This window comes from Brevibacillus jepli (assembly GCF_047229145.1).
Classification (GTDB): Bacteria; Bacillota; Bacilli; order Brevibacillales; family Brevibacillaceae; genus Brevibacillus.
Genome location: NZ_JBFEFW010000027.1, coordinates 1 through 80,987, shown reverse-complemented (window position 1 = coordinate 80,987; position 80,987 = coordinate 1). Strand labels below are relative to the sequence as shown.

At 47.6% G+C, this 80,987-nt stretch carries 78 protein-coding genes, 3 tRNA genes and 1 rRNA gene; 59 read left to right on the top strand and 23 right to left on the bottom strand.

Annotated features, from left to right (window positions below; translation table 11 throughout):
- Positions 1 to 95: 95 nt before the first annotated feature.
- The 4 genes from AB1L17_RS24280 to rocF all read left to right on the top strand — a co-directional run bounded on the left by AB1L17_RS24280 (position 96) and on the right by rocF (position 1,486).
- Positions 96 to 169, top strand: a tRNA-Arg gene (locus tag AB1L17_RS24280).
- Positions 170 to 258: 89 nt separating this feature from the next.
- A tRNA-Pro gene (locus tag AB1L17_RS24275) sits at positions 259 to 335 on the top strand.
- An 8-nt stretch (positions 336 to 343) separates the two neighbouring features.
- Positions 344 to 417: transfer RNA gene (locus tag AB1L17_RS24270), tRNA-Gly, on the top strand.
- 172 nt (positions 418 to 589) lie between these two features.
- A complete protein-coding gene (rocF, locus tag AB1L17_RS24265) occupies positions 590 to 1,486 on the top strand; it encodes an arginase (protein WP_412847688.1) in 897 nt (298 codons plus the stop codon).
- 93 nt (positions 1,487 to 1,579) lie between these two features.
- Here the strand turns inward: rocF and AB1L17_RS24260 are convergent, their stop codons facing one another.
- On the bottom strand, positions 1,580 to 1,738 hold the full coding sequence (locus AB1L17_RS24260; protein ID WP_412847614.1) for a Spo0E family sporulation regulatory protein-aspartic acid phosphatase: 159 nt from the start codon (positions 1,736 to 1,738) through the stop codon (positions 1,580 to 1,582).
- A 169-nt stretch (positions 1,739 to 1,907) separates the two neighbouring features.
- Here AB1L17_RS24260 and sigW point away from each other — a divergent pair, with 169 nt between their 5' ends.
- From sigW to AB1L17_RS24225, 7 genes are all read left to right on the top strand, one after another.
- Positions 1,908 to 2,471 carry an RNA polymerase sigma factor SigW gene (sigW, locus tag AB1L17_RS24255; RefSeq protein WP_016742677.1) on the top strand — a complete coding sequence of 188 codons (564 nt, stop codon included), beginning with the start codon at positions 1,908 to 1,910 and terminating at the stop codon, positions 2,469 to 2,471.
- A 17-nt stretch (positions 2,472 to 2,488) separates the two neighbouring features.
- On the top strand, positions 2,489 to 3,112 hold the full coding sequence (locus tag AB1L17_RS24250) for a zf-HC2 domain-containing protein (RefSeq protein ID WP_412847615.1): 624 nt from the start codon (positions 2,489 to 2,491) through the stop codon (positions 3,110 to 3,112).
- Between the two features lie 105 nt (positions 3,113 to 3,217).
- A complete protein-coding gene (gene cdaA, locus AB1L17_RS24245) occupies positions 3,218 to 4,042 on the top strand; it encodes a diadenylate cyclase CdaA (protein ID WP_412847616.1) in 825 nt (274 codons plus the stop codon).
- Positions 4,035 to 5,276, top strand: a complete 1,242-nt coding sequence (locus tag AB1L17_RS24240) for a CdaR family protein (protein WP_412847617.1) — start codon at positions 4,035 to 4,037, stop codon at positions 5,274 to 5,276. Before cdaA ends, AB1L17_RS24240 begins: the two co-directional genes overlap by 8 nt.
- 43 nt (positions 5,277 to 5,319) lie before the next feature.
- Complete coding sequence (gene glmM / locus AB1L17_RS24235) at positions 5,320 to 6,666, top strand: phosphoglucosamine mutase (RefSeq protein WP_412847618.1); 1,347 nt, start codon at positions 5,320 to 5,322, stop codon at positions 6,664 to 6,666.
- Between the two features lie 465 nt (positions 6,667 to 7,131).
- Complete coding sequence (gene glmS, locus AB1L17_RS24230; RefSeq protein ID WP_412847619.1) at positions 7,132 to 8,964, top strand: glutamine--fructose-6-phosphate transaminase (isomerizing); 1,833 nt, start codon at positions 7,132 to 7,134, stop codon at positions 8,962 to 8,964.
- 425 nt (positions 8,965 to 9,389) lie between these two features.
- A complete protein-coding gene (locus AB1L17_RS24225; protein WP_412847620.1) occupies positions 9,390 to 9,551 on the top strand; it encodes a hypothetical protein in 162 nt (53 codons plus the stop codon).
- 86 nt (positions 9,552 to 9,637) lie between these two features.
- Here AB1L17_RS24225 and AB1L17_RS24220 read toward each other — a convergent pair whose 3' ends face one another.
- Positions 9,638 to 10,027 carry a hypothetical protein gene (locus AB1L17_RS24220; RefSeq protein WP_412847621.1) on the bottom strand — a complete coding sequence of 130 codons (390 nt, stop codon included), beginning with the start codon at positions 10,025 to 10,027 and terminating at the stop codon, positions 9,638 to 9,640.
- Positions 10,028 to 10,733: 706 nt separating this feature from the next.
- On the opposite strand from AB1L17_RS24220, the gene AB1L17_RS24215 reads away from it, so the two are divergent.
- A complete protein-coding gene (locus AB1L17_RS24215) occupies positions 10,734 to 12,254 on the top strand; it encodes a chitinase (protein ID WP_412847622.1) in 1,521 nt (506 codons plus the stop codon).
- A gap of 195 nt (positions 12,255 to 12,449) precedes the next feature.
- Here AB1L17_RS24215 and AB1L17_RS24210 read toward each other — a convergent pair whose 3' ends face one another.
- Positions 12,450 to 13,511 (bottom strand): SDR family oxidoreductase, encoded by a 1,062-nt coding sequence (locus tag AB1L17_RS24210; RefSeq protein WP_412847623.1) that lies wholly within the window; start codon positions 13,509 to 13,511, stop codon positions 12,450 to 12,452.
- A gap of 254 nt (positions 13,512 to 13,765) precedes the next feature.
- Positions 13,766 to 14,548 (bottom strand): hypothetical protein, encoded by a 783-nt coding sequence (locus AB1L17_RS24205; RefSeq protein WP_412847624.1) that lies wholly within the window; start codon positions 14,546 to 14,548, stop codon positions 13,766 to 13,768.
- 319 nt (positions 14,549 to 14,867) lie between these two features.
- On the opposite strand from AB1L17_RS24205, the gene AB1L17_RS24200 reads away from it, so the two are divergent.
- Positions 14,868 to 16,844, top strand: a complete 1,977-nt coding sequence (locus tag AB1L17_RS24200; protein ID WP_412847625.1) for a methyl-accepting chemotaxis protein — start codon at positions 14,868 to 14,870, stop codon at positions 16,842 to 16,844.
- A gap of 69 nt (positions 16,845 to 16,913) precedes the next feature.
- On the opposite strand, the gene AB1L17_RS24195 is transcribed toward AB1L17_RS24200, so the two are convergent.
- A complete protein-coding gene (locus AB1L17_RS24195) occupies positions 16,914 to 17,495 on the bottom strand; it encodes a TetR/AcrR family transcriptional regulator (RefSeq protein WP_412847626.1) in 582 nt (193 codons plus the stop codon).
- A 210-nt stretch (positions 17,496 to 17,705) separates the two neighbouring features.
- Here AB1L17_RS24195 and AB1L17_RS24190 point away from each other — a divergent pair, with 210 nt between their 5' ends.
- Together AB1L17_RS24190 and AB1L17_RS24185 are read left to right on the top strand one after the other, a co-directional pair.
- Complete coding sequence (locus tag AB1L17_RS24190; RefSeq protein ID WP_412847627.1) at positions 17,706 to 18,917, top strand: MFS transporter; 1,212 nt, start codon at positions 17,706 to 17,708, stop codon at positions 18,915 to 18,917.
- A gap of 124 nt (positions 18,918 to 19,041) precedes the next feature.
- Positions 19,042 to 20,163, top strand: a complete 1,122-nt coding sequence (locus AB1L17_RS24185; protein WP_412847628.1) for an LLM class flavin-dependent oxidoreductase — start codon at positions 19,042 to 19,044, stop codon at positions 20,161 to 20,163.
- A gap of 102 nt (positions 20,164 to 20,265) precedes the next feature.
- On the opposite strand, the gene AB1L17_RS24180 is transcribed toward AB1L17_RS24185, so the two are convergent.
- The gene (locus tag AB1L17_RS24180) at positions 20,266 to 20,610 is read right to left on the bottom strand and encodes a carboxymuconolactone decarboxylase family protein (RefSeq protein WP_412847629.1); all 345 of its coding nucleotides are present in this window, start codon (positions 20,608 to 20,610) and stop codon (positions 20,266 to 20,268) included.
- 387 nt (positions 20,611 to 20,997) lie between these two features.
- On the opposite strand from AB1L17_RS24180, the gene AB1L17_RS24175 reads away from it, so the two are divergent.
- Both AB1L17_RS24175 and AB1L17_RS24170 read left to right on the top strand, forming a co-directional pair.
- Positions 20,998 to 22,377, top strand: coding sequence for an amino acid permease (locus AB1L17_RS24175; RefSeq protein WP_412847630.1), 1,380 nt, complete (start codon positions 20,998 to 21,000; stop codon positions 22,375 to 22,377).
- A gap of 267 nt (positions 22,378 to 22,644) precedes the next feature.
- The gene (locus AB1L17_RS24170; RefSeq protein ID WP_106657414.1) at positions 22,645 to 23,169 is read left to right on the top strand and encodes a DUF420 domain-containing protein; all 525 of its coding nucleotides are present in this window, start codon (positions 22,645 to 22,647) and stop codon (positions 23,167 to 23,169) included.
- Positions 23,170 to 23,222: 53 nt separating this feature from the next.
- Here the strand turns inward: AB1L17_RS24170 and AB1L17_RS24165 are convergent, their stop codons facing one another.
- The 3 genes from AB1L17_RS24165 to mphJ all read right to left on the bottom strand — a co-directional run bounded on the left by AB1L17_RS24165 (position 23,223) and on the right by mphJ (position 25,236).
- Positions 23,223 to 23,732 carry a PepSY domain-containing protein gene (locus tag AB1L17_RS24165; RefSeq protein WP_412847631.1) on the bottom strand — a complete coding sequence of 170 codons (510 nt, stop codon included), beginning with the start codon at positions 23,730 to 23,732 and terminating at the stop codon, positions 23,223 to 23,225.
- 120 nt (positions 23,733 to 23,852) lie between these two features.
- A complete protein-coding gene (locus tag AB1L17_RS24160) occupies positions 23,853 to 24,170 on the bottom strand; it encodes a hypothetical protein (protein WP_412847632.1) in 318 nt (105 codons plus the stop codon).
- Positions 24,171 to 24,312: 142 nt separating this feature from the next.
- A complete protein-coding gene (mphJ, locus tag AB1L17_RS24155; RefSeq protein ID WP_412847633.1) occupies positions 24,313 to 25,236 on the bottom strand; it encodes a macrolide 2'-phosphotransferase MphJ in 924 nt (307 codons plus the stop codon).
- 227 nt (positions 25,237 to 25,463) lie between these two features.
- On the opposite strand from mphJ, the gene AB1L17_RS24150 reads away from it, so the two are divergent.
- Together AB1L17_RS24150 and AB1L17_RS24145 are read left to right on the top strand one after the other, a co-directional pair.
- Positions 25,464 to 26,225, top strand: a complete 762-nt coding sequence (locus tag AB1L17_RS24150) for an exodeoxyribonuclease III (protein WP_412847634.1) — start codon at positions 25,464 to 25,466, stop codon at positions 26,223 to 26,225.
- Between the two features lie 236 nt (positions 26,226 to 26,461).
- Positions 26,462 to 27,772 (top strand): hemolysin family protein, encoded by a 1,311-nt coding sequence (locus AB1L17_RS24145; protein ID WP_412847635.1) that lies wholly within the window; start codon positions 26,462 to 26,464, stop codon positions 27,770 to 27,772.
- 88 nt (positions 27,773 to 27,860) lie between these two features.
- Here AB1L17_RS24145 and AB1L17_RS24140 read toward each other — a convergent pair whose 3' ends face one another.
- On the bottom strand, positions 27,861 to 28,412 hold the full coding sequence (locus AB1L17_RS24140; RefSeq protein WP_412847636.1) for a dihydrofolate reductase family protein: 552 nt from the start codon (positions 28,410 to 28,412) through the stop codon (positions 27,861 to 27,863).
- Between the two features lie 132 nt (positions 28,413 to 28,544).
- Between AB1L17_RS24140 and AB1L17_RS24135 the strand changes: the two genes are divergently transcribed.
- The 4 genes from AB1L17_RS24135 (at position 28,545) to AB1L17_RS24120 (ending at position 31,414) form a co-directional block, all read left to right on the top strand.
- A complete protein-coding gene (locus AB1L17_RS24135) occupies positions 28,545 to 29,003 on the top strand; it encodes a MarR family winged helix-turn-helix transcriptional regulator (protein WP_412847637.1) in 459 nt (152 codons plus the stop codon).
- Between the two features lie 129 nt (positions 29,004 to 29,132).
- Positions 29,133 to 30,539, top strand: coding sequence for an alpha/beta hydrolase family protein (locus AB1L17_RS24130; protein ID WP_412847638.1), 1,407 nt, complete (start codon positions 29,133 to 29,135; stop codon positions 30,537 to 30,539).
- Positions 30,540 to 30,574: 35 nt separating this feature from the next.
- Entirely contained in the window at positions 30,575 to 31,165 is a 591-nt protein-coding gene (locus AB1L17_RS24125; protein WP_412847639.1) for a DUF1989 domain-containing protein, read from the top strand.
- Between the two features lie 6 nt (positions 31,166 to 31,171).
- Positions 31,172 to 31,414 carry a DUF402 domain-containing protein gene (locus tag AB1L17_RS24120; RefSeq protein WP_412847640.1) on the top strand — a complete coding sequence of 81 codons (243 nt, stop codon included), beginning with the start codon at positions 31,172 to 31,174 and terminating at the stop codon, positions 31,412 to 31,414.
- A gap of 44 nt (positions 31,415 to 31,458) precedes the next feature.
- On the opposite strand, the gene AB1L17_RS24115 is transcribed toward AB1L17_RS24120, so the two are convergent.
- A complete protein-coding gene (locus AB1L17_RS24115) occupies positions 31,459 to 32,469 on the bottom strand; it encodes an alpha/beta fold hydrolase (protein WP_412847641.1) in 1,011 nt (336 codons plus the stop codon).
- A 92-nt stretch (positions 32,470 to 32,561) separates the two neighbouring features.
- Between AB1L17_RS24115 and AB1L17_RS24110 the strand changes: the two genes are divergently transcribed.
- Genes AB1L17_RS24110 through AB1L17_RS24095 form a run of 4 tightly spaced genes read left to right on the top strand, consistent with a single transcriptional unit; the run spans position 32,562 to position 34,786 of the window.
- Complete coding sequence (locus tag AB1L17_RS24110) at positions 32,562 to 33,368, top strand: MerR family transcriptional regulator (RefSeq protein WP_412847642.1); 807 nt, start codon at positions 32,562 to 32,564, stop codon at positions 33,366 to 33,368.
- 41 nt (positions 33,369 to 33,409) lie between these two features.
- Complete coding sequence (locus AB1L17_RS24105; protein ID WP_412847643.1) at positions 33,410 to 34,192, top strand: cyclase family protein; 783 nt, start codon at positions 33,410 to 33,412, stop codon at positions 34,190 to 34,192.
- Positions 34,193 to 34,196: 4 nt separating this feature from the next.
- The gene (locus AB1L17_RS24100) at positions 34,197 to 34,586 is read left to right on the top strand and encodes a hypothetical protein (protein ID WP_412847644.1); all 390 of its coding nucleotides are present in this window, start codon (positions 34,197 to 34,199) and stop codon (positions 34,584 to 34,586) included.
- 20 nt (positions 34,587 to 34,606) lie between these two features.
- A complete protein-coding gene (locus AB1L17_RS24095) occupies positions 34,607 to 34,786 on the top strand; it encodes a hypothetical protein (RefSeq protein WP_412847645.1) in 180 nt (59 codons plus the stop codon).
- Here the strand turns inward: AB1L17_RS24095 and AB1L17_RS24090 are convergent.
- The 3 genes from AB1L17_RS24090 to AB1L17_RS24080 form a co-directional block, all read right to left on the bottom strand.
- Positions 34,745 to 35,044: an Ada metal-binding domain-containing protein gene (locus AB1L17_RS24090; protein WP_412847646.1), complete on the bottom strand. Its 300-nt coding sequence runs from the start codon at positions 35,042 to 35,044 to the stop codon at positions 34,745 to 34,747. The genes AB1L17_RS24095 and AB1L17_RS24090 overlap by 42 nt on opposite strands.
- An 85-nt stretch (positions 35,045 to 35,129) precedes the next feature.
- A complete protein-coding gene (locus tag AB1L17_RS24085; protein ID WP_412847647.1) occupies positions 35,130 to 36,248 on the bottom strand; it encodes a deoxyribonuclease IV in 1,119 nt (372 codons plus the stop codon).
- An 18-nt stretch (positions 36,249 to 36,266) separates the two neighbouring features.
- Positions 36,267 to 37,199, bottom strand: a complete 933-nt coding sequence (locus tag AB1L17_RS24080; RefSeq protein ID WP_412847648.1) for a DNA-3-methyladenine glycosylase 2 — start codon at positions 37,197 to 37,199, stop codon at positions 36,267 to 36,269.
- A gap of 172 nt (positions 37,200 to 37,371) precedes the next feature.
- On the opposite strand from AB1L17_RS24080, the gene AB1L17_RS24075 reads away from it, so the two are divergent.
- From AB1L17_RS24075 to AB1L17_RS24055, 5 genes are all read left to right on the top strand, one after another.
- Complete coding sequence (locus AB1L17_RS24075) at positions 37,372 to 37,938, top strand: bifunctional transcriptional activator/DNA repair enzyme AdaA (RefSeq protein WP_412847649.1); 567 nt, start codon at positions 37,372 to 37,374, stop codon at positions 37,936 to 37,938.
- Positions 37,939 to 37,985: 47 nt separating this feature from the next.
- Positions 37,986 to 39,098: a threonine aldolase family protein gene (locus tag AB1L17_RS24070; protein WP_412847650.1), complete on the top strand. Its 1,113-nt coding sequence runs from the start codon at positions 37,986 to 37,988 to the stop codon at positions 39,096 to 39,098.
- 162 nt (positions 39,099 to 39,260) lie between these two features.
- A complete protein-coding gene (locus tag AB1L17_RS24065; protein WP_412847651.1) occupies positions 39,261 to 39,842 on the top strand; it encodes a TetR/AcrR family transcriptional regulator in 582 nt (193 codons plus the stop codon).
- Positions 39,843 to 39,974: 132 nt separating this feature from the next.
- Positions 39,975 to 40,310, top strand: a complete 336-nt coding sequence (locus AB1L17_RS24060) for a DMT family transporter (protein WP_412847652.1) — start codon at positions 39,975 to 39,977, stop codon at positions 40,308 to 40,310.
- 22 nt (positions 40,311 to 40,332) lie between these two features.
- Positions 40,333 to 40,647 carry a DMT family transporter gene (locus AB1L17_RS24055; protein WP_412847653.1) on the top strand — a complete coding sequence of 105 codons (315 nt, stop codon included), beginning with the start codon at positions 40,333 to 40,335 and terminating at the stop codon, positions 40,645 to 40,647.
- A gap of 55 nt (positions 40,648 to 40,702) precedes the next feature.
- Here the strand turns inward: AB1L17_RS24055 and AB1L17_RS24050 are convergent, their stop codons facing one another.
- Positions 40,703 to 43,114, bottom strand: a complete 2,412-nt coding sequence (locus AB1L17_RS24050) for a penicillin acylase family protein (protein WP_412847654.1) — start codon at positions 43,112 to 43,114, stop codon at positions 40,703 to 40,705.
- Between the two features lie 182 nt (positions 43,115 to 43,296).
- Between AB1L17_RS24050 and AB1L17_RS24045 the strand changes: the two genes are divergently transcribed.
- Together AB1L17_RS24045 and AB1L17_RS24040 are read left to right on the top strand one after the other, a co-directional pair.
- A complete protein-coding gene (locus AB1L17_RS24045; RefSeq protein ID WP_412847655.1) occupies positions 43,297 to 43,977 on the top strand; it encodes a response regulator transcription factor in 681 nt (226 codons plus the stop codon).
- Positions 43,974 to 45,776, top strand: coding sequence for a sensor histidine kinase (locus tag AB1L17_RS24040; protein ID WP_412847656.1), 1,803 nt, complete (start codon positions 43,974 to 43,976; stop codon positions 45,774 to 45,776). The genes AB1L17_RS24045 and AB1L17_RS24040 overlap by 4 nt, the downstream gene beginning before the upstream one ends.
- A 66-nt stretch (positions 45,777 to 45,842) precedes the next feature.
- Here the strand turns inward: AB1L17_RS24040 and AB1L17_RS24035 are convergent, their stop codons facing one another.
- Entirely contained in the window at positions 45,843 to 46,931 is a 1,089-nt protein-coding gene (locus tag AB1L17_RS24035; RefSeq protein ID WP_412847657.1) for a helix-turn-helix transcriptional regulator, read from the bottom strand.
- A gap of 134 nt (positions 46,932 to 47,065) precedes the next feature.
- On the opposite strand from AB1L17_RS24035, the gene AB1L17_RS24030 reads away from it, so the two are divergent.
- The 9 genes from AB1L17_RS24030 to AB1L17_RS23990 all read left to right on the top strand — a co-directional run bounded on the left by AB1L17_RS24030 (position 47,066) and on the right by AB1L17_RS23990 (position 55,278).
- Positions 47,066 to 48,463, top strand: coding sequence for an MFS transporter (locus AB1L17_RS24030; protein WP_412847658.1), 1,398 nt, complete (start codon positions 47,066 to 47,068; stop codon positions 48,461 to 48,463).
- The gene (locus AB1L17_RS24025) at positions 48,460 to 49,548 is read left to right on the top strand and encodes a saccharopine dehydrogenase family protein (RefSeq protein WP_412847659.1); all 1,089 of its coding nucleotides are present in this window, start codon (positions 48,460 to 48,462) and stop codon (positions 49,546 to 49,548) included. The genes AB1L17_RS24030 and AB1L17_RS24025 overlap by 4 nt, the downstream gene beginning before the upstream one ends.
- 35 nt (positions 49,549 to 49,583) lie before the next feature.
- Entirely contained in the window at positions 49,584 to 50,087 is a 504-nt protein-coding gene (locus AB1L17_RS24020) for a DinB family protein (RefSeq protein WP_412847660.1), read from the top strand.
- Positions 50,088 to 50,325: 238 nt separating this feature from the next.
- Positions 50,326 to 50,961, top strand: a complete 636-nt coding sequence (locus AB1L17_RS24015) for a nitroreductase family protein (RefSeq protein WP_412847661.1) — start codon at positions 50,326 to 50,328, stop codon at positions 50,959 to 50,961.
- 23 nt (positions 50,962 to 50,984) lie between these two features.
- Positions 50,985 to 51,935, top strand: coding sequence for a ring-cleaving dioxygenase (locus AB1L17_RS24010; protein ID WP_412847662.1), 951 nt, complete (start codon positions 50,985 to 50,987; stop codon positions 51,933 to 51,935).
- A complete protein-coding gene (locus AB1L17_RS24005) occupies positions 51,932 to 52,543 on the top strand; it encodes an alpha/beta hydrolase (RefSeq protein ID WP_412847663.1) in 612 nt (203 codons plus the stop codon). Before AB1L17_RS24010 ends, AB1L17_RS24005 begins: the two co-directional genes overlap by 4 nt.
- Positions 52,544 to 52,757: 214 nt before the next feature.
- Positions 52,758 to 53,438 (top strand): response regulator transcription factor, encoded by a 681-nt coding sequence (locus tag AB1L17_RS24000; RefSeq protein WP_412847664.1) that lies wholly within the window; start codon positions 52,758 to 52,760, stop codon positions 53,436 to 53,438.
- Positions 53,435 to 54,829 carry a sensor histidine kinase gene (locus AB1L17_RS23995; protein ID WP_412847665.1) on the top strand — a complete coding sequence of 465 codons (1,395 nt, stop codon included), beginning with the start codon at positions 53,435 to 53,437 and terminating at the stop codon, positions 54,827 to 54,829. The genes AB1L17_RS24000 and AB1L17_RS23995 overlap by 4 nt, the downstream gene beginning before the upstream one ends.
- A 5-nt stretch (positions 54,830 to 54,834) precedes the next feature.
- Positions 54,835 to 55,278 carry a hypothetical protein gene (locus tag AB1L17_RS23990; RefSeq protein ID WP_412847666.1) on the top strand — a complete coding sequence of 148 codons (444 nt, stop codon included), beginning with the start codon at positions 54,835 to 54,837 and terminating at the stop codon, positions 55,276 to 55,278.
- 64 nt (positions 55,279 to 55,342) lie between these two features.
- On the opposite strand, the gene AB1L17_RS23985 is transcribed toward AB1L17_RS23990, so the two are convergent.
- Both AB1L17_RS23985 and AB1L17_RS23980 read right to left on the bottom strand, forming a co-directional pair.
- On the bottom strand, positions 55,343 to 55,816 hold the full coding sequence (locus tag AB1L17_RS23985) for a hypothetical protein (protein WP_412847667.1): 474 nt from the start codon (positions 55,814 to 55,816) through the stop codon (positions 55,343 to 55,345).
- A gap of 69 nt (positions 55,817 to 55,885) precedes the next feature.
- Positions 55,886 to 56,260: an ArsR/SmtB family transcription factor gene (locus AB1L17_RS23980; RefSeq protein ID WP_376900218.1), complete on the bottom strand. Its 375-nt coding sequence runs from the start codon at positions 56,258 to 56,260 to the stop codon at positions 55,886 to 55,888.
- A 143-nt stretch (positions 56,261 to 56,403) separates the two neighbouring features.
- Between AB1L17_RS23980 and AB1L17_RS23975 the strand changes: the two genes are divergently transcribed.
- The gene (locus AB1L17_RS23975; RefSeq protein ID WP_412847668.1) at positions 56,404 to 56,700 is read left to right on the top strand and encodes a hypothetical protein; all 297 of its coding nucleotides are present in this window, start codon (positions 56,404 to 56,406) and stop codon (positions 56,698 to 56,700) included.
- Positions 56,701 to 56,890: 190 nt separating this feature from the next.
- Complete coding sequence (locus AB1L17_RS23970) at positions 56,891 to 59,122, top strand: heavy metal translocating P-type ATPase (protein WP_412847669.1); 2,232 nt, start codon at positions 56,891 to 56,893, stop codon at positions 59,120 to 59,122.
- A 52-nt stretch (positions 59,123 to 59,174) separates the two neighbouring features.
- Here AB1L17_RS23970 and AB1L17_RS23965 read toward each other — a convergent pair whose 3' ends face one another.
- A complete protein-coding gene (locus AB1L17_RS23965; RefSeq protein WP_412847670.1) occupies positions 59,175 to 61,178 on the bottom strand; it encodes an ABC transporter ATP-binding protein in 2,004 nt (667 codons plus the stop codon).
- Between the two features lie 244 nt (positions 61,179 to 61,422).
- Between AB1L17_RS23965 and AB1L17_RS23960 the strand changes: the two genes are divergently transcribed.
- The 3 genes from AB1L17_RS23960 to AB1L17_RS23950 all read left to right on the top strand — a co-directional run bounded on the left by AB1L17_RS23960 (position 61,423) and on the right by AB1L17_RS23950 (position 63,707).
- A complete protein-coding gene (locus tag AB1L17_RS23960) occupies positions 61,423 to 62,073 on the top strand; it encodes a polysaccharide deacetylase family protein (protein ID WP_412847671.1) in 651 nt (216 codons plus the stop codon).
- Positions 62,074 to 62,143: 70 nt separating this feature from the next.
- Positions 62,144 to 63,109 carry a helix-turn-helix transcriptional regulator gene (locus AB1L17_RS23955; RefSeq protein ID WP_412847672.1) on the top strand — a complete coding sequence of 322 codons (966 nt, stop codon included), beginning with the start codon at positions 62,144 to 62,146 and terminating at the stop codon, positions 63,107 to 63,109.
- A gap of 82 nt (positions 63,110 to 63,191) precedes the next feature.
- A complete protein-coding gene (locus AB1L17_RS23950; RefSeq protein ID WP_412847673.1) occupies positions 63,192 to 63,707 on the top strand; it encodes a DinB family protein in 516 nt (171 codons plus the stop codon).
- 282 nt (positions 63,708 to 63,989) lie between these two features.
- On the opposite strand, the gene AB1L17_RS23945 is transcribed toward AB1L17_RS23950, so the two are convergent.
- The 4 genes from AB1L17_RS23945 to AB1L17_RS23930 all read right to left on the bottom strand — a co-directional run bounded on the left by AB1L17_RS23945 (position 63,990) and on the right by AB1L17_RS23930 (position 68,264).
- The gene (locus AB1L17_RS23945; protein WP_412847674.1) at positions 63,990 to 65,009 is read right to left on the bottom strand and encodes an ATP-binding protein; all 1,020 of its coding nucleotides are present in this window, start codon (positions 65,007 to 65,009) and stop codon (positions 63,990 to 63,992) included.
- 9 nt (positions 65,010 to 65,018) lie between these two features.
- Positions 65,019 to 66,086: a TolB family protein gene (locus AB1L17_RS23940; protein WP_412847675.1), complete on the bottom strand. Its 1,068-nt coding sequence runs from the start codon at positions 66,084 to 66,086 to the stop codon at positions 65,019 to 65,021.
- Positions 66,087 to 66,171: 85 nt separating this feature from the next.
- Positions 66,172 to 67,578 (bottom strand): sensor histidine kinase, encoded by a 1,407-nt coding sequence (locus AB1L17_RS23935; RefSeq protein WP_412847676.1) that lies wholly within the window; start codon positions 67,576 to 67,578, stop codon positions 66,172 to 66,174.
- On the bottom strand, positions 67,575 to 68,264 hold the full coding sequence (locus tag AB1L17_RS23930) for a response regulator transcription factor (RefSeq protein ID WP_412847677.1): 690 nt from the start codon (positions 68,262 to 68,264) through the stop codon (positions 67,575 to 67,577). Before AB1L17_RS23930 ends, AB1L17_RS23935 begins: the two co-directional genes overlap by 4 nt.
- A gap of 184 nt (positions 68,265 to 68,448) precedes the next feature.
- Between AB1L17_RS23930 and AB1L17_RS23925 the strand changes: the two genes are divergently transcribed.
- From AB1L17_RS23925 to AB1L17_RS23875, 11 genes are all read left to right on the top strand, one after another.
- Entirely contained in the window at positions 68,449 to 70,098 is a 1,650-nt protein-coding gene (locus AB1L17_RS23925) for an AraC family transcriptional regulator (RefSeq protein WP_412847678.1), read from the top strand.
- Between the two features lie 112 nt (positions 70,099 to 70,210).
- Entirely contained in the window at positions 70,211 to 71,215 is a 1,005-nt protein-coding gene (locus tag AB1L17_RS23920; RefSeq protein WP_412847679.1) for an ABC transporter substrate-binding protein, read from the top strand.
- Positions 71,216 to 71,234: 19 nt separating this feature from the next.
- Entirely contained in the window at positions 71,235 to 72,242 is a 1,008-nt protein-coding gene (locus tag AB1L17_RS23915) for a FecCD family ABC transporter permease (RefSeq protein ID WP_412847680.1), read from the top strand.
- Positions 72,235 to 73,254, top strand: a complete 1,020-nt coding sequence (locus AB1L17_RS23910; protein WP_412847681.1) for a FecCD family ABC transporter permease — start codon at positions 72,235 to 72,237, stop codon at positions 73,252 to 73,254. Before AB1L17_RS23915 ends, AB1L17_RS23910 begins: the two co-directional genes overlap by 8 nt.
- Positions 73,255 to 73,272: 18 nt before the next feature.
- Positions 73,273 to 74,601, top strand: a complete 1,329-nt coding sequence (locus tag AB1L17_RS23905) for an alpha/beta hydrolase-fold protein (protein WP_412847682.1) — start codon at positions 73,273 to 73,275, stop codon at positions 74,599 to 74,601.
- Between the two features lie 277 nt (positions 74,602 to 74,878).
- On the top strand, positions 74,879 to 76,096 hold the full coding sequence (locus tag AB1L17_RS23900) for an MFS transporter (protein ID WP_412847683.1): 1,218 nt from the start codon (positions 74,879 to 74,881) through the stop codon (positions 76,094 to 76,096).
- Between the two features lie 43 nt (positions 76,097 to 76,139).
- On the top strand, positions 76,140 to 76,526 hold the full coding sequence (locus AB1L17_RS23895; protein WP_412847684.1) for an MmcQ/YjbR family DNA-binding protein: 387 nt from the start codon (positions 76,140 to 76,142) through the stop codon (positions 76,524 to 76,526).
- 100 nt (positions 76,527 to 76,626) lie between these two features.
- Positions 76,627 to 77,997, top strand: coding sequence for a sigma-54 interaction domain-containing protein (locus tag AB1L17_RS23890; RefSeq protein ID WP_412847685.1), 1,371 nt, complete (start codon positions 76,627 to 76,629; stop codon positions 77,995 to 77,997).
- A 393-nt stretch (positions 77,998 to 78,390) separates the two neighbouring features.
- Positions 78,391 to 79,773, top strand: a complete 1,383-nt coding sequence (locus AB1L17_RS23885) for a GntP family permease (protein ID WP_412847686.1) — start codon at positions 78,391 to 78,393, stop codon at positions 79,771 to 79,773.
- Between the two features lie 60 nt (positions 79,774 to 79,833).
- Positions 79,834 to 80,619: a 3-hydroxybutyrate dehydrogenase gene (locus tag AB1L17_RS23880; protein ID WP_412847687.1), complete on the top strand. Its 786-nt coding sequence runs from the start codon at positions 79,834 to 79,836 to the stop codon at positions 80,617 to 80,619.
- 299 nt (positions 80,620 to 80,918) lie between these two features.
- Positions 80,919 to 80,987: ribosomal RNA gene (locus tag AB1L17_RS23875) — 16S ribosomal RNA — on the top strand; the annotation flags it as partial.

Genomic DNA, 80,987 nt, shown 5'->3' with positions numbered 1-80,987 from the left:
ATTAGCTCAGTTGGTAGAGCATCTGACTTTTAATCAGAGGGTCGAAGGTTCGAGTCCTTCATGGCTCACCAGTTTTTTTATTTCAGTGAAAATATGTGCCCTTAGCTCAGCTGGATAGAGCGTTTGACTACGAATCAAAAGGTCGGGAGTTCGAATCTCTCAGGGCACGCTTTTAAACACAATAAAGTGATGAAGGGCGTTGTAGCGTATTCCGAGTACTTTCGGGGACCCCACAACAGCCGGAAAAATTCAAAAAATCGGGAAGTAGCTCAGCTTGGTAGAGTACTTGGCTTGGGACCAAGGGGTCGCAGGTTCGAATCCTGTCTTCCCGACCACTTTATATGCGGGTGTAGTTCAATGGTAGAACTCCAGCCTTCCAAGCTGGTCGCGTGGGTTCGATTCCCATCACCCGCTCCATATGCTTATTAGAAACGAGGAACCGAAATGGTTGCTCGTTTTTTTGTGTTGATGACACTAGCTTGTCCGACAGGTTATTTATGCAAAATCCTGTCGAGTTGAGTCATTTTGCTTTCCGGGGCTACAATATAGGAGTAGAGTATGAATGAGCGAAGGAAAGGGTGGCACTTCTATGAACAAAAACATGAGCATTGTTGGGGTACCGATGGATCTTGGTGCAGACCGCCGCGGAGTCGATATGGGACCTAGCGCTATCCGTTATGCAGGTGTTGTTGCTCGCTTGGAAAAGATGGGTTTCGATATTGAAGATCGAGGAGATATCTTTGTAACTCGTCCTCATCACTTCACCGAGACAGAAAACCATAAATACTTGGATGAAGTGGTGGAAGCGAATGAAAAGTTGGCCAATGTTGTAAGCGATATCATGACTGCCGGTCGATTCCCGCTCGTACTGGGTGGCGATCACAGCATTGCCCTTGGAACTATTGCAGGCGTGGCGAAGCATGTAAAAAACCTGGGTGTGATTTGGTTCGATGCTCATGGTGATTTGAATACGGGTGCTACCTCTCCATCGGGGAATATTCACGGGATGCCTTTGGCAGCGAGCCTCGGGTATGGACATGAGCGTCTGACGAACATTGGGGGATATACACCAAAGCTGAAGCCGGAAAACGTGGTTATCATCGGTGCGCGTGATTTGGATCAAGGTGAGCGTGAATTGATTAAACGCATAGGGATGAAAGTGTTCACCATGCATGAAATTGACAAGCTTGGTATGGCTCGAGTCATGGATGAAGCAATCGCTCACGTGTCCAAAAACACAGATGGCGTGCATTTGAGCCTCGATTTGGATGGACTTGACCCACATGATGCTCCAGGGGTTGGGACACCAGTAATAGGCGGTATCTCCTATCGGGAAGGGCATGTCTCATTGGAAATGCTGGCTGATGCAGATATTCTTTGTTCAGCAGAATTCGTGGAGGTCAATCCGATTCTTGACCGTGAAAACATGACGGCTCGTGTAGCAGTTGCTTTAATGAGCTCCGTTTTCGGTGATAAATTGCTATAAGTAGATAGAAGAAGTTCATGAAAAAAGAGCGGCTTTTGGCCCTCTTTTTTTGTTTTACCGCATCTTTACATTGATGGGGGAAAGCTGTACATTCTAAGGATGGAGACGTAGTTTATTTAATAGCTGGTCCAGTTGTACACTTAACGTAACTAATTCGGGAGTAATGCATGCTTGTTTCTTATACTGCTCGTTGAGTTCTTTTCGCAGCATTTCAATCTCGAGGAGAACGTCTTTTTTTGCCAAATGTCGCACTCTCCTTTCCACCCGTGAGATAAAGAGCTATCATTACTTATATATAGAGGAAAGACATACGCTTATTCCTCTATTTCCCAACAAATTACCTGCACAAACACGCAATTTAAAATGAAACCATATGCAGTATCATCCGTATATAGGATTACGGTATTGTGGGGAGGATCGCATGGATTTTGTAGAGAAACGGTTGACTCAGCGGGCAAAACGCGGAGACCGTGAAGCTTTTGCGGAGTTAATCGAGATTTATAAAGACAAGATATTTCAGCTCGCATATCGTATGGTGGGAAACCGTCAGGATGCAGAGGATATCGCGCAAGAAACATTTTTGCGTGTCTATGCCAATCTGCATTCATACGATGACAGCTATAAGTTCTCCACGTGGATCTACAGGATCGCGACCAATCTATGTATCGACCGTGGCCGAAAGAAACGACCTGACTTTTCATTGGATGAAGAAACCGAACCAGGGCAAGGCCTGGACTGGTATTCACGCCTGTCTTCTAACGAGCGAACACCGGAGGACAAAGTCGTAACGCAGGAGCTGCAGGAGACGGTTCAAGATGCGTTGTCTCATTTACAGCCCAAATATCGCTCGATTATGATCTTGCGTTATATCGAGGATTTGTCGTTGCAGGAAATCAGCGATATCGTAAAACTTCCCATAACGACAATCAAGACGAGAATTCACAGAGGAAGGGAAGCATTACGCAGCAAGTTGCGATTGATGTGAGAAAGGAGAAAATCACGATGGAATGCCGGGATATGATTTGCCTCATTCATGAATATTTAGATGGGGACACTGATGAATTAGCCAATCTGCAATTGCAAGCACATATAAAGTCATGTGTCGGCTGTCGCCAGCATATGCACGAGTTGCAGAGAGCCATCGCTTTTGTACAAAGCGCTTCACATATTCATGTCTCTCCTGATTTTACAGCTCGTGTACTTGCGCAATTGCCTGCGCCGACGAAAGCGAATCTGTTGTCTGGATGGCTTCGTAATCATCCGTTTTTGACAGCTGCAGCGGTATTTCTCTTTTTGATGACCGGCAGCGTATTCAACAGTTGGTTTGATCGGGATGACACGCTACAGGTATCCTCTGCCAATTTGGATAAATTAAAAATAGATCGTGAACGCAATGTCGTAGTGGTACCAGCGGGAACCAATATTGATGGAGACTTGGTCGTACGTAACGGAAACGTAGATGTTCAAGGCCATGTAACAGGGAATGTTGTGGCTATTGAAGGAAAAGTATTCGTGGCATCTACCGCCCAAGTCGTGGGAAATACCGAATCAATCGAGGCGATCGTGGATTGGATTTGGTATGAGGTGAAAAATATTGGAAATGACTTGCTTCCGATCTTGCCATAAGAGAAAATAGAGAGTACAGCTATCAGAGCACGGCAGTGGAGCCGTGCTTTTTCCGCAGGAGATAGACTGACTTCATTAGATGGAGCGAGATATGGGGGCTTCGTTATGATATCGATATCCATGGATTATGGGGATTTGCTACGGTATGCAACGGATATTTTACTCGTTACATACGTGATATATAAAATCATTATGCTCATTCGCGGGACGCGCGCTGTACAATTGCTGAAGGGGATTATGGTCATTGTCATCACCTGGCTCCTCAGTAAATACTTCCAGCTGACCACGCTGCACTGGTTGATGTCGCAAGCCTTTACGTTCGGGGTCTTGGCGATCGTCATCATCTTCCAGCCGGAGTTGCGTCGAGCACTGGAGCAGCTCGGTCGAGGCAAGCTTTTTTCCCGTTCCAGCAGCATTCAGGATGAGGATATGGTTAGTCGATTGGTTCAAGAGGTGGGCAAATCGGTTACGTACATGGCCAAACGTCGTATTGGTGCATTGATCGTCATTGAGCGAGAAACAGGTCTAAATGACTACGTGGAAACCGGTATCGCCATAAATGGACGAGTCAGTTCAGAGCTGTTGATTAACATTTTCATCCCGAATACGCCGTTGCACGACGGTGCAGTCATTATGCGAAAAGACATGATTATGGCTGCTGCCTGCTATCTTCCGCTGTCTGAGAACAGCTCCATCTCCAAGGAGCTGGGGACACGACATCGCGCTGCAATCGGGTTGAGTGAAGTGTCAGATGGTATCGCGATTATCGTATCAGAAGAGACTGGTCAAGTGTCCTTTGCTGCGCATGGAGCTATGAATCGCAATCTGACGGAGGCGCAACTGGCAGAGATGCTGACAGAACAGCTTCAGCCTCTGTCCAAAGGCAAATCCATGGGAAGTCGTTGGCAATGGAGGCGAAAACATGGATAAATGGTTAAACAGTCACTGGTTTGCAAGAGCAGTCGCGTTGCTTTTGGCTGTCATGATGTGGTTGACCGTCAACCTGGATAAAGAGCAAACGGCTGCTCCTGAGGCAAGTCAGCCAACTTTCATCGATAGTGTGAATTTGCATGTGCGATACGATACCGATCGTTATCAGGTGGTCAAGCAGCAACGAACGGTGAAGGTCGCCTTGGAAAGCAATAATCCTTTTTATCGTCACAATTTCTTCCCAGAGGGAGAAGTATATGTCGATGCGACGAATCTGGGTAAAGGAACTCACCGTGTTCCTGTCCAACACAAAGGCTTCCCGGATGAAGTCAAAGTAGGGATTATCCCGAATATCGTGGAAATTACCTTGGAAGAGAAAAAGACCGTTGAGCGTGAAGTTTCTGTGGAAAAATTGGGTCAGGTGGCTCCTGGCTACACGGCTGGAGAACCTATTGTGAAGCCATTTAGAGCTCTTGTTAGGGTACCTGAAAGCCAGGTGGATAAAGTGGCTGCAGTGAAGGCTTCCGTCGATCTGGAAGGAGCTACATCCGCTATCAAAACCACGGTCCCACTCAAAGTTGTGGACAAGTCAGGCAACGTGATTCAAGGTGCGGATGTCGTACCACTTACGGTAGAAGTAAATATTCCTGTTACGAGCCCGTTTGCCAAGGTGCCAATCAAATTAAACTTGACGAATGATTTACCGAGTGGCTATAGTTTGGCTAGTATGGGTATGAATGTAGAAGAGGTCACGGTCTATGGACCGAAGGAAGTTGTTGATGCGATCAAATCAGGCACATACCTAGGCCCGGAAATCGATCTCAGCAACATTACATCAGATCGAGATATAGAGTTAAAGATACCGTTAATGGATAATATCGTAAAGGTGGAGCCGGAGTATTTGATGGTATCGTTAAAAGTCGTTCCATCGACCACCAAGCGTTTGGATAAGATTCCAATCCGAATTAGCGGTCTATCAGAAAGCATGGAAGCAAAGGTACTATCGACCGATGGCCAAGAGATGTCTACAATCGACTTCGATGCGATCGGTGCTCCAGAGGTACTGAATCAGCTCCGACGTGAAGACTTGCAGGTCGTAGCAGATGTCAGCAATATGCCGGCTGGTGTATACGAGGTACCATTGAATTACATCTTCAATCAGTCGGATTATATCAAGACTTCTGCGAGCGCACCGAAAAAGGTTACCATTCAAATCACGAACAAGCAAAGGTAGACATAAGCTGTTGTGTGCACAAGGAAGGAAATGAGGGACAATCATGGGGAAGTATTTCGGAACAGACGGTGTACGTGGTGTAGCAAATACACAACTGACACCCGAGCTGGCATTTAAAATCGGACGCGTTGGCGGTTACGTTCTCACCAGACACAAGCAGGAAGGGAAACCAAAAGTAGTGATTGGGCGCGATACGCGCATTTCCGGACAAATGCTGGAAAACGCACTTTTGGCTGGACTGTTATCGGTTGGAGCAGAAGTTGTCAGATTGGGTGTCATCTCCACCTCGGGTGTGGCGTATCTCACACGTGCACTAGGTGCGGATGCGGGCGTTATGATCTCCGCCTCCCACAATCCGTTTCCGGATAACGGAATCAAGTTCTTCGGCAGCAACGGTTTTAAACTGTCCGACGAAGTCGAAGCAGAAGTGGAGCAGTATTTGGACGCAGCAGAGGATACCATGCCTCGACCAACAGGCGAACAAATTGGTACGGTTCTGGAATTCCTGGAGGGTGGACAAAAGTACCTCTCTCACTTGAAGAGCACCGTATCTGAGCGTTTTGACGGCCTCAAGGTAGTGCTGGACTGTGCAAATGGAGCGGTCTCATCATTGGCAGCTCGTCTGTTTGCAGATGTGGACGCTGAAGTGATTACAATTGGTGCGAACCCGAATGGGATCAACATCAATGACCAGTGCGGCTCTACACACCCTGAGCGTGTCGTAGAGGAAGTACTGAAGCATAAGGCTGACTTGGGTCTTTCCTTTGACGGGGACGCGGATCGCTGCATTGCAGTCGATGAGAATGGTGAAATCATCGACGGCGACTATATTATGGCAATCTGTGCGCGTGCACTTAAGGCAAAAGGAAAGCTCAACAACAATACAGTTGTAACGACGGTAATGGCGAACATGGGCTTCTTCAAGGGGATGGAGGAGTGCTCCATCAATACGACGAAGACGGCAGTAGGGGATCGCTATGTAGTGGAAGAGATGCTGCGCGGCGGTTACAACCTCGGTGGTGAACAGTCCGGCCATATCGTCTTCCTGGATTACAATACGACTGGAGACGGTCTGCTAACGGGTCTGCAGCTCTTGAACATCATGAAGGAGTCTGGCAAGCCGTTGTCCGAGCTCAAACAAGTGATGGTCAAGTATCCGCAGCTTCTGATCAATGTCCGCGTAGAGGACAAGTCAAAGCTGAACGGCAATGAGACCATTATGAAGGCCATTCGTGAAGTAGAAGAAGACCTGGCTGGCAATGGTCGCGTCCTGGTTCGTCCGTCTGGTACAGAACCAATCGTGCGTGTCATGGCAGAAGGTCCAGATGCGGCTCAGTTAGAAGGGCTCGTGAATCGGATCGTCGACGTGGTCAAGCAAGAATTGGTGTAAAAATTATGCAGGGAGTGGTTTCGACGCCACTCCCTTTTGCATACAAGTAAAAGACGACGAGATATTGTCGCCTTGCTTGATCTGTGGTACAGTGTTCATGTGCGTCAGCACCCAGAAAGAAAAAATGGGAGGGATTGCTCGGAAAAGAAAGTGATTTACATCCAAACAATTTGTTGTGAAGCGCCAGCACTGTGGCTGCCCGACATGGAGCCCAGTGGACGAGGTGGAGGTTTATCGAGGAATCGGCGGGTACCTCCCGGCAGCAAGTATCACTGCCGCAGAGCGCAGGGACAAAACATCAGGGTGATCTGATGGACAAAACCTTGCGTGTGATACGTTCTTTGCCATTGCCGAAATAGATGAAACAGAATGATCATATAAAAAACATGGAATGGCGGGGGACATACCCCCGTACCATTACTTCGGGTTGTGTCCCTCGCCAATTTGGAAGGGGACTGTACACTTATGTGCGGAATCGTTGGATATATTGGAGATAAACAAGCGCAAGATATCGTCGTTGGAGGACTTCGCAAGCTGGAGTACCGCGGCTATGATTCAGCAGGGGTTGCTGTCGTGAACAACAACGGATTGGAGTTCACGAAAGCACAAGGACGTCTGGCTGTACTGGAGGATCGTCTGGAGTCGAAGCCATTGACTGGTTCTATGGGAATCGGGCATACACGTTGGGCAACGCACGGAAAACCGTCTGACGAGAACTCCCACCCACACACAGACGAGAAATCGGCTTTTGCAGTCGTTCACAACGGGATTATCGAAAACTTCCTGCCATTGAAAGAAGAGCTGTTGGCAAAAGGCTACACGTTCACCTCTGAGACAGATACCGAGGTTATCGCTCACTTGCTCGCTGACATGTATGATGGCGATATCGTTTCTACAGCACGTCGTGCGGTTCAACGCATGCGTGGTGCCTATGCATTGGGTATCATGACTGAGCATGAGCCAGATAAGCTGGTAGCGATTCGTTTGGCTAGCCCGCTGGTAGTCGGTGTGGGTCAAGGCGAGAGCTTTATCGGTTCGGATATCCCGGCTATTTTGGAGCATACACGTGACGTGTACATTTTGAACGAAGGCGAAATGGCTGTGTTGACTCGCGATGGTGTGGAACTGATGAACGCAGAGACCGGAGAGAAAATCGAGCGGGAACTGTTCCATGTCGAGTGGGATCTGGTGCAAGCGGAAAAAGGCGGATACGATTCCTTCATGCTCAAGGAAATTCACGAGCAGCCTCAAGCTGTTCGCGATACCATGGGTGCACGCATTGACCAGGACAATAAGCGAGTGATTTTGCCTGAGTTGAAAATGAGCGATGTGGAGCTGGCGACATACGATCGAATCTACATCGTGGCTTGCGGTACTTCCATGCACGCAGGTCTCGTCGGTAAGGACGTTATCGAAAAATGGACCCGTGTACCTGTAGAGGTAGCTGTTGCTTCTGAGTTCCGTTACCGTGATCCGATCTACACAGACAAAACGCTGATGATCGTCATCAGCCAGTCTGGTGAGACAGCAGACACGCTGGCAGCGCTGCGTGAGGCGAAGAAGAGCAACGTGAAGGTAATGGCTATCACCAACGTGGTAGGCAGCTCCGTAGCTCGTGAAGCTGACGAAGTGATCTTTACGTGGGCTGGTCCAGAAGTAGCGGTAGCATCCACAAAAGCGTACACCTCCCAAGTTGTAGCCCTGTACCTGTTCAGCCTGTATTTGGCTCAGGTAAAAGGCACGATGGCAGCAGCTGAGGTAGCGAATGTCGTGGAGCATCTGGAAGAGATCCCTGCAAAAATCGCTTCCATGCTGGAGGACGATGAGCAGATCCGTCGTTTTGCTGAGGGCACGAAAGAGGTAACCAGCCTGTTCTTCATCGGCCGTAGCCTCGACTATGCGGTATCGCTGGAAGGCTCTCTGAAGCTGAAGGAAATCTCCTACATTCACTCCGAGGCGTACCCTGCGGGTGAACTGAAGCACGGTACTCTTGCGCTGATTGAAGATAATGTTCCTGTTGTAGCTTTGGCTACACAACCAGACATCTACGAAAAAACGGTAAGCAACATCGTGGAAGTAAAAGCTCGCGGCGCTCATGTACTGGGCTTTGCGACAGAAGGCAACCACGACCTGGCGAAGAGTGTGGATGAGGTTATTTACATGCCAGCTACACTGCCAATGCTCACACCGATTCTGACCGTCATTCCATTGCAATTGCTTGCCTACTACGCTTCTGCCGCTCGTGGCCTCGACGTGGATAAACCACGGAATTTGGCGAAGAGCGTGACGGTTGAGTAGGATTGAAATAGTGGTAATGTGAAATGTTCAGTGATAATAATGTTTGTCACTAAATAATAAAATGTGTCACTTGATAATAATGTCGGTTACTAGATAATTAAGCCATTCACTTAACTTAAAAACAACAGAAAGCCCCAGTGTACCAATTAAAATGGTCATGTCTGGGGCTTTTTATTGTTTGAGCAGGATAATGGTGGTGAAACATATTGGATTCTTGAGTGTATGATCCCAATTTTAATGACTTTTCAGTTATCGAGTTAAGAGGAGAAGTTTCGATTTTAGAAGAATGTTTTTTTGTACTAATAAAGTGAAGAAAGTAAATAATTAAAAATTATGGAACCAATTGAAAGTTGTATAACGATAAAAGAGAAATATATGGAATAATATAGTCAACTAAAATGCACTGCTAGTTGGAGGATGAAAGAATGGAGAGTATTAAAATTGAAATGTTTCCAGCTTCCTATGGAGACAGTTTTCTTGTTTCTTCTGGGGATGGAGATACCGGAAGAACAAACATTCTGATTGATTCAGGCTTCAAATCTACTTATGAGGAGTATATTCGCGGCTTAAGAGGTATCATTACGTGATGATCCACAATAAACCACTTTAAAACCCCACCACAAGCTCTATCAGAGTCGAGGCGGGGTTTAACGATATAGCGTACTTTTAACTTCTATGGTTCCTCATTTGCAAACATTTCCAACGTAGCCATAAGAATGTCTTTCTTTTTAGTATAGTAGTCTAAATATGGAGAACCTATTAGCGCCACACCTTCAATCATTGAGCAAAAATCAAAAACAGGTATAGGGCGTCCGATTCCTATTGCAGCACCTACTGTAGATAGTAATGCCAGTAAACGAACCGGGTTCCATTCCCATTTCAAGAGTTGAAGAAGTTGGACGGCACTAGAAGCTCTTTGCGTTTGCTCGAGCGAATAAACTTCGGGGAATCGCCCATCCGTCTTGTAGGCATGGAAAAACTCGTTGTAGTAAGCTTCTGCTGCGAAATCGATATCGCGGTACATTTCTCTAAAATCAGTGTAAGGTTGACTTTCATTCTTCATTACTGCCACACCAACCTTTCTTATAGGATGAAGTCATTGTATCAGAATAAATTGATAGTAATAGAGTTAAAACAAACCTCTCCGCTCATATAATTGTGAGGGTCGAGGTTTGTTTCAGTTTTTACGAAATTAGAATATTCACTCGGGAGAGTAAGTAGACATTCTAATCAAGTGGGTCGTATGGAAAAAAGTGATGACCCCTTAATCTATTATTTAAATTTCCCTCTTGTATGGATCTGATGTAATCCTTTATGATAACTCACTTCCCAGTTTTTTAGAGAATGATCTTTATGGAACGAAAGCAATAGTAGCAGACGTTAGAGTTCCTTTCTGGATAGACGAATAGTATCACCAAGCTCTAACGGAATTGATCGTTTAGTCAAATATCAGAGGCTGATGAGGATGACTCATCAGCCTCAAAGTTTTGGGTAAGGTAGTAGATCTTTTCCCTATCCGTGTGAAAATAGAGGGAAAAGATTGGGAGACAGGCTTTTAACGAGCATAAGAAATTTTCCCGTAAAAACGCGGTCATACCTCTTCGAAAAAGCCTCGATAGAGGTTTTCTTATGTGTACTTTATTCATAAAAATACATTTTTTACAAATAATTGGATATGTTTATGTTAGCCGATCTGTATGAGGGGGGGTTAAGTAAAGATGTAAGGGACACTTTTTTTGTACAAGTAAAAATGAAGGAGGCTTTGTTTGATGTATGTGATGAGAAAAACAGGAGTCTTGGTAGTACTATCGCTAATCTTAATTTTTTCTATATTCCCACAGTCTTCTCAGGCCATGACACCGTGGACTCCCAACACCGTATACAACTTAGGAGACATGGTTACGTATCAAGGGCAAGATTACAAATGTACATTTGCTCATACATCGCTTGTCGGATGGGAACCGCCAAACGTACCGACACTGTGGCAACTGCAAGGTCCCTCTGCTCCCGATACCATTCCACCTACGTCTCCCACAAATCTTAGTGAAGCAGGGATATCAAGTAGTTCGGTCAGCTTATCTTGGTCAGCTTCTACGGATAACATAGCTGTTCAGGAGTATCTCGTCTACAACGGAGATACACTCGCTGGTACATCGAGTACAACATCCTATAACGTGACTGGGCTTCTAGCAAATACGACATATTCATTCACGATACAGGCAAAAGATGCCGCAGGCAATGTATCCCCACCCAGCGCCTCGATAACGGTAACCACTTTATCTAAATCTCCAAATGAACCGGTGTCCAAACGAGTTTTGATCGGCTACTGGCATAATTTTGACAATGGTTCTACGGTACTCAAGCTAAGAGATGTCTCAGATAAATACGATGTCATCAATGTTGCGTTCGCAGAACCAGTCGGTGGCGATCATGCGACAATGGGATTCGTGCCGTTCAATGCATCCGTTGAGGAATTTAAGTCGGATATCGCTTTGTTAAAAGCAAAGGGGAAGAAGGTCCTCATCTCGATTGGCGGAGCGAATGGTACAGTCGAGCTGACGACGGAAGCTGCCAAACAAAACTTTATTACCTCGATGACCTCGATCATTCAAACGTATGGTTTTGATGGTATGGATATTGATCTGGAAGGAAGCTCCCTGTCGCTAAATGCGGGGGACACTGATTTTAGAAATCCGACAACGCCTAAAATTATAAACTTAATCTCAGCCACTCAGACGATCACGAATACATTTGGCCCCTCTTTCATTTTGACGATGGCGCCAGAAACGGCTTATGTCCAAGGAGGTTACGCCTCTTATGGTGGGCCGTGGGGTGCTTATCTACCTGTGATCCATGCCCTTCGCGATCGAATGAATTATATCCACGTCCAACACTATAATTCCGGAGCGCTAGAAGCATTAGATGGTCGTACGTATCAACAAGGAACGGCGGATTTCCAAGTAGCGATGGCAGAAATGCTATTGAAAGGATTCCCTATCAGTCGTAATCCTAACAACATGTTTCCAGCCTTAAGGGAGAACCAAGTCGCTATCGGGTTGCCTTCTGCTCCAAGTGCTGCCGGGGGAGGCTATACGTCTCCAGCAGATATCCAGAAAGCACTTCAATACTTGGTAAAAGGCACGTCTTTTGGAGGAACGTACAAACTCCAAAATCCAGCTGGTTATCCGCAGTTCCAAGGAATTATGACCTGGTCTATCAACTGGGATGCTAGAAATAACTATTCGTTTGCCAATCATGTTCGTACTTCGCTTGATTCGCTGAACCAATAATGGCGGTGTGATCAGTATGCAGGAGTACGAGCACTATGAAGAAAGAGGGTATCCGAACAAGACAACGCGGCTACCACAAGTCGATTGGTGAGTTTGTGAGCAGAGACTCTAAATGAAATGAAAAAACAGGACTCCATAACCGATGAGTCCTGTTTTTGCGGCGTTTTGGGAGTTGACGAGGCAGTGTCCTACGTCCTACGTAAGCACGACCTGCTTTTGAAATCCACGCATAATCGCAATCAGCATAGCTTTGTCCATCTGCAGTTCACTTTGACCCACTTTTTGCAGCAGTTTCTTGGTGTTGTCGTTCGGGAAAGAGATGCTCCGCTTCCAATACGAATGGAACAAGCTCATGGAGGCATTAAAGGCTTTCTCTTCTTCTGATAGCAGCTCATCTGTTTCAAATGGAACCGGTACTAAATTCGGAAAATCCAAGACTTCTTTGATGCATTCGACCACCAGCTGCTGTGTAGGTGGAACAGGGTTGGTAGCGTGATAGATTTCCTTATGTTCGCCATGAGTAAGTGCAGCGAGCAAGACAGAAGAGACATAGTCAACCGGGACGAGGTTCGAATTCACGTCGACATCCACCAAGATACGGTACTTTTGATTATCCCAGCCTTCTGTTCGGGACGCTCTTCTTTTCAGTACGCGAAGACCTTTTAATAATCCATACAAGCCAAAATTGGTATCGGCTTCACCTGTTTTGGAATCACCGATAATGATCGACGGTCTGACAATGATGGTCTCCATTTTGTCACTGTAGGTGAAAACAAGATGCTCAGCCAAGCATTTTGTCTCTTCGTAGTTGTTCACGAAGGAGCGTTCCGGGCTGTACAGTGCTTCTTGTCCTTCTGTTTCTGTTCCAATGGTATAAGCCGTACTCACATAAATAAAGCGGCGTGCGCCAATGGCTTCCGCGAATTGTAATGTATGTTTTGTTCCGTCTACATTTACCTCGTACGTCTGCGCTTTTTGAGCGGGATCGAAGGATAGGTAGGCGGCAATATGGTAGACCGCGTCTATTTTCTGGGTGAGCTGTCCAAGATCATGTTCTGCGACGCCCAAGTCTTTTTTCGAAACATCGCCCAGTACAAAATGTACCCGTGTCCGGTGACTTTCTTCAAAGCTATGCAACATATCGCTAGCCTTTTTTTCATTTCGAGCGAGTAAGTAAAGGGTATGGCCTTGGTTTAATAGGTCGAGAGATAGTTTTTTTCCGAGAAAACCTGTTGCTCCTGTTACTAGAATATTCATATGGTTAACCAGCTCCGTATGTTTGTTAGGTAGGGAGTTGCTGAAATATCAATAATTTATTATATGACGAAAAATGCAGCTGTGACGAGAGCGGATGAAACTATATCGTGAACAACTACATAGTTTCAAACAACTGTTTAACGTCCACATTGACCCTCGTTTGACTGGATTTCCCGGTATTTTCCTCTGAAAACAAACCGAAAAAACCCCCAGGGCTGCTACTGTGTAGCCGCCGGAGGCTTCTTGCTTACAGCTTAGGCAATCCAATCGATGGTTGCTCCAGAAACGTACTTGTTTTCCATTCGTTGCTGCAGATAAGGGTTTCTGTTTTGCTCATCGAGTTGCTTTTCGTCAGGGGAACGGTCTGCCTGTTCAGCTTCTTTAGCATCCTCAATCTTTTGGTCTATCTCGCCCGCCATCTTCAGCAGTTTGCCATCCAAGCCTTCTGCTTTCCGCTTCAGTTCTCTGGACCTCGTAAAATCCCCGTCCTTCGATGCGGGCTCCCACGCTTTCGATTCTATTTCCAAGGTGATTTGTGCACGTTTTACACTGTTTACCTTCTTGAGCTCGTTGCTTGCCGTTAGAACAGCCTGGAGGGTAGGGGAGGATTGTGGAAGCTCATCTTGCTGCTTCGCGGAATCAGAAGCATTCTTTTCCTTGCTCTCTTCATCCGTGCCCCTTGCCTTGCGTTGTTCTTCCAACTGGATCTGTTTCATTTGCGTATCGAGTTCCTCGATCTGCTTGTCCATCTCATCCAGTCGTTCCTTCATCACTTTCGGATCGGTTTGCTTTTCGAGTGCATCCGTATAATAGTTGTTTCGTCTCTCCAGCATCGCTTGCTTTTGTTCCATCAGGCTTTGCAGCATCTTGTTCGGAGTGTTTTTGCCATGGCTTAGCTGTAGGCCTTGCTGGCTAATCGTCACATGATCCTGCTTTTTGTTACGTTCTTGCTCGTTTGCTTTCGTCTGGGTGTAAGTTCCTGCACGATTATATGGGGCTTGGGAGCCAATTGCATATCTAGGTGTAACAGACAACATGAATGATTGTTACCTCCTTTCATGAATCGAGTCGTTAGCCAAAACTTACAACCAATCCAGACTATGGATTACTGATTTCTGGTTATTAACTGTATCGGTAAGCGGTTTTCCAAATTTTACATTGAAGTTTCAAAGGGGTAGTAATAGGGAAAATATACTTGGCATGAACTAGGAGTTGGCCAGCACAGTTATGGCTCGGCCGTCTATCAGCACGCCTTCAGACGACCTGTGAGGCGGTATTTGAGCTGCAAAAAACGGTTTATTCTGTTGCTCTCACAGCAGCTAGTTATCTTACTTCCTAAGAGAGGAGTCATCACAGATGATCAAAAAAATGTTTACCAGCTATAAAGCATCGTTATCCAAGCAGATGCTGTTTTTTCTAGTCTTGCTAATCGTTGTTCCCTCCCTTCTACTGAGTCTTTCCTTGACACAATTGGCACGCAACCAGCTGGAGCGCGAATTATTGTCCCAAGTCGAATCGGTAACGACGATGATTACCAACGTTCTCAATAATTCGTACAGTGATTATTCCGTTACCATGGATAGCTTTGCCGACGTTCAAGTTCCACCAGGACAAAAAGCGGAGGATTATATCTACGAGCGTATACGCAATATCGAGAAGGACATCGATAATGTTTTGGCTGCATTTATGTACTACGACAATCGATACTACAACTCTGCGAAAAAGGAAATTGATCCGACTACGCGCGATTGGTACAAGGAAGCGATTCAGCATAAAGGGCAGATCATTGTGACGCCACCTTACGTCGACGCGATCAGCGGAGGCTACGTAATTACGTTTGCCAAGACGCTCCCTGACGGTGCAGGGGTAGCGGGCCTCGACGTCTCCATCGATCACTTAAACGAGCTGGTGAAGACGTACAAGATCGGAGAAAAGGGATATGTCAGTTTGTTCGACCAGAACAACGTGACACTGTCGCATCCGCGATTCCAACAAGGCAAGCCGCTTGAAGATGAGCGCTTCCAAGTGATGCGTGATCAAGCGCAGGGCTCTTTCGAAATGGATGATGAAGAGCTACGAGAATACTACCACTTCAACAAGCAAAACTCACTCGGATTGAACGTCGTTTCCGTGATCGATTGGAGTGAAATTCAGCAAAAAACAGGGCCGCTTTTGCGGATTTCGTTCATGTTCATCGTACTTCTGCTTGCCTTGATTGCATTGTTTGTGTGGATATTCATGAAGCGGACGGTGCGACCTGTCCTGCAATTGAAGCAACTGACCGACGCGATTGCTGAGGGAGATTTGACGGTCCGATCCATCGAGAGCGGAAGAACGGATGAGATCGGGCAGCTGCAAACCAACTTCAATGTGATGTCGCAATCGTTGTCCGATGTACTGCGTCAAATTACCGATCATTCCGAGCAAATATCTGCTTCCTCGCAGCATTTGTCTGCGAATTCGGAGCAAAACGTGCAAACGATTGAACAAGTCGCTGCCTCCATGCAAGAAATAGCGACCATGTCATCTGATATGAACCAGAGCATAGACAGCGTGAAGCAATCGGCGACGCAAGCCCAGCAGGAGCTGGATGATGCCATCCGCATCCTGCGTGAGAGCACCGAAATGTCGCAGTTTATCACTGTTCTGGCTAATAACGGCGAGGAGTCTCTTGGAGCGGCGAGACAACAAGTAGATATGATCGTCGAGCATTCTAATCGCTCGAAAGATGAGATGGAGGAGTTAAACCGAGTTGCGAAAGAAATTAGTGGGGTGACGAATTTCATCCAGGATATTGCCTCCCAAACGAATTTGCTTGCGCTGAATGCCGCCGTTGAAGCTGCGCGTGCCGGCCAGGAAGGTCGCGGATTCGCCGTCGTTGCCGATGAGGTACGCAAGCTTGCAGATCAGACAGGCTCTGCTGCCGAGAAGATCGACACTTTAATCGGGCAGGTTCAGGGACGTGTCCTTCATATGGTTAGACGTACGGAGGAAGGCGTGGAATCTGCTACAGCCGGAAGCGATCTGACTAAATCGGTTGAGCAGCGTTTTACAGAGATGTATGAGGCAATTAACCGCATTGACGCGCATCTCGGTCAAGTGGCCCGCGTCAGCGAACGGTTGATGCAGTCGAATACTTCGATGATTGCAGCGTTTGGTGAATCGAGTGCCATGAGCCAAGCGACTGCACAAGAGGTTGACCAAGTCGCTGCTGCCAGCGAAGAACAGAACGCTTCGATGGAGGAAGTTGCGTCTTCGGCTACACATCTTGCCAGCATCTCCGAAGAGCTGCAGTCATTGGTGCTGCGCTTTAAATTGGAGCGTAAACAATAGTTCTAGCGATAGGTATTAAGAAGACCAACAAGACGTTGGTCTTTTTTTCGTCCAAGCTGATCCGGATCGTTACTTAAGTAACGTAAGCATGACTTCTATTGAGTTATCGACAAATGACCGATTTGGACGAGATTTTATGAATACAGTCAGTCCAATTAACGATACGATAAGCGCCTGTGCAATAGCCTTCGCGTCTGTACTCGAATCCAGCTCACCTGATTGTATACCTCGTTCGATCGTTTCTTGAAAGATGACAGAGAGGTACATTTGGTGTTCCCTTGTCAGAATCTCAAATTTTTCATCATGAGGGGCAAGTTCGACCATGGTATTGATGCAAAAGCATCCACGACTGAGACTTTCCGTATATTCCGCATCGACTACCTCTGCAAAAAAATGGCGAAATGCCTCTTTCACAGATGGATTGCTTTGAAGCTTGGTCCGTGCCTCGGCAGCACGAGACATCGTGTATTTGCGTAGAGCGGCTTCGAACAATTCTTTTTTGTCACCAAAGGTTGAGTATATACTTGGCCGTTGGATACCCATTCTGGAAGTTAAATCACTTAAGGAGGTAGCCTCATACCCCTTTTCCCAAAAGAGCTGCATAGCTGCATCTAGTACTTTTTCTTCGTCAAATTCGCGTGTTCTTGCCATATAGAAATTCCTTTCATTTGTACTGAACGGTATTTTATATTTTATTGTGATTCCTATGTTTTGTCAAATTCATAGCGGTTTATTCTGGACGAAAAAGAATGTTATTGACAGAAAAATAACCAGTGGGATATATTTACTGGGCATAATAACGTACCGATCGGTATGGAATTTGCTCGATACGTAAAATGAATGGAGGTAAGGTGAAGACAGATGAAGGAGGTTATAGAAAAGGTAACGGCGCAAGGCTCTCCCATGCCTCGCTATGTAACACTTTTGTTTGCGGTTGCTTGCGGGATGTCCGTTGCGAATATCTACTACGCACAACCACTACTTGATCATTTGTCGAGTGAGTTCGGTATTGACCATTCCGTCATTGGGATTCTCATTACCATTACGCAAATCTTCTATGCATTAGGACTGTTGCTGCTAGTGCCGCTTGGCGATTTACTGAACCAACGCCGATTGATTCTTGGTCAGATGTTTGTATCTGTGGTAGCTCTGGTTATCGTTGGGACTGCCTCCACCAGCACGATACTATTCGCAGGTATAGCTGTGGTGGGATTGCTTGCCGTTGTGACACAGACGATCGTTGCATTCGCGGCGACAATGGCTGACCCTGCTGAGCGAGGGCGGGTTGTTGGAGTAGTAACAAGTGGAATCGTCATTGGCATACTTCTAGCACGAACCATTGCAGGAATATTAACTGACCTTGCGGGTTGGCGTTCCGTATATCTAGCCTCTGCTGCGTTCATGCTTCTAGTGGTTTGCGTGTTATTCAGGGTGCTGCCAAGTATGGAGCGAGAGGTAAAACCACTATCCTATCCCCAGTTGATTAAGTCGGTGCTTTTGTTGTTCGCACAAGAACGGTTATTACGCATTCGTTCTGTTCTGGCTATGCTGATTTTTGCTGCCTTTAGCATTTTGTGGACGCCATTAGTACTGCCGCTTAGTGCGCCGCCATTATCTCTGTCGCATACGGCAATCGGGGCGTTTGGTCTGGCAGGAGTTGCAGGAGCATTAGCTGCAGCAAGGGCAGGGAAGCTTGCCGATCAAGGTTACGGACAGAGAACGACGGGCGTTTCTTTGAGCCTATTGTTACTATCCTGGCTGCTCATCAGTTATACAGAACAGTCGCTATTTGCGTTGGCCATTGGCATTGTGTTACTTGATTTGGCCGTACAGGCCGTGCATGTTACGAATCAAAGTATGATCTTCACGTTGGGTGCAGAGGCGCGTAGTCGGCTCACAGCCGGATACATGGTTTTCTATTCGATCGGCTCTGCTACCGGCTCGATTACCTCGACCTATACATATGCACATTATGGCTGGGAGGGAGTATGCTTGCTCGGGGCCTCTGTCAGTGCGTTGGCTCTGCTGTACTGGGCGATGACCAGAAGCGTTACGGCTGCCACAAGAAAATAGAGTTACTTAATAACTAGCTTGAAAAGAACTGTGCATATAGTTTGAAGTGGAGATATATGATATTGAACTATTTTTCTTTCAGAGCGATTGACTCATACAAGTTTTGAAAAAGGAGAGATGGTCTGTGGAGATAGGGATTACTTCGTTTGTGGAAACGACGCCGGATGTTCAGTCAGGTGAAGTAATGAGCCACGCACAGCGATTGCGTGAAGTTGTCGAGGAAATCGTCCTTGCCGATCAGGTAGGACTGGATGTATTTGGCATAGGTGAACATCATCGCAAGGATTATGCAGCTTCTTCTCCAGCAATGGTGCTGTCTGCGGCTGCGCCACTAACAAAAAGGATTCGGCTGACCAGTGCAGTGACAGTTCTCTCTTCAGCTGATCCCGTGCGTGTTTTTCAGGATTTTGCTACACTCGATGGCATTTCAAATGGCCGTGCAGAGATTATGGCTGGACGGGGTTCCTTTATCGAGTCGTTTCCCCTATTCGGCTATGACTTGAATGACTACGATGAGCTGTTTGATGAACATCTGGAACTGCTCCTGAAAATACAGGCGTCCGAAACAGTAACCTGGAGGGGCGGGCATCGTCCAGCCATTAACCATTTGGGTGTGTATCCACGGCCCGTTCAGAATCCGTTACCCATATGGATTGGCAGCGGAGGCAATCAAGAGTCTGTTGTCCGGGCAGGTCTGCTAGGATTGCCACTGATGCTGGCGATCATCGGTGGAAGTCCGAGGCAGTTTGCACCCCTCGTGCAGCTCTACAAGAAAGTGGCGGCGCACGCAGGTCATGACGTATCGCGGCTTACGGTTGGGTCACATTCACTCGGATTTGTTGCAGAAGATACGGAGCTGGCGGCTGATACATTCTTTCCTTCTACGCAAGCAGGTATGAATAAAATCGGAAGGGAGCGGGGCTGGGCGCATTATAACCGTGCTAGCTTTGATGCTGCGCGAAGCTTTGAAGGTGCAATGTATGTGGGTGATCCAGAGACAGTGGCCCAAAAGATCATTCACCTTCGCAAAAATGTAGGCATGACGCGCTTTATGATGTATGTGCCAATATCCACTATGCCACATGATCAGGTAATGAGATCCATCGAGCTATTAGGAACAGCGGTAGCGCCTCGGGTGCGAGAGGAAATAGCCAAGTGGGAAGCAGAGACGCTGCAAGGAAGAGTCAGCGCGTCAGCCAAAGCTATATCGACGCGATGGCAAGAGCGCTTCATCCAAAATAAGTAAGGAGACAAAAAGCACAACAACCGAACGAGGGAGATCTCGGCGATTGTTGTGCTTTTGTAAGTTCTTATAACCGCAGAGGTACATTTATTTTCGGTCATCTTCTTATTGAATCGTTTCCTGTTTTTCCTTCATCACTTCATTGATTAATATGACTCCATGGGAAAGGGTCGTTCCGCCGCCAAATGCTCCGGCTACCGCTACTGTTTCAGCAATTTCTTTTTGGGAAACTCCGTCGTTGAGAGCTGCTTCCAAATGATAGACAATGCAGTGCTCATTTCCAGAGTAAAGGGAGATGGCCAGTGCCTGTAAATGCTTATGCTTGGATGACAATTCACCGGACGAAAAGCATTGGCTGGTGAATTCGTTATATGCTCGCAAGGCCTCTGGCATCAGCTGTCCAAAAGCTTGCAGTCCTTCAAGATACTGTTCGGACAAATAGTGCTCCATGGTTCCATTTCCTCCTAATGTAAAATCGCTGATAGTATTTCATTGCTGGGAAATTTTCATACTGTTGATCCTTTATGGAGGTAGGATCACATCTGGAATTGATTGATTTGTCATGTATTTTTTCTTCTTCTTGAATACAAATATATTTGGTTATCAAGTATTTTCCTTGTAAATATATTTGTCGATATTATAAAAACATATTAAAATATATGAAGTAATCACAAATATAGCGTAAAACAAGCGAGGTGAATAATCTTACTAACTAGTAGGAATCCTTGATAAGAAGTGAAGAGAGAGTTATGGGGCAGTTTATTAATCAATAAAAATAGGAATGACTAGAAGCTTTCCTAAAATACCGCCAACAGCAGAGAGGAAGAGGAAGCTCACGTGGAAAACAAAGAACTGAAGAGAGGCTTAGAAGCGCGTCATATTCAGATGATTGCTTTGGGCGGTACGATTGGTGTTGGGCTATTTATGGGGTCAGCTAGTACGATTAAATGGACAGGCCCGTCCGTTATGCTCGCTTATGCAATTGTAGGAATTTTTATTTTTTTCATCATGCGTGCCATGGGCGAAATGCTTTATTTGGAGCCGAGTACAGGTTCATTTGCGACCTTTGGACATAAGTATATCCATCCGTTAGCAGGTTATATGACGGCTTGGAGTAACTGGTTCCAGTGGGTCATTGTCGGGATGGCGGAAATCATCGCCGTTGGAACGTATATGAAGTACTGGTTTCCGGATTTACCCGCTTGGATTCCAGGCATTATTGCTATGGTGATTCTCGGTGCCGCGAATTTGGTCTCAGTGAAATCATTTGGTGAATTTGAATTTTGGTTTGCCATGATCAAAATTGTAACCATCGTGTTGATGATTATTGCAGGATTCGGACTGATTTTCTTTGGGATTGGCAACGGAGGAATTCCAATCGGATTATCAAATCTGTGGGAGCATGGCGGATTCTTTACTGGCGGTTGGACGGGCTTTTTCTTCGCTCTCTCCTTAGTGATTGGGGCCTATCAAGGTGTCGAGCTAATCGGGATTACAGCAGGGGAAGCAAAAGACCCGAAGAAGACATTAACGAGTGCGATCCAAAGCATCATTTGGCGTATCTTGATCTTCTATATTGGTGCGATTTTTGTTATTGTAACCGTTTACCCTTGGGATGAATTGCAGGCAATCGGCAGTCCGTTCGTAGCAACTTTTGCGAAAATTGGTATTACCGCTGCGGCAGGACTCATTAACTTTGTCGTGATCACTGCCGCCATGTCTGGCTGTAATAGTGGGATTTATAGTGCAGGGCGTATGCTTTATACACTAGGCGTCAATGGACAAGCACCTAAAGTTTTTACGAAGCTGTCTTCGAATGGAGTACCGTTGCTAGGTACAATTGGTGTGCTTGTAGGTTTGGGCATTGGGGTTATCTTGAGCTACATTGCGCCCGAAAATCTCTTCGTGTATGTATACAGTGCGAGTGTACTGCCAGGTATGGTTCCATGGTTTGTCATTTTGATCAGTCAAATCAGATTCCGGAAAGCAAAAGGTGCTGAAATGGACAGCCATCCATTCAAAATGCCTTTTGCCCCAGTGACGAACTACCTGACTATTGCTTTCCTCATCATGGTCCTCATCGGTATGTGGATCAATGATGAGACACGTATCTCTCTGATTGCAGGGATTGGTTTCTTGGGGATCGTGGTCATCAGCTTTTTTGCGCTAGGAGTTGGCAAAGCGGTTCCGCTGAGCGAACAGGAAAACAAGAAGTAAGACAGAGGAGACCAACATTTGTTGGTCTTTTTTCTGTGAAAAAACGACTCGACGTTTTTCATAAAAGTGGATTTTGAACGTTTGAGGTCAAACAAAACATCATGACCGTTTTGTTCATCATTTCGCCTTTGTACCGCGTACACACTTCGTTTATCATAAGGATGACTGGATTGGCTATCAGTCTTCTGGAGCCAATGTCCTGACTCGTCAATGGGTAAACTATAAGCGGGATACTCATTCATGATCTGAGAAAAAAGGAGCATTAGAATGAAACAACGCAACTATACACCGATTATTGTTATTCTCACCATAGCGATTAACACGCTTATCGCGATCTTGTACTTCATGCCGAAGAATAATGATTTCAGCCATCTCGACCTTACATTTTTGCCGTTTTTTAATGCGGTCATGAACAGCTTTACCTTTGTATTTCTGGTTGCTGCGCTTGTATCCATCGTGAAGTACAAAAACATTAAGATGCACCGGGGATATATTTTTGCAGCCTTCTCCACAACAGCTCTCTTCCTGGTTTCGTATGTGATCTACCACGGGATGGCACCTAGCACTTCCTTCGGGGGAGAGGGGATTCTGCGCCCGATCTATTACTTCATTTTGATTACACATATCCTGTTGTCGGCGATTATCGTTCCTTTTGCGCTGATTACGACTGCACGTGGACTCAACATGAAAGTGGAAAAGCATAAAAAAATCGCCCGCTGGACGATGCCGATGTGGCTGTATGTCAGTGCGACGGGTGTCATCGTTTACATTATGATTTCTCCGTACTATTAATACAAAAAAGAGCATTAGCTTCAGCAGCTAATGCTCTTTTTTTATGCAAAGACTTATATTTTCGATTCGCGTTTCTTAAACCAGCGTTTGGGCAGGAAGTAAATAAGCCCTGACAAGACGAGAAAGGCGGTTAAGATAGAGATAATCTCTAAAACCGTCACATAATTAAGGTCTTCCCATTCTCCCACATGCAATCCATAGAAGAAATCTAAAATAGGATCTTGTTTGAGCGCAGTAATATGCCCGTCAGCAGAAACGGTCAGTCGTAGAATAGGATCTCGATTGACGTAGACTTTAAAGGAGTCACCTGATTTTGCGATCGATCTGATTTCATTCCACGAATATTCCCCAGTTTCCACTAACTTCGCTCCCACATAGGCAATGGTTAGCTCTTCTGACTGAGCGGGTACCTCAATCATCGTGGTTTTTAAGTCTGTGGCTTTTTCCTGATACCAAGGGACATTTAACAGCAGATAACCAGTAACGGCCCACATGAGTAAAAATAGGCTGACGACTAGTCCGATGTAGCGGTGGAAGTTACGGTTCCACTTCTTAAATAGCATGCAGGTTACTCCTCTCGATGACGTTCTTGATGATTATATAAACTTTGTTGATAAAAGGAGATGGCTCAGATGAGCTATTTTACTTGAACAATTCGTGAACCGGGCAAATGCAAACGGCGTTTACCAGTCCCATTGGCTTTTCTTGATTCCAAGACTTACGGCGAGTACAGAAGCAATCGGTTGCTTGATGGGTGCAAGCGAATCAGCTGTGCAGCTCGATTCTGGCTGATAATTCAGCTCTTGAGCTTTTTGTATATCGGCTTCGGCGAGATTGTTCGTTTTGTTTGCTTGCTCATAACAGGGCGGTGAGATGTAAGTCTTGTGCGTATGCTCCAAGATCAATCGTGTATCGGGGGAGGGGCTTACCTCCATAGGAATGGAAAGCACTCCTGCTATTACGACAACAGCACCTATGCCAATAAGAGGGCCTCGCTTCATCACATTCACTCCAACCTTTTTTAGGGTAGTCCGAATTAGCCGATTTATTGTATCACCTTATTGCCAAGACAGTAATGGCTCATTGTAGCTATTTACATAGAAAAACCACCGCTCCATATCTGGAACGATGGTTCAATATCCATTAAGAGAGCTCTTTGCCGTTTTCGTCGACACCTAATGCTTGTCGTGCCATGGTCTTAAACTCTTCCAACCCGGATTTCAACGCAAAGGTGGCAAGAATGACGGGATACGCTGATGTCATTTCTGCGATATGCTCATGCATACGTGGCCATATACGGCCTCCTGCTTTCTCATACCGTTTGATGAAATCAGCCAAGCCAGTATCTCCAAACAACATGTAAAAGACAGTAAAGTCAGTCGCCGGATCAGCTACCTCGGCCTCCGTCCAATCGAGAAGTCCAGTTACCTTGCCTGTTTCATCAACAAGGATATGCCCAGGATGGAGGTCACCGTGTACGAGAGTGGAGTGAGTAGGCCAGAATGTATCATCTGCAAGCCAACTTTGCCAACGATCCCATAGCGCTTGAGAAACTCCAAAGGCGCGTTTGGCTTCATTCATCTTTTCTCGAAGGCTTGCTCGTACCTCGCTAGGCTGCTTGACCCGGACGCCAGCATCTCGTGTCAGGTCATGATGAATGCCGTGTAATTCCGCCAATACTTCTGCCCATGATTGTATGCAGAGCTCAGGGAGAGATTCAGGATTCAGGTACCAATCATAGCTCATTGTTTCCATATTAGTAGTCGCCATCGGAGTACCGCTCAAGATTGGATAAGCGATAAATTCAGATGTGTGAACCTGCCAATCAGGTACTTCTACACTCAGATGATTGGCTACGAGGTCTAATACCTTTTTCTCGTAACGAGCTGTCTCTACGACATCATCTCGTCGCGGTTGGCGCAATACCCATGAGACGCCATCCATCGTACTTACAAAAATCGCAAGGAAATCTAAGCCCGATTCATTGACCTTCGCTGTATGTGGGTCTACCAGGATTCCGTGCTTTTTCGCGATAGCAAGCATTTGCTCTACATTGTTTTTAGACATAACAAAAACACCTCATTCATGAATAGTTAAAATCAGCGAAACACAAATAAACCCATCCCAATTCCTTTTTGAAAAAATGGTTGAGCCTGTATGCGGTCTTATCGATCTTAACGAAGTCTCATGAATGCGATGCCCATTGCAATGTCCATCATCGTAACCTCCTATAATTGAAAACAAAGATAGTGTACCATAGAATCTAACGAATGGCGACGAGGAGATTAGTGATCATGAAATTCATTTCTTGGAATGTAAACGGACTTCGTGCATGTGTGAATAAAGGGTTTTATGAATACTTCAAGGAAGCGAACGCAGATATATTTTGCATGCAGGAAACGAAGCTCCAGGAAGGGCAAATCGAGATGGAGATCGGCGAGGAGTACCATCAATATTGGAATTACGCCGAGAAAAAGGGGTATTCGGGCACGGCCGTTTTTACGAAAATCGAACCGCTGTCTGTACGTTACGGCTTGGAGGAAGACCATGAGCCTGAGGGGCGAATCATTACGTTGGAGTTCCAGGATTTCTATTTGGTAACGGTCTACACCCCGAATGCGAAGCGTGATCTGTCGAGATTGGATTATCGGCTGGAATGGGAAGAGCGGTTTCGGAATTACTTGCTGCAGCTGGATGCGAAGAAGCCCGTTGTGGTTTGTGGGGATCTGAATGTCGCACATCAAGAGATTGACTTGAAAAATGCGAAGTCCAATCGCAATAATTCTGGCTTTACTCCTGAAGAGCGTGAGAAGATGACGCGCTTGCTGGGAGCTGGGTTTGTTGATACATATCGGTATTTTTATCCGGATCGGACGGACGCTTATACGTGGTGGTCGTTTATGCCAAAAGTAAGAGAGCGGAATATCGGATGGCGGATTGATTACTTCCTGGCTTCTGAGAGACTTGCTCCAGTGCTGCTAGGAGCGGGTATTGATGCGCAGGTAATGGGAAGCGATCATTGTCCGGTCGTGTTGGAGTTAGGGAAAATCGAATAAAGAGCAGAGGGAGGGGAAGGATATGGGTAATCTCTTCCCTTTGCTTTGTTTACAGGGAGTATGCATTGCCTATAGTCAGCAATTGTGAGGGTGAGTGACCTGAAATAGCAAAACTGCCTATAATCAAACAATTAAGACGAAATTGGATATAAGCGAACGTTGATGTGAGGGAGTAGAGTTTCGTACAATAAATGCGTACGACTACAAAATGATGAGGGGATAGGATATTGCTAACCATGAATTTGTTACTAATTGCTTTTCTGATTTTTGCTACTGCTTTTTTTGTGGCAACTGAATTCGCAATTGTAAAGCTTCGCCCAAGCCGTGTAGACCAACTGGTCATGGAAGGGAGAAAGAATGCTCTTGCCGTTCAGAAAGTAGTTAGTAACTTGGATGGGTATCTGTCTGCGTGTCAATTGGGGATTACGTTGACAGCCATTGGTTTGGGGGTATTGGGAAAACCGACGATTGAAAGTATCATCAGTCCTTTTCTTACGCCTTATTTACCCGAACAAGTCGTTGCAGTTCTGTCGTTTGTGATTGCTTACTCCATCGTAACTTTTCTACATGTGGTTGTCGGGGAACTGGCGCCGAAAACAGTGGCAATCCAAAAGGCCGAAGCGGTTAGCTTACTGTGTGCGAAACCCATTATTTGGTTCTATAAATTGATGTACCCTGCGATCTGGGTGCTGAATGGTTCCGCTGCTCTCCTAGTGCGTTCATTTGGTATGAAACCTACCAAGGAGCATGAAGAAAGCCACTCAGAAGAAGAGCTGCGCATCATTCTGACGGAAAGCTACGAGAGCGGAAAAATCAATCAATCCGAGTATGGATACGTCAGCAACATCTTTGCTTTTGATGAGATGCTGGCCCGCGAGATTATGGTTCCGCGAACAGATATGAGTTGCTTGCACAAAGAATATACCCTTGAGCAAAATTTGCGGATCATGAAGGAAGAGCAATACACCCGTTTCCCGGTTATTTCGCAAAACAAGGATCATATTATCGGGATGATTAACACAAAAGAGTTCTTTCTGAATTATACCGATGATCCAAATTTGGACATTTCCAAGCTGATCCGACCGTTTTTAACGGTTTCGGAGGCTACACCTGTAAAAGATCTATTGAAAAAAATGCAGAAACAAAGAACGCATATTGCCATCCTGATTGACGAATATGGCGGAACCTCCGGAATGGTTACGATCGAAGATATTTTGGAGGAAATTGTGGGTGAAATCCGTGATGAGTTCGACGCGGAGGAAAAAGCAGAAATCGAAATCGTGGAAGAGAACAGCCATGTGATTGTAGACGGCAAGGTACTGCTCTCCGAGGTGAACGATTTGCTTGACGCCACTATTAATGAAGAAGAGCTGGATACTATCGGGGGGTGGTTGTACAGCCAAAATCCGACGCTCAAGGAAGGTATCCAATGGCAATACGAGGATCTCGTCTTTACGATCAGAAAGAAAGACAAGCATCGCATACGGAAAATAGAAATTCAAAAGGCATCGGAAGTTCCAGCTCGGGAGCTGCAGGATGTAACGTAATCAAAAGATGGGGATTCCCCATCTTTTTTCTATGTGTAAGCACGGAAACGGGCCGAATGATCCGGTCCCGTTTCTTTATGAAGCAATCCTACGTATAAATGATATTGTAAGTAGATTTAATGACTCCGTTCTCGTACTGTTTCATGTCCAGTAAATCTAGTTTGAGACGTGGCTTCACACTGCCGAATAGAGGTGTACCTTCCCCGACCATTACCGGATTCACTTTCAGAACCAATTGATCAATTAGTTGATGTGTCAGCAAAGCTCCTGCCAATTCACCGCCGCCACATAGCCACAGCTTGCCGTTTTCTTGCTGTTTGAGAATCTTGACGAATTCTACGGCATCGCCTTTGATCAGTTCAACTTCAGCATTGGACTCAAACTGCATGGAGCTAGAGAAAATATAGTGCTTGATCCCCTTATAGCCTGGTTCGCCCGGCTTCGCACCGAATTGAAATCCAAATTCGTATGTTTTTGCGCCCATCAATACGGCATCATATTGCTGAATTTCGGATAAAAAGTCCGGTACATGTTCTCCTTCAAATAAAAAGAGCGTGCTGTCGATATTTCCGTCCATCATGGCTTGATCCGCAATGAAATTGTCCAGCGAAACGGCAACATGGTACGTTAGGGTAGCCATTCAGAGATCCCTCCTTTTTCGTACTTCCATTTTATGTGAAACAAGCTGGTATTTGAACACCTTGGATTGACATAGTCGTAAAATATCGTGTAACTTAATAGTTAAGATAACTTAATTATTGGTGGTGGTTAAATGAATGAGGAGCTTATTGCTTTTGTCCGGGAGCTAAACGAAATCGAGTATGCCTGCCAGGCGATGCTGACGCAAGAATACGCGGATGTGCTGGATGAGACGATTACGAATAACCAGATCATTATGATTAACCTGTTGCATGATCGCGGTCGTCTGCTCACTGGTGAATTGGCGAAGCTAATGAACATCACGGCAAGTGCAATCAGCCAAATGCTGAACAAGATGGAGAAACGAAATCTCGTTAAACGCTCGATTAATCCCGGGAATCGCCGGGAAATTTTTGTGGAACTGGATACTGCCGGAGTGAACTATATCGCAACAAGCCGCAAGATTGAATTGTCGATCATAGAGCGCTTCTATTCCAAGCTTCCTTACGAAGATCTGGTAGCGCTAAAGGAAATTATGTTGAGATTCCGGCGAATTATTGAGGAAGAGCAGACGCGGAAGACAGTAGAATAATTACGAAACAAGGGTAGCGGCTGGGGCACCAGGAGACTGGCATATGCCCTGTCCAACCTCTGTTTTATATTTAAGTATAATTAAATATTAATCTACATTAATAATTCGGTTGAAGGAGGCAGCATCATTATGCGGATTTTTGAAGTTATGTTTGTCATTTTGGCCATAGGCTTATTGTGGTACTTGATTTGGTCTCGCAAAGCTCCAGGGCGGCTATTTTTATGGGGAATGCCTATTGTGCTGGTCGGTACAGGGCTGTTTCACCTAATTTTTGAAAAGGCGCGTTGGCAAATGGGTCCAGCTTATTTGGTTGCACTAATCGCCCTATGTATGTACGCAGCCAGGGCTTACCGGAACACGATAAAGGATAGAGCATGGAAGAAGTCTCTTTTACTCAGTGTGCCGGCTTTTCTGCTCAGCACAATCGCCATTTGCCTGCCATTTTTGTTACCTGTCTTTTCCTTTGAGAGACCAACTGGCGCTCATCGGGTAGGAACGGCGAACTACACATGGTCGGACAACTCTCGCATAGGGAGTGACGGGACTTCCAGAAAGATCAATGTGCAGATTTGGTATCCAACTGATTCGTCATCTTCTGCTACTCCGGGTAAATACATTTCCAATCTTCCAGCGTTTGCCAAAGCTGTCGAGGAGCAGTACGGATTTGCTGGGAAAGTATTGAGCTACCTCGAACAGGTGGAGACGCATACTTACGCAGGTGCTTCCTTCGCTGCGGACTTACAAGAAGCACCAGTCATTTTCTTATCGCACGGGAATATGCTAGGCAGCCGCTTCACGAATACGTTTCAAGCGATTGAATTAGCCAGCCACGGTTATATTGTAGCGGCGGTCGAGCATCCTGGGACGGCGATGCTGTCTGTTTATCCAGATGGCAGCTATGCTCCTTTCATAGACACCAGCTCTCATCTCCCTATGAAATACAACGTACAGAACGATGCTTCTATTCCTGTAATCAAGGAGCAGACGCAGGATATCGAATTTGCTCTTCAGCAGCTTATGGATATGAGTGAAGGTGTAACGGAGAGTCCGTTTATCCATCGAGCTGACTTTTCCAGTGTGGGCATCATCGGACACTCCTTTGGGGGTGCAACTGCGGTGGATGTTCTATACAATAATCCCGCATTTAAAGCAGGAATTAATATGGATGGCTACTTGTACGGTGAGGAACGTGACAAGCCGATAACGCAACCGCTGATGATCATGAACGGAGGCTTCACATTAACAGAACTGGAGGATTCGCCGGAGATGAAGCTAGCCGAAGAAGAGCGGCGAGAGCGAGTATTAGCTCAGTCAGGTGTGGAGGTGGATATTCGGCAGGCGGGGCATCTCAGCTTCACAGATTTTCCTCTGTATTCACCACTGATGGAAGCACTTAGTCCTGAAGTACGGCGCAATCACAGCATTATTAACGAACTATCGCGTGCCTTCATGGATCGGAACCTTAAAGGTAATCCAAATATTTCCTATTTAGATGTTGTGGAGCGCTATCCAGATGTTACGATAAGGATGAAGTGATGTATTTCCCAATAAGAAAAGAGACTTCGTTTGCTATGAGAGAAATCCTGATCGAAAAACAAACCGGGACAGCATTTCGAATAAAAAGCGGGGAACATTTTTCCGTAATCGATATAGAGGGACAGCAGGTAGCTGATCTTTTTGCAGTGAATGCTGCTGCCTTTGACGAGTTTTTTTCAGCGGCTGTGACGATTGATTGCAAGGAAGCTTTCGTTGTCTCGACAGGGGATATACTGTACAGCAATAAATATCAGCCCATGCTTACGATTATAGAAGATGAAGTAGGGGTGCATGATCTCATCTTCCCGGCGTGTAGAGCGGAAACCTACCAGCATTTCTTCAACGAGTCGCAAAGGCACAGCAATTGCTTTGATAATTTGAATGGAAGCTTAGGGCAATTTCTAATACCAGCTTTTCCTACGATTCAGCCTTTCAATATTTTCATGAATACAACGGTTACGCCAGACAGAAAGATTATAATCAATCCACCAATCTCAAAGGCGGGCGATAAAATTACGTTTCGAGCAGAGATGGATGTAGTCGTTGGTATATCGGCTTGCAGTGTGATAGAAGGGCCATGCAATGGGTGGAGATGTAAGCCTGTTTTAGTGCAGATTTTGGGATGAAAGCTGATGGATGATTTGTATTTGGATATCGTTGTATTGCCGACGGGGGAAGTTGTGCAAAAGGATGCGGATGAGCTTGAGGAAGCTTTGATAAATAGAGAAATCAACAATCGTCAATACCGATTAGCGTGTGAAGAGGCTGCGAAGGTTATTGCTGACATAAAGGGCGGGAGCTTTCGGTTGTTGAATCTATCAGAAAGTCATAAACAATTATTAGTTGGTCTCCCGGTTCAGAAGGGTGAAAAATAGGACACCTGCATAAGCGCTTAGGTGTCCTGTAGTTTTTGAATCAATTAGTTTTTCTCCAACAATTCTTTCAAGGCGCCATCAATAAACTCCGCATCCACACGATTTAATCCAAACCCAGCCAAGTGCCCCCAAATCGATTCAATCGGCTGAAAAGTGGCATTCGGCATTTGCCTTGTCTCATATTCACTATCTTCTGGCGTGAAATACAAATCAGTCCGTACGGGCATCACAACGCTACGTGCTTGAATACTTTGCAGAGCCGCCTCAAAGTCGCAAGCATACATCTCATTCTTGCTAATATCGGCATGCTGCCACGTCCACATCATTGCCAGCAGATCGTTGGCATCAGACTGAAGAAAGCTCTCCTCCCAAAATCCCGAGATAAACGCGGAAAGCGACTCATATCCTAGCTCCTTATAGCACTCTTCGCGGTAAAATGGCTGAGAAAACCCCCAGCTCGCATAGACGCGACCCAATGTACGCAATCCCACTTCGGGAGGTACTGTGTACTGTCCGTTATACCACGCAGCATCCGCTTGCAATGCTGCCCGGATTCCTTCGATTAAGACAATGTTATGTGGCCACGTTTTTGCGGTACCTGCAAAAGGAGCCAATCGCTCAACCATATCTGGGTAACCCGCTGCCCATTGAAAAGCCTGAATGGCCCCCATCGACCAACCGGTTGCCAACGCTATTTTTCGAATGCCAAACCGTTCCGTAATCAATCGATACTGAAGTGCGACATTATCGTAGATCGTGACGTTCGGAAAATTGGCCTGATCATACGGGCTTGCCGTGTTGCTCGGGGAGGAGGATAGCCCGTTTCCGAGCATATTGGGAATGATGGTGAAATATTGCTTCGGGTTCAAGGCTTTATCTTCCCCGATGAGCCATTCATTTTGGTAATGCTGGTCTCCAAACGACGTAGGAAATATAATGACATTATCCTTGGCGGCGTTGAGCGTGCCATACGTTTTGTAAGCGATAAATGCATTCGGCAGTGTCGCTCCTGACTGCAAGCGCACAGCTCCCAAGTGAAAAATTTCGTAATCCATCTCGCAGAGCTCCTTTATGTGTCATATTTTTTTCAACTATAAACGTTCCCGTGCAGGGGAAAGTCAAGGGAATGTCGGAGTGGAGTTTTTTCATGTTTAAGATCAGTGAATTTTCGCGGTTGAGCAGGGTGTCCTTAAAGACGCTTCGTTTTTATGATCAGATCGGCATTTTGAAGCCAGCGGATATAGACAAAGAGAATGGCTATCGATTTTATGCAGCGGAACAATTGCTGACACTCAATCGAATCCTCATGTACAAGGACTTGGGATTTACGCTGCAACAAATCCATCAATTGCTGCATGAAAATATGTCGCCTGAATATGTGCAAGGCATGCTCAGGCATAAAGAAAAGGAAATGGAACAGCTACTTGAGGAGGAACAAGCGCGATTGAATCGAATCAAGGAGCGTCTGTCATTCATTGAACAAAGAGGGAGTACGGAACAAGAGGTTGTCTTTAAAAGTGTAGAAGCGCAAAAAGTGGTCTCGTTTCGTTCGCATGGCACTGTGGAAGAGATTCCGAAGCTATTCGATAGATTGGCGCATTATGCAGGCAAGCAGCAGAGAAGCATGCTCTCTCAGATGGTTTTGTGGAAGGAGTCGGAGATAGACAAGGCTGCATTTGCATTTGAGATCGGGTATGTGCTCAAACAGGACATTCCCGTGCTATCCCGCATGCTGGAAGTACGTATGCTTCCAGAGGAGCCGATGATGGCCACTCTGGTCCAACGTGTGGAGCCATTCGTTCCATCCACGGCATGCATGGACTTGGGTAAGTGGATCGAGCGCAATCAGTACCGGATCAAAAAGGATCAGCCGGGAAGAGAGATCTATCTGCAATCTCCACAGCATGGTGGCGATACGTATGTAGAAGTACAAATTCCAATTGAATCACGATGAAAAACAAGAATATTCCGAGAGTGAAATGAGGGAATCCTGCTATGAAAAGAATGACACGTCGTTTCATTGATCTGAGTGTGCCTCTTGATCGTCTGGCGAAAGAACCGTTTCCTCCTGATATTCAATACAGTGGTCATGAAGAAGGGGCTGTCCAAGCTGCACAATATTTTGGCTTGCAAGCGACAGATTTCCCCGAACAGAAGGCTTGGGCGAGTGAAACTGTAACATTGACAACGCATACTGGAACACATGTAGACGCTCCTTGGCATTACTGGCCTACCTCAGAGGGGGAGCCCGCGAGAACCATTGATCAGCTACCGCTGGAGTGGTTTTACGGAGATGGTGTCCTGCTCGATTTCAGTGAGAAACCGTCTGGCTACGAAATCACGGTGAGCGATATGAAGCAGAAGCTCGAACAAATCCAATACGAGCTAAAACCGTTTGATATTGTCCTGATCAGGACGGATGCGGATAAAAGGTACTATGAAGAACACTATTTCCTCTCACATGCCGGGGTATCCGCTGAAGCCACTCATTGGCTGATCGATCAGGGGATCAAAGTCATGGGAACTGATGGGTGGGGATGGGATATCCCGTTTTCCATTCAAGCTGCTGACTATAAACAAAATCCGCGTGATGGAGTATTATGGGCGGCCCACTATGTCGGAAAAGAGAAAGAGTATTGCCAGATTGAAAAGCTGGCGAATTTGGAGCAATTGCCGAAGCCCTACGGATTTACCGTTTCGGTGTTTCCTGTGAAAGTGAAAGGAGCGAGCGCGGGATGGGCGCGTCCTGTTGCGATTTTTGAGGAGGAAGAGGAGTAGTTGCATGGGCAAAAAAGCGAAAGCTCTGTTTCTGTTATTCTGCTTCGGCCTCGGTTGCATCTTGATCGCAAAGGCTTCCCTGTTCTGGTATCCTGCATTACCATTCGAATCCAAGTCCAAAAGAGAGGTAACGGAGCTTTTGGACGAATACACGGGATCAATCGTCAAATTGACTTCGGAGAATCACATCGATTGGTATGGGTATGGGCCGCAAGCGAATCAAGCTTCAGCGGCAGAAGCGGTGAAACGAGCTGTGTCGGAAAAAGGCTGGACCTTTATCCAACAAGATGGGGCAGGGTACTTTTTTGAACGGGGCAAAGAAAAGCTTATCATCACGTCTCAAATGTGGACAGGCAACTATGTACTATTTCGAATCCCCGCTGGTGTTCTATAGAGCGGAGAGGAGGCGAGCAAATGAGCGGTATTGATAAAAGAAATCGTTTAGACGAAAAGCCCTTTGGCTATCGGATCGCAAAAGATCAGACAGTATTCATTGACTATCAAGGGAAGCTGGTGAAAACGTTAAAGGGGAAGGAAGCGGAAAGATTGATCCTACGCCTGCATCGCTTTCCACAACAAATATTTCTCTCGTAAACAAACGGCACAAGGCCGATACCCTGCAGCGATTGCGGTCTCTTCATCAGCAAAAAAGACGCGATGGCGCACGTAACCGCCTCGCGTAATGGCCCTGATGGCAGAGGGACAATCCAGTCGACCGTATATTTTGCGCGGTCGGTAGCCCCCTAATGTACCTGGAGTATTGCTCTGATAATAGACGCGATCAGCTCCAAGCAGCGTGTATGTTTTGGCAGGGTCAGCATCTTGAGGTGATGACTTTTTTGGCGTAGGCATATGGCTTCCTCCTCATTTGGTGCGTGTGTCGGGTTCACTCCAACAGGAGGAAGCCACAGCTAGCCTATATCGAGTGCTTTTTCAATTAAGAGAATTTCGGAATAGCGAAGTAGGCAGACAAGCGGTGGTTGATTTGCTCTTCGCTAAGCTCTGGGAACAATCTCGCTTCCTTCACCAGATCGTACAGACGCTCCATCGGCTCACGGCCATCTGCTTTCTTTGCCTTTGCGTCGTTCTTGAGCAGCTCCCAGATGCCTACTACATACTCACGTCTCGTGATATCCTGTTTGCGGAAAAAGAAATCGAGGCGCTCGACATGATCCATGAATTCGTCGCCGAAGCGCTTGTCCACTTCACCACGCAAGAGGGCGATCTCTGCTTCGTACATCGGACGCTCGTTGCCTTTTTCTTTACTGATCCAAGGTGTCTCCAATACGAGTGGCAGGTGGCGGATTTTTTCATGGTTCACGATGTAATTCATCGCATCGAAGCCGATGAGTCCAGCACCGATTGGCGCGTGGCGGTCTTTGCCGGCTCCGCGGAAGTTTTTGCTATCATTCAAGTGAACGACGGCGAGACGGTCCAAGCCGATTGTCCGATCAAACTGATCCAAGACACCATCGAAGTCGTTGACGATATCATAGCCAGCATCGTGAATGTGGCATGTATCCATGCAGACGGAGAGCTTGCTGTTATCTTCTACTTTCTCGATAATGGCCGCGATTTCCTCAAAGCTGCGACCGATTTCCGTTCCTTTACCCGCCATGGTCTCCAGCGCGATTTTCACGTCCGTGTCTTTGACGCCTGCCAGAACTTCATTCAAGCCTTCCGCGATGCGGGCAATGCCGTATTCCGCATCCTTGTCGGTGTATGCGCCTGGATGCAGCACGATATTTTTTACGCCAATGTAGTCGGTCCGGCGAATCTCTTCTTGCAGAAAGCGGACAGCGAGCTCGTAGGTGTCGTCCTTGTAGGAGCCCAAATTGATAATGTAAGGGGCATGTACAACAATCTCATCGACGCCTTGCTTGGCCATTACTTCTTTGCCTTCCGTAATGTACTGGTCTTCGATCGGCTTGCGGCGAGTGTTTTGTGGTGCACCCGTGTAGATCATGAAGGTACTCGAACCATAAGCTGCTGCTTCTTCTGCGGCATTCAGCAGTCCTTTACCAGAGAATGATACGTGCGAACCTATTTTTAGCATAGGATAGAACCTCCTTTTTTAATAAAGAAAACGCCATAAATAAAAAGTAGCGTACGACTCCCAATTCGTCCAAGCCTTGGACAGCTCTCGAATTTCTGCTTTTGTCGGCTTTTTTTCTTTTCCTAGTAAAAACTTGATGGCATTGTGCAAGCCGACATCGTCAATGGGAAAAGCAGAGGGCATTCGCAGACAGCGCATGAGTACATAGTTAGCCGTCCACGGTCCAATCCCGCGGATGCTGGTCAATCGCTTCTCCGCGGATGGATAATCTCCTCCGTCCCATAATAGCTCTTTCGATAGTTTCCCTTCAACGATGAGTTGTGCGACATCAATCAAATACTCGCACTTCTTGGTCGTCATTCGCAATTCATCTAGATCAGCGACGGTCAATCCGGCAATCCTTTCCGCTGTGGGAAAAAGCCAATACGACTCGCCTTCGCACTCTACACGTTGTCCGAAGCTCTCTACCAACCGCCGTTTGAGGGTGTACGCATAAGTCAGATTAATTTGTTGGCCGAGGATTCCCCAGCTGAGCGCTTCAAACAAGTCGGGAATGCCCATGGTCCGCAGCCCGTAAAACTTTTCAACTGCCTGCTTTAGCAGAGCATCGCTGGCAGCAAGCTCGTAAAACGGAACCAGATTTCTATCGAGATCGAACCAGTCTCGGACATAGCGTGCTACTGTGCCTCTTACTTTTTCAGAAGGAAGAGAAGCTCCCAGAAAACGAACGGTCAACCCTTGCGTGTCATCTGCGTGAATTTCCACTACCTGTGGATTCTGCTCAATCGGGATGGCTTTGTAAAGGCGTCCGTTTCGGATGTGAAACATGCATTCATTGGATGCTCGGGACAAGTAATGCAGATTTTGCGCAAAGCTGAATTCCGTAGGTACGGACAAGATCATTTCTTCTCTATTATCGACCCAAGCTGCTTGTGGTAGACCGTTTGTCATGTGAAAACCTCCCGTTTGACTTCCTCCTAGTTTTATAACAAGCAAAGCTGTCCTGTCATTTCGTTATCTTGCTATTTTAATCTCCTAGTAGTACGGATCACGTGGCGTGGGGGTATACTGTCAGTAAGAGCAGGCGATTCGATTACGGCGATAGCAAAGGAGATGACATGCATTGGAGGAACGGGTAACCGATGAGAGATGGCAAGCCATTATTCATAACGATGTGTCTTACGATGATCAGTTTTTCTATGCGGTGAAAACGACGAAGATATTTTGCAGGCCGTCGTGCAAGTCGAAGCCGCCGAAGAGGGAGAACGTGCGGGTTTTCCAAAATGCAAGCCAAGCTATGCGGGAAGAATTTCGCCCATGTAAACGCTGCAAGCCCACGGGAGAGAGGTTGCCTGATCGAGAGTGGGTGGCACTCATTACGCAGTATATTGATTCTCATTATACCGAAAAGCTGACGCTGGAGCATTTGGCTGATATGTGCCACGGCAGTCCGTTTCATTTGCAGCGGACGTTTAAGCGACTGATGGCAATGACGCCTGTGGAATACATCCAGAAAAAGCGGATGGAGAAGGCGAGAGAGCTGCTGATTCACTCAAACAACCAGATCGCTGACGTTGCGCAATTGGTAGGGATGCCGAATACGCCGTATTTCATCACATTGTTTAAGAAAATGACCGGCCAGACACCGAGTGAATATCGCCAGCTGTATGTCAAACAACAAATGACATAAGCTGCTCGTGAAATGTGATATCTTTACAGGACGGAGGATTCGGGAAAATGAGCGATACGAAAACTTTGCGGGAAGTATTTCATAAGACCGCTTATCAGCTCGCCGGGCACAGTAAAAGAGACATCCATCAATTGCAGCAGGTTCTGTCCAAGGTGGATGGGAATCTGGCGGGTGATATGTATGGAACAGGCGAACTCATCGAGAATTTTCAGCAAAAGATAGCCGAATATTTGGGCAAAGAGTCTGCCGTGTTCTTCCCCAGTGGTACGATGGCCCAACAAATAGCGATGCGTATCTGGTGCGATGAGAAGGGGATCAAAAAAGTCGCCTATCATCCACTCTGCCACTTGGAGATTCACGAAGAAGACGGGCTCAAGGAGCTGCATCAGATTGAGTCTGTCTTATTGGTGGATAAGGACCGAGTGATTGAACTAGACGATGTTCTTGGCATGGACGAAGCTATTGCGTGCCTTTTGCTGGAGCTGCCACAGCGTGAGATTGGCGGACAGCTGCCCCCGTATGAGGAGTTGGAGGCAATCTCCCGTTATTGTCGGGAAAAAGGGATTCGACTGCATTTGGATGGTGCCCGGCTTTTTGAAATCCAGCCGTTCTACCAGAAGTCAGCAGACGAGGTATGCGCACTGTTCGATAGTGTATACGTCTCCTTTTACAAAGGGGTGGGCGGAATTGCTGGGGCAATATTGGCTGGTGATGAAGAGTTCACCAAGCAATCGAAGGTATGGAAAAGACGCCATGGCGGCGACTTGATTAGTTTGTATCCGTATATCATCACGGCAGATTACCATTTTGAGCAGAGAAAGCATGCATTTCGTCAATACTACGAGGATGCGAAGGAGCTGGCGGGATGCTACCACCAATGCCAAGCGATATCCACGCGACCGAACGTGCCTGTGTCCAACATGTTTCATGTGCACGCAGATTTGCCTAAAGAAGAGCTCGAACGTATCATGATCTCACTTTGTGAAGAGACGGGGATTGGCTTCACGCACTATGTGAAACAGGAAGACGAGACTTCTAGCTCCTATGAGGTAAGCATCGGGGATCGATATGCGGCTATCCCGAAGGAAGAGCTAATGAGAGCGTTCGAAATGCTGAATCAAAAAATAATAGAGCAGAAATCACAAGTGGGTAGCGAGTAAACAAATCGATTTCGGGGGTGGTGGCAGTCTGGTGCCGGACTGCCGCTGCTATTTCCGAGCGAGGAGCTATTTTTCATCTCGATTTGACAGCTGCAAATTGAATTGATAAAATGAATGACAGTCAGTCAGTTATATTCGTTCGGGTAAAAGGAGGGAAGCTACATGGCGATAAGCAAAGACGACAAATATTCCAAAATCCTCCATGCAGCTATCGAAATCATAGCGGAAAAAGGGCTGGATAAGACGTCCATATCCGATATCGTGAAAAAAGCAGGGATTGCACAGGGAACGTTTTACTTGTACTTCTCATCCAAGATGGCTCTGGTTCCAGCGATTGCAGATAATCTGCTGACGATTACCTTCCAGCGGATCAACGATAAGCTGCAGGGGAAAACGGATATCGAGAGCGTTCTCGAAGTGTTAATTGATGAGACCTTTTCCATTACGGATGAATACAGGGACGTCATCATTCTTTGCTACTCCGGGTTTGCACTAAACAATTCACTGGAGACGTGGGGAACGATCTACAAGCCTTTTTATGAGTGGATGGAAGGCGTCCTCGTGAAAGCAATCCATGCTAACGCCATCATACGTGAGCTGGATGTGCAATGGACGGCCAAAATCATCATTACGCTCATCGAAAATACAGCAGAACGTTATTACAGCAGCGACCAAAAGAATGTAGCACCGGATGAATACAAAACAGAAATCCTTCGCTTTTGCAAAAGAGCATTAGGAATGTAATAAAAAGGATGGGCGTACCTCCATTCTTTGTATCGTGGAATGTCCTCGATAAGAGGATTTTTTCATTGGAATATAATGACTGACATTCATTCATTTTCAAATGACAGCTAGAACAACGAAGAGGTGATAACCATGGCATGGTTTTATTTAATTATTGGTGGAATGATCGAAATTGCTTGGGCATTGGGACTGAAATTTTCGGAGGGATTCACAAAGCCTCTAGTGAGTGTCGTCACGGTTATGTTGATCGTAACGAGCTTTTACTTTTTCGCTCAGGCAATGAAACGCATTCCGGTCGGAACAGCGTATGCGATCTTCACAGGGATTGGTGCAGCGGGAACAGCGGTTGTTGGATTTTTGTTCTTGGGTGAAGACGTATCCTTCTTGAAAATCGTTTTTATCTTGCTGTTGCTCACGTGCATTGTTGGATTGAAGCTGACGAGCAGCGCAGAAGAAGAGAGAGCATAACGACAACTTGGAGGTGGACAACATGGCATGGATGATGTTGATTATTGCTGGTTTTGCAGAAATTGGTGGAGTGATTTCGTTAAAGCTGACAGAAGGATTTACAAAATGGAAGCCGACTGTGGCTTGTTTGATCTTTGCAAGTATTAGCTTCTATTTGCTCTCGTCTGCTGTCCAGACGCTCCCGGTGGGAACGGCTTATGCAGTATGGACGGGAATTGGTTCAGCAGGTAGCGTGCTGGTAGGCATGTTGTTTTTCAAAGAGTCGAGGGACAGAAAGCGGATTCTGTTCATTACAGGGATTGTTATCAGTATCGTCGGTCTGAAGTTCATCGCATAAAGCATACGAGAAGCCTCCTGAACAGCGAATCAGGAGGCTTTTCCTTATTTCCTATTTACCAGGTAGGGGGAGGCTTCAGCAGCAGATGATGCGCTCCTGTCTGGTAGCTGTTCGCATCAAGGTTACTCCGATGATAGTTGCCCTTGATCCAGTCATCGATTTGGTCTTCATACCATGGGCTGTAGAAATGGCCGGATTGACCGGGTACCAATGAATTGAAGCTGGCCCCCTTATCTGCCATGTCGATTACCCTTCTCCAAGGTGCTCCATGAACCGCTTCTCCTTCACTAGTGGTGGCGGCCATGGCAACCGTATCGTCGCTTCCGCCCATTGGACGCGGGGTTGGATTAAACAGGAGATCAAGCGGCTTGATTTCCCCCACCGGATGAGCAAATCGAACCTGATGTGTCTTGCCCCATTGCCAGCTGTCAGGATCATCTCCCTGTACAGCGACAGCTCGATCCACGGCTTTCTGGAATGCAACGAATGCTACCGCCTCCAGACCGCCTTTTTCCTTCAGCCAGGGTCCCTCTTTCTCTTGTGCACTCTCGAGGATCAGATGATCAATCTCGGGCGAAAACATTTCCAGCATCTTCGCATCAATGGCTGGAGTAAACAAATAGTCCTGAATCTCTTTTATCCAGTAAAAGTAAACGAGGGAAGCGGCGCTCTCGGGACGATCGACGTGATCCCATTTTTTCAAGAGATCTAACACATGTGCATCGATCCCTCGCAATTTTGTTCGTTGCTCCGATTGCTCCAATCGATCCAGCAGGATGGGCAGTAATGTCGCCGCCTGCCGGCTTTTCTGATCCAGCTGTAGCTGCTGCATGTCCCGAACGGTAAGTGTATCCTTGCTGGCCAGTACTTCCATGATCCGGTCATACCGATACGATCTCGACCAATTGTAATCATGCGTGAGGTGATACGGGTAGGAGTCGTCGGCAACTTTGTTGTTAGCGGAGGCAATCAGACCCGAAGGCGGGTTGACCAGGGTTGGCAGCTCTTCCCACGGGATATATCCCTGCCACTCGTATTCATCGGTCCAGCCAGGGACGGGTAGGGAGCTGTCTCCTTTTTTACGGATAGGGATGTACCCGTTTGAACGGAAGGCAATCGTGCCATCTTCTGCTGCGAAGACAAAATTTTGGACAGGTGACTGGAAGTTGGTGAGAGCCTGTTTAAATTCCTCCCAGTTTTTCGCTTTATTAAACATGATCACGGCTTCTAGCTCCTTCGTTGGTTGGAGTGCGGTCCATTTCAGCGCCAACGCATGATCCGGGCGATCATCGTGAGCAAATTCGGAGATAATCGGCCCATGGCGGGTAATCACGACTTCATAGGAAAGATCAGGCGCTCCCTTTACTTTGATGATCTCATTGAATACCTGTGCTTCCTCCCATTTGTCGTTATACCGGAATTGATATTTGTTTGCTGGATTTCTTTCTTCGATGTACAAGTCCTGGGTGTCTACCTGAGCAGTTGTAACCCCCCAGGCAACGTGTCGGTTATTACCCAGAATAATGCCAGGAATACCGGCAAAGATCACACCGCTCACTTCCATTTGGGGAGCGATCAACGTTGTCTCAAACCAGATGGAGGGATTGTTCAAGCCAAGATGTGGGTCATTGGCTAAAATCGGTTTGCCTGATGCGGACTTGTTACCTGCGATTACCCAGTTGTTGCTGCCGTTAGATTCATGGGGGATATCCGCTGTTGCAAAGCTTTTTTTCAGGTCGATGCTGCTGGACTGTACCGCCTCGACGATGGGCCGCGAATCAGCAGGATAGTCGGTTAACAGATCGGCTACCTTTTCAGCAGAAAAGTTCTTGGTGAGATAGGCTCTGAATACTTGGCTCGTCCAGTTGCCGCTCAGATCATAGGCCATCAGCTTGGCGATCACGAGTGAGTCGATTGCTGTCCAGGGTGCTGGCTTGTAGTTCACCAAAGTAAATTCGATAGGCAGCTTGCCCTTCCGTGTGGATTCCGCGATATAGGCATTGACGCCGAGGGTATATTGGGTCAGTACGTGCTTTGCCTCTTCAGAATAGGCCTCCCAAGAAGCCTTCGCTGCTCGACGCAAACCCAGCGTCCGGTAGAACTTATCCTCATCAAGCATGGATTCTCCCATGATTTCACTTAACTGACCCGATGCCTTTCTACGGCTTAGATCCATTTGGAACAGCCTTTCCTGCGCGGTGATGTATCCTTGACTGTAATACAGATCATCCAAATTGTTCGCTACGATCGTAGGTACACCGTGCGCATCGCGATAGACGGATACCTCTGCAGTCAAGCCAGGAAGCACGAGCTCTCCTTCCATTACCGGTTTACTTTTCGTCACCATCCAATATCCATAGGCAGCGACTGTGGTCAACAGCAAGGCGAACACCAGCAAGCTGATCAGGAATATTCGTAACCACTTGCGGCGTGGTTGGCTCGTTTTGGTAGCGAGTGCTGAATCCATTTGCATACCTGCTTTCTGTTGAATTTTCCAAATCGTTCTTTTTTATCCAACGCCTTCAGGTACATAATAGATTCGTGCCGTGTTTTTGATGTGTTTATTTTTTTCAAAAATGTACAAATAAAAGACACACCAGACTGCTACGATCGTAGGAATGCTTGTTGCTTGCAAAGAGGAGTGATCGTGTGAATTACAGGGTGCTTTTGATTGAAGATGAAAGTCGCATTAGAGAGATCGTAGCCGACTATTTTGAGTTGGAAGGATGGACGGTATACGAAGCGGAAAATGGGAGAGAAGGACTGGAAAAACTAATGACGATCCAGGCTGACCTGGTGATCGTGGATATATTGATGCCGGAAATGGATGGATGGAGTGTCTGCAGGCAGATCCGAAAACAATCGGCAATGCCGATTATCATCCTGACGGCAAGGAGCGACGATGACGATCAATTAATGGGTTTCGAGCTGGGGGCGGATGAGTATGTCACCAAGCCGTTTAGCCCGAAAGTATTGGTGGCGCGGGCAGTGAATCTGATGAAACGTGTTGAGGGTACCGTGGGACGGGAGCATCATCTGATCTGCATGGGGAATGTATCGATTAACAAGCAGGCTCGGCGCGTCGAAGTAAACGGAATCGCCATTGATCTGGCGCCAAAAGAGTATGAGCTGCTGATGCATATGGCGAAAAACCGAGGGATCGTCTTATCACGGGAGACACTGCTCGATCACATATGGGGGTTTGATTATTTTGGGGAACCGCGCGTCGTGGATACGCATATCAAAAAATTGAGGGCCAAGCTGGGAGAAGAGGCCCGGCTCATCCGAACGGTGACCGGAGTGGGTTATATGCTTGAGGTGGAGTCATGATCAGACTGCGCAATGGAATCACTTTTAAGCTGTTTGCCCTAACCTCGTTGTTTTTTGTCCTTTTTTATTCCTTGATTACAATCGGACAGCTGCTATTCTTTGAAGATTTTTACCAGCATCAAAAAAGCAACAGTGTCAAGCAGAGCCTGCTTGCTTTTACCAAGCGATATGAGGAGGAGCAGTGGGACGAGCATCGTACATCCAGAGAGACGGCGCAGTTCATCATGGAAAACAATGCCCAGATCGCCTTTCTTCAGCCTGATGGCGAGCCCATCTATGAGAGCCCGTTCCGAATGGAGCTATCAACCGTGGACGGAGGGATGGTCAACGTAGCTCTGTACTTTTTTGAGGATCTGGAAGGGCTGCATGCGGCTGGTTTGAAGCCGGGGGATACCGTAACGGTAGAAGGCTACTATGACTACGAACTAGGCAGAGGACTTTTCTATCCCGTTACGATTACGAAACAAGCGAACAGCATACGTGGTATGACGGTAGGGGAAGATGAATCACTCACTCGTTACACAGGCGTGATCTCCAGATTACAGCTGCCAGAGTCACCGAGGTACGGGATGGCGATCGGACTTCTTGCCACCGCCCTGTACGATTCGTTTCCATTGACTGAGACAGAGCTGGCAGAGCTACAAAAGGGGAATATGCTGGAGGTCAACTGGACGGAAGCATGGACTGGAGTACGAAACGTGATCTTCATTCAGCCGATTTTCCATCAAGGGGAACTGACTCAACTGGTTTTCGCTATTTCTTCCCTCCACGAAGTAGGCGAATCGTTTCAGCTGATGCAAGAGTATTTCTTTTATTTTGGGGTTGGCGGAATCGTACTGATCATCCTTTTGTCCCTGCTATTCTCGCGTATTGTTACGCAGCCAATCATCGAGTTGAACGATGCCGCTGCACGAATGGCCAAGCTCGATTTTGGGGTGGTGTTGATGAGCAAGCGCAAGGATGAGATCGGGAGTCTCTCTGGAAGCCTGAATAGTCTGTCTCACAATTTGCAGCAAACCATTCATGATTTGCAGGTAGCCAATGAGCAACTCATACGAGATATGGAACAGAAGCAAAAGCTGGAGCAAATGCAAAAGGAATTTATCGCCAATGCCTCCCATGAGCTACAAACGCCGTTAAGTATCGTAAAGGGCTTTGCCGAAGGGTTGCAGGATGATATTGCGGCACATAAACGAGCGAGGTATATCGAGGTGATTCTGGATGAAACCATCCGGATGGGAAGCTTGGTCGCAGATATGCTGGAGCTGGCAAAGCTGGAGTCTCATTCAAGCCGATTGAAAAAAGTAGCGTTTTCCCTCGAAGACCTGGTTGGCGGCGTGATCGATAAATTGTCTCATCATTTCAGGGAAAAGCAGTTGGCGGTTGTGGTCGGCTCCTTGTTTGGAAAGCATGCGTATGCGGATCCGAAGCGAATGGAACAGGTTTTTTTCAACATTATTGTCAACGCAATCCGTCATGCTGACCCCGGTAGCACGATTTTGATTCATTTCAAGGACGAAGACCGGCACATATGCACTACCATCGAAAATATGGGTGAACACATTCCTGAGGATCAATTGGACTTTATTTGGAATCGGTTTTACAGAGGGGAGCAGTCTCGAAACAGGAAAAAGGGAGGAACCGGTTTAGGACTCGCGATCACGAAGCATATTCTCGAGCTGCATGGCAGCAGTTATGGGGTACGTAATACGGAGCACGGTGTGGCGTTTACCTTTACGCTGGAGTCGTCTGTGACAGGTGAACACAGCCAACTCCTTCAGCAATATCAATCGATCTAATGCAATAAGAAGAGGTCTGAAGATATGATTCTTGAGACCTCTTTTTCATTTTAAGCAAAAACAGCTTTACTGGTTCGCCTGTACACCAAAGCGGGTAAACAATTGCCAGATCAGCTCTCTTCTGCTGGACACTCCGGTTTTGACGAATATGGACTTCAAATGATCCTGCACGGTGTACGTAGAGATGTGCAGTGTGCGTGCTAGCACCTTCGTAGAGGCGCCGCGGACGATCTGGTCGAGTATTTGCTTCTCCCGTGCAGACAGCCCGTATGCTTCGGCGATGAGAGGAAGCATGTCAGCAGGTTTTGCGGGGCCGAACAAGACAGCCAAGTGGACCGAGTTGTTTTGACTGTTCATGGGGCTGGCCTGAATGGTCATATAAGGGCCATCTGGCATGCGAATACAGACTTTTGCCATGGATGCCGTGTGACCTGGTTCTGCCAGCTGGGAGAGTGCTCGCGAACAAACCGCTCGCACTGGCCGGGGCAAGGTATCGCGTTCAATCGACTCCCATTTGCGGAGCAGCGACAGCCATTTTTCCGCTGTGGGATTGGCGGCGAGTAAGGTGATCTGATCCGACAGCATCAATATTCCCATCTCTTCTTCCATCCACGTATTCTCTTCGGCGGGCAAGGACAGACTCGTCTTCCGCAGCTGATAAGCAATTAAGGGCGCCAAAGCCAATATACATTCACGCTCTTGCTCAGAAAAAAAGGGACGCCCCTGCAAGCGAAACAACGTCAAAAACCCCCAGCATGCACCGTCGTACTTGAGAGCAGCACGCAGTTCATCATGAAACCCGGCTGGGAGCAGGACATTGCGATAGCGGTCACTGCGTTCAAGCTGTCCTTCCGTCGCTTGGCTCAACGTAGCGACAGGCTCAGCTGCTTTGCACAGATAATCATACCGATTGAAGTCCTGGCGTAAGTATTCATGCTCGAAAATGCCATGATGAATGGCTTCCACTCCGTCTTCTGTGATAGCGCCAGTGGACAAAAGCGTTTGCGGATCAACAGCGGTACAGCAAGCCCCGTCAAAAGGGACGAACTCTCGCAATAGCTGCAAGAGCGCTGTCCGGTAGTCTTGTGAAGAGTGGGAAAAGCGCTCGGCTAGGGCCATTACTTTTCGTTTGCTAGCTTCCCAATATGTACTCATCAGCATTCTCCTGTGCGTCTATTGGCAATGGAAAATCCCAGCTTTGTGGGATGGTGCTCTCCTCGTTCCTCTCTATAATTGAGAATAATTCTTAGTCTAAATTTACAAGATACGCGAGGAGTTGGAAAGACCATATGAGCCAGAAGCAGCGCTTTTTTATGATGATCGCAATTTGTTTGGGTGCATTCCTGTCTCATTTTACGGCGGGGATTGTCAATGTATCGCTCCCTTCATTCACATACATTTTCCAGACGGAGCTGGCGATCGCACAATGGATTACCACAGGGTATTTGCTTGTCATTGCGTCTCTTCTTCCCGTTATGGGCAAGCTGGGAGATCGGTACGGGCATCGTGTAATGCACAATTACGGCTTTCTGCTGTTCACGGTGAGCTCTGTTTTGGTGGCATTTTCGACGACGATCACGATGCTGCTGGCGCTTCGAATCGTGCAAGCCATCGGAGCGGCTATGTTCCAGGCTACGAATATCGCGCTCATCGCGATTTTGCTCCCGAAAGAAATGCGGGGGAGGGCCCTTGGGATCATGAGTACAGCTGTCGCGCTTGGCGGAATGACGGGGCCGATTGCAGGGGGGATGATCGCGTCATGGCTGAGCTGGGAGTGGTTGTTTCTCATTCATGTTCCTGTCGCCATTTTGGCTACGGGGCTGGCTTTTCGTTATATTCCTTCCTATGAGCAGACGAAGAAGATCGGCTCACTTGATCTCGTTGGGGCAGGGCTGTTCATGCTGGTGGTCAGCTCAGTCATTATAGCGATATCCAATGGAAACGGATGGGGCTGGGATTCAGCAGGGATGCTCATTCTTTATGGGGGTGTACTCGTCTTGGCATGGACACTTGTCTGGTGGGAGCGGCGACAATTCGTTCCGTTTTTGCCCGTGGCAGTCTTTCGTCTACCGGCCGTGTCCAGTGGGCTGTTCATTAGCTTTGCATCGTTTGTGCTCGCCAATCTCGTACTGGTTGTTATGCCGTTCTACTTGCTTAAGCAAGAGCATGTATCCCCGTTGACGGCAGGGTATATGATGACGGCTTACCCGCTGCTTCTAGCGCTGACGGGTCCTTTTAGTGGCTGGGCTTCTGACCGATATCGGGCACGACCGCTCATTTTTGCAGGTCTTGGTGCGATGGGGGCAGGGTTGACTGTTTTGGCGATATGGCTAGAGACACTGTCTGCACTGGAAATCATTGCGGTACTGGCTCTGGTAGGGGCAGGTATGGGGCTGATTGCTTCGCCCAACAACAGCTACATCATGCGTCACGTCCCGATGGAGCATGCGGGCGCGATCGGAGGCATGATCGCCTTGACGCGCAATGCAGGGATGGTGGTCGGCGCAGCGTTGGGACTAGGTATGATGAACGGTGAATCGAGTCAAGCTGTGCAGCCGACGATCGATGCGTATCGTGCGGTTTTTGAAGCAGGTGGCTTGATTTGCTTGAGCGGTTTCCTGGTCTGGTGGTATGCGGCATGTGTGGAGCGGCAGAAACAAAGAGGCACAGAGGTGGAGAAGGCATGAACAAGGATCAGATCGTCGTGGTCGGAGGATACGGACATGTAGGAGCAACCATATGCAAGAAGCTGGGTGAAGCATATCCGGGGCAGGTGTATGCGGCTGGGCGCAGCTTGGAAAAGGCAGAAGCGTTTTGCCGGGAAACAGCTGGGAAGGTGTTGCCTCTCCAAATAGATATTCATAAGCCGCTTCACAAAAGCATGCTGGAAAAAGTCAAGCTGGTGGTTATGTGTCTGGATCAGACGCATACGGATTTTGTGGAGGTCTGTCTGCGGAATGGGACGCATTATCTTGATATCTCGGCGAGCGGCCATTTTTTGACCCGAATCGAGCAATGGGGGAGCAACGCCGCCTCGGAGAACATGGGAACCGCCGTGCTTAGTGTAGGGCTGGCACCAGGTCTGACCAACCTGCTGGCGGGGGAAGCTCACCGTTTGTTGGAGACGATCAGTGAGCTGGACATTTTCATCATGCTCGGCTTGGGGGATCGGCACGGGAAGGCGGCAATTGAATGGACAGTCGATCATTTGTGCACGAGCTACGAGGTGACGAACAAGCATCAACGTGTAATTGTGGAGAGCATGACAGAGGGCAAGCTCGTTGATTTCGGACGAGAGCTGGGCAAAAAGCACGCATATCGCTTTCCGTTTTCCGATCAGCAGACATTGGCACGCACCTTGGGGGTTCCCACAGTATCTACACGACTTTGCTTTGAGCAGGATTGGATGACGAGAGTGGTGGCGGCCCTTCGAAGCATGGGAATTTGCCGATTACTCGAGCAACCAAAAGTACGCCAAGCCACGATTGACGCATTTGAGCGTTGGAAAATGGGCGATGATCGGTTTGCCATCAAGGTGGAGGCGCGGGGAAAACGGGGAAACAACGAGGCTACCGTAGAGTGTCTGCTTTACGGGCACGATCAGTCTAAAATGACGGCATGTGTGGCTGCTGATGTAGCAAAATCGCTGTATACCGAGGCTTTTCCACCCGGAGTCCACCATATTGAACAACTGTTTAAACTAGAAAAAATGAGATATTGGCTGGAGCAGGAAACATCACTGACCATATTTGTCAGGGAAGTCGGCATATGATAGAGCTATCAACGCGCTAATAAGGGGGCTTTATCATGACACACTATGCCAAAACGATGTATGATTTTCACACATGGGCGAATCAGACGTTAATCAATCGCTTGAAAGAACTTCCAGAAGATGTTTACGAGCAGGAAGTCCAAAGCGTTTTCCCGACGGTAGCAAAAGTGATGGAGCATATTTATATGGTGGACCAAGGCTGGTTTCTCATATTGCAGGGCGTGGACATGCAAACGGCATTGAATGAGGCATGGCAGCGGGAAAAGGAATTAACGGGAAAAAGCCTGGAGGAAGTAGAGCAGAAGTATGCAGAGCTGGTCGAGCAATACAGAGCTTTTCTTAGCCAAGAAGAAGATTTGGATCGGCGCATTGTCCTTGATAATCCGTACACGAGCGTACGCGATACGAGCTTGGCAGAAATGATCATGCAAGTGGTCAACCACGGAACGTATCATCGTGGAAACATAACGGCGATGCTGCGCCAAATGGGGTATCCTTCTGTCATGACTGATTATGCTCTTTACTGGTACGCCAACTAAACAAGACTATGGGGCTGGAAGAGATTTCATTCTTCTGGCCCCGGGCTGTTGACAAGGAAGAATTATGGTCATATAATTATCTTGAATTTAAGATATTCACTTTTATAACGCCGTCATCCTACTTCCCCAAGATACAGTGGATATCGATTGTTCAAGCAGGAGTCATTTTTTTATACCAATTATCTTTAATTTAAGATATTAAAAAACGAAGAGATATAAAAATCGAGGAGGAAGTCCCATGAGTGAATTCACTACCCTTGTAAAGAACAGAAGGTCTGCTAACAAGTTTCTTACAGACGTATCGATCTCATCTGCTGAAATAGAAGAAATCATGTCGCTGGTCAAATTCGCGCCATCTGCATTCAACTTGCAGCATGCCCATTATGTAGTTATCACCGATCCAGAAGCCAAAGAGCGAGTATATGAAGCGGCATATAGACAATATAAGGTAAAAACCGCTTCGGCAGTTGTGCTGGTGTTTGGAGACAAGGAAGCGTACCAAAGCGTGGAGCGCATTAATGAAGGTCTGCTTCATTTAGGGATCATGGATCAACGCGAGTACGAGCACAACAATTCTTCTGTCAGAGCGATGCACGAGTCTGGAGGAGAGCAGTTCAAGCGCGATGAAGCAATCCGCAATGCCAGCCTGTCTGCCATGCTGTTCATGCTCGCTGCCAAGGATAAGGGTTGGGATACTTGCCCGATGATCGGCTTCGATCCAGCAGCCGTCCAAGAGATTACAAAGGTTCCCGACAACTATGTGCCAGCCTTGATGATCACAATCGGAAAAGAAGACACGGCTAGTCAGCGTGTCAGAGGATATCGCAAGCCAGTCGGAGAGTTCGTGAGCTATAACACATTCCAATCGAAATGAACGAAAAAGGGAGGAAAAACAAGATGACACAACAGACAGCAGGAATTCACCATATCACCGCTTTTGTAACGAGTGCACAGGACAATGTTGACTTTTATGCAGGAATCCTCGGGTTGCGCATGGTTAAAAAAACGATCAACTTCGATGCGCCTGATGTGTATCACCTGTACTTCGGGAATGAGGTCGGCAGCCCAGGAACAGCCATCACCTTTTTCCCATGGGAATCTGCTCGTCACGGACGCGTGGGCGGTGGGCAAGTAGGGTATACCACTTTCTTGATTCCGATGGGTTCCTTTTCCTTCTGGGAGGATCGTCTGAAAAAATTCGGAGTCGAGTACCGCCGCGTCGAACGCTTTAATGAAACGTATCTGCAATTAACGGACAGAGACGGCTTGCAGCTGGAGATCGTGGAGCGTGAAGGAGGCCCAGCGAGCAAATGGTCCTTTGGCGGAATTCCGGCCGACAAGGCGATCAAGGGCTTCGGCGGAGCGATCCTGTACAGTATGGCACCTGCCTACACGATGGATGTGCTGGAGAAATTGATGGGACTTACCCGAGTAGGCGAAGAAAACGGCCTCGTTCGTTTCCAGGCGCATGGTGATTTGGGCAATGTCATTGACGTGAATGCCGAGTCGATGCCAAGAGGAGTAGGTGGCGCAGGAACGATCCACCATATTGCATGGCGTGCCAAAGATGAGCAGGACCACCGTCAGTGGCAGCAGCGCGCAGCCCAATCAGGTCTTCATCCGACAGATATTATCGACCGTCAGTATTTCAACGCGATTTACTTCCGTGAGCCGGGCGAAATTTTGTTTGAGATTGCGACTGATCCTCCGGGCTTTGAACGCGATGAGCCATTTGAGGCATTGGGTGAAAAACTCATGCTCCCAGAGTGGTATGAGCCGAAACGTACCCAGATCGAGCAGGGCTTGCCGCCGATTACAGTAAGAGTGTTGGAGGAAGATAAATCATGAAGCACATTTTTCGAAAAGGGACCGATTCAGAAGCACCGACACTGTTGTTGCTTCATGGAACAGGAGGAGATGAAAACGATCTCTTGCCGATAGCCAATCGTATCCATCCGGGAGCTTCTGTTTTGAGCGTCCGTGGGAATGTTCTCGAAAACGGCATGCCTCGATTTTTCCGACGTCTTGCCGAGGGTGTATTTGACGAAGAGGATTTGGTTTACCGCACGCAGGAACTGCACGAGTTTTTGGATCAGGCAGCGGTCACGTATCAAATCGAGCGAGACAACATCGTAGCGGTGGGGTATTCCAATGGTGCCAATATCGCAGGAAGCCTGCTGTTTCATTACGCGAACACGCTGAGAGGGGCGATCCTGTACCATCCGATGGTACCTCGCAGAGGGATTTCTTTGCCCGATATGAAATCCATCCCAGTGTTTATCGGCGCAGGCACAAATGATCCGATTTGTACTCCACAGGAGACAGAGGAGCTGGGTCGACTGCTGACAGCGGCAGGGGCGGATGTGACCGTGCATTGGGAATCGTATGGACATCAGCTGACAGTGAAGGAAGTAGATGCTTCGGCTGCGTGGTTTGCAGAGATATTTCGCAAGTAATTGACAAGTAAAGAGGAGCGGTGGACACAAGTGTGTCTGCCGCTTTTTGGCGTTCAAGCACTATTCGTTCATATGGCGTTCATATTGCCTCTTTATATTTGTCTGCGTGTTGTATTCGGATTTGCAAGTATTTGCAAGATGGTATGCAAATGAGTATGATTCAAAGCAACGAAGAGGGAGAACCTGAGATCGGAGTAACAAGGGGGCCATCTTGATGAAATTGACGATTCTGATTGCGGATGACGATCCAAATGTGCGTGAGCTAGTGCGATTTTATTTAGCAAAAGAAGGGTATCAGGTATTGGCTTGTGCGGATGGCAATGAGGCCTCGCAGCTGTTGGAACAGGAATCCATACAGCTCGCCATTGTAGATGTGATGATGCCTGGGAAAAACGGCTGGGAGCTGTGCAGGGAGATCCGGGAATATTACGACCTGCCTGTCATCATGCTGACGGCGAAAGGAGAGGTGCGGGACAAGGAAAAAGGCTTTTTGGCAGGGACTGATGATTATTTGACCAAGCCGTTCGAGCCTACCGAATTGCTGTACCGCATCAAGGCTTTGCTGCGCCGCTATCAGATGGTCAGCAAACAAATCATCGTGATGAATGATACCGTCATCGATCGCATCAGTCATGTCGTGAAGGTGAAGGAAGAGCTGATTCATCTCCCGCTAAAGGAATTTGAGCTGCTCGCCCAGCTGGCCAGCTTTCCGGATCGTACCTTTACCCGCGATCAACTGTTGGAGTTGGTGTGGGGCGGTGATAGTGAGAGTGACAGCCGTACCATCGACGTGCATATTAAGCGATTACGAGAAAAATTCACGGACAAGACGGATGACTTTGTCATTTCTACCGTTCGCGGCTTAGGCTACAAGCTGGAGGTACGTAGCTCGTGAAATCTCTTTATGTCCGGCTAGTTCTAACCTTTGTTGCGATTGTATTGATCAGCGGCACACTTGGATTTTTGTTGGCAAATGAGTATTACCAACGAAATATGCGCGCTTATAATGAACAAAAAATCACGAGGATCGGGCAGCAAATTATCGATTTGTATGAGCATAAATCTACTCTCGACCTGCCTGCTTTCATGAGTCATGTCGCCAATTTGAATTTTCAGCTGCATCTCGTGGATGAGCATGGTGCCGTCAGCCAATTTGGGGCACCTTTTCGTGATCAGCAGATTGAGCCTGCCATCGTTCAAAAAGTGTTGGAGGGCGAGATCTACAGAGGGATCACAGAAGAGAAGCACAGCTTGTTTGTGACAGGCTTTTTTGAGAATACATTGAAAAACAGCATTGGCTTGCCTTTTACAGCAGAAGGGAAAAAATATGCCATGTTTGTACGCCCGAATATTGAGCAGCAGTTCGGCGAGGTACATATGATGTTTGCCTTACTGTTGGCGGCGATGTTTGTACTCAGTATGATCCTGATCTTGATCTTTACCCGCTATTTGGTGAAGCCGATCCAGAAGCTGAGCCATGCGACCAAGAAACTGACAGAAGGCAATTACGATATCCACCTGGATATCTCTCGCAGGGACGAAATCGGTGATTTGGCCATGCATTTTGCCAGGATGACTGATTCAATCAAACAGCTGGATGAGATGCGCCAAGAGTTTGTCTCCAATGTCTCCCATGAAATCCAGTCTCCGTTGACGTCGATCCAAGGCTTTTCCCAAGCGATTCGCAGCGGGGGCGTGACTCGTGAACAGCGGGATTCGTATTTGACCATCATTGAAGAGGAGAGCAGGAGACTGTCGTCCTTGAGCAAACAGCTGTTGACGCTAGCTTCCCTGGACAAAGAGACAGGGCTGTACGAACCAACACGTTTTCGTCTGGATGAACAGATCAGGCAAGTCCTCTTGCTTTTGGAGCATCAGTGGCAACAAAAAAAGCTCACGATGGAGCTGAATTTACCGGAGACTGTCATCGTGGCTGATAAGCAGCTGGTCAATCAAATATGGATGAACCTGCTCTCCAACAGTATCAAATTCACCCCGACGTCAGGCTCTATTTTCATTACGATACACAAGGACACGCAAATTGTCGTGACCATTCAGGATACGGGAATCGGCATGTCAGAGGAAGAGCAGCAGCATGTCTTTGACCGTTTTTATAAGGGAGACAAATCCCGTAATCGAGAAGCGACAGGAAGTGGTCTCGGTCTTTCCATCGTCCAAAAAATTGTGCAGGTCGCAAAAGGCAGCATTCAGATTCAAAGCCGTATAGGCGAAGGCACAACTGTTACTGTCAGCCTGCCGACGGGTGAAAGCGAAGCAAAGGAGTGATTTCCATGAATATCGGCATGCGTGTACTCGCCGCAGTCATATCCTCGTTCTTTACCGGTTTGTATGCTGCGTTGATCATCTACATCTATCGTGATCCAAGCGGACCGTACGGGTTCGGACAAGAGTATTTGCTGGGTGTACTCTTAAGCATGGTATTGAATTTGGTTGTCTTCGTATGGTTGTTGATATTCCTGGACTGGCTAGTGAGTAGGTCACCACACTTGATCGGGTGGAAAAAATACGTTGTGCGTTTCGGTGGATATGCTGTCATCGGATATGTGCCTGTGCTTCTGCAATGGATTATGACTGATGATCCGCATGCTGCATTTTATTATCCGCAAGCAACGGTGTTTGTGTTTGCCGGTATATGCTATTTCCTTATATTTGTGGGAATTGAGGCGATCAGGAAGCGGGTCCGTACAGAAACTGAGCCATCCGTTAAAGGATGACTTTAGGGGTTACCCGGAAAGACGAGGGAACCCCTCATGGTTAATCAAATGTTTAAAATGCTGGCTAAGCAGTTGTGTACCATCGAATGACATAATAATGGTGTGCGTTACAACCAAATAAAAGAAAATCATTCCACTCATCATAAATGAGCGAGTTAGTAGAATCAGCTGTCACAATGGAGCGATAATCAAATTCAATATCCTGTTCATCTAGTTTGCCAAGTGTATGTTTCACATCAATTTCCTTGAATAACCCAGACCTTATGAGGGGATCAATGACCCGACAAAGAATAAGCCGTCTGTTGCTATTTGTAACGCTCTTCTCTTCCCAAGCCCATTCTTGCTCCCAGTATTCTAGGCGCTCCATTAGAAGTAGAAAAGCATCCGCCGGAAGAGGAACTTCTGTTTTTTCGAGAGACAAGAGATAGGCGGAGGCCTCCCAACGTGGCTGATGGTCTTCTTGCATATGAAAATGGTCGACGAACTTTTGGTTATGGATATCCTGCAAACAGTGGACTACCGTATTCTTGTTTACCATGTGCTGACACACCTCCAGTCTATTTCTTAAAAAAAGTCATCTTATCCTATAACAAAAAAGCCCGAGCAATCAGGTAGCTCGGACAATGGATTTCTGTTCTTTTGCATGCTCGATTCCCGCAGATATGAGATGGCGTACATGGTCATCATCCAACGAGTAAAAAACGAGCTTTCCTTCTTTACGATACTTGGCCAATCCCATGTTGCGCAAAAGACGCAAATGGTGGGAGGTGTTGGCGATCGAGCTGCCGATGATTGCGGCCACATCACAGACACAGAGCTCGTCTTCCATCGAGAGGATGTGAATGATTTTGGCGCGGGTGTCATCGGCCAACGCCTTGAAGATTTTTGCTACTCCTTCTGATTCTGTGGCGAACGGCTTTAACCGATTTACTTTTTCCTCATCAAAACATTGGATTTCACAGATGTCATCCACTGTAACCATCACCTCATGCTCTACAATGTCCTACTATTATAGACATAAGCGAGGAAAGTGAAAAGGAAAAACGACATTTTGATGGAAGTGTAGTGTGCCTCCTTGTTTTCGTGTAAGATGGACATGATTCAATGAAACGGGGAGAGAAAACCATGAGTGCTCAACCAAAGTGCCCGAAGTGTCGGTCTGCAAAAATCGATTTCACGGAATCCATCAATAAGCCATTATACATAACCATTTATGTAGCGGTTTTGGCGGTGCTTGCCTTGATCGGTATTACGGTGAAAGGGACGCCTGTCATCTTTTTGTTTCTCGGGCTGTCAGGAGCGTTCGTCCTGTTTGCCGTTCGTCTTGCATTAGAAAAGCGTAAAGTTATCAAATGCCTCTGCCTGGATTGTGGTGAGCGTTGGCAAATTACCCCCACACCTGAACAAGCACGTACGAAGTGACGAGACTCCTAGCAATAGGGGTCTTTTGCTATATTGTTGAATTTGTAAAAAAATGGTTGTATATTCAAATCAATTCTTGAACGAACCAGAAGGATGAGATAATATAATAATTAAATACTTGTTTGAATGTTTGTGGATTGATTTCATTCGAAGCTGGGCAAAATAGATGCTTGGAAAAAGGTGAGAACAGATGGCAGAAGAACGAAAAAAAGAAGAGTGTTGCAGTGGGCATCAATGCGGCAGTGAGCATAAGCAAGCTGGTAAAAATCTCACGGTTCTCGAGCCTGTAGCTGCGGCAGCAGACGGCGTAGGCATTCTTTCTTCACAGGCTGTTGTTTATCGAGTTACAGGCATGGACTGCAGTTCGTGCGCCAAATCGCTGGAAAAGCATATGCAGACGTTGCCAGCCGTAAAAGAGGTAAACGTGAATTTTTCCACCGGTAAAATGCAGCTCGTCTCAGAAGGACTGGGCGCAGAAGCGGTGATCAAGGAAGTCGCCAAAGCCGGCTACAGTGCCATGCTGCTAACGAGAAGCACGGCCAAAGCATTACCGAAAGTCGATCAAGCTGGGACGGCACTCACGACGATTTCCGGGGTGTTGTTAGCTCTCGGTTTTCTCGGTTCATTTTCCTCGAGCGTATCTCCTATGGTCGTGACTTTGCTCTATGCGTTGTCGATCATGAGTGGCGGTTATCGTCCTGTGCGCAGTGCTTTTTACGCGGTTAAAAGCGGTTCACTGGATATGAACGTCTTAATGTCGGTGGCGGCTATTGGAGCAGCCTTAATCGGTGAGTGGCTGGAGGGTGCGACAGTCGTCTGGCTCTTTTCCATCGGAAATTTGCTGCAGACCAAGTCGATCGAGAAGACGCGCGACTCCATTCGCAATCTGATGGATTTGGCTCCGCCAGAGGCATGGGTCAAGGTGGGGGAGTCGCTCACCCGCAAGCCGGTTGAAGACATCGCTGTCAGTCAAGTCATCGTAGTAAAGCCAGGAGAGAAAATTCCGCTGGATGGCGTGATCGTGCACGGGACATCGAGCGTCAATCAGGCTCCGATTACCGGAGAATCGATTCCGGTTGATAAGCTGGTCGGTGACAGCGTTTTTGCAGGGAGTGTCAACGAAAGCGGCGCTGTGGAGATCAAGGTGACAAAGCTGGTGGAGGATACGGCGATTGCGAGAATCATTCATCTCGTGGAGGAAGCGCAGGAGAAAAAAGCGCCTACCCAAGCGTTCGTCGACAAATTCGCAGCGATCTATACGCCAATTGTGCTTGTGCTCGCCTTGTTCGTCATTGTATTCCCTCCATTACTCGGACTCGGCACTTGGGGAGAATGGTTTTACAGAGGGCTTGAGCTGTTGGTTGTTGCTTGCCCGTGCGCACTGGTCATTTCTACACCCGTTGCGATTGTGTCCGCGATTGGTAACGCTGCGAGAAACGGTGTGCTAATCAAGGGCGGTACGTTTTTGGAAAAGGCAGGAGCAATCAGCGCGATTGCTTTTGATAAAACAGGTACTTTGACCGAGGGGAAACCACAGGTTGCTACGGTTATTGAGATGGAGGGAAGCGAGGACGAAGTGTTGTCCATTGCCAGAACGATTGAAGAGCGGTCTTCCCATCCGATTGCCCAAGCGATCCTCACGTATGCCAAGCAAAAGCAGATTCTTTCCCAAACAGGGGAAGATTTCAAGGCGATCGTCGGAAAAGGGGCGAGCGCTGTCATCGGAGCCGAAACATTTTATGCAGGAAAGCCTGCGTTGTTTCAAGAGCTGGGAGTCGATCTATCGGCATGGCAAACGAAAATCCAGTCGTTGCAGAGTGAGGGACATACTCTGGTGGTCATCGGTACCTCTTCGAAATTGATCGGGATGATTGCCGTGGCAGATACGATTCGCGAAATTACGGTGAGTGCTATCTCCAAGCTGAAGGCAGCAGGGATCCAGGACATCGTGATGCTGACCGGTGACAATGCGGGTACGGCGAAAAAAGTAGCGGGTCAGACAGGCGTCAACCGTTATTTTGCGGAGCTGTTGCCACAAGATAAGGTAGAGGCGGTCAAGCAACTCCAACAAGAAGGCAAGGTCGTCGCCATGGTGGGTGACGGGATCAACGATGCGCCTGCACTGGCATCAGCGGACTTGGGGATTGCGATGGGGGGAGCAGGCACAGATACGGCAATGGAAACAGCCGATATCGTGTTGATGGCTGACAACCTGGAGAAACTGCCACATACCATGAAAGTCAGCAGAAAAGCACTCACGATCATCAAGCAGAACATCTGGTTTTCCATCATCGTGAAGCTGGTTGCGCTTGTGTTGATATTCCCGGGCTATCTGACCTTGTGGCTGGCGGTGCTCAGTGACACTGGAGCAGCATTACTGGTCATTTTAAACAGCATGAGACTGTTGCGAATGAAGGATTAAATAAGAAAGGGAGATGAGCTGTCGAAGCTCTCTCCCTTTTCCTGTATATGGTTTACACCAAAACGCCGCCGCCGTATCTTTCGAATTCTTTCTGGGTGCAAGCGACAAAGTGACCACGCTCAATTTCACGCAATACGCGTTCTTCCCCTTGATCCCGCAAATATTCCTGATCATCGAATACAATGCGCTTACGGTTGCGCTCATAATCAGGGTCCGGCAATGGAATCGCAGAGAGCAAAGCTTTGGTGTACGGGTGAATCGGATTTTCGTACAGGCGATTACTTTCTGCCAGCTCCACAATGCGTCCGCGGTACATGACACCAATGCGGTCACTGATGTATTTGACCATGGACAAGTCATGGGCGATGAACAAATAAGTCAGGCCTTTTTCTTTTTGTAGGCGTTTGAGCAGGTTAATGACCTGTGCCTGAATGGAAACGTCGAGGGCAGAGATCGGTTCATCGGCGATAATGAATTCTGGATCAACAGCCAATGCCCGTGCAATCCCGATCCGTTGGCGTTGCCCGCCGCTGAACTCGTGCGGGTAACGGTTCGCGTGCTCACGGTTGAGTCCCACGGTTTCTAACAGCTCGTGTACCTTGGCAATGCGCGCTTCCTTGGTCGCCAGACGATGAATGTCGAGACCTTCCGCAATAATGTCAGATACGGTCAGACGTGGATTCAACGACGAGTAAGGATCTTGGAAAATCATTTGGATTTTGCGGTTGAGCCATTTCTTTTCTTCGACCGTTTTCTTTCCGTGTACGCTTTGTCCATTGAACAGGACCTCTCCGCCAGTAGCATCGTACAAGCGAAGGATGGTACGTCCTGTCGTAGATTTACCGCACCCGGATTCACCTACAAGACCAAAAATTTCCCCTTTGTAGATGTCAAAGGTGATGCCATCGACTGCTTTTAGCGTATGACCGTTACCGAGGTCGAAATGCTGTTTCAAATCCTTGACTTCCACCAGCTTCTCACGGTTCTCGTAGTTGAACGATTTTTTGGTGCTTACCGGAGCATCCGTTGTATCATCAGAATTGATTTTTCGTCTCACAGCCGAAGCAGGTGGCTTAATGTCAGGTGCCATTTCATGCAAAAGCCATGTTGCCGCATAATGCGTATCGGAGATTTTGAACATCGGTGGTTCATATTCCAGATCGACCTTCAACGCAAATGGGTTACGAGCCGCGAAGGCATCCCCTACAGGTGGCTTGAACATGTCAGGTGGCGAGCCAGGAATGGACATGAGCTCGTCGTCGCTGGCATCGAGGCTAGGCATGGAACCTAATAGACCCCATGTATACGGGTGCTTAGGATCGTAGAAAATTTCATCGACTTTACCAATTTCCACAATTTTACCTGCATACATAACCGCTACACGGTCTGCCATGTTGGCTACTACACCAAGGTCGTGCGTAATAAAGATGATCGAGGTACCCATCTTCTTTTGCAGTTCCTTCAACAGCTCCAAAATCTGCGCCTGAATCGATACATCCAGAGCGGTCGTCGGCTCATCGGCGATGATGACTTTTGGATTGCAGGCGAGTGCGATAGCAATTACGATCCGTTGGCGCATCCCACCGGAAAACTGGTGCGGATATTGATCGACCCGTTCTTTGGCAAACGGAATCCCTACCATTTCCAATAGCTCAATAGCACGGCTGCGGGCTTCTGCACGGTTTAGCTTTTGGTGCTTGATGAAGCTCTCCATGATTTGGTTACCGATGGTCATCGTCGGATTCAGGGAAGTCATTGGGTCTTGGAAGATCATCGAGATATCACGACCGCGAACATCCTGCATTTCTTTTTCGGAAAGCGTAACCAAATCTCTTCCTTCAAACAGAACTTGTCCTTTTGGAATGCGTCCAGGAGGAGAAGGAATGAGGCGCATGAGTGCCTGTGAGGTTACGGATTTACCGGAACCAGATTCACCAACAATCGCCAGCGTTTCTCCTTTTCCCAAGTCGAAGGAAACGCCTCGTACTGCTTTCACTTCGCCTGCATACGTATCGAATGACACGTGCAAATCTTTTACTTCTAACACTTTTTCCATACAATCCTCCCTTTCGATCGTGCTTTGTCGTGATTAACCCTCCATGTATATCCAACAATCTCTCTAGTAGGAATTTTTACGAAAATGAAAATCATTATCATCATTATACTATAATCATTAAGCGTTGTTAAAAAAAATTTTGCAAAAGCCCACACGAGGGGTTTTTTTAGCGTTACCAAATGATAGCCCAGTCATACTATGCATCAAAGCAGCACAACACTGGCTGAAAAGGAGGGTAACGCTTGTGAACAAGCTCAATAAAACGAAGGAAATCGCACTCACCTTTGATGATGGACCGGATCAGTTGTGGACCCCTCGTGTGTTAGACATATTGGCCTACTATCAGGTTAAGGCGACCTTCTTCTGTGTTGGACAAATGGTGCTATACCACCCCAAAATACTGGAGCGGATTGTAAAGGAAGGACACATGGTAGGAAACCATAGCTGGGATCACCCTGACTTTACGAAAATACCTCTTTTGGCTGTTCAGGAGCAGGTAGAACGTACCTCAGATCAGTTCGAAAGGGTAGTAGGTGTAAGACCTCGGATGGTTCGGCCGCCATATGGAGCCGTGAATGAGGATGTGATCCGGTTGCTTGCGGCAAGTGACTACGAAATGATTTTGTGGGATGTAGATAGTTGGGACTGGAAAGGTCTCACCGGTCCACAGGTCGCGAGAAACATCTTGGGACATGTAACCCCAGGTGCAGTCGTGCTTCAACATTCCGCTGGCGGTACAAAAGACACGCTGAAGGGGAGTATGGATGCCATGCCCTATGTCATTGAGGTGTTAAGTGAGAAGAAATATACTTTCTCTACCGTTTCCGCTATGTTTCAACTGGCAGCTTATCGAGAAAGAACCAGTATTGTCGAGAAAAGGAGAAGGGGCAGATAGAGGAATTGGATTAAAATCTGTGGTAATTATTAAAATCAGAAGATATCTTTTCAAGGGGAGCGAATCATGCATGTCCAAAGCCGATAATATGCTCTCCATTTTGTGGCTGCTGAAGACTGGCAAGCGAATGACAGCGAAGCAGCTGGCGGAGATTCTAGAAATCAATATTCGCACCGTTTACCGCTATATTGATTCACTGTGTGCGAGCGGTGTACCCATCATTTCCGATGCTGGACACAATGGTGGCTACAGTTTGCTACAGCATTTCAATGAGGCTCCCTTATTTTTTGACATCAACGAACAAAAAGCCCTGATTCATGCAGCAGTCTTTGCCCAAGAGGCCGGGTATCCTTTCGGAGCAGATTTAGACCGGGCCATTTCCAAACTAAAACGGTACACAAATGAAGAGCAGCGTGACGCGATTGACCGACATAGTATAGGCTTCGAGGTGATCCAGCCTCCTGTTGATCCCTCGCTGGAATCTACCCTACAAGAACTGGAGCTGTCTGTTGCCAATGGGCACACCCTCTCGATGGCGTATCAGAAAGCCTACCAGACAACGAGGCAGATGCGTCATATCGATCCATACGGGCTCGTTTATTGGAAGGGGAACTGGTATATCGTTGCCTATTGCCATCTCCGCAGTACTATTCGCAGTTTTCGTGTAGATCGTATTCATGAGATCCAACGTACAGAAGCCAGCTTTCAACGTCCTTCTGAATTTTCTGCGCGCGATTTTTTTCTCTCGAATTTATTACCGGAAGCAGACAAGCAGGGAAACACCGTTTTACTCAAGGTCAAAGGAAGGCCACAGGCACTCGCTGATTTGTGCAGGCATTGGTATCTCGGACATACCGTGATCGAGCGTAGCGAGGAACAGGTGATCTTTCACGTAGATGAGCAAATGGCCCAGTCAATCCTTCCTCATTATCTGTTGCCATTCGGAAAATCCATACAAATAGAAGAGCCGGCCTTTGTAAAAGAGCGTTTGACTGCAATCGCTGCCGATTTATTTCAATTTTATCAGTCGACTTGATTCACTGACCGTTATTGTCAGGAGAGTTGATTTATATTGAAGCAAATAAGAGATGGAAAATGTGAATGGAGGCAGAGTGATTATGAAGCAGGAGGCATTGCGGTTGTACGAATATCATGTATGGGCAAACGAAAAGGTATTTGAGCGTTTGCAAGAGGTGCCAGAAGGTGTGAGTGAGCAAGAGGTTCAGAGCGTGTTTCCAACCATCACCCAGACGTTAGCTCACATTCTCCTGACTGATTTCGTCTGGTTGTTGGCCATGAAGGGGGAGACCTACGAAGAAGTAGGACCAAAAGTAGGGGCCCTCTCACAGGAAGTAAAAGGGAAGAACGTGCAAGAGCTACGAAAACTGTTTGCCGATTCAGCCCAGCAGTTCAGAGATTTCTTCGGACAAATCTCGATGGAGGATACAAAAGCGTATACACATCCAGCATTGGGTACGGTTCATGCTCGCTATGCCGACATCGTCCAACACGTCGCCAACCACGGAACCTATCATCGCGGCAATATCTCCGCCATGCTCAGACAAATGGGTCACGCGGGAGCTTCCTCCGATTACATTTTTTATATGTTCGAGACTTCTTCGGCTGAACAATAAAAGTCTTTCATCTTCCATCAACTACCGAAAAAAACAAGCAGCTTGTAGAGGGAACAGGAGAAAACAGCGAAGATCTTAGGGACACCGACCGAGACGTAATGCAAAAAGCGAAACACGCCCTTAAGCGTCCACCTCTGAGATACATCCTGATTGGACCACTTTGGACGCGGTTTCGCTTTTCGCATGGAGTCGGCCAGTCAATCCCCCAGCGGGTGGCCCTAGAAGCTGAGTCGTTTTCTCCTGTTCCCTCCCCACCACTACAGCAACGAAAACTGCTTGTTTTTAAGGATTCATCATCCGAGCAACCCTTTCTTCGAGTCCGTTCCAAAACTGACTAATGTTCGGCTTGGCATCCCCGATGATGCTCTCGCCAGGTTTGCCAAACTCGTAGATCACGTCCTTGTTTTTAGCGACCTCGCTCAAGTAATCCTCGACGATCTGTCCTGTTTTCGTCGCCTCATATTTCTTGGCGAAGTTCTGATACTCTTCCTTGACGGCCGGGAGCAGCTTCATCGTCGCCTCGTCAATCGCATCATAACGGTAATCAGACAAATATGCTTTGACATAGTCGATATAGAGCGCACGGAGCTTCACTGCACGTGGGCTGCTGCGGTAGTTGTTCAAATACTCCTCGACTTCAATCATTCGTGGTCCGAGCTCGGCCCGCGTGATTTTCAATCCTCCATCACCTGCATACGGTTCCCCCGTTTCTGTTTCTTGGATGGACAAGTAGTCCTTCCCTTCCTTACTGAGCGAAGGAGCATATTTTTGCAGCGCTTTGTAATTCACTTGCCAGTAAAAAGACATGTCGTTCGTCGCCATCAAGACGAGTCCGCCCTCTGTTTGTTTGAGTAACCATTGCTTGAAGCTGTCATCGCCTTTTAGTTTGTTGAAATCGTAAGGGTATTGCAGTGCATACAGTTTATCCGTATTTCCAGGTTGGGCGAGAAGTGCCTGGAAATTATCGTTGATCGTAGGCAAATGCTTCTCATAATACTGCTCGAGCGCCCAGAACAGTTGATCGGCTGTTTGAGTGTCTGTTTTCGCCAGATGCTGATCCAAAAAGGCAGTCAGCTCATTCGCTTCCTTGGCTTGCGCCGCGAGCACGGTGAACTGTTTGAGCAAATCGTCCGCTGGTTTTTCGTTGTTCGCTGCATCAGCAGGAGACTGAGGCTTCCCGGTGTTTTCTGTTGCAGGTGGGGCAGGGTCTTTTACCGTCAGTTGATCAGAAGCAGTGGTGCACCCTGTCACTAAAGTAATGGCGACGAGGCCAGCGACAAAAGGTAGAGCATATCGTTTCATTTCCTATTTTCACTCCGTTATGTTAATTGGTTTGAGTTGATAAATCGTCGTAGATATTTGAGCGTCTTGGGTCCAGCGCTTTCCATTGCTTACGAAGAGCTGGTGACCAGACGGACTCCAGATAATTTCGTTGTTGAGATTCGCCTGAGTGGACAACGGGAGCATGAAGCCTGTTTTGGCATCCATGACATAGAGGCCGGTCATGCCCTGCGACAGACTAAAAATCGCAAAGGCGAGTCTCTGACCATCTGGCGACCAGGATAGCTGCTGCAAAAGGCGTCCTTTGACAATCGGTTGGTCAGGCTTACTTCCGGAAGAATCAATAATGGACAAGCTGACTTCATCTGCAGCAGACTCCCAAGCAACAGCGAGCCTCTTACCGTCAGGTGAAAGGGAGAAGTCGATCACCTTGCTGCGGATGAGCTTCTCCTCGTTGCTGCCCCAGACAGTCGTTTTCAGTTGTTTGTTGGCGTCCATATAGTACAGGCGCTCATGATGCTGGACGACTTTTTGCACAGGCTGATCGGCAGAGGGCAGAGCATACGGTGTGACCTTGCCGCTTTGATCGATGAACACCAACCCGTATTCGTTTCCTTTCACAATAGGCATGACATACGTACCGTTGCCTGACCAAGAGCCTTTGGAATCCTCCATCATCCAGGATAAGCCTGCCTCACCGATTTGCAAGGAAAGGCTGTCGCCTGTTATGAGATCACCTAACTCAGCATGGATGCGATCTGCCAGCAGCACATGTGTGCGATCGGGGGAGAGCTGCGCTATGTCCTTCGACTTTATGCCGACCGGATGACTGGAATCATTTTGTAGATTGCGAATGTGCAAGTCACCATCCGTCACTAAGTCACTGCTGTACAGAAGCTCATTTTCCGAGAGCCAGCCAAACGCATAAACGTCATCGAGTCGGTCAATCCGCTCCAATGCAAGAGAATCGGATTGCTCAGCAGTGGGGGGATCAATGATCGTGATGTTGTCAGCCTCATTGCGACAGCCTGCCGATAGGAGAAGCAGCGCTATTAACCAAACGATCACGATGTGCTTCGGAAGCCGTCTTTCTTGCATTAGAGCTTGTGCCTCCTTTCTCCTTGTTCATTTACGCTTGGGTTTATCTTACTTGGAGATGATCTCACCAAAATTTCGACATGTTTCAAACTTGTAAACGAAATGTCTTGAAAGTAACAATAAATGTCGTGCCGTGTCCGTTGGGTCCATCCTCAACGCGAATCGTGCCATTCTCACGCTCGACAAATTGTTTGACAAGGGACAAGCCGAGTCCGGTTCCACCTGTTTGACGAGCCCGATCAGGATGAATCGTGTAGAAAGGATCGAATATGCGTTTTCGTTCCTGTTCCGGGATTCCGACGCCCGTATCCTGAATCAAGACTTCAACCTGCTGGTGACAGGCACGGGTGCGCACGGTGACAGAGCCGCCTTGGGTATTGTATTTGATCGCATTGTCTATCAAATTGAGGAAAATATGACTGAGGCTGTTACGATCTGCCCAAATCATGGTTGGGGCGAGCTCGTGGTGGATTGTAACCCCTGATTTTTCGGCTTTGCCGATCAAGCGTAGACAGAGCTCCGTCAACAATTCATGTAGCTGTACTTGCTCAGGGTGATGTTCAAATGCATAGGTCCCCATGGCGGATAGCTGCAGCGCTTTTTTCACGAGCTCATGCAATCGGGATGCCTCACCTGCAATAGCTTTGCCAGCCTGGTTCGTCATAGCGGGATCGTCTCCGTACATCTGCAGCAGATCGGCGTTTGCTTTGATCGCGGTAAGCGGCGTTTTGAATTCGTGACTGACATTATCGAAAAACTGCTTTTGGGTATGAATGTTGGCCTGTATCGCGTGACTCATATCGTAAATGCCAAGGCTTAAATCCCCCAGTTCATCAGGGCGAGTCAATGGTGGTGCTTCTAAATATCGTCCCACCCGAATCTGATCAGCGGCGTGCTTCAATTGACTGATCGCGGCAGCTTGCCGATTCATGTAAAGTAAGCCAAACAAAAGCCCAAAGCCAAGCACGGCCAATCCAGCATACAAAAACAACAGGAGTAATTCGCGGTCAAAGCTATGCTGATCTTTGAGCGATGACTCAAAATGAATCACGCCGATTTGTCCATCAGGACCCGTGAGAGGGGAGAGGTATTGAAGCGTGTCTTCCACGATTATATAGGCGATTTTGTTTTGCAAGGCATAGGAGAGAGCGTCCTGTACGTCTGGTTTTGCAGCCATCGGCAAAGAATCTCCGACAGCAGTACCGCCCATATCGTACAAAAGCACACGATGATCGTTTGTGGCTGACAGCTCAATGGCAAGCTTTTGTCCTTCTATTTTCATAAAGGATTGAGGAGGGATTCGCGTACCGGTTACGTATTGCTGTGTAATCTTGACCTGGGCGGTACGTGCCAGCCCGTCCATCGTACCTTCCATTTGCTCACGCTGGTAGCTCCGGACACCTTGCAGGACCAAGCTGCTCAATACGGCAACCGTAAACAGCAAAAGACCAGCGAGAAACCAAGTAAACTTCCACTTCAATCCGAGTCTCATGTAGAATCTCCCACCGCTTTATAGCCGACACCGTACACAGTTTGGAGCAAATGCTGGTGGTCACTACCTAACTTCGCGCGCAGACGCTGGATATGAATGTCCACCGTACGCGTTCCGCCCTCGTAGTCCATCCCCCAAACCAAGTCGAGCAGATCTTCCCTTGTAAAAACTCGCTTCAAATTGGTCAGCAACAGAGCAAGCAAATCGAATTCTTTGGGAGTCAGTACGATTTCTTTGTGATGGGAGAGAACGGTCCGCTGCTCAAGATGAAGCTGGAGCGCGCCAATGACGACCGTATCCTTTTGCAGGTTGGTCGTGTTTTTTTCCAGACGTCTGCACAGCGCTTTGACCCGAGCGACTACCTCACGCAGGTCAAACGGTTTGGTCATATAGTCATCCGCTCCCAATTCCAAACCCACGAGCTTATCGACAATGTCGTTTTTTACCGTGAGGAGCAGAATGGTGATGTCTTTTCGGTCTTGGAGCTTTCGACAAACGTCATAGCCCGACAATTTCGGCATCATGACGTCGAGTACCAGCACATGGGGATGAAACGATTCGACTTTTCGCAGAGCTTCCTCGCCATCTGCTGCTGTTTCTACTTGGAATCCTTCACGCGAAAGAGCATAGGCAATCGCACTCACGATCGCTTGCTCGTCGTCTGCGACTAGAACCTTGCATTCCAATGACATTCCCTCCCGTTGTTCCCTTTCTATTGGTACGTACCATACCATGTTCAAGTTATCGGTTCAAATCGATGAAATATTCTTGATAGGAAGCGAGCTTTTCTTTTGATATACTTTTTTTATCGGTTGAGAATGAGAATAATTATCAATATAGATGCATAGCTGATCGAGCAGAGGTGAGAGGATGAACGAAACACAAGCCTTGGTTCAACAATTTACGGAGAAGACCCTGGCAGAAGCCATCTTTAAGCTGCGTGACATTACATGGCTCAAAGCACAAGGACATGACCGACTCCGCCAGCAATTTACCCATTCGCACATTTTACTGGTGGTAACGGGAGGACGCGGACGTCTGCGATTGGAGAATGAGGAGTATCAATTGCGGCAGGACGCGATTTACGTTTGTCCTCCTATGCTTACGTTTGGCATCGTTCCAGATTCTGTTGATCATTTAGAGATGTACATGCTGCGCTTTGATGTCTTTATGGAAACGCGTGATAAAAATCGGCGATTCCAAGCACTTCGGGAAAAGCACCTGTTTCCTTTTCGGGGAGAGATATCTGTCCAATCGGCAGGGCAGCTTCCTGTCTATTGTGATTTGATCCAGAACTTATGGAAGCAGGATACGGCGCTTGATCGCTTCCGAAGCCAACATACTTTTCAAGAGCTATGGTACCACATCGTCAAACATGTCCACTTTTCAGCCGCAGATTCTGGTATATCGCTGGAGCGGGCACGCGCGCATATGGAGGAGCATTATTCGGAAAATGTGACCATTGAACAGCTCGCTCGCATCGCGGAAGTGAGTCCTAAGTATTTTGTCGATCTGTACAAAAAAACGTACGGCATCTCAGCAATGGACTATTTGGCAGAGCTCCGGATCAGCCGTGCGAAGCAGATGATGGTTCAGTCGCATGCCAAGCTGCGCGATATCGCTCATCAAGTGGGCTACAACGACGAATTTTACTTTAGTCGAAAATTCAAGAAAACTGTCGGTGTTTCACCTACGCTTTATATGAAAAGCCGCCAACGAAAAATTGCAGCGTACGGCTCGACCATCATCGGGCATTTGCTGGCACTAAAAATGATTCCGTACGCGGCGCCGCTGCATCCCAAATGGACCGCTTATTATCATCAAGCCTACCGAAACGACATCCCGGTCCATCTGAGTGCGTTTCGAATTAACCAAAACTGGAAAGCCAACATCGAAATGCTTCGAGACAGCAAGCCAGACGTCATCATTGGCTTGGACGAAACGAGTCTGCAGGAACAGAGGCAGCTGAACGAGATCGCGCCAACCTTGTATGTTCCTTTTGAAGAGCAGGGCTGGATGACGCAGCTCCAGCTCATGGCAGATTTTTTGGGTGAGTCTGTGGAAGCCCAGCATTGGCTCAGTGAGTATGAGAAAAAGGTCAAGAGGGCACGGGCAAAGCTTCAACTAGGCTTGGGAGAAGACAGGGTACTCATCGTACGGATTTTGAAAAACCAGCTCTATGTTCATTGCAACCGCAGTATGAGGGAAGTTTTTTATCAGGACCTGCAAGTCAAGCCCGCCTTTGTCTCGCCACAGGAGGTATACGATCAGCAGGTGACTGTAGAGGAACTGGCTGCAATAAAACCAGATCGTTTGCTGCTGTTGGTTTGCCAAGAAGCAGAAACGCTGGAATGCTTCCAAGCATTGAAGGCGTCGGGACCATGGCAAGATATTGTAGCCGTTCGCAACAATCGGGCGCATGTCATTACGTCTGATCCTTGGCGGGAATACTCGGCAACGGCTCATGAACGGATCGTGGAAGAGAGTGTGAGATTGCTATCAGGAGATCGTCCATGTTGATTCTGGATTTCGTCCATGGTCGGGCAAGAGTGGATGTTTTATAATCACGAATGATAATCGTTATCACTTAAACGGAGTGAAACTTTACATTTGTGAGAGGGGTCTTTCCAGAATGAAAAAGATATACCTGGGCTTGAGCATTGCGGCGCTGACATTGGCGCTGACAGCGTGCGGCGGAGGAAAAGAAGCAGCGAATAACACGACTGCACCTACTGCAGCACCTGCGACAACTGCTACAGCAGAAAAGCCGGCGGATGAAGCCAACAAAGCCGAGACACGCACGATTAAATATTTGGATAAAGAATACACCGTTCCTAGTAAAACAGAGCGAATCGTCATTGCAGGCAGCATGGAGTCCATGGAAGATTCGCTTGTCTTGAACGTAAACCCGGTAGGAGCTATTTCTGTCGGCGGCAAATTCCCGGAGATGTTTGCACCGATTACGGGCGAATCCAAATCCATCGGGGAGAAAACGCAACCGAACCTGGAAACGATTTTGTCCTTGAAGCCGGATGTCATCCTCGGCAGCAGCAAGTTCCCGCCAGAAACGGTGGAGAAAATGAACAAGATTGCTCCTACCTTCCCTGTTTCTCATATTTCAACCAACTGGGAAGCGAACCTGCTATTGCTGGGTGAGCTGACTGGCAAACAAGCCGATGCAGAGAAAGCGCTCCAAGCGTACAAAGCAGAGGCAGAAGCAGCAAAAGCGAAATTGGGAGAGAGCTTGAAGGATAAAAAAGTACTCGTGATTCGTCTGCGCCAAGGAAACATCAACATCTATCCAGAGAAGGTGTTCTTCAACCCAGCTCTGTACGCGGACCTTGGTTTAACTGTACCTGAAGAGGTAAAAGCGGCAAAGGCACAAGAGATTATCTCCATGGAAAAATTCAGCCAGATCAATCCAGACTACTTGTTCGTTCAATTCTCTCCAGACGAGAATAAAGACAAGCCAAACGCGCTGGAAGATTTGCAGAACAACCCGATTTGGAAGAGCGTGAATGCAGTGAAAAATGGCAAGGTTTACGTAAACGTGGTCGATCCACTCGCACAAGGTGGTACTGCTTGGAGCAAAACACAATTCATGAAGGCGGCTGTAGAAAAATTGTCTGCCAAGTAAAAGTGGGCGAGGGTAGGCTATGCAATCCAAAAAAGCAACTTCTATGATCATACTAGCTGTTTCGCCAGTGGTGATCCTGCTTACAATCTTGCTCTCCATTCATTACGGGGCCAAGCCGATTGATGCCGGGACGATTTATCAAGCTTTCTTTGCCTTTGATGAAGGGAATGTCGATCATCAAATTGTCATGCATTCTCGTTTGCCGAGAGTCTTGGGCGCACTCATGATCGGAGCATTTCTGGCGATATCAGGAGCGTTGATGCAGGGGATGACGAGGAATTACCTCGCGTCCCCCTCTATTATGGGCGTGTCTGACGGTTCAGTCTTTGCCGTTACGCTGTGCATGGTTTTCATTCCATCCGCAACAAGTGTCACGATGATTACCATGTCCTTGATCGGTTCAGCACTTGCGGTCGCGATGGTTCTCGCTTTTTCCCGACTATTGCCGAACGGATTGACACCAGTAGGAATGGCGGTCATCGGCACGATTACGGGTACCTTTTTGAGCAGTATTTCAGCCGCAATTTCTACTTATTTTCAAGTCTCGCAAAATGTAAGCTTCTGGTACAATGCAAGGCTGCATCTTCTGGAGCCTGGGTTGGTGAAGCTGGCGGTTCCTTTTGCCATCGTCGGTATTGTCCTCGCACTTCTTTTGTCCAAATCGATTACGATCTTGTCCTTAGGCGACGAAGTGTCACGGGGCTTGGGGCAGAGAACGGTGATGGTCAAAGTGCTGGCAACGACAGCTGTTGTCATTCTTACGGGCATTTCCGTTGCGTTGGCTGGAAAAATCGCCTTTGTCGGGCTGATTATTCCGCATATTACCCGCTTTTTGGTGGGGCTCGATTATCGATGGATCATTCCTTGTGCAGGATTACTGGGCGGCATTTTCCTGGCGTTGTCTGACGTTCTCAGCCGCTTCCTGAACAGTCCGTTTGAGACTCCAATCGGTGTGGTGACTGCCTTTATTGGCGTTCCGTTCTTCCTCTATTTGATTTACAAGAGAGGAGGGGGAAAGCATGCCTAATCGAAAAGGCAGATTTCGCTTGCTGCTGCTCGTCAACATCGCCTTGATTTTGATGGCGATTTATATCAGCCTGACCAACGGTGTATTTGACATGACGGTGCTGGATGTCGTCCGTACGTTATTGCGTATTGATCCTGTGGCGGAATACGATTTGGTTATTTTCGATTTTCGCCTGCCGCGAATTGTTATTGCGGCGTTGGTGGGCTTTGGTTTGGGGGTCGCTGGTACGGTCATCCAAGGGATCACTCGCAATGGGCTTGCAGATCCAGGGATTTTGGGTATTAATGCTGGGGCAGGCGCGGCCATTGTGGCTTTTATGTTTTTCTTTGGTGGGCAGTTTACGGATGCGAGCTGGTTTTCCATCATTGCCATGCCTTTGTTCGGTTTGACAGGTGGCTTGCTCGCAGCTGGGCTGATTTATTTATTTGCCTGGCGCAACGGTGCGCTTGACCCCCAACGGTTGATTCTGGTGGGGATCGCGATTGGCTCCGGATTGGGTGCAGTGTCACTCTACCTTTCGTTAAAAATGAATCCGAACGATTTTGAGATGGCGACTGTATGGCTGACAGGAAGCATTTGGAATGCGAACTGGACGCATATTACCGGGATGCTGCCATGGCTTGTATTGCTTATTCCCGTTTTGATGCGAAAGGGGCATATTCTCGATTTACTTCAGCTGGGCGAGGAGTCCGTCAAGAATCTGGGTGTGTCCGTGGAGAAGGAACGCAATATTCTGCTGCTATCTAGTATTGGAATCGTGAGCGCGTGTGTTGCGGTTTCGGGAGGCATCGGATTTGTCGGGTTGATGGCGCCGCATATTGCGAAGCGTTTGACGGGAATCCAGCACCGGTATGTTCTTCCCTTGGCAGGAACAATCGGGATGCTCATGGTCGTGGCGGCTGACTTTATTGCCAAAACCGTGTTCACACCCATTGAACTGCCAGTCGGTATCGTCATTTCGATCATCGGTGTGCCGTATTTCTTCTATTTATTGAGTAGAGCTAAAAAATAAAGAGGGGACGTGCAAATTGTGAAGGGACAATTGTTTGCAGACGTATGCCATCACCGGGCACTGCTCGTTTATTTGCCGCCATCCTATGACAAGAGTACGTCCCGTTATCCGGTCATGTATGTCCACGATGGCGGTGACTTGTTTGATCCTGCGTTTAGTACTGCACTCGATGTAATCGAAGACAGGTTTACAGAAGGGAAAATTCCCGAGCTGATTCTCGTCGGCATCCAGCCAGGAAATCGCAGGGATGATTATACGCCTTGGTTTTCCAAAGCGATCTCGCCTGAGCGCAACATTGATTTTGGCGGACAAGGAGATGCGTATCTTTCTTACGTCGCCACTGAATGCAAGACGTATATCGACAGCAAGTACAGGACAGACTCTAGCTCCGAGAAAACAGGGATCATCGGGTTTTCGCTTGGTGGCTTGATTTCGATGTACGCTGCGCACCAATATCCGGACGTCTTCACGAAAATCGGCAGCATCTCGGGATCGTATTGGTATGAAGGCATGGTTCCGTTTATGCGTGAAAAGAAATTGTACCACCCTGGGCTGCGCATCTACATGGATGTGGGCAGTAAGGAAGGTGCGAAAAAACAAAACGTTCAAAAACAGATGGTCCCACTGACAAAAGAAGCGCATCAGATATTGGCTGATAGCGGCTTTACAGAGAATCAGATTGTCCTGTTCATAGACGAAGGGGCAGATCATTTGAGTGCATGTGCGAACGCCAGATTTCCAGAGGCGTTGCAATGGCTCTGGGGCGAGAAGGAGGAAGAAATGGAACTGGCCAAATTGATTAGAGAACGTCGTTCGATTCATCGCTTTGCAGATCGTGAGGTAGACCCTGTGCTGGTTACAGAGCTGATGGATACAGCTGTGTGGGCGCCGAATTACCACATGACACAGCCGTGGCGCTTTATTGTGACGTACGGGGAAGGCAAGAGAAGAATCGCAGAGGCTGTGCGGATCATGAAGGAAAAGCGGGAGATTGATCCTGCGAAAAAGAAAGAAGTCGGCGAGAAGTTCTACAATAAAATCATGGCGATCCCTATGCTGATGACGGTCATTATGGAAGAAAGCCCGAACCTCATTACGCGTCAGGACGATTTCGCTTCAACCAGTATTGTCATTCATAACTTTAGCTTGCTGGCGTGGGAAAAAGGCATCGGTCTGACGTGGGAGACGTACCCGTGGATACACGAGCCGGAATTCCGCGAAGCAATGGGCATTCGTCCCGGGGAAAAAGTATTGGGGAACCTGCATATCGGTTATCCAGCTGCTATTCCTGGCGCGCAACCGCGTATTCCAGCTGCAGAACGCATCACGCTCGTCGACAAAGCCTAGGACAAGTGGGAGCGATTTTTTCTTGTCACTGGATTACTTTATGTGGTACTCTTGGGTCATTCTACAAGAAAGGGTGACCATTAAGCCAATGATCTGCTAACTCCTGTTTCCACAAAACCAATCGGATAAAACGATGCGTTTTTTGGATAGGGGTAGTATGTGTATATTGGCGAATAGATGGTAGATCCTTTTTCGACTCACAAAAGGTTTCTATGTCTTTTTGGCGATAATATGCGTAGCCTCCTGTCCAGATCGCAATGGATAAGGAGGCTTTTTTATGTCAAATGTTCTTGGAAACCGCTATGTCAGAATCATTCTGCTGTCTGCCTTGCTTTTGCAGGTCGGGATATGGGTCCGCAATTTTGCGATCTTGTTATATGTAATGGATCATACGGGAGGCGATCCGTATGCCGTCTCCATGATTTCAGTGGCGGAGTATGCGCCGATTTTTCTCTTTTCGTTTCTGGCTGGTACATTTGCCGATCGCTGGCGACCGAGACGAACAATGGTCTGGTGTGAGCTGCTCAGTGCTTTGTCCGTCGTCGCGGTGCTGCTTACCTTTGTGTATGGGACGTGGAAGGCAATCTTTTTTGCCACGCTGATCTCTGCAGTGCTCTCTCAGTTTTCCCAGCCGTCCGGGATGAAGCTGTTCAAGCTGCATGTTCCGGCTGAACAGCTACAGGCAGGGATGTCCGCCTACCAGACGATCTTCGCTATCTTCATGGTGCTTGGTCCGATTCTCGGTACGTTTGTCTTCCAGCAATGGGGAATGGAGATTTCGATGGTGATTACAGCAGCCGCTTTCCTTTCTGCCGCGGGGGTCTTGTATCTGCTGCCGCCAGACCGCGTGGAGAATACCGAAAAGAAAGAGACGGCGCTTCTGGAAGAAATGGCGAGTGGAATCCGTTACGTGCTGAGAAGTCGGGTATTGTTGATGCTTTGCCTATGCTTTATGGCTACCGGACTGTCGATCGGAATGATTCAGCCGTTGGGTATTTTCTTGGTCACAGAACAATTGCAGTTGCCCAAAGAAAGTCTGAAATGGCTTATAACGGTCCAAGGAGTGGGTATGATTGTAGGAGGAGCATTGACGATGGCAGCAGCCAAAAACGTTCCCCCGCAAAGGCTCCTGGTTGCCGGGCTGTTGGGGAATGCTGTGGCGCTGGCGATAGTCGGTTTATCTACAGTGCTGTGGCTGACGCTTATTGCGCAACTGATCGCCGGATTGCTTTTGCCATGTATTCAAATTGGCATCAACACTATGTTGCTTAAGAATTCGGAGAGTGCTTTCATTGGTCGGGTAAGCGGGATATTGACCCCGTTATTTACGGGCTCTATGGTGATCATGATGAGCATCGCAGGTGTACTGAAGCGTTATCTTTCACTGGTGACCATCTATGAAATCGCTGCCGCTTTGTTTATCGTTGGACTGAGCTTTATTTTGCCGCTGTACCGTATGAAGGACGAACAGCGTGTGGAACAGAGCAGAGCATAATTAATCTAGATGCGCGTTTTTATAAAAAGGGGGCTAGGGCGAATTGGTGCACGAACAAATTTCTTCTATAGAAGGTTTGAAGATGGTAGCTGCTGTTCGCGAGCTGGCGACGCGGTTGCCAGAAGTAACGGAGCAGGTAGACGCTTTTGGGCATACATCGTTTCGGGTGAACGACAAGCCGTTTGTCATACTGGGAGAGGGGGGCACAGATGGCCCCTCCCTTTCGGTGAAGGTGCTGAAGACGACCCAAGAGATGCTGCTTACGCAGGAGCATTTTTACAAGACGCCGTACATTGGGCATCACGGCTGGGTTTCGATTCTTGCCAAAAACGTTACCAACTATAACGAAGTCGAGGATTACATACGGGAAGGATACATGTGTGCGGCTCCGAAACGATTGGTCAAGCAATTACAAGAGCAGCCTCGCTAATACCGTTTGCTTAAAAAAGCAGTCCTCCCCTATAATTTTGGCATAACGAGTAAGGCGCGATCGTTCGACACAGCAACATTCAGACAAAGGGGGAGCCGTTTTGGATTGGAATCTCCAGCAGATGAGCAAATTGCTTGAGGTCGTTTTCGAAAATGCCCATGAACCGATGATTGTAACAGACAAGGACGGGAAAATACTTCTATTGAATCGGAGCTATCGGGAATTTCTTAACGTGCAGGACGTGATTGGGCAACCAGTGACGGATGTCATTGAAAATACGCGGATGCATATTGTCGGTCAGGAAGGTGTTCCTGAAATCGCAGACATTCAGTCAATAAAAGGACAGAACATGATTGCCCATCGCATACCGATCATGGACGAAGGAAAGGTGATTGCCGTTCTGGGAACAGTGCTTTTCCAGGATGTGCAGGAGCTGACCGCCTTGGCTGCTATGGTTGATCAGCTGAAGGATGAGCTGACGTATTATAAGAAAGAACTGCGGCGGCGGATGGGGGCTACCTATCATTTTGACCAAATCGTTGGGTACAGCCAGAAGCTGCAGGAGCTTAAAAAGTTTTCTCAGAAAGTTGCGAAAAGCGATTCGACTGTGCTGATTACGGGCGAAAGCGGGACGGGCAAGGAGCTGTTTGCCCACGCCATTCATGCCGAGAGCAAGAGGAAAATGGGGCCTTTCATTCGGGTGAATTGTGCCGCTATTCCGGATTCTTTGCTGGAATCAGAGCTGTTTGGGTATGAAGAAGGTGCGTTTACCGGAGCCGTTCGTCGAGGGAAAAAAGGAAAGTTCGAGCTGGCTAACCATGGAACCATACTGTTGGATGAGATCGGGGACATGCCTTTGCCACTTCAAGCCAAGCTGTTGCGTGTGCTTCAGGAAAAGGAAGTCGAGCGGGTAGGTGCTGTACGGACTACGCCAATCGATGTGAGGGTGATCGCTTCCACGAATTTGGACATGCTTCAAAGCATCAAGGAAGGAAAGTTTCGAGCTGACCTTTACTATCGGTTGAATGTCGTCTCACTTTCGATCCCTCCGTTGCGCGAGCGGTTGGAGGATTTGCCGGAGTTGGTTTCGAATCTGCTCAAGCAGCTTGGCGAGTCTACTGGTGTTGCGGTCAAAGCGATTGATGAAGAGGTGTGGAATGTACTCCGTTGCTACTCCTGGCCAGGCAATGTACGCGAGTTGAAAAACGTGCTGGAACGAGCGCTTCATCTAGTAGAAGACGATGTCCTGAAAAAGGAGCATATTTGGCTGCCCGCATCTGAGGAAGGGGAGGCAGAGCCTCCGGTGGTCCCAGCTCGTGCCATTCGACCATTGAAACAAGTCATGGAGGAGGTCGAACAGGAAGCGCTTCGTCAGGCGATGAAGCAAACAGGTGGGAACAAGCTCACCGCCGCCAAGCTGTTGCAAATCAGCAAGTCCAGCTTCTACGAAAAGTGGGAGAAGTATCAGTAGCACGAGGCGTGTATCAAGTCGGGGATGTGGCGAAAAGCCAGGTTCGCGGCTTTTTTCTTTTGAAGGAACAACGTTTTGGTAGATTCCGGTTTTCTGGAATCGTGTTGGTTGAATTACCCTCTAAACCCGGTCGCTTTTCCTTCGAATGACCCCTGATTTTTGCTAGATTCCGCAAAAATGGACACAATGTTCCAGAAATCCGGAAAATTTGCAAGCGTTATCATCTGTGTACCAGTAGTCCAGGTACGGTGAACGGGCATGGCTGAACGATTTTTCAAGAATCGGTTGAGGTTGGCATGGTCCATGCAATTGAGTTGGGGATGAAAGCGTTTTCTCCAAGTGAATACACAGAAATCCTCCGCAAGTGGAGGGGTAAATTGAAAGGAGAATTATATGATCATCGAAGTGTTATCCATCTTGATTTCGCTTGGTCTCCTGATGTTTTTTGCGTATCGGGGCTATCCAGTTATCGTATTTGCCCCTATCTTTACGCTGCTGGCCGTTGTCCTTTCCGGGATTGCCTTACTGCCGAGCTATACCGAAACGTTTATGACCAATGCAGCTAACTATGTGAAATCATTCTTCCCTATTTTCTTACTGGGTGCCATTTTCGGTAAAGTCATGGAACTGAGCGGGGCAGCTTCTTCCATTGCCCATTCCATAGTGAAGGCACTTGGCTCCAATCGTGCGATTTTGGCTGTCGTACTGGCATGTTCGATTTTGACGTATGGCGGGGTTTCCCTGTTCGTTGTGGCATTTGCAGTGTATCCGTTTGCCGCTGCGATTTTCCGTGAAGCCAACATTCCAAAGCGTCTGATACCAGGAACGATCGCGCTCGGTGCTTTTACGTATACGATGGATGCATTGCCAGGTACGCCGCAGATTCAAAACATCATTCCTACTACTTATTTTGGTACGGATGCTTATGCGGCACCTGTTGTTGGAACGATTGGCGCCATTATGGTTTTCGTTGGCGGTATGTTATGGCTGGAGCGCAGACGCAAGCAAGCGGCTGCTGCTGGGGAAGGCTATGGCGAGGGACACACCAACGAACCAGAGTTGATCAAAACCGAATCATACATGAACATCTGGGTCGCGATTCTCCCGTTGGCATTGGTGCTCGTCGGTAACTATTTGTTCAGCAGAGGGATTTGGACGGTAGAGACGTGGTACGATCCGGCCATGCTCAAAGAGTCATTTAAGATCGAGAAAGTGAAAAACGTCGTCTCTTCTTGGTCGCTCATTATTTCACTATGTCTAGGAATTATTGCTGCACTCCTCATCAATGTGAAGCAAGTCAAAAACAAGCTGGCAAGTGGTCTGACAGCGGCTGCAATGGGTTCTTTGCTCGCTATTTTCAATACCGCTTCTGAAGTTGGATTCGGAAACGTTGTGAAGACATTACCGGGCTTCAAGCTTATCCAAGGCTGGATAATGGGTGCAAGTGATCATCCGTTAGTTTCTGAGGCACTCGCTGTAAATGTACTCGCTGGTGTGACGGGTTCGGCGTCGGGCGGTATGTCGATCGCGTTGGAGGTTATGGGCAAGCAATACCTGGAGATGGCGAATGCTGCGGGAATTAGTCCTGAGCTGCTGCACCGTATTGCCTCGATGTCTTCCGGAGGTATGGACACATTGCCGCACAACGGAGCGGTTATTACACTGCTCGCGATTACTGGCTTGACTCACCGCCAGTCGTACAAGGATATTTTCGCCATTACCGTCTTGAAAACAGCAGTGGTGTTCATTCTGGCATTTGCCGTGTCCATTTTCTAATCAGGGGTCAGCGTTTTTATAGAAAGAGAAACTCAGTAGCAGGAGAGGAGAAAGTAGGATATGGAGAAGTTATTGGAGCAGCAGGTCGCATTAGTAACAGGGGCAGCGAGCGGGATTGGATTGGAGATTGCGCGGACATTTGCTGAGGAAGGCGCAAAAGTCGTCATACTGGACTTGAACCGGGAAGCAGCGGAAGCGGCTGCCGCCCAATTGCAGAAGGTAGGTCACGAAGCAATCAGCTTTGGCTGCAATGTCACTAACGAAGAACAAATCCAGGAGAGCATCCAGCAAGCTGTAAAGATTTTTGGCAGACTCGATATTTTGGTGAATAATGCCGGATTGCAATTCGTCTCTCCAATAGAGGATTTCCCGACTGCAAAATTTGAACAAATGCTCAGTATTATGCTGACAGCGCCTTTTGTTGCGATTAAACACGCCTTTCCCATCATGAAACAACAAGGTCATGGTCGTATCATCAATATGGCTTCGATCAATGGCTTGATTGGCTTTGCGGGAAAGGCAGCCTACAACAGTGCCAAGCATGGAGTCATCGGACTCACCAAGGTAGCAGCTCTTGAAGGAGCAGCAGCAGGTATTACGGTAAATGCCATTTGTCCGGGATATGTTGATACACCGTTGGTACAAAATCAATTAGCTGATTTGGCTAAGACAAGAAATGTGCCGTTGGAAAAGGTGATGGAAGAAGTCATCTATCCACTTGTGCCGCAAAAACGATTGCTGCAAGTAAAGGAAGTAGCGAACTACGCTGCCTTTTTAGCTAGCAAAAAAGCGTCAGGCGTCACGGGTCAGGCTGTCGTCATTGATGGCGGTTATACAGCGCAGTAAAGCCTTTTATTGCCCCTATTTAGAGAGGGGCTTTTTTTGTTTGACTATCTTTTTTGAAAAACTATTAAAAAAGGTCTTGTATTCTATTTTTAGATGTGATAGATTATTCCTTGTCGCCAAGAACGACGACAAAACACGAGAAAAGAAAACAAGATTCGATAAAAAACTTCTTGACTCGCAAATAACGAACGTGATAAGATATGAAGCGTTCGACAAAAATGCTCTTTGAAAACTGAACAGCGAAAGCGTTAATGAGTCTATCATTAAATGATTTGCCAGCTTTGAACCAGCAACAAACTTTATTGGAGAGTTTGATCCTGGCTCAGGACGAACGCTGGCGGCGTGCCTAATACATGCAAGTCGAGCGA

Bases quoted from the DNA above. Each gene is read 5' to 3' on its own strand.
- rocF (WP_412847688.1), top strand. From the start codon at position 590: ATGAACAAAAACATGAGCATTGTTGGGGTACCGATGGATCTTGGTGCA.
- sigW (WP_016742677.1), top strand. From the start codon at position 1,908: ATGGATTTTGTAGAGAAACGGTTGACTCAGCGGGCAAAACGCGGAGAC.
- AB1L17_RS24250 (WP_412847615.1), top strand. From the start codon at position 2,489: ATGGAATGCCGGGATATGATTTGCCTCATTCATGAATATTTAGATGGG.
- cdaA (WP_412847616.1), top strand. From the start codon at position 3,218: ATGATATCGATATCCATGGATTATGGGGATTTGCTACGGTATGCAACG.
- AB1L17_RS24240 (WP_412847617.1), top strand. From the start codon at position 4,035: ATGGATAAATGGTTAAACAGTCACTGGTTTGCAAGAGCAGTCGCGTTG.
- glmM (WP_412847618.1), top strand. From the start codon at position 5,320: ATGGGGAAGTATTTCGGAACAGACGGTGTACGTGGTGTAGCAAATACA.
- glmS (WP_412847619.1), top strand. From the start codon at position 7,132: ATGTGCGGAATCGTTGGATATATTGGAGATAAACAAGCGCAAGATATC.
- AB1L17_RS24225 (WP_412847620.1), top strand. From the start codon at position 9,390: ATGGAGAGTATTAAAATTGAAATGTTTCCAGCTTCCTATGGAGACAGT.
- AB1L17_RS24220 (WP_412847621.1), bottom strand. From the start codon at position 10,027: ATGAAGAATGAAAGTCAACCTTACACTGATTTTAGAGAAATGTACCGC.
- AB1L17_RS24215 (WP_412847622.1), top strand. From the start codon at position 10,734: ATGTATGTGATGAGAAAAACAGGAGTCTTGGTAGTACTATCGCTAATC.
- AB1L17_RS24210 (WP_412847623.1), bottom strand. From the start codon at position 13,511: ATGAATATTCTAGTAACAGGAGCAACAGGTTTTCTCGGAAAAAAACTA.
- AB1L17_RS24205 (WP_412847624.1), bottom strand. From the start codon at position 14,548: ATGTTGTCTGTTACACCTAGATATGCAATTGGCTCCCAAGCCCCATAT.
- AB1L17_RS24200 (WP_412847625.1), top strand. From the start codon at position 14,868: ATGATCAAAAAAATGTTTACCAGCTATAAAGCATCGTTATCCAAGCAG.
- AB1L17_RS24195 (WP_412847626.1), bottom strand. From the start codon at position 17,495: ATGGCAAGAACACGCGAATTTGACGAAGAAAAAGTACTAGATGCAGCT.
- AB1L17_RS24190 (WP_412847627.1), top strand. From the start codon at position 17,706: ATGAAGGAGGTTATAGAAAAGGTAACGGCGCAAGGCTCTCCCATGCCT.
- AB1L17_RS24180 (WP_412847629.1), bottom strand. From the start codon at position 20,610: ATGGAGCACTATTTGTCCGAACAGTATCTTGAAGGACTGCAAGCTTTT.
- AB1L17_RS24170 (WP_106657414.1), top strand. From the start codon at position 22,645: ATGAAACAACGCAACTATACACCGATTATTGTTATTCTCACCATAGCG.
- AB1L17_RS24165 (WP_412847631.1), bottom strand. From the start codon at position 23,732: ATGCTATTTAAGAAGTGGAACCGTAACTTCCACCGCTACATCGGACTA.
- AB1L17_RS24160 (WP_412847632.1), bottom strand. From the start codon at position 24,170: ATGAAGCGAGGCCCTCTTATTGGCATAGGTGCTGTTGTCGTAATAGCA.
- mphJ (WP_412847633.1), bottom strand. From the start codon at position 25,236: ATGTCTAAAAACAATGTAGAGCAAATGCTTGCTATCGCGAAAAAGCAC.
- AB1L17_RS24150 (WP_412847634.1), top strand. From the start codon at position 25,464: ATGAAATTCATTTCTTGGAATGTAAACGGACTTCGTGCATGTGTGAAT.
- AB1L17_RS24145 (WP_412847635.1), top strand. From the start codon at position 26,462: ATGAATTTGTTACTAATTGCTTTTCTGATTTTTGCTACTGCTTTTTTT.
- AB1L17_RS24140 (WP_412847636.1), bottom strand. From the start codon at position 28,412: ATGGCTACCCTAACGTACCATGTTGCCGTTTCGCTGGACAATTTCATT.
- AB1L17_RS24135 (WP_412847637.1), top strand. From the start codon at position 28,545: ATGAATGAGGAGCTTATTGCTTTTGTCCGGGAGCTAAACGAAATCGAG.
- AB1L17_RS24130 (WP_412847638.1), top strand. From the start codon at position 29,133: ATGCGGATTTTTGAAGTTATGTTTGTCATTTTGGCCATAGGCTTATTG.
- AB1L17_RS24125 (WP_412847639.1), top strand. From the start codon at position 30,575: ATGAGAGAAATCCTGATCGAAAAACAAACCGGGACAGCATTTCGAATA.
- AB1L17_RS24120 (WP_412847640.1), top strand. From the start codon at position 31,172: ATGGATGATTTGTATTTGGATATCGTTGTATTGCCGACGGGGGAAGTT.
- AB1L17_RS24115 (WP_412847641.1), bottom strand. From the start codon at position 32,469: ATGGATTACGAAATTTTTCACTTGGGAGCTGTGCGCTTGCAGTCAGGA.
- AB1L17_RS24110 (WP_412847642.1), top strand. From the start codon at position 32,562: ATGTTTAAGATCAGTGAATTTTCGCGGTTGAGCAGGGTGTCCTTAAAG.
- AB1L17_RS24105 (WP_412847643.1), top strand. From the start codon at position 33,410: ATGAAAAGAATGACACGTCGTTTCATTGATCTGAGTGTGCCTCTTGAT.
- AB1L17_RS24100 (WP_412847644.1), top strand. From the start codon at position 34,197: ATGGGCAAAAAAGCGAAAGCTCTGTTTCTGTTATTCTGCTTCGGCCTC.
- AB1L17_RS24095 (WP_412847645.1), top strand. From the start codon at position 34,607: ATGAGCGGTATTGATAAAAGAAATCGTTTAGACGAAAAGCCCTTTGGC.
- AB1L17_RS24090 (WP_412847646.1), bottom strand. From the start codon at position 35,044: ATGCCTACGCCAAAAAAGTCATCACCTCAAGATGCTGACCCTGCCAAA.
- AB1L17_RS24085 (WP_412847647.1), bottom strand. From the start codon at position 36,248: ATGCTAAAAATAGGTTCGCACGTATCATTCTCTGGTAAAGGACTGCTG.
- AB1L17_RS24080 (WP_412847648.1), bottom strand. From the start codon at position 37,199: ATGACAAACGGTCTACCACAAGCAGCTTGGGTCGATAATAGAGAAGAA.
- AB1L17_RS24070 (WP_412847650.1), top strand. From the start codon at position 37,986: ATGAGCGATACGAAAACTTTGCGGGAAGTATTTCATAAGACCGCTTAT.
- AB1L17_RS24065 (WP_412847651.1), top strand. From the start codon at position 39,261: ATGGCGATAAGCAAAGACGACAAATATTCCAAAATCCTCCATGCAGCT.
- AB1L17_RS24060 (WP_412847652.1), top strand. From the start codon at position 39,975: ATGGCATGGTTTTATTTAATTATTGGTGGAATGATCGAAATTGCTTGG.
- AB1L17_RS24055 (WP_412847653.1), top strand. From the start codon at position 40,333: ATGGCATGGATGATGTTGATTATTGCTGGTTTTGCAGAAATTGGTGGA.
- AB1L17_RS24050 (WP_412847654.1), bottom strand. From the start codon at position 43,114: ATGGATTCAGCACTCGCTACCAAAACGAGCCAACCACGCCGCAAGTGG.
- AB1L17_RS24040 (WP_412847656.1), top strand. From the start codon at position 43,974: ATGATCAGACTGCGCAATGGAATCACTTTTAAGCTGTTTGCCCTAACC.
- AB1L17_RS24035 (WP_412847657.1), bottom strand. From the start codon at position 46,931: ATGAGTACATATTGGGAAGCTAGCAAACGAAAAGTAATGGCCCTAGCC.
- AB1L17_RS24030 (WP_412847658.1), top strand. From the start codon at position 47,066: ATGAGCCAGAAGCAGCGCTTTTTTATGATGATCGCAATTTGTTTGGGT.
- AB1L17_RS24025 (WP_412847659.1), top strand. From the start codon at position 48,460: ATGAACAAGGATCAGATCGTCGTGGTCGGAGGATACGGACATGTAGGA.
- AB1L17_RS24020 (WP_412847660.1), top strand. From the start codon at position 49,584: ATGACACACTATGCCAAAACGATGTATGATTTTCACACATGGGCGAAT.
- AB1L17_RS24015 (WP_412847661.1), top strand. From the start codon at position 50,326: ATGAGTGAATTCACTACCCTTGTAAAGAACAGAAGGTCTGCTAACAAG.
- AB1L17_RS24010 (WP_412847662.1), top strand. From the start codon at position 50,985: ATGACACAACAGACAGCAGGAATTCACCATATCACCGCTTTTGTAACG.
- AB1L17_RS24005 (WP_412847663.1), top strand. From the start codon at position 51,932: ATGAAGCACATTTTTCGAAAAGGGACCGATTCAGAAGCACCGACACTG.
- AB1L17_RS24000 (WP_412847664.1), top strand. From the start codon at position 52,758: ATGAAATTGACGATTCTGATTGCGGATGACGATCCAAATGTGCGTGAG.
- AB1L17_RS23990 (WP_412847666.1), top strand. From the start codon at position 54,835: ATGAATATCGGCATGCGTGTACTCGCCGCAGTCATATCCTCGTTCTTT.
- AB1L17_RS23985 (WP_412847667.1), bottom strand. From the start codon at position 55,816: ATGGTAAACAAGAATACGGTAGTCCACTGTTTGCAGGATATCCATAAC.
- AB1L17_RS23980 (WP_376900218.1), bottom strand. From the start codon at position 56,260: ATGGTTACAGTGGATGACATCTGTGAAATCCAATGTTTTGATGAGGAA.
- AB1L17_RS23975 (WP_412847668.1), top strand. From the start codon at position 56,404: ATGAGTGCTCAACCAAAGTGCCCGAAGTGTCGGTCTGCAAAAATCGAT.
- AB1L17_RS23970 (WP_412847669.1), top strand. From the start codon at position 56,891: ATGGCAGAAGAACGAAAAAAAGAAGAGTGTTGCAGTGGGCATCAATGC.
- AB1L17_RS23965 (WP_412847670.1), bottom strand. From the start codon at position 61,178: ATGGAAAAAGTGTTAGAAGTAAAAGATTTGCACGTGTCATTCGATACG.
- AB1L17_RS23955 (WP_412847672.1), top strand. From the start codon at position 62,144: ATGTCCAAAGCCGATAATATGCTCTCCATTTTGTGGCTGCTGAAGACT.
- AB1L17_RS23950 (WP_412847673.1), top strand. From the start codon at position 63,192: ATGAAGCAGGAGGCATTGCGGTTGTACGAATATCATGTATGGGCAAAC.
- AB1L17_RS23945 (WP_412847674.1), bottom strand. From the start codon at position 65,009: ATGAAACGATATGCTCTACCTTTTGTCGCTGGCCTCGTCGCCATTACT.
- AB1L17_RS23940 (WP_412847675.1), bottom strand. From the start codon at position 66,086: ATGCAAGAAAGACGGCTTCCGAAGCACATCGTGATCGTTTGGTTAATA.
- AB1L17_RS23935 (WP_412847676.1), bottom strand. From the start codon at position 67,578: ATGAGACTCGGATTGAAGTGGAAGTTTACTTGGTTTCTCGCTGGTCTT.
- AB1L17_RS23925 (WP_412847678.1), top strand. From the start codon at position 68,449: ATGAACGAAACACAAGCCTTGGTTCAACAATTTACGGAGAAGACCCTG.
- AB1L17_RS23920 (WP_412847679.1), top strand. From the start codon at position 70,211: ATGAAAAAGATATACCTGGGCTTGAGCATTGCGGCGCTGACATTGGCG.
- AB1L17_RS23915 (WP_412847680.1), top strand. From the start codon at position 71,235: ATGCAATCCAAAAAAGCAACTTCTATGATCATACTAGCTGTTTCGCCA.
- AB1L17_RS23910 (WP_412847681.1), top strand. From the start codon at position 72,235: ATGCCTAATCGAAAAGGCAGATTTCGCTTGCTGCTGCTCGTCAACATC.
- AB1L17_RS23900 (WP_412847683.1), top strand. From the start codon at position 74,879: ATGTCAAATGTTCTTGGAAACCGCTATGTCAGAATCATTCTGCTGTCT.
- AB1L17_RS23885 (WP_412847686.1), top strand. From the start codon at position 78,391: ATGATCATCGAAGTGTTATCCATCTTGATTTCGCTTGGTCTCCTGATG.
- AB1L17_RS23880 (WP_412847687.1), top strand. From the start codon at position 79,834: ATGGAGAAGTTATTGGAGCAGCAGGTCGCATTAGTAACAGGGGCAGCG.